The sequence below is a fragment of the Clostridioides sp. LIBA-2809 genome (assembly GCF_056688965.1).
Map to the genome: position 1 here is coordinate 3194088 of NZ_CP197004.1, position 115343 is coordinate 3309430.

Annotated in this window: 87 protein-coding genes and 1 riboswitch (2 of these 88 cut by a window edge); of the genes, 12 read left to right on the forward strand and 75 right to left on the reverse strand. The window is 28.7% G+C overall.

Annotated features, from left to right (window positions below; genetic code table 11):
• The 9 genes from ACTG44_RS15220 to ACTG44_RS15260 form a co-directional block, all read right to left on the reverse strand.
• Positions 1-2125, reverse strand: partial view of a RelA/SpoT family protein gene (locus ACTG44_RS15220; RefSeq protein ID WP_021385682.1) — the 5' portion only. The gene continues 83 nt to the left of window position 1, outside the view; the window shows 2125 of its 2208 coding nt (coding positions 1-2125); its start codon is at positions 2123-2125; its stop codon lies off the left edge, out of view.
• A 73-nt stretch (positions 2126-2198) separates the two neighbouring features.
• Positions 2199-2711, reverse strand: coding sequence for an adenine phosphoribosyltransferase (locus tag ACTG44_RS15225; protein ID WP_054271319.1), 513 nt, complete (start codon positions 2709-2711; stop codon positions 2199-2201).
• 12 nt (positions 2712-2723) lie between these two features.
• Positions 2724-5174 carry a single-stranded-DNA-specific exonuclease RecJ gene (gene recJ, locus ACTG44_RS15230; protein WP_479920767.1) on the reverse strand — a complete coding sequence of 817 codons (2451 nt, stop codon included), beginning with the start codon at positions 5172-5174 and terminating at the stop codon, positions 2724-2726.
• 12 nt (positions 5175-5186) lie between these two features.
• Complete coding sequence (locus tag ACTG44_RS15235; RefSeq protein ID WP_021385660.1) at positions 5187-6851, reverse strand: ABC1 kinase family protein; 1665 nt, start codon at positions 6849-6851, stop codon at positions 5187-5189.
• A 292-nt stretch (positions 6852-7143) separates the two neighbouring features.
• A complete protein-coding gene (locus ACTG44_RS15240) occupies positions 7144-7641 on the reverse strand; it encodes a gamma carbonic anhydrase family protein (RefSeq protein ID WP_479920768.1) in 498 nt (165 codons plus the stop codon).
• A 28-nt stretch (positions 7642-7669) separates the two neighbouring features.
• A complete protein-coding gene (gene scfB, locus ACTG44_RS15245) occupies positions 7670-9049 on the reverse strand; it encodes a thioether cross-link-forming SCIFF peptide maturase (RefSeq protein ID WP_479920769.1) in 1380 nt (459 codons plus the stop codon).
• Positions 9050-9343: 294 nt separating this feature from the next.
• On the reverse strand, positions 9344-9490 hold the full coding sequence (locus ACTG44_RS15250) for a cyclic lactone autoinducer peptide (protein WP_021385659.1): 147 nt from the start codon (positions 9488-9490) through the stop codon (positions 9344-9346).
• Between the two features lie 3 nt (positions 9491-9493).
• Positions 9494-10099 (reverse strand): accessory gene regulator ArgB-like protein, encoded by a 606-nt coding sequence (locus ACTG44_RS15255; RefSeq protein ID WP_479920770.1) that lies wholly within the window; start codon positions 10097-10099, stop codon positions 9494-9496.
• Positions 10100-10375: 276 nt separating this feature from the next.
• Positions 10376-11806 (reverse strand): DUF4116 domain-containing protein, encoded by a 1431-nt coding sequence (locus ACTG44_RS15260; protein WP_021385673.1) that lies wholly within the window; start codon positions 11804-11806, stop codon positions 10376-10378.
• A 343-nt stretch (positions 11807-12149) separates the two neighbouring features.
• Here ACTG44_RS15260 and ACTG44_RS15265 point away from each other — a divergent pair, with 343 nt between their 5' ends.
• The gene (locus ACTG44_RS15265) at positions 12150-12815 is read left to right on the forward strand and encodes a hypothetical protein (RefSeq protein WP_021385657.1); all 666 of its coding nucleotides are present in this window, start codon (positions 12150-12152) and stop codon (positions 12813-12815) included.
• A gap of 425 nt (positions 12816-13240) precedes the next feature.
• Here ACTG44_RS15265 and ACTG44_RS15270 read toward each other — a convergent pair whose 3' ends face one another.
• From ACTG44_RS15270 to ACTG44_RS15310, 9 genes are all read right to left on the reverse strand, one after another.
• Positions 13241-14518, reverse strand: a complete 1278-nt coding sequence (locus ACTG44_RS15270) for a DUF4830 domain-containing protein (protein ID WP_479920771.1) — start codon at positions 14516-14518, stop codon at positions 13241-13243.
• A 196-nt stretch (positions 14519-14714) separates the two neighbouring features.
• Positions 14715-16427 carry a phosphoenolpyruvate--protein phosphotransferase gene (gene ptsP / locus ACTG44_RS15275; protein WP_021385718.1) on the reverse strand — a complete coding sequence of 571 codons (1713 nt, stop codon included), beginning with the start codon at positions 16425-16427 and terminating at the stop codon, positions 14715-14717.
• Positions 16428-16685: 258 nt separating this feature from the next.
• Positions 16686-16946 carry an HPr family phosphocarrier protein gene (locus ACTG44_RS15280; RefSeq protein ID WP_021385729.1) on the reverse strand — a complete coding sequence of 87 codons (261 nt, stop codon included), beginning with the start codon at positions 16944-16946 and terminating at the stop codon, positions 16686-16688.
• A gap of 191 nt (positions 16947-17137) precedes the next feature.
• Positions 17138-18349 (reverse strand): patatin-like phospholipase family protein, encoded by a 1212-nt coding sequence (locus ACTG44_RS15285; protein ID WP_021385709.1) that lies wholly within the window; start codon positions 18347-18349, stop codon positions 17138-17140.
• A 230-nt stretch (positions 18350-18579) separates the two neighbouring features.
• A complete protein-coding gene (locus tag ACTG44_RS15290; protein WP_479920772.1) occupies positions 18580-20313 on the reverse strand; it encodes an N-6 DNA methylase family protein in 1734 nt (577 codons plus the stop codon).
• Positions 20314-20352: 39 nt separating this feature from the next.
• The gene (locus ACTG44_RS15295) at positions 20353-20751 is read right to left on the reverse strand and encodes an RrF2 family transcriptional regulator (protein ID WP_021385699.1); all 399 of its coding nucleotides are present in this window, start codon (positions 20749-20751) and stop codon (positions 20353-20355) included.
• Positions 20748-22301: a putative bifunctional diguanylate cyclase/phosphodiesterase gene (locus ACTG44_RS15300; RefSeq protein WP_021385700.1), complete on the reverse strand. Its 1554-nt coding sequence runs from the start codon at positions 22299-22301 to the stop codon at positions 20748-20750. Before ACTG44_RS15300 ends, ACTG44_RS15295 begins: the two co-directional genes overlap by 4 nt.
• A 322-nt stretch (positions 22302-22623) precedes the next feature.
• Complete coding sequence (locus tag ACTG44_RS15305) at positions 22624-23442, reverse strand: N-acetylmuramoyl-L-alanine amidase family protein (protein WP_479917324.1); 819 nt, start codon at positions 23440-23442, stop codon at positions 22624-22626.
• Positions 23443-23588: 146 nt separating this feature from the next.
• On the reverse strand, positions 23589-24233 hold the full coding sequence (locus ACTG44_RS15310; protein WP_021385732.1) for an undecaprenyl diphosphate synthase family protein: 645 nt from the start codon (positions 24231-24233) through the stop codon (positions 23589-23591).
• 138 nt (positions 24234-24371) lie between these two features.
• On the opposite strand from ACTG44_RS15310, the gene ACTG44_RS15315 reads away from it, so the two are divergent.
• The gene (locus tag ACTG44_RS15315) at positions 24372-24842 is read left to right on the forward strand and encodes a DUF4358 domain-containing protein (protein WP_021385671.1); all 471 of its coding nucleotides are present in this window, start codon (positions 24372-24374) and stop codon (positions 24840-24842) included.
• A 104-nt stretch (positions 24843-24946) separates the two neighbouring features.
• On the opposite strand, the gene ACTG44_RS15320 is transcribed toward ACTG44_RS15315, so the two are convergent.
• The 4 genes from ACTG44_RS15320 to ACTG44_RS15335 form a co-directional block, all read right to left on the reverse strand.
• Positions 24947-26209 carry an MFS transporter gene (locus ACTG44_RS15320; RefSeq protein ID WP_479917325.1) on the reverse strand — a complete coding sequence of 421 codons (1263 nt, stop codon included), beginning with the start codon at positions 26207-26209 and terminating at the stop codon, positions 24947-24949.
• A gap of 74 nt (positions 26210-26283) precedes the next feature.
• Positions 26284-27657 carry a M20 family metallopeptidase gene (locus ACTG44_RS15325; protein WP_479919299.1) on the reverse strand — a complete coding sequence of 458 codons (1374 nt, stop codon included), beginning with the start codon at positions 27655-27657 and terminating at the stop codon, positions 26284-26286.
• Positions 27658-27869: 212 nt separating this feature from the next.
• Positions 27870-29993: a sigma-54 interaction domain-containing protein gene (locus ACTG44_RS15330; protein WP_479920773.1), complete on the reverse strand. Its 2124-nt coding sequence runs from the start codon at positions 29991-29993 to the stop codon at positions 27870-27872.
• Between the two features lie 21 nt (positions 29994-30014).
• The gene (locus tag ACTG44_RS15335; RefSeq protein WP_479917328.1) at positions 30015-30803 is read right to left on the reverse strand and encodes an HAD family hydrolase; all 789 of its coding nucleotides are present in this window, start codon (positions 30801-30803) and stop codon (positions 30015-30017) included.
• 368 nt (positions 30804-31171) lie between these two features.
• Here ACTG44_RS15335 and ACTG44_RS15340 point away from each other — a divergent pair, with 368 nt between their 5' ends.
• Positions 31172-32128, forward strand: coding sequence for an LCP family protein (locus tag ACTG44_RS15340; RefSeq protein WP_479920774.1), 957 nt, complete (start codon positions 31172-31174; stop codon positions 32126-32128).
• Between the two features lie 294 nt (positions 32129-32422).
• Entirely contained in the window at positions 32423-33388 is a 966-nt protein-coding gene (locus ACTG44_RS15345) for an LCP family protein (RefSeq protein ID WP_021385667.1), read from the forward strand.
• A 195-nt stretch (positions 33389-33583) separates the two neighbouring features.
• Here the strand turns inward: ACTG44_RS15345 and ACTG44_RS15350 are convergent, their stop codons facing one another.
• From ACTG44_RS15350 to ACTG44_RS15450, 21 genes are all read right to left on the reverse strand, one after another.
• Positions 33584-35695: a cell wall-binding glycosyl-hydrolase Cwp19 gene (locus ACTG44_RS15350; protein ID WP_479920775.1), complete on the reverse strand. Its 2112-nt coding sequence runs from the start codon at positions 35693-35695 to the stop codon at positions 33584-33586.
• A gap of 304 nt (positions 35696-35999) precedes the next feature.
• Positions 36000-36707: a C40 family peptidase gene (locus tag ACTG44_RS15355; protein WP_479920776.1), complete on the reverse strand. Its 708-nt coding sequence runs from the start codon at positions 36705-36707 to the stop codon at positions 36000-36002.
• Between the two features lie 198 nt (positions 36708-36905).
• Entirely contained in the window at positions 36906-38819 is a 1914-nt protein-coding gene (locus tag ACTG44_RS15360; protein ID WP_479917331.1) for a polysaccharide biosynthesis protein, read from the reverse strand.
• An 84-nt stretch (positions 38820-38903) separates the two neighbouring features.
• Entirely contained in the window at positions 38904-39995 is a 1092-nt protein-coding gene (locus ACTG44_RS15365; protein ID WP_479920777.1) for a glycosyltransferase family 4 protein, read from the reverse strand.
• 5 nt (positions 39996-40000) lie between these two features.
• On the reverse strand, positions 40001-41296 hold the full coding sequence (locus tag ACTG44_RS15370) for a UDP-glucose dehydrogenase family protein (protein WP_479920778.1): 1296 nt from the start codon (positions 41294-41296) through the stop codon (positions 40001-40003).
• 26 nt (positions 41297-41322) lie between these two features.
• Positions 41323-42075 carry a glycosyltransferase family 2 protein gene (locus ACTG44_RS15375; RefSeq protein ID WP_021385696.1) on the reverse strand — a complete coding sequence of 251 codons (753 nt, stop codon included), beginning with the start codon at positions 42073-42075 and terminating at the stop codon, positions 41323-41325.
• 47 nt (positions 42076-42122) lie between these two features.
• Entirely contained in the window at positions 42123-43031 is a 909-nt protein-coding gene (locus ACTG44_RS15380) for a glycosyltransferase family A protein (RefSeq protein WP_021385664.1), read from the reverse strand.
• A gap of 21 nt (positions 43032-43052) precedes the next feature.
• Complete coding sequence (locus ACTG44_RS15385) at positions 43053-43802, reverse strand: glycosyltransferase family 2 protein (protein WP_021385701.1); 750 nt, start codon at positions 43800-43802, stop codon at positions 43053-43055.
• Positions 43803-43830: 28 nt separating this feature from the next.
• Positions 43831-45006 carry a CDP-glycerol glycerophosphotransferase family protein gene (locus tag ACTG44_RS15390; RefSeq protein WP_479917333.1) on the reverse strand — a complete coding sequence of 392 codons (1176 nt, stop codon included), beginning with the start codon at positions 45004-45006 and terminating at the stop codon, positions 43831-43833.
• A 14-nt stretch (positions 45007-45020) separates the two neighbouring features.
• Positions 45021-45860 carry a glycosyltransferase family 2 protein gene (locus ACTG44_RS15395; protein WP_479919304.1) on the reverse strand — a complete coding sequence of 280 codons (840 nt, stop codon included), beginning with the start codon at positions 45858-45860 and terminating at the stop codon, positions 45021-45023.
• Positions 45861-45862: 2 nt separating this feature from the next.
• The gene (locus ACTG44_RS15400) at positions 45863-47020 is read right to left on the reverse strand and encodes a polysaccharide polymerase (protein WP_479917335.1); all 1158 of its coding nucleotides are present in this window, start codon (positions 47018-47020) and stop codon (positions 45863-45865) included.
• 15 nt (positions 47021-47035) lie between these two features.
• Positions 47036-47758 (reverse strand): glycosyltransferase family 32 protein, encoded by a 723-nt coding sequence (locus ACTG44_RS15405; RefSeq protein WP_479920779.1) that lies wholly within the window; start codon positions 47756-47758, stop codon positions 47036-47038.
• Positions 47759-47769: 11 nt separating this feature from the next.
• Positions 47770-48843, reverse strand: coding sequence for a mannose-1-phosphate guanylyltransferase (locus ACTG44_RS15410; protein WP_479920780.1), 1074 nt, complete (start codon positions 48841-48843; stop codon positions 47770-47772).
• Between the two features lie 21 nt (positions 48844-48864).
• Positions 48865-50571, reverse strand: a complete 1707-nt coding sequence (locus tag ACTG44_RS15415) for a phospho-sugar mutase (protein ID WP_479920781.1) — start codon at positions 50569-50571, stop codon at positions 48865-48867.
• Positions 50572-50616: 45 nt separating this feature from the next.
• Positions 50617-52173 (reverse strand): murein biosynthesis integral membrane protein MurJ, encoded by a 1557-nt coding sequence (gene murJ, locus ACTG44_RS15420; protein WP_021385722.1) that lies wholly within the window; start codon positions 52171-52173, stop codon positions 50617-50619.
• 113 nt (positions 52174-52286) lie between these two features.
• Positions 52287-53342: a cell wall-binding repeat-containing protein gene (locus ACTG44_RS15425; RefSeq protein WP_021385686.1), complete on the reverse strand. Its 1056-nt coding sequence runs from the start codon at positions 53340-53342 to the stop codon at positions 52287-52289.
• Positions 53343-53437: 95 nt separating this feature from the next.
• Positions 53438-54124, reverse strand: coding sequence for a sugar transferase (locus ACTG44_RS15430; RefSeq protein ID WP_021385677.1), 687 nt, complete (start codon positions 54122-54124; stop codon positions 53438-53440).
• A 219-nt stretch (positions 54125-54343) separates the two neighbouring features.
• Positions 54344-56368 (reverse strand): N-acetylmuramoyl-L-alanine amidase, encoded by a 2025-nt coding sequence (locus ACTG44_RS15435; protein ID WP_479920782.1) that lies wholly within the window; start codon positions 56366-56368, stop codon positions 54344-54346.
• 248 nt (positions 56369-56616) lie between these two features.
• Entirely contained in the window at positions 56617-57768 is a 1152-nt protein-coding gene (locus tag ACTG44_RS15440; protein ID WP_234781137.1) for a DUF5009 domain-containing protein, read from the reverse strand.
• Between the two features lie 109 nt (positions 57769-57877).
• Positions 57878-59455, reverse strand: a complete 1578-nt coding sequence (locus tag ACTG44_RS15445) for a cell wall-binding repeat-containing protein (RefSeq protein ID WP_479920783.1) — start codon at positions 59453-59455, stop codon at positions 57878-57880.
• A 306-nt stretch (positions 59456-59761) separates the two neighbouring features.
• The gene (locus ACTG44_RS15450) at positions 59762-62173 is read right to left on the reverse strand and encodes a cell wall-binding cysteine protease Cwp84 (RefSeq protein WP_479920784.1); all 2412 of its coding nucleotides are present in this window, start codon (positions 62171-62173) and stop codon (positions 59762-59764) included.
• A 232-nt stretch (positions 62174-62405) separates the two neighbouring features.
• Here ACTG44_RS15450 and ACTG44_RS15455 point away from each other — a divergent pair, with 232 nt between their 5' ends.
• Positions 62406-62801 (forward strand): GtrA family protein, encoded by a 396-nt coding sequence (locus ACTG44_RS15455; protein ID WP_479920785.1) that lies wholly within the window; start codon positions 62406-62408, stop codon positions 62799-62801.
• A 46-nt stretch (positions 62802-62847) separates the two neighbouring features.
• Here the strand turns inward: ACTG44_RS15455 and ACTG44_RS15460 are convergent, their stop codons facing one another.
• From ACTG44_RS15460 to ACTG44_RS15565, 22 genes are all read right to left on the reverse strand, one after another.
• A complete protein-coding gene (locus ACTG44_RS15460) occupies positions 62848-64683 on the reverse strand; it encodes a cell wall-binding repeat-containing protein (RefSeq protein WP_479920786.1) in 1836 nt (611 codons plus the stop codon).
• Between the two features lie 32 nt (positions 64684-64715).
• A complete protein-coding gene (locus tag ACTG44_RS15465) occupies positions 64716-65423 on the reverse strand; it encodes a PIG-L family deacetylase (protein WP_479920787.1) in 708 nt (235 codons plus the stop codon).
• Positions 65424-65526: 103 nt separating this feature from the next.
• Positions 65527-67398, reverse strand: a complete 1872-nt coding sequence (locus tag ACTG44_RS15470) for a cell wall-binding repeat-containing protein (protein ID WP_479920788.1) — start codon at positions 67396-67398, stop codon at positions 65527-65529.
• Positions 67399-67823: 425 nt separating this feature from the next.
• Complete coding sequence (gene secA, locus ACTG44_RS15475) at positions 67824-70169, reverse strand: preprotein translocase subunit SecA (RefSeq protein ID WP_479920789.1); 2346 nt, start codon at positions 70167-70169, stop codon at positions 67824-67826.
• Between the two features lie 235 nt (positions 70170-70404).
• Positions 70405-72675 (reverse strand): S-layer protein SlpA, encoded by a 2271-nt coding sequence (slpA, locus tag ACTG44_RS15480; RefSeq protein ID WP_479920790.1) that lies wholly within the window; start codon positions 72673-72675, stop codon positions 70405-70407.
• A 212-nt stretch (positions 72676-72887) separates the two neighbouring features.
• Positions 72888-74477 (reverse strand): cell wall-binding repeat-containing protein, encoded by a 1590-nt coding sequence (locus tag ACTG44_RS15485; protein ID WP_479920791.1) that lies wholly within the window; start codon positions 74475-74477, stop codon positions 72888-72890.
• 217 nt (positions 74478-74694) lie between these two features.
• Entirely contained in the window at positions 74695-76296 is a 1602-nt protein-coding gene (locus ACTG44_RS15490) for a cell wall-binding repeat-containing protein (protein ID WP_479920792.1), read from the reverse strand.
• 385 nt (positions 76297-76681) lie between these two features.
• Positions 76682-78559: a cell wall-binding repeat-containing protein gene (locus ACTG44_RS15495; protein WP_479920793.1), complete on the reverse strand. Its 1878-nt coding sequence runs from the start codon at positions 78557-78559 to the stop codon at positions 76682-76684.
• 211 nt (positions 78560-78770) lie between these two features.
• Positions 78771-84698, reverse strand: a complete 5928-nt coding sequence (locus tag ACTG44_RS15500) for a M60 family metallopeptidase (protein ID WP_479920794.1) — start codon at positions 84696-84698, stop codon at positions 78771-78773.
• A 121-nt stretch (positions 84699-84819) separates the two neighbouring features.
• Positions 84820-84905, reverse strand: a riboswitch (cyclic di-GMP riboswitch).
• Positions 84906-85125: 220 nt separating this feature from the next.
• On the reverse strand, positions 85126-86529 hold the full coding sequence (locus ACTG44_RS15505) for a cell wall-binding protein Cwp9 (RefSeq protein WP_479920795.1): 1404 nt from the start codon (positions 86527-86529) through the stop codon (positions 85126-85128).
• A 483-nt stretch (positions 86530-87012) separates the two neighbouring features.
• Positions 87013-88908, reverse strand: coding sequence for a cell wall-binding repeat-containing protein (locus tag ACTG44_RS15510; protein ID WP_479920796.1), 1896 nt, complete (start codon positions 88906-88908; stop codon positions 87013-87015).
• A 355-nt stretch (positions 88909-89263) separates the two neighbouring features.
• Positions 89264-89407, reverse strand: coding sequence for a six-cysteine ranthipeptide SCIFF (gene scfA / locus ACTG44_RS15515; RefSeq protein WP_009891067.1), 144 nt, complete (start codon positions 89405-89407; stop codon positions 89264-89266).
• Positions 89408-89472: 65 nt separating this feature from the next.
• Entirely contained in the window at positions 89473-89835 is a 363-nt protein-coding gene (locus tag ACTG44_RS15520; protein WP_021385745.1) for a TIGR04086 family membrane protein, read from the reverse strand.
• A 57-nt stretch (positions 89836-89892) separates the two neighbouring features.
• A complete protein-coding gene (yajC, locus tag ACTG44_RS15525) occupies positions 89893-90186 on the reverse strand; it encodes a preprotein translocase subunit YajC (RefSeq protein ID WP_021385756.1) in 294 nt (97 codons plus the stop codon).
• Positions 90187-90319: 133 nt separating this feature from the next.
• On the reverse strand, positions 90320-91441 hold the full coding sequence (tgt, locus tag ACTG44_RS15530) for a tRNA guanosine(34) transglycosylase Tgt (protein WP_479920797.1): 1122 nt from the start codon (positions 91439-91441) through the stop codon (positions 90320-90322).
• 78 nt (positions 91442-91519) lie between these two features.
• Entirely contained in the window at positions 91520-92005 is a 486-nt protein-coding gene (locus tag ACTG44_RS15535; protein WP_021385759.1) for a phosphate-starvation-inducible PsiE family protein, read from the reverse strand.
• Between the two features lie 11 nt (positions 92006-92016).
• Positions 92017-93042 (reverse strand): tRNA preQ1(34) S-adenosylmethionine ribosyltransferase-isomerase QueA, encoded by a 1026-nt coding sequence (gene queA / locus ACTG44_RS15540; RefSeq protein ID WP_479920798.1) that lies wholly within the window; start codon positions 93040-93042, stop codon positions 92017-92019.
• Positions 93043-93142: 100 nt separating this feature from the next.
• Entirely contained in the window at positions 93143-93271 is a 129-nt protein-coding gene (locus ACTG44_RS15545) for a hypothetical protein (RefSeq protein ID WP_021385751.1), read from the reverse strand.
• A gap of 88 nt (positions 93272-93359) precedes the next feature.
• On the reverse strand, positions 93360-94379 hold the full coding sequence (gene ruvB / locus ACTG44_RS15550) for a Holliday junction branch migration DNA helicase RuvB (RefSeq protein WP_021385734.1): 1020 nt from the start codon (positions 94377-94379) through the stop codon (positions 93360-93362).
• Positions 94380-94468: 89 nt separating this feature from the next.
• Positions 94469-95071, reverse strand: a complete 603-nt coding sequence (gene ruvA / locus ACTG44_RS15555; protein WP_021385762.1) for a Holliday junction branch migration protein RuvA — start codon at positions 95069-95071, stop codon at positions 94469-94471.
• Positions 95064-95573 (reverse strand): crossover junction endodeoxyribonuclease RuvC, encoded by a 510-nt coding sequence (ruvC, locus tag ACTG44_RS15560; RefSeq protein WP_021385741.1) that lies wholly within the window; start codon positions 95571-95573, stop codon positions 95064-95066. The genes ruvA and ruvC overlap by 8 nt, the downstream gene beginning before the upstream one ends.
• Before the next feature lie 252 nt (positions 95574-95825).
• The gene (locus ACTG44_RS15565; RefSeq protein ID WP_479920799.1) at positions 95826-96455 is read right to left on the reverse strand and encodes a hypothetical protein; all 630 of its coding nucleotides are present in this window, start codon (positions 96453-96455) and stop codon (positions 95826-95828) included.
• A 202-nt stretch (positions 96456-96657) separates the two neighbouring features.
• On the opposite strand from ACTG44_RS15565, the gene ACTG44_RS15570 reads away from it, so the two are divergent.
• Positions 96658-96987: a DUF1540 domain-containing protein gene (locus ACTG44_RS15570; protein WP_021385749.1), complete on the forward strand. Its 330-nt coding sequence runs from the start codon at positions 96658-96660 to the stop codon at positions 96985-96987.
• 265 nt (positions 96988-97252) lie between these two features.
• Entirely contained in the window at positions 97253-98107 is an 855-nt protein-coding gene (locus ACTG44_RS15575) for a putative ABC transporter permease (protein ID WP_479920800.1), read from the forward strand.
• 193 nt (positions 98108-98300) lie between these two features.
• Here the strand turns inward: ACTG44_RS15575 and ACTG44_RS15580 are convergent, their stop codons facing one another.
• From ACTG44_RS15580 to garR, 3 genes are all read right to left on the reverse strand, one after another.
• Positions 98301-99737 (reverse strand): four-carbon acid sugar kinase family protein, encoded by a 1437-nt coding sequence (locus tag ACTG44_RS15580; RefSeq protein WP_479920801.1) that lies wholly within the window; start codon positions 99735-99737, stop codon positions 98301-98303.
• Between the two features lie 71 nt (positions 99738-99808).
• Positions 99809-101191, reverse strand: coding sequence for a GntP family permease (locus tag ACTG44_RS15585; protein WP_479920802.1), 1383 nt, complete (start codon positions 101189-101191; stop codon positions 99809-99811).
• 136 nt (positions 101192-101327) lie between these two features.
• Positions 101328-102233, reverse strand: a complete 906-nt coding sequence (garR, locus tag ACTG44_RS15590; RefSeq protein WP_479920803.1) for a 2-hydroxy-3-oxopropionate reductase — start codon at positions 102231-102233, stop codon at positions 101328-101330.
• Positions 102234-102607: 374 nt separating this feature from the next.
• On the opposite strand from garR, the gene ACTG44_RS15595 reads away from it, so the two are divergent.
• The 3 genes from ACTG44_RS15595 (at position 102608) to ACTG44_RS15605 (ending at position 104492) form a co-directional block, all read left to right on the forward strand.
• Positions 102608-103279, forward strand: a complete 672-nt coding sequence (locus ACTG44_RS15595) for a GntR family transcriptional regulator (RefSeq protein WP_479920804.1) — start codon at positions 102608-102610, stop codon at positions 103277-103279.
• 94 nt (positions 103280-103373) lie between these two features.
• Positions 103374-103922 carry a hypothetical protein gene (locus tag ACTG44_RS15600; RefSeq protein ID WP_479920805.1) on the forward strand — a complete coding sequence of 183 codons (549 nt, stop codon included), beginning with the start codon at positions 103374-103376 and terminating at the stop codon, positions 103920-103922.
• Positions 103923-104183: 261 nt separating this feature from the next.
• Positions 104184-104492, forward strand: a complete 309-nt coding sequence (locus ACTG44_RS15605; protein WP_021385744.1) for a hypothetical protein — start codon at positions 104184-104186, stop codon at positions 104490-104492.
• 146 nt (positions 104493-104638) lie between these two features.
• On the opposite strand, the gene ACTG44_RS15610 is transcribed toward ACTG44_RS15605, so the two are convergent.
• The 3 genes from ACTG44_RS15610 to ACTG44_RS15620 form a co-directional block, all read right to left on the reverse strand.
• Positions 104639-106429, reverse strand: coding sequence for an ABC transporter ATP-binding protein (locus tag ACTG44_RS15610; RefSeq protein ID WP_479920806.1), 1791 nt, complete (start codon positions 106427-106429; stop codon positions 104639-104641).
• Positions 106429-108156 carry an ABC transporter ATP-binding protein gene (locus ACTG44_RS15615; protein WP_021385737.1) on the reverse strand — a complete coding sequence of 576 codons (1728 nt, stop codon included), beginning with the start codon at positions 108154-108156 and terminating at the stop codon, positions 106429-106431. The genes ACTG44_RS15610 and ACTG44_RS15615 overlap by 1 nt, the downstream gene beginning before the upstream one ends.
• A 250-nt stretch (positions 108157-108406) precedes the next feature.
• Positions 108407-108946, reverse strand: coding sequence for a dihydrofolate reductase family protein (locus tag ACTG44_RS15620; protein WP_021385738.1), 540 nt, complete (start codon positions 108944-108946; stop codon positions 108407-108409).
• A 315-nt stretch (positions 108947-109261) separates the two neighbouring features.
• Here ACTG44_RS15620 and ACTG44_RS15625 point away from each other — a divergent pair, with 315 nt between their 5' ends.
• Positions 109262-110374 (forward strand): alanine racemase, encoded by a 1113-nt coding sequence (locus ACTG44_RS15625; protein ID WP_021385733.1) that lies wholly within the window; start codon positions 109262-109264, stop codon positions 110372-110374.
• A 230-nt stretch (positions 110375-110604) separates the two neighbouring features.
• On the opposite strand, the gene ACTG44_RS15630 is transcribed toward ACTG44_RS15625, so the two are convergent.
• From ACTG44_RS15630 to ACTG44_RS15640, 3 genes are read right to left on the reverse strand one after another with little or no spacing between them, the layout of a single operon-like run.
• On the reverse strand, positions 110605-111114 hold the full coding sequence (locus ACTG44_RS15630; RefSeq protein WP_479920807.1) for a nucleoside recognition domain-containing protein: 510 nt from the start codon (positions 111112-111114) through the stop codon (positions 110605-110607).
• A gap of 1 nt (position 111115) precedes the next feature.
• Complete coding sequence (locus tag ACTG44_RS15635) at positions 111116-111763, reverse strand: nucleoside recognition domain-containing protein (RefSeq protein ID WP_479920808.1); 648 nt, start codon at positions 111761-111763, stop codon at positions 111116-111118.
• 13 nt (positions 111764-111776) lie between these two features.
• Positions 111777-112949: a M20 family metallopeptidase gene (locus ACTG44_RS15640; RefSeq protein WP_479917366.1), complete on the reverse strand. Its 1173-nt coding sequence runs from the start codon at positions 112947-112949 to the stop codon at positions 111777-111779.
• 266 nt (positions 112950-113215) lie between these two features.
• Between ACTG44_RS15640 and ACTG44_RS15645 the strand changes: the two genes are divergently transcribed.
• Positions 113216-114577 (forward strand): hypothetical protein, encoded by a 1362-nt coding sequence (locus ACTG44_RS15645; protein ID WP_479920809.1) that lies wholly within the window; start codon positions 113216-113218, stop codon positions 114575-114577.
• A 247-nt stretch (positions 114578-114824) separates the two neighbouring features.
• Here the strand turns inward: ACTG44_RS15645 and ACTG44_RS15650 are convergent, their stop codons facing one another.
• Positions 114825-115343 carry the 3' portion of a MerR family transcriptional regulator gene (locus ACTG44_RS15650; RefSeq protein WP_479920810.1) on the reverse strand. Its footprint extends 339 nt past the window's final position, so 519 of the gene's 858 nt are visible here — the last part of the coding sequence; its start codon lies beyond the right edge, outside the window — the gene reads right to left on this strand; its stop codon occupies positions 114825-114827.

Below are 115343 nucleotides of genomic sequence, written 5' to 3' on the forward strand. Positions count from 1 at the left end.
TAACTTCTACAAGTAGGTTTATACTTACAATACTATCCTTACCTTTTCTTGCATTTATTCCATTTAAACTAAGTTTATCCATTGCAACAATATGAGTTATTTCATTAACAATTCCTCTTCTGTCAACAGCCTTTATTTGAATCTCTGCTTCAAACTTACCTTTTCCTGCTGAACTCCATGAAACTTCTACCAATCTATTTTGGAAGAAATCTCCATTGTTGTTTGCATTTGGGCAATCAGCTCTGTGTATAGCTACTCCCCTACCCTTAGTGATATATCCTACAATTTCATCTCCTGGAAGAGGATTACAACACTTAGCAAATCTTACTAATATATTGTCAAGTCCTTTTACTATAATCCCTTGTGATGCATTTTTCTTTCTCTTTTTACTGTATTCTGTTTCACTTATATTGTGTTTATTTAAATCTTCTTCTTGTATTTGTTGTTCTTTTTTGACTTTTTTAACTTCTTTTAAATATAAATCTTTTACTTTAGATACAACTTGAGATGACATTATACCACCATAACCTACAGTAGCAACTAAATCCTCAACACTTGGCTGATTAAATTTCTTAGCAACTAGTGCCATATATTTTTCAACAAGAGGGTCTTTTTGTGGTATATCATGCTTCTTAAATTCTCTTTCTAATATTGTATTTCCACGATCAACATTTTCTTCTCTTCTTTCCTTCTTGAAAAATTGTCTAATTCTACTCTTAGCATTTGGTGTCTTTACTATATTAAGCCAATCTCTACTTGGACCATTAGAATTAGATGATGTAAGCACCTCTACAATATTACCATTTTGAAGCTTATAATCAATAGGAACTATTCTCCCATCAATTTTAGCTCCTACACATTTATTTCCTACATTTGTATGAACCCTATACGCAAAATCTATAGGTGTTGATTCTGCTGGTAATTCAATTACGTCTCCTTTTGGTGTAAATACGTAAACCTGACTATTAAATACATCTTCTTTAAGTGCATCCATAAACTCTTGTGGGTCTTTTAAGTCTTTCTCCCACTCCATCATTTGTCTCAACCACTGAAGTTTCTCTTCAACCTTTGATTCTTTACTAGAAATACCTTCTTTATATTTCCAATGGGCTGCGATACCATTTTCAGCTATATTATGCATTTCATGAGTCCTTATTTGTATCTCTAAAGGCTCTCCATCAGGGCCTACAACAGTAGTATGCAATGATTGATACAGATTTGGCTTTGGCATTGCTATATAATCTTTAAATCTGCCTGGAATAGGTCTCCATAATGTATGAACTATACCAAGAACTGCATAACAATCCTTTACATTATCTACTAGTATTCTTACTGCTGTTAAATCAAAAATTTCTTCAAAAGTCTTATGTTTTTTTTGCATCTTTCTATAAATACTGTAAAAATGCTTTGGTCTACCATATACATCACATGGTATACTTAAATCTTTAAACTTATCTTTAAGAAGTTCAACAATTCCGTGTATATAATCTTCTCTTTGACTTCTCTTCATTGACACTCTATCAACTAAATCGTAATACCCTTCTGGGTCCATAAATCTTAATGCTCTATCTTCTAATTCCCACTTTATCTTAGAAATTCCTAATCTATGAGCTATACCTCCATAAATTTCAAGTGTCTCTTTTGCCTTATATTTCGCTTTTTCTGGAGGCATATATTTTAATGTTCTCATATTGTGCAATCTATCGGCAAGTTTTATAAGTATAACTCTTATATCCTTTGCCATTGCCAAAAACATTTTTCTTAGGTTTTCAGATTGAGTTTCTTCTTTTGAACGATATTTTATTTGACCAAGTTTCGTTACTCCATCAACTAAATCCGCTACTTCTTTGCCAAATTCTTTTGTTATGTCTTCATAGGTATATTCCGTATCTTCTACAACATCATGAAGTAAACCAGCTGTTATAGTTTCAATATCTAATTCCATCTCTATCAAAATATTTGCCACTGCTAATGGATGAATAAAGTATGGTTCCCCAGATTTTCTATATTGTCCTTCATGCGCTTTTTTTGCAAGATTATAGGCTTTTTCAACCATTTCAAAATTTGCATTAGGTGCATAAACTTTTATTTTTTCAATTATTTCTTGTAATTCTTTATCATGCATATAACCACCTATTTTGTATAAAATTTTAATATATATGAAAATAGTTGGTGCTATACCAACTATTGTAAAAGTACTAGTATTTTATAAGAGAATTAACATTATAGTTAGATAACTTTTCTCTCCCATTTAAGAATTCTAGCTCAATTAAAAATTGCATAGAAACTACTTCTCCACCTAATTTTTCTACAAGCTTAGCAGCAGCTTCCATAGTTCCACCAGTAGCCAATAAATCGTCTACTATTGCTACTTTTTGACCTTTTTTAATTGCATCTTTATGTATTTCTAAAGTATCCGTACCATACTCTAAGCCATACTCATAACTCTCAACTTCTCCTGGTAATTTTCCAGGCTTTCTAATTGGAACAAATCCTACTCCTAAAGCATACGCTACAGGTGTGCCCATCAGAAATCCTCTTGCTTCTGGCCCTATTACTAAATCTACACCTTTATTTTTTAGTTCTTCAACTATAGAGTCTACTGCATATCTAAATGCCTCGCCATCTTTAAATAGAGTAGTAACATCTTTAAAATCTATACCTGGCTTTGGGAAATCATCAATATTCCTTATAAAGTTTTTTAAATCCATGGGAAACGCCTCCTAATAACTGCTATTATATTGTTTTTCTAAATTTTTTAGATTATTGAGTATTAAACTCTCATTTAAATCTAATTTTTTCTGTGGTTTTGGCAATATTCTTATGAGTACAGAATTTTTTTCATAATTTAAATTAAAGTCAAGTAAATTTAATTCTCTAAACACATTCAATATCGTAAAAAACTTTAATGGAATTACATTAAAAGTTCCCTTTATATTTACCATATCCAAATCAATTTCTTTTTTTATGAGTGCTTGTTTATAAATTGTTATAAATTCATCTCTTGATGGAACTATATTACTAACTACATTCTTTAAATATAATAGGTCTGTTTTATTATAATATTTTATAATTTCACTTTCTTCTCTTTTATTCTCATATATATACGAATATTCGCCTTTATTGTATAAATAATCATAAAGAATAATATTATTATATCTTTTTAAGTCTATTTTATCAATATTAGGAGAAAATATAAGCTCTAATTTATCAGTATTTTTGCTAATATCTTCAATAATATTGTAATTTATCTTAAAATCTAAATCTACAAGTGATATATCTGACACTGCTCTATAAAATCCATTTATAGAATTAGATATTATTAATGTACCTTTTTCAAAATAATCAAATATATTTATATCAGTATTTCCATCAAATAATTCAAAATCAGATACAGATATATTATACAAGCTTTGTGTATCTTTTGGTATTATTTTTGACATTAATTTCAGTGAAAGTTTGTCATTACTTGCACTTTTAGGTCGAGTTAATCGGATATCTTTAAGTAAAAACTGTACTTTCCTATTTCCCATATAGTTATTTTCATCTAATTGGAACAATACATCTACTTTGTCTCCTACTTTATACAATGATTTTAAGTGACTCATGTTAAATCCTATACATTCATAGCTTTTTTCTTTTTCTATACTTAATTTTAGATGTTGTTGATTTTTACCTATAATTTTTAAATCCTTTAAGATATAATTTCTAACTATAAATCTAGGATTTGGATTATTTAATCCAAAAGGCTCTAACTTATGTAATTCTTCTACAAGATTTAAATTTATTACATTTTCTTGTAGTTCAAATTCAACATTCACATTCTCTATCATATCATCTTCAGTTAAATTATAATTTGCAAATTTATTTATTTCATTTGCTAAAGCTTCCACATTATCTGAATTTAAAGATAATCCTGCTGCTTGTTCATGACCTCCAAACTTAGTCATTAAGTCTTTACACTTTACAAGAGCTTCAAACACATTAAATCCTTTTATAGACCTTGCTGAACCAGTAGCCTCTCCATCTTCTATGCCTAAAAGAATCGTAGGTTTATAGTATTTTTCAGTTAGCTTTGATGCTACAATTCCTATTATTCCATGTTGCCAACCTTCTTTAGCTAAAACCAACACTTTATCATCATTGTATCTGCTATTAGACTTTAGCATTTCTTCAGCTTCATGATACATCTTAGCCTCAATCATCTGTCTTTCATTATTTTTTTCTTCTAATATATTAGCTATTTCTATAGCTTCCTCTTGTGATTGAGTTGTAAACAACTCCACCCCTAAGTAAGAATAGCCCAATCTACCAGAAGCATTTATCCTAGGACCTATTGCAAAACCTATATGAGAAGAACCTATTTTACCACTTTCTACACCACAAACTTTTATAAGCTCTCTTAATCCAATATTTTTGCCTTCTTTCATTAATTTTAAACCATTTTTTACAATTATTCTATTTTCATCTATAAGTGGAACAATATCACAAATAGTTGCTAGAGTTACTATTTCTAGATAATCATACATACTAGTTTTAAATTCTTCTTTTGGAGTTAATGCTTGAATCATTTTAAATGCTACTCCACATCCACATAGTGAATCAAATGGATAATTACAATCTTCTTGTTTTGGATTTATTACTGCAAATGCTGATGGAATCTCATTTTGACATTCATGATGGTCTGTTATTATAACATCTATACCCAAATCATTCGCTATATTGACCTCAGATACTGATGTAATCCCACAGTCAACACTTATTATCAAGTCACATCCTCTAGAGCTTATAAGCTTAATAGCCTCTTCATTTATACCATAGCCTTCTTCCAATCTATTTGGGATATAGTAATCCACATGATACCCTATACTTTTAAAATATATACATAAAATAGAAGTAGATGACACACCATCAACATCATAATCTCCATAAATCCAAATTTTTTCGTTATTTTCAATAGCTGATTTTATCCTATCAACAGCCTTCTGCATATCTTTTATCAAAAAAGGGTCTCTTAAATAATCTAAAGATGGATTCATAAATATTTCTGAATCTTTTTCAGTACATATCCCTCTATTTTTTAAAATTTGGCAGATTTCCGGGGAAATATTAATTTTTTTGCTAAATTCACTTTCCTCTATCTTACCTTTATATTTCAATATCCATTTTTTCAAATTTAATTCCCCCTAATCCTTTTTATATTTTGACCTAACACTCCTTATAACTAAACAAAGTCCTATTATAAAAGATATAAAGAAACCTCCTATAGCAGTAAACTTTATCCATATATTGTTTTCTATATTTGGAGATGCAATTATAAGGGAAGAACCCACTATAATTGATGCTAACACTAAACTTAGTGATATTTGAGACGTTAACTCTAATATACAATTTTCTAATTTTGTCATTTTTACGTCTTCAATTTGCATTTTTATATTATTTCTTTCTACATTCTTTAAGATTGCTTTTAGCTGTTTTGGAATAGTTTTTATATCAAGTAATATTTCCTCTACATTTTGTCTTGAACTTAAAACGACATTTTTAGGATTAAACTTACTCTTATAATGATGCTTCATAAACTCTTTTCCCATAGAACCAAAAGAAAAATCTGAATTTAAAGTTCTACTTGTTCCTTCTAATGTTATAATAGTCTTAGCAAGAGTCACAAATTGTGCTGGCATGATTATCTTGTACTGTCTAAAAAATCTAAACAGTTCATTTAATACATCTGTTACATTTATTTTTTCTATAGAAACATCATAGTAGTAATGTATTAGATAAAGTAAATCCTGTCTAAGACCTTTAATATCTGCTTCTCCATTTAGTGCATCCATTTCTATCAACAAGTATATTATCTTGTCAACATTCTTTTCTACACCTGCTAATGCAATTTCATTTAATTGGTTTAGTGTTTTATTGTCAATAATTCCAATCATTCCGAAATCTATATATGCTATCTTGTTTTTAGCAACTACAAATATATTACCTGGATGTGGGTCTGCATGAAAAAATCCATGGGATAATACTTGTGTAAAAAAAGACCTCACTCCTATTTCAACAATAGTTTTTGTATTATAACCCAGTCTCTTTATTCTTTCTACATCACTTAATTTTGTGCCATTAACCTTCTCCATTACTAAAATTTTCTTAGTATTATATTCTGGGTATATTTTAGGTATATATACTTCATCGCTATTTTTAAATATCCTAGAGAATTTAGTTGCATTTATAGCTTCAAAAGTATAATCTAGTTCTCTCATTAATTGAGTTTGAAATTCTTCAATCATTTGTACTAAGTCTAAATTAAAATCTTTTTTTAAATCCTTTAAAGTATTTGCAACCGTTCTAAGAATTTCTAAATCAGACTTTATTATTTTCTCTATATTTGGTCTTTGAATTTTTACAATTACTTCTTCTCCAGTTCTAAGTACGCCCTCATAAACTTGTCCAATTGAAGCAGCTGCAATTGGCTCTTCTTTAAACTCTAAGAATATCTCTTCTATACTTAATCCTACTTCTTCTTTAAATATCTCAATGGCTATATTTGAGTCAAATTTCTCCACATCATCTCTAAGTTTTGATATTTCATCAATTATATCTTGGTCTAACAAGTCTTTTCTTGTACTCAGTATCTGCCCTATTTTTATATATGTAGGCCCTAATTCTTCTAAAACTCTTTTTATTCTCTCACCAGTTGTCATATTTTTTATTTCTTCTGGTGGGTCAAATAGTGGAATTTTATAAGCTATTCCTTCTATATTTAATCTTTCTACAATAAAACTAAAACCATACTTTATTAAAACATATCCAATTTCTCTATATCTTTTTAAATTTCTATAACTTATTCTCAAATATTTTCACTCCTAAAATAGGTATACCCAAAAACTTACACCTTAATTTATCACATATATGACATTATCCTACCAATTGATATTCTAATATCCTCTTTAATATTTAATTTTATCACATATACTGGTAATTTTATTAAAATTATTTAACTCAGTTAATTTTTATTTTTTACATTTTATACCTATTTTAATCAGACACTTTTTTAAAACTAAAATATCAACTAAATTTAATAAAATAAATTAGTGGTTGCCTCAAAACAGATTTAAGTATGTTTTGAAACAACCACCTTTTAATTTAATATTTTTGATTTTGTGCTGCTTCTAGATACCATTCATATGATTCATCAATATATCTTTTATCTTCTTCTGTAAGTTCTCTAACAACCTTACCAGGAGACCCCATTATCAAAACACCTGGTGGAAACTTCTTATTAGATGTAATTAATGTACCTGCTCCTATCAAAGTATATTCTCCTATTTCAGCATTATCCAATATTATTGAACCCATACCAATCAAAACATTGTCGCTAATTTTACAACCATGAACTATTGACCTATGCCCGACTGTTACATTGTTACCAATTATAGTGTCTGCATCTCCATGAACTATAGAACAATCTTGTATATTAGTATTTTCTCCAATAGTTATCGGTCCTTCATCTCCTCTAACTACCGCATTATACCATATACTTGAATTCTTACCTATTTTGACGTTTCCAATTATATCTGCTGATTTTGCCACAAATACACTTTCATCAATTAAAGGCTTATCTTCCAAATAATCTCTAATCATATATAAACAACTCCTTTAAGATATAAATTTAGTTAGTTGCTCCTTCTAACATTAACTTAGCTTGTATCATTATAGAGCACTCTGTACGTTTTCTTTGCATTTCACATCCTAATTCATATGGTTTTGATATGTCATTATTAAAGTTTATTGCATTTGCATGACATCCACCTGAACAGTAAAACTTATTCCAACATTGTTTACACTCTTCTTTAGTATATACATGAGCTTCTCTAAACATATTTTTTAAACTTTCTGGAAGTACAATTTCTTCATCAAATATATTTGCCATTTTAAATTCTTCATTTCCAACAAATTGATGGCATGGATAGATATCTCCATTTGGTGTTACAGAAAGATATTCATTTCCAGCACCACATCCAGTTATTCTCTTTATTACACATGGTCCTTGATTTAAATCTATCATAAAATGGAAAAACTTAAATCCATCTCCTTGTAATTGTCTATCTGCATACTCCACAGCAAACTTTTCATACTCTTCAAATATCTTAGGTAAATCTTCTTCTCTAAGTGCATATGGATTACTTTCATCTCCAACAACTGGCTCTACAGATGTTAATTTAAATCCTAAATCTGCAAAATGCATAACATCTTTAGCAAAATCCAAATTATCTCTTGTAAATGTTCCTCTTATATAGTAATACTTATCTTTTGCTCTTTTTTCCACAAGCTTTTTAAATCGTGGTAATGTAATATCATAACTCCCTTTATCATTTAAAGTTGGTCTCATATTATCATTAATTTCTTTTCTTCCATCTAAACTTAAAACCACATTATGCATATTTTCATTTATATAATCTATAATTTCATCATTTAATAGTACACCATTTGTAGTTATTGTAAATCTTATATTTTTATTATAATCTTTTTCAATACTTCTACCATAATCAACTAACTGTTTTACAACTTCAAAATTCATCAAAGGCTCTCCACCAAAGAAATCTATCTCTAAGTTCTTTCTACTGCCTGAATTAGCAATCAAATAGTCTATTGCTGACTTACCTACTTCAAAGCTCATAAGTTCTTTTTCTCCACCAAAGTCACCTTGAGCTGCAAAACAGTATTTACATTTTAAATTACAATCATGTGCTACATTCAAACATAAAGCTTTTACCACAGGTTCTCTATGTACAAAACTTGGATGATATTGATATGTATCTTCTGTATATAAAAGACCTTCTTTTTCTAAATTTGATATTTCTTCATATGCTTCATTTATTTTTTCTTCTTGATATTTAGATTTCAATACATCTAATACTTCTTCTTTACTTTTTTCTTTATAAAAGTCTAATAAGTCGTATGCAACATCATCTAATACATGAACAGCTCCACCATTCACATCTAAAACGATATTATATCCATTCATAGAAAATTTATGTATCATACTCATAACCTACCTCCTAAATTACTATCTATACTAAAGTTTTTTATTATTTTAATTAAACTTTACCCTTCATTATATCATAAGTTTATCTAAAATACATACAATACAAAAATGACTTACTAATCGTAAGTCATTTCATTGGATACACTATATCCCCCTAAATTGGCACACTAATGCACTATTAAATATATATTATACACCTGTAAAATAAATTTTGTATCTAGTTTTATATGGTTTTAACCTTATTAAAATATAATAATTCCTTTTTTATAATAATTTTATGTAAATAATTGCTTGTGTTTAATTTTTCTTCTTTAAAGTCTTAATTTCTTCAGGAACTTTAGGCTGATGTATAATCCATGGACAAGTACTATTAGCTGACAATATAGCAGTGCTAAGTGCTAATGAACTAGCAAATTTCATAAATTTTACAATAAACTTCTTCATAACTTAATTCTCCCTCATACATATTTTACTTATATTCTTAGCTTTTAATTTTCCTAATACCAACATTATAAATATCCAAAACATAGCAAATACACTATATATGAAATAATCTACAAATATATTTAATAAAAAACTTAAAACTGTCATTGATAACACTACTGTAGATATAAATACAGCAACTTTTTTGTAAGTTGATTTTTCTCTATCACTAATAGGATTACTTCTATGCTCTATTGGACAGAGAAGACAAATTCCAATCCAACTAATACTAGCAATAATCATAATGATATTTTTAAATAAGTATATATTTAGATTTTCTATAATTAATATTGTAGACAAAATTATAAAAACAAAAGTCAATAGGCATCTAAAATAATTGTCTGCATGATACCCTCCTGAAAATTGTCTTATTGGACAGTAGCACATCAAGAAAAACAATACATATGTAAATTTACCAAATAAAAAACCTATGAGCAGCATGGTCGTTATATTAACTATAAAAGCCATTAATATTTCAAATCCATAAGAGTAAACTCTGGATTCATTATTATCTATCATATTATTACAGATTAAAACAGATGTCATTTTATCAGCATATTTCTTAAACATTTTTACCTCCAAAAAAATTTTACATACATAGAATACCTTCTTTTTTGAGAAAATTCAATATACTTTACAAAACTAGTTGTTAAAATTGTAAAACTGGTCAAAAAAAGACCTATATAAATTTTTAGATATTCTTTATATAACAAAATAATTATAATAAAATAGTTTTACTATGTTTTATATACATAAAAACACCTAACTTATTACTATAAGCTAGGCGTCTTTATACAGTACAAAATATCAGTTTTTAATTTATTTACAGATATTCTTCTATATATTTCAACTTTGTTTTTGTTTTACATATTGTAGTGCTTTTCTATTCTGTTTTACTGCCTCTAAGCAAATTTTTTCTGTTTGATTATCAACAAATTCCAAAGCTCTATAATTTTGTTTTACTGCTTCTAGACACACTTTTTCTGTTTGTTTTTTCACATATTTCAACATTCTATAATCTTGCTTTACTGCTTTTAAACAAATTTCTTCTGTTTGCTCTTTTACATATTTAAGGGCCTCATAACTTTGATTTACTGCCTCTAAACAAACTTCTTCTGTTTGTTTCTTTACATATTGTAAAGCATTATAATTTTCTCTTACTGCCTCTATGCACATTAATTCAGTCTGATTTTCTATATATTTAAGAGTCTTTCCATTTTGTTTTACTGCTTCTACAAAAACTCTTTCTGTTGGAACTTTTACATAACTTAATATTTCTTTTATTTGAAGTTCTTCAAATGAACCTTTTATTGCCTCTATACATATATCTTCTGTCTGTTTTTTTACATATTGCAAGACTTTCCCATTTTGTCTAACTGCTTCTATACATATATCTTCTGTCTGTTCTTTTACATATTGTAACGCTCTTCCATCATTTCTAACTGCTTCCATACATATATCTTCTGTCTGTTTTTTTACATATTGTAGTGCCATATAACTTCTTCTAACTGCTTCTATACATATTTCTTCTGTCTGCTCATTTACATAATACAATGCAAAATCATTTTGTTTTACTGCTTCTATACATATTTCTTCTGTTTGCTCTTTTACACAAGGTAGTGCACTATAATTTTCTTTTACTGCTTCTAAACATATACTATTATTTTGTTCTTTAACATAAGCTAGAGATTTTCCATCTTTTTTTACTGCTTCTAAACATATAGTTGGAGTTTGCTCTTTTATATCTTTAAGTATCTCTGCAACATCATTTTTTGATGCCCTTTCTATAAATGCTAGACACACATCTTCAGTTTGCTCTTCTACAAATTTAAAAACTTCCATGACATCATGAGTAGATGCATTTTTTATAGCCTCAATTAATACATTATCTGTCTTGTCATTTATGTAGTACAAGGCTCTGTAGTTCTGCTTGACTGCTTCTATACAAATATCCTCTGTTTGATTTGTTATATACTTAAGAGCCTTGTATGTCTGTTTGACTGCTTCCATACATACTCCATAAGTCTTATCTTTTACAAACTCAATTATAGTACCATCCTGTTTTACTGCTAATAAACACATTTCCTCTGTTTGATTTTCTATGTCTTTCAATTCTCTGTAATCATATTTTACTCTGCTTAAGTCATTTAAATGTACTTTACTTTCTTCCTTTGAATTTTCCTCATTATTCTCTATATCATCCTCAAATTCTTCATCATCTAAATAGTCATCTTTTTCTGGTAAAAATATAGATTTAATTTTATTTTTTATATCCATAAAATTAACCTCCTTTAATACGATTTTATCATTAAAGTAAATCGTTTTTAAGTATTTATTTAATTAATTTTATATTAAGTTCCTTTAAAAGTCCATTCATTGTCGATAGATTATATTTTATATTAATAAATTTATTTTACATATGTGGGGTAATAAATTTAATAGTGGACAGTTTCCATCCCATTAGTATATACTATTTATATTTATTACTCATTTATAGTGATTTTTTTCAATTTTTTTCTTATTTACTATATCATAATTATCCAATTTATGATATTATTTAAATATAATATAAGTTTTATAAAGTATATTAAATATATTATAAGATGGAGGTCGAGTAATTTTGAAAGGAAACATAGTACAATTTAATTTTGCAGATATAGAGGAAGAAGTATATTCGTTAGATTATGCAATAGCATGGAATACAGATGAGGAAAACGTAAACATCATACCATTTACAAATAAATTTTGTAAAGAATCTATAGAATCTTTTTGTCTAGGTAAGATTGACAACTTTGTTGAAATATTAAATGAAGGATTTGTTGAAAATCATCATTATGTGCATTTAGATAAAATAATTAGTGTACCTAAGAAAAAGGTTAATTTAGTATATCAACAAGACACACATGGTTATCTTTTAAGAGATGATAATAATAATCTTATTCCTGCAAAAATAACTTCAGAACAATCTAAGTCTATATCAAATAAGATGGAGTTATTCTGTGCTGGTGAAGAAAAATGTTTAATTAATATATTACTAAAGGCTGACCCATCATATATTTTAGATGTAGATAGTATAAAGGATAAGGACATTCTAAATTTAGGTTATGAGTCTATTGATAGATACAAAGAATACAATTTTGACGATGATAAGATTTTAATATTTTTTATAAATAAAAAACGTTACTCATTAATTATGAAAAAAACAAATAATTCTAGTAATGATTTAAATACTAGAAATAATGATATAAAAAAATTATTTACTAATAATGCAGAAAATCTTAGCTAGTATTATAATTTTAGCTTATATTGTTAATTAAATTAATAATAGTATACAAAATGGGAGTAGATAAATCTACTCCCATTCATTTATAATAAACAAATAAATCCATAAACCCATTGAGTGATTATAATTTTTAGATTGTGTTATCTTGCATTTTTAAATTTAAGGTAACTTTCTATTCTAAACTTTAATCTCTACATCAATATCTTCAACTGTAACAACTTACAATTAAATCTTTAATAATCAAACTTTAGACTATCTATATTAAAACTCAAATTAGATTTAGGATTTATTTGGATATCACATTTATTTTATTAAATATTAATTAATTATTTTCTACTTACAAACTTAGTCTTCCCCTAATTCTATTATTAAATACTTTTAATTATTTTTCAATACAATATTAATTTTTAACAATATTTATTCTAAGTTTATTTTGTAAATCCAGACACTTTCCACACTCCTTTTTCATTTACAATATCAATATTGATATCAGAAAAACTTCCTCTTCCAGTGTCACTCATTATATCATTACCCCCAAATACCACATTATAACATCTTTTTCCATTTTCTTTTAAATCCAGATTTTCCATATATACAATTTTGCTATTATCAATATAATCTGGTAAATTCATCTCGAACTTAGAGTCATTAAAAAGCTTATGATTATCCAAATTGATAAATAGAGTGCTTATCTTACTTTCTACATCCATAGTAGTTAATAAAACCTTTGCATTATTTTCTTTTATAGCCTTTATATACATTTTTATCAAATCTTCATTGCTTAACTTTGATACATCTATATATAAAGAATTGGACTTATCTATACAATTATCTTCTATCCATGAACTTAAGTCTTCTTTTATTACTTCTTTAAAACTATGTCTTTTTAAGCTAATAGCGTTCCCTTCATGCCTTCCAGAATCAATATACGCCCCTACAATTTTTCCTTCATACCTTATTATTATACCTCTAGTACTTAATAGAGTATCTTCAAGTTCATCTGATAATGGTTCAGTTAAATTGTATATCTCAGCAGTAATCTCTTTTGATTTTAAGTTTGAAAAGTCTAAACCTATATCTTTAGATAGCTCTATATTATATGCCCAGTATAACTTCTCTACTGTATCTTCTGATGAATACTTAAAATTATTTGGAATTGTTTTTTGTTGAGATGATATTAAAAAACTTGGTGTCCAGTTATACTTTTTAAAAAGTTCATTTACATCATTAGGTACTTTCGAATATTGAGGTCTAAATTCTTCAAGTGATGATATCAACCTAAAGAAATCATGTTCTACATTAAATTTTTCATTATTATATTCAATATTTCCGACATTATGTGTACTATCATATGAGTAACTTATGATTTTTTGTTCTCCATCACCATTATAGAAATTTATACTTTGACTTTTTAATATAACTCCATTCGTATTCTTATCTTTATTTTTATCTTTATAATACGTTACACCATTTAAATCATTTAGTATCTCATCTATTAAATGTTTATCTAAAATTAAAATTGGCTTAGAATCATTTTCTTGACTAGTATTAATGTAAATTTCTATTTTTTTTGTATCTTTTAAATCTAAATATATTTTTTTATCATGTTTATCATTTATTAAATTGGGTTTTGTATTTAAATATAATATTACAAAACTCAAAATAAGCATAGCTATGATAAATACTTTTGTTTTTATGCATTTCAAATTGTATACCTCCATTAAATATTTATTAGATGCAGACTATATCCTTAATACCAAACCATAAATATTATAATACCTTAAATTATACAATAAAAAAGCCATAGTATATAGACAAACTATGGCTTTTACTCATTCATTAAATAATTTTCATTATCTATAATCTACCTAAATAAGTATTTATGTAGATATAATTTAATAATTACATATTAAAACTAGTTTCAATATATTTCTTTATTTCTTCAGCAGTACCCATATTAAGTACTTCATCAGCTAATTTTTTCATATCAGATTCTTTAACTGAAGTTATTAACTTTCTAGCAGGAAGTATTGATATTGGAGACATAGAGAACTCATCTAATCCCATACCTAAAAGTATTGGTATCATTTTTTGGTCTCCAGCAGATTCTCCACACATACCTGCCCATTTACCTTCTTTATGTGCATTATCTATAACTGTTTTTATAAGTCTTAAAACAGCTGGATTAAATTGATTATAAAGATAGCTTATTTTTTGATTCATTCTATCAACTGCACAAGTATATTGAATTAAGTCATTAGTTCCTATAGAGAAGAAATCTACATGTTTAGCTAATACATCAGATATTACAGCAGCAGATGGTACTTCTATCATCATACCAATTTCTACATCTTTAGCATAAGCTACACCCTCAGAATCAAGTTCTGCTAAAACTTCTTTTACAACTTCTTTAGCTTGTAATAATTCTTCTAAAGATGAAATCATAGGGAACATGATTCTTAGTTTTCCATGAACACTTGCTCTATATAAAGCTCTTAATTGAGTCTTAAATATATCTTTTCTATCTAAGCAAAGTCTTATTGCTCTATAACCTAAGAATGGATTCATTTCAGGTTCCATACTTAAATAACTTAATTCTTTATCTCCACCTATATCCAGTGTTCTTATAACTATAGGTTTCCCATCCATTCCTTCTAGTACAGCTTTGTAAGCTTCATATTGTATTTCTTCAGTTGGGAAAGAATCTCTATCCATGTATAAGAATTCTGTTCTATAAAGACCAACACCTTCTGCATCATTCTTTATTAGACCTTCTATATCATTAGGAGTTCCTATATTACCAGCTAGTTCTACATGCTTACCATCTAAAGTTACAGATGCTTTTCCCTTTAATAATTGTAATGCTTTTCTCTCTTCTTCATACTTAGCTTTTAACTCAGTATATTTATTTATAGTCTCTTCATCTGGATTAACGATTACTTCTCCAGTATCTCCATTGAAGACTACAAAATCTCCATCCTTAACATTTGAAGTTATATCACTTAATCCAACGATTGCAGCTATCTCTAAAGTTCTAGACATGATAGCCGTATGAGAAGTTCTTCCACCTATATCAGTTAAAAATCCTAAAACCATTTTTTTATTCATAGTTGCTGTGTCTGATGGAGTTAAGTCATGTGCTATTAATACTACTTCTTCACTTAAAGCAGATAAATCAACAACTTTAATTCCTAATATATGTCTAAGTATTCTATTTGTAACATCTTTTATGTCCGCTGCTCTTTCTTTCATATACTCATTATCCATAGACTCGAACATGCTAACAAACATCTCTTTTATTTCATTTAAAGCATACTCTGCATTTACATTTTCAGTTTTAATTTTATCTATTGCAGAACCAATTAACTCTGGGTCTTCTAAAACTAATAAATGTGCTTCAAATATTTCTGCCTCTTCTGCTCCTAATTCTTCAGAAGCCTTTTCCTTAACTTTTACTAATTCTTCTTTAGAAACTGCAACTGCATTTTCTAATTTAGCAATTTCCGCTTCAACATTATCTATAGATTTTTTTTCAATTACTAATTCACTATGCTCAACTACTAACGCTTTCCCTAAAGCAACACCAGGAGAAGCACCTATTCCTTTGTAAGCCATAACCCTACCTCCTAAAAAATATCTTCTGTATTTTCATACTAAATTTATGATTAAAAATATCTTATTTCATATTCTAAAATATTTGTATTTTCATACCCAATTAACAATAGTCTTAATCTTCTGATTAAATAAACATGAAAGTAACAAAGAAATTAAATATCTACAAACGTTAATCTGTATATGTTTAATGCTTCTCTGTTACTTTTATTCTAAGTAATGATTAGATTACAAATATTAAACTTAAAAAAATTATTATATCTACTCTCCAAATCCACTTTCAACTAATTCAACCATTGCAGCTAAAGCTACTTCTTCATCGTCTCCATTTACAACTAACTTTAATTCTTCTCCTTGAGCTAAACCTAAACTCATTATTCCCATTATTGATTTTGCATTTACAGTTTTGTCTTTTGCTACAACCTCTACTGTTGATTTGAATTCAGCTGCCTTCTTAACAAACATTCCTGCTGGTCTAGCATGTAATCCACTTGCATTTTTGATACTAACTATTTTTTCCATTTTTTTAATCCTCCTATAGACTTTACATTTTATATTTTTTAAAATTGTTTTCCTATTTTTTACTTTAATGGTACTTAGTGGTACTTTTTTGTCCTATGGTCATTTTTTGTTCCCACTAGTGCTACAAAAATATTATACTACTAATATACACTTTTTTCGAGTATAATTACAAATTTTTTTTTGTTTTTTATTTAACTTTGATTTTTTAAGTCTTTTATAATACAATTTGTCAATAATTTTGTATTTTTGTTCTTTTTAATACTAATTTTAGGTCTAATTTCAAAATTAGAAGCTAAATTTTTATTAGAATCAATATTTGTATTTACAACATCTAAAACTTTGTTAAAATCATATAATTTTATTCTATTTATGCTATTTTCTTCAAGTTTTTTTTCATATATACAGTAAAATAAATCTTTATATGAAAAATTCTTTGGTAATCCAAGCACTTCACCAAGCTTTGGTATTACACTTTCCATAATAGTTCTAAGTGAAGCATCTCTTTTTATGTTTAATAAATTACAAATACACTGTACAGTTTCATTACTCATACTTCTAAACTTGTCAAAACAATATTCTTCATTATATTTATATTCTACATCAAAATAATACTTAATCCCATTGCATCTTTCATATGCTTTCATAGTATCCAAGTAACCCAATCTAATATTTTTTTCTACATTGTCTCTATCTTTATTAAGAGAACCTCCCAGATACTCTGATGGTATTATAGTTTTTATATTTATATTCTGATGTTTATTTAGATTCATCTTTCCAAGAAAATCATCAATCAATCTAATCACAACAACATCTTCATACCCTTTGTCTTCTAAAAGTCCTATTGGCATATTGTCACAAAACATTCCATCAAGATATAACTTATCATCCATCATATTTGATTGAAAAATAGGCAAACTAGAACTAGCAATTAAATAATCAATCAATCTCCCTTGTGGCATATCTTCAATATACAATGGGTGTGGATTAATCTTTTTATCCCACCATACTGTAACAAGTCCAAAGTCTTTTTTTGATTTTCTTATTATATCTTCATTTAATGTAGTTTCCATTAGTTGTCTCATAGGGCTTATATCTATACCTTCATTTTTTCTAGCCTTATTTATAAGTTCAATAAGTGCATTGATATTTTTAGTAGTGAAATCTACATTTTTAAATTTCTCATAGGTATCTTTATCAATATTCATAAAGTGAGTATAATCGTAGTTTAACCAAATATCTTCCATTACTTCAATATCATTTTGAATTATATATGCTCCATTTAAAGCACCAATTGATGTGCCAGTTACTCCTTGAAACTCTATCCCAAGCTCTCTTAAAGCCTTATATGCACCTATTTGATAGGCTCCTTTTGTTCCTCCACCTTCTAAAACTAATCCTTTCATATTATCACCTACTATATTAAAAACATTTCTGATTTCTATTTCTCAGCAAATATTAATTCAAAAAACTATTTTTAGTTATTGGAGAAAAATAAAATTGCACAAATTTATTTTTATTTTATCAAAAAAACATTGAAAAGTATATATCTTTAATATTTTTTTATATGGTTAACTTTTTATTCAAAATTTAGATAAATAATTAACATTTCAATTTTTTTCATATTTATGGATACTTATATACCTAAAGAATCAATTATTAAGTTATCCATTTTTATCTGCAATCTTTCTACCTTTTCTTTATCTATAGATTTATTTAATAAAATTGATATTATTTGCCTTGATAAACTCTCTATCTCTTCATAATTATTATCTCTAAAAATTCTTATCTTCATAACCTTATTAGGATAGTAATCATATATATTTTTACTCATTTTTTTAGCAGTTATTTTAAAGTATTTATCATAAATACTGGAATTTAAAATTCCAACTAGATATTCATATGAGAATTTATCTAAATACTCTTCTTTTATGAAAAAAGAATATACGTCTGCACTTGAAAAATTATTATCATAGTCTATGGCAAATCTATTTTCTTTGGATTTATAAGGATACATTATCTTTTTTCTTTCAAAGAAAAGCTTTTCTCTGCCCCATTGAAGTTCATACCATTTCCTTATTCCACTTTTACATTCTCTTCTGTTTTCTAGTTTTGATTTATATATTCCTATAATCTCATCAAGTATCTTCTTATTTTTTTCTTCATCATCTATATCATTTGAGTATATTAACCTATAATCACTTTTATCTACTATATATTTATTTATATTTTTACTTTTTATCCAATATTTTAAAAATTTATTATCCACAAGGTTCAATTTTACATCATCTTTACTCAAAATAAATGCTTTATCACAGCCTGTGATTATTCCTTGAAAACTTATTGCTACATCTTCCAGACTATAGTTGCATTTTTCTTGTATCTTATTATAAAAAGCTTCATCATCCTTATTTACAAGTATCCATTCATCAGATAATAAACTTTGATTTATATTAAAATAATTAAAGTTATTACTATTTAAAAGTTCTTCTAGCGTTTCAAATTTATTTATGCATATATCTTCATTTTTTATTTTAAATACATCTATAGCTTTGTCTTTTGATTTTTTCTTATCGAAAGTAAGTATACAACTAGATACCCCTATATTTTTAAATATATTTGCACCTAAAAAATCTACTATTTCTTTAACACTGACATTTGATTTAATATATTCTCTTAAATCTTTACCAGATAAACTTTCTAAAAAATATCTTGGAGTTATAACGCTACCAGTTCCTCCTTGTTTCAAGATATCTATAATCTTTTTATAAAAACAAAAATACAAGTCAGCTTTATCTTTATAAACTTCACTGTATTTTTCTAGAAGAAATTTTTTATATTTCTTTTCAAGTTTTTTATGACCAATATATGGTGGATTACCAATTATGTAATCAAACTTATATCGCCAGTTCTTTTTTAGGCTATCACAACAAAATAGATTAATCTTTATATCAGATTCCTCTAAGTCATTTACTGCCTTTTTGTTTATTAAGCTGTCTCTTAATATATTTATAGCTTTCTCATCAATATCAGCACCATATATACAGTAATTTAATATATGACTATGTATATTATTAACAGTCCAATAATTTTCATCATATTTCTCTTTTAATTCATAGATATTTTCCTCAAATAAGTCATATAAAATATCGTATACTTCCAAAAGAAAATTTCCGCACCCACAAGAAATATCGAGTATCCGTGGATATGGATTTTTAATTATATCGTGATTTTTTAAAGTTTTTTTTACAATATAATCGACAATGATTTTAGGCGTATAGTATATTCCACTTGCTTTTTTAGTATCTACATCTAAACTATTCTCATACTCTTTAGATAGTAGAAAATTATCTTGAGATATATCATCCATAGCTGAAAACCTCCAATTATTATCATAGCTGAAAATTTATTATTCTAGTATTTGTCTTATAGATTTTCTTGATAAAAGTTTATAGATTTCTTTTTCTATTTCTAGTAACTCACGATTTACTTTGCAACCTTTTAAGCAATTACTGCAATTAGATACATATCTCGTACATTTATTTATATATATTTTTCCATCAATTACTTCTACAATAGTCCTTAGACTTATTGTATCCAATGATACATTTAACATGTATTTCTTGCCATCTTCTTTATTAAAAGTAAGCACATTATTTGCACAAAGTTTTCTAAGAAGCTTATACAGTGTTAGTATTGGTATCTCTTCGCTTTTTAATATCGTTTTAACATCTATTGGATTATCTTCCCCATTATTAAATATAGCTCTTATAATTCTTATTGAATAATCTACATCTTCTGAAATCATTCTTCCGCCTCCTCAACTGCCATGTATTTATCTAAGAGAGTATTTCCTAAATTTACATAATTTATGTCAGTAAGAATTCTTTTGTAGCTACTCTCATCTAAAGGCTTAAAAAATATGTAACCCTGTATTAAATTACATCCCATTTCGTTTAAAACTTTAACCTGCTCCATATCTTCCACACCCTCACATATAACAGTTAAGTTTAAATCTTGTGAAAGATTAACAATTGCTTTTACCATAAACTTTGTCTTTGTATTTGTAACTATATCCATTATAAGTGACCTATCAATTTTTATAACATCTAGTGGTATCCCCTTAAGATTGATAAAATTTGAGTTGCCTACTCCAAAATCATCTAATGATATGTCTATACCTAAAGATTTAATCTCATAAAGCCTCTCACTTATAAATTTTACATCTCTTAGTGCTGTTGTTTCTGTAACTTCTATTTCTATGAGTTCTTTAGGCACATTATATGTATTAAACATTGATTTAAAAAAATCTACTAAATCATTTTTATATAGTTCTACTCTGGAAAGATTTATTGAAACTGGTAAGACATTTATACCTTCTGAAATCCAATTATCAATAGTAACAAATACTTCTTGAATTAGCCATCTACCAATATTATTTATCAAACCACTTCTTTCAGCTATAGGGATAAACTTATTTGGTCCAACCATACCTAAAGATGGATGTATCCATCTTATTAATGCCTCTGAACCTATAATTTTACCTGTACTCGAATCAACTTTAGGTTGATAATGGATTACAAATTCCTTATTCTTTATAGCTAAGAATAAATCTTGCTCTATTTTCATAAGTGATTGTATTTCTTCTTCCATTGCAGAATCAAATTCTACATATTCTATATGCTTTAGTCCTTTTGACTTAACCCTCGCCATATCTGCATTATCCATAGCTTTTTTTATATCAATTTTATCATCATTAAATCTATAAATTCCAATTGATGCTTCAACATTTATATTCATTTTAAAACTATCAATCTGACTTAATGTCACAATTTTATTCCTAATGAGATTTACCAAATAAGGAATCTTTTGTTCTCTATCTTCAAGCTTTATTATTAATATAAAAACGTCGCTTTTTAACTTTCCATAAATAGCCTCTTCACCAAAATAACTTTTTAGATTACTTGAAATATTATCTAATACTTCATCCCCTAGCTCATAACCATATATATCATTTATAAGTTTAAGTCTACATAAATCAAAACAAGCCATAACACAGTTCTCTTTCTTATTGCTGATAATATAATTTTGAATATGTTTTAAAAAGTTCTCATCCTTAGTAATATTCATAATCTTATCTGAATTATTTACCATCTCTAAATTAATTTTATCCTCATATAGCTTGATTTTAAGATACGAAATAAATACATTTATAGTAAATAATATTAATAAAAGTAAAATTAAAGCCTTTATATCTATCCCGACATGTCTTGTAAGTAAAACTATTCCCAAAATTCCGATTATGATAAAAATTATTTTATTTAAACTGTAAATTTTTGTCATACTATTTTTATTCATATAAATTCCCCTATATTATTTTTAAATTATCTTACAGTCAAACTTTTTCTATATTAATTATAAAGCACAATTGATAGTAAATCAATGTATGTTGAAATCACATATAAATAACTATGTCATACTTAAATTAACTTTTCCAAATTTCATAAATATTAACTTTATTGGCAAAAAAAACTATGAGATTAGGTATATGTAAAATAATTTCTAATTTCATAGTTTTTAAATTCAAATAGTGTTTTTTAATACAACATAACAGAATAAATTTAATACTATCTATATAGTTTCATACTTAAGTAAATACTTACACAAAAATGAATTTACCTTATTTTTTACCTTTAGAATCTAAGTATGAAAGTATACCTTGAACAATTCCTTCTGTAAGTTGGTCTTGATATTTTGCATTTATTATTTTTTGTTCTTCTGATGGTGTTGTTAAAAATCCACACTCTACTAATATGGCAGGCATCTTTGATTCTCTAAGTACTTCAAAATTATTTTCAACTATACCCCTATCCCTTACTTTAACATAGGATACTATCGTACTTTGCACTGACTGTGCAAGATCTTTTGAACCATCTGTAGCTTTATTCCTATACCAGGTTTCTATACCTGTTGCTGTATGTCCATTTTTCTCTGCATTTAAATGGATAGAAACAAGTACATCAGCAGAACTATTATTCGCTAAATTAACTCTATCCATCAATGTTAGATATGTATCATCAGTTCTAGATACTACGACTTGAATATCCTTCTGTTTGGCTAATTTATTTGCTAATTTTTTTGAAATCTGTAAAGTTAGGTCTTTTTCTTTGCTAGTCTTACTTTCAGTTCCGTTATCATGTCCTCCATGACCTGGGTCTATGAATACAGTGTATTTTTTATTTTTATTTTCTTCCTCAGTGCCAAGGTCAAATTGCTCTGACTCAACGTTTTGTTGTTGGTTGTTTTTATTGCTTTTATCCATCCCTTTTACTAAAGCTACTACACCTTGAGTAACTTTAAATGCAATAAATAAAAATAACATCGTAAAGCAAACCAACGCTACTAATTTTTTCTTATTTAATTTTCTTTTTTTTCTATTCAGATGGCTGGTATTTTTAGATTTGTTTCTTGAATTATTGTTATTATTGCTTTTTGACATTTTTTCACCCTTCTTGGTATAGATTTTTACATTTTTTTATAATATTAGTGTTATTTTTTCATAATATTAGTGTTATTTTACCACCAAGAAGGTTTTTTTTCAATAATTTAAAACATTCTACAATCTAAAACTTCAAAATTTTCTAATTATCCACCTAAAGTAACATCTTGTGTGTCATACCAGCTAAAGGCATCTTTTATATCATCACCTCTAAAATCTGGCCAATAGTTATCTATAACATAAAAGTCTGCATAAATCGATTGCACAGGTAAAAAACCGCTTAATCTCCTTCTTCCACCCCATCTGATTATCAAATCTAATCTTGATACATCAAATGACTGTATGTAATCTTGTATGTTATTTTTATTTACATTTTCTACTCCTGATATATTATTTAAGTCCCAATACCATCCATAATTTACCAATAGATTTGCTTTTATTTGGCCTTCCTTTGCTTGAATTCTATTAGTATATGGTAATAATTCTTCTGGAAACATTGGAGATTTCGTATTTCCAACAACTAATAAAGCCGCACCTTCATCTATTAGTATATTTGCAGCATCAATACATGCTTTTGTAAAAGCTTTTGTCTGAACTGATGGACGTCTTGTATTATCAGTTGTAAATCCATAAAAAGTTACTTCTTCACAACCTAAATCTCTACATAATCTATAAGATTCTAGTCCAGGATTTATTCCACTTTCATATCCTCTATCTTTTGTCATACCATTTTGGCTCGCCCATCTTCTATTTCCATCTGGGATAATTCCTACATGTTTTGGTATTCTCATTTATAATCACCTCTTAATAGGTATTATTATCAAAATATTACATTATTAATCAAAACTGTAACATTAAATACATTTATTTTTATATAATTATGTAGTAAACTAATTTAAGATAGAGTTTAAAAAACTTGGAGGTTTATCATGAAAAAAATTTTAATATTGTTTTTTTCGATAATCTTATCATTTGGAATGGTTAGTTGTTCTTCAAGTGGTGATTACAAAAACGTTTCTACATCGAAAATTGAAAGGTCATTAAAATCTTCTGATTTACTTACAAAGGAATCAAAGGTCTTTGATGCAAAGGAATTTAACTATTTCAATGATGTGGAAGAAGACATCATTCAAGGTTTTGTAATTAATTCTTCTGAAAAATTATCTCTAGAAGATATTATCGTCATAAAAACTGACGATGTAGATAAAATTTATAAAACTCTAGAAAATTATAAAAAAGACATGATACAAGCACCTTTTGGAGAAGGACATGGAGAAAAAAGCAATTCTGAAATAGCAAATAATACTATAGTTGAGAAAGCAGGCAGATATGTTTATCTAATTTCTGCTGAAAATGCCTCTCAAATAGAAAACAAAATACTGAGTATAATAAAAAAATAAATATCATTATTGATGTTTATTAAATATCAATGTAATTTTTATATAAATAAATTTATTTTATTAAAAATTACATTGATATTTTTTATTTACTTAATTAGTATAATTTAAATCTCTTTTAGCTTTTTCTTTTTTCCTAAAACTAGACTTATTAATATCAATCCGACCATAATTACAGTCAATACCAAGTATGTCATCCATGCTAATGTATATCCTCCAGACATATCATATAATTTTCCTGTAACAGCTGACCCTAAAGCCGCCCCCAATAAAACCACTGCATTTACTACACCAACTATTGTTGAATAATCTCTTTTACCAAATATCTCTGATGTGATAAGAGCAGGTACAATAGTTCCCATACAGTTTCCAATTCCCCAACATATAATAAATACTATTATAGCTGGATACTTACTAGCAAATAATAGAGCCAATACCCCTAAAAATACCTGCAATCCAACAAATATAACACCTTTTTCACATCCAACTTTATCAAATACGTAACCTAGAAGTATTTTACCTAATATAACTACTCCCATGTTTATAGATATAACACTTGCTGCAAAAGTTGGAGAATACCCTATATCAGTCAAATAAGATGCAATATGCATTTGTACTCCCATAGCTATTATTGTAATCAAAATTAACCCTACAACCATAATCCAAAATATTTTAGTTTTTACAGCATCTCCAAGCATGATTCCTTTTGCAGAATTATCTAAAACGTTTTCAGAAGAATTACTATATCCATATGGAAGTAAACCTTTATCACTTGGTTTTTCAGACATAAATATCAAAACTACTGGTATAGTTGTAACTAAGATTATTATTCCCAATACTAAATATGATTGTCTCCAACTGTAGTTTAATATTATATAGTTAGCTATAGGATTAAATATCATACCACCTACTCCACTTCCCATAAAAGTTAGACCTAACGCCAGACCTCTTTTTTCTACAAACCAATTACTTATTATTATTGATAGAGGAGTTAGAGTTGTCATACCTAACCCCAAACCTGAAAATATACTCATTAAATAAAAAACATATATACTATTTGCATATGAATATCCTATATAACCTATTCCTGCTAATACACATCCCACAAGCATTATATTTTTTAGTTTAAATTTTTTTGCTAATTTCCCCATAAAAAGTGCTATTACCATAGTAGATAAAGCAATCACTGTATAATAAAGAGAAAACTCAGACCTAGAAAAACCTAAGTCTTCTGTTACAGGTTTTATAAATAAACTTGCACAATTATTTACTATTCCATAAACAGATATCATTAGTATTAAGCCAGCAAATACAACTAACCATCCTCTAAAAAATCCTTTTTGTGAATTAGATATATTATTTGATTCCATTTTTTACCCCCCAATTTTAGTAAATTTAAGATTATTTTATTATTTAATGTATAGTTCTATTTTTAAAATAAAGATTATACCAATGGTTTATATTCAAATCCATCCAAAGATTTTGTAAACTCTTCTTTTGATTTTTCAAGCTTTTCTCTGTCCATCAAGATATCATATGCAGAACAGGCAAGTACTTTTGCCGCACTTAACATTGCCTCAAAACCTACATTAGAACCAGATGATGAACAAGCTTGCCAAGTATGAGCTGCTGTACCAATAGGCCATGCCGCCATAGCAAATTGTGCAGTTGGTACTATATAACTTATATCTCCTACATCAGTTGAACCAGATACATTTTTGTATTTATAATCTTCAAAGTCAGCAATATCATCATGTAGATATTTTTCTGCTATATTAGGATTACCTTGAAATGAAGTTGCTACATTTCTTCTTTCTTCTTTTGTAATTGTATTTGCTAATTTGTGAGCAAACTCTAAATCTTCAGCTTTAAAGTTAGGTGCTCCTACTAATCTCATATTCTCAGATACAACATCTGTTAGACTTTGATTAGGCAAATAATCATACATTGCATCTATAACTTCATATTCCATCTCTGTTTCTGTCATCATTGCTGCACCTTTAGCAACTTTTACCAATCTATCAAGAGTACTCTTTACATCTGATGCTTTTTTACCTCTTAAGAAATACCATGATTCTGCAGAACCAGGAACTATATTTGGTCTTTCTCCTCCATTAGTTATTACATAATGCATTCGTATAGAATCCAATATGTGTTCTCTTAGATAATTAGCACCTACATTCATAAGTTCAACAGCATCAAGTGCACTTCTACCAGTATGTGGAGATTGTGCCGCATGAGAAGTAATTCCTTTAAATCTAAATTTCATAGAGAAATTTGACAAACTAGTTGGTCTCCAAGGACTATTTACATCAAAAGGATGCCAGCTAAATGCACAATCTATATCTCTAAAACATCCTTTTTTATACATATTACATTTTCCAACGCCACCTTCTTCAGCTGGACATCCAAAATATTTTATAGTCCCTTTGATATTTTCTCTCTCCATAACTTCTTTTAATGCTACTACTGCTCCTACTCCCCCTACTCCCAACAGATTGTGACCACACCCATGACCTGGGGCAGATTCAGTTATAGCTTCTTTAGTTAAAGATACTTTCTGTGATAATCCTGGTAAGGCATCGTATTCTCCTAATATCCCTATGACAGGTCTACCTTCTCCAAACTCTGCTACAAAGGCAGTTTCTATTCCTTGTACAGTATTTACATTAAATCCATTTTCTTCTAAGTATTTCTTTTGTACACCACTTGCAAAATATTCTTCATATGAAGTCTCTGGATTTTCCCATATTCCTTTTGCCATTTCTACTAAATCTTCTTTATTTTTATTAACACAATTAATTAAATCGTTTTTCATATTTAAAACCCTCCTCATAGTAATTAATTTTTACTTGTGACTTACTATATAAGCAATGATTATGCCAAGTAAGTAGGTTTTAATCTCAATAAGTCTTATAAGACTTATGAATACTCTATTTTAAAATTTTAATTATTCTGATTAAATAAATAATATTGTAAACAAAAAAATAAATGGGATATTATTAAATCAATATCCCATTTATTTTATATTTATAAGTTTTTAGTAACCCATTTCTCCCCTTTTTCTTCAAGGTGACTCCCATTTCTCCCAATACTCTTTCCAATATATCCCTCTGACTCTAAAAAGTTCATAATTACTCTAACACTATGCTCACTCGAATCTACATTGTTTGATTGTAATTTCTTTACTAACATTCTTCTTCCACAATTTTCTTTATATAAGATTCTCATAATCTCACACGCTATAATATTATCTCGATGGCTTAAGTTTTCAAAATATACATTATAAGATTTTTCTATATTATCATTAATTTCAAAACCTGTATCATTAATTATATTATTTTCATATGCTCTGTTTTGATTATTGCTATATGTATTTGAAGTACTTTCTTTATCTTCAATATATTTATTTTGGCAAGAGTCTTTATATATAATAGGTAAATCATCTATTGTAAGTAGTTCACCACCAAAATTTCCAACATATTCAATACAATTTTTTAATTCTCTTACATTTCCATCCCATTTGTATGTATACAGAAATTTTCCTAATTTGTCATCGATTTTTTTATAATGACATCCCATATTTCCTAAAAAATAATTGCATAGCACTGGTATATCTTCTTTCCTCTCTTCAAGTGGAGGTATACTGAGTATGCAAGTACTAAGTCTATAAAACAAGTCTTTTCTAAAATTACAAGAATTTCTAAGTTCATCTATAGTCTTATTAGTAGCAGCAATTACTCTTATATCCAGTCTAATTTTTTCATATCCACCAATTTTAACTATTTCCTTCTCTTGTAATACTCTCAAAAGTTTTACTTGAAATAATTGACTTGTATCTCCTATTTCATCTAAAAATATAGTTCCACCATTAGCTATTTCAAATAAACCCTTTTTACCCTGAGACCTAGCACCTGTAAAACTTCCACTTTCATAACCAAACAATTCACTTTCAAGTAATTCATCTGGTATTGCTGCACAATTTATAGATATAAATGGTCTATTACTTTTATTTGAACAATTATGAATAGAATGAGCATATAACTCTTTTCCTGTTCCAGTTTGACCTAATATCAGTACAGTTGAGTCTATTTTAGCGTATTTCTTAGCGTATTCTATAACTTCTTTATTCTTATTAGAGTTTCCTACTATATCATCAAACGTATATTTAGCCAAATAAGATTTATTTATCTTTCCAGTATTTCCTTCATATGCTTCAAACACTTCATCTATAAATATAGACTCTTGATAGTTTTTACCCATAAAGTTTATATTGTTTTTACTGACTATAAATTCTTTATTTAGCGTTTTATCTGAGTAATATATATTTTTTTTAAGATTTGTACGTTTAAATAAGTTGTATATATTTAGTAGTGGCTTAATTGTACTTAAATCTTTTCCTATATTACTTTCTTTTATATTGAGTAATTTTCTTGCATATTCATTATATAGCTCTATAGTTTTATCTTGATTTAAAATAATCATCCCTATTGGTATGGAATCAATTAAATGTCTTACTCGATTTTTATATTTCAAATCTTCCATTATAGATTTAATATCAATCTCATCTTCACTATACACATTTTCTTTCACTACTTTTAACTTAGATGCTACTATACTAGGGTCTATTTCTAATTTTTCCAATATTTCTAAATATCCATTATATACGATTTCTCTCCAACCAATATCAATAAAATTTGTAACAAAATCTGGTGTGTAAAAAAGTTCTCCCAAATAAACTGCTGTATCTACATTTTCTATATACACCCCAAATAGCTCTTTGTTATATGGTATAAATTCAATATGATTTATTCCTAATTTCTTTAATATTGCTATACATTCTAGTGTATATATCCATTCAGGAGTTATAAGGAGAACTCTCTTTCCTCTTTGAATTTTTCTCAATTTTTCTACTACATCTTTAGTATACATAGTTTTTACTAAAACTAATTTTTCTTTATTTCTTTTTATCCATTGGTCTACTATTTGTTCATCTAAATAATTCATCGCTACTATAACATCACAATTTGACAAGTTCAAATCTTCTATATCATAAGTTTCTATTTTTGCAACATCTCCCAATACCTCTTCAAGTTGCAATTTATATGCTACTTTCAACTTATCATTTATACCAGCTAAAATAATCTTTTTCATTTAGACCCCCACTATAAATGGCTATCCTATTTTCATGACCTCTTTTATCTTATCTACAACGCCATTCTCAGTATTTCTTTTTGCTCTGAATCTAGCAATTTCTTTTAAATACTCATTTGCATTTTCCATGGCGTAACTATGATAAGCACTCTTCATCATTTCTACATCATTCAATTGGTCACCAAATACCATAGTTTCTTCATATTTTATATCTAGCATTCTTTGTACTTTTTTTATTGCACTTCCTTTATTAGCACCTTTTGCAGTTAAATCAAGCCACTCTACTCCAGAAATACATACTTGAGCTCTATCAGAAAACTTTTCAAAGTAGATACTATTATTATGTTCTGCACCTTTGAAGTCAAATACGGCTATCTTTAATATATCGCCTTCTACTTTAGTCAAGTCATCTACAACTTTAAACTTTGCATAGTAAGTACTAACTTCTTCTATAAATGCTTCATCTTTACTTTCTATATAAGCGTATTTTTTACCACTCATCACAATTTTTTTTCCTTTTATACTTCTTGTTGTCTCTATAATTTCATTTACTAATTCTTTATCCAAAGGATTTGATAATATTTCTTTTCCTTTATATACTACCAATGTTCCATTTTCTGAGATAAACATCATATCATCTTTTATATCTTCAAATTTTTTTATAAGATTTTGATACTGCCTACCACTTGCCGCAGAAAACATTATCCCTCTTTCTCTTAATTTTTTAAATACTTTATAAAACTCTGGATTTATTTCGCTCTTCTCATCTAACAAAGTTCCATCTAAGTCTGTTGCTATTAATTTTATCATACATTTCCTCCCCCAAATTATATAATTTATGATTATTTTTTATTATTTTTTATCAGTTTAAATTTTCAATTCCTATTATACACTAAAATTTCTAAATTACAATTTACTCCTTTTGTAAGATGGTCTAAGCATATCTAGGAAAATATTTTTTTCAATACATACATCAATTTATAAAAATTTAAATCTTCATATAATTATATTCCAAGTGAATTCATAATAACTACACACTTTCTTATATAAAATACCATAAAAATAATTATATTATGACAAACTTATGCTAATTTATTGTGTTTTTTATTGCTTATATAACAAATTTTTAATATAATTAACTATGTGTAATTAAAAAATTTAGAAAGTAGGGGATATTATTGTCAGGACTCAAAAAGTTCGTTATATTTCTAGCCCTTTTAGTTATAGCATTTCCTGTTAGTGTCTATGGATATGTTTTTACTAAATTAAAAACTATCCAAGATGATAGTATAAATACAGAGGCGCTGAGTAGTAATGACTATAAAAATGAAGAAAGTATCACAAATATATTATTGCTAGGTACAGATGCTAGACCTGGAGAAGAAGTTTCTCGTTCAGATGCCATGATGATACTGACGATTGATAATAAAAATAAAAGCCTTAAATTAACTTCATTGAATAGAGATACTTATGTTAATATACCAGGACATGGAGATGAAAAACTAACACATGCTTATGTATATGGACAAGCTAACTTATTGATAGAAACTATAGAGGAAAACTTCCAAATTGACATACAAAACTATGCTGTAGTTGACTTCTTCTCTTTTATGGATATAGTTGATGCTCTAGGTGGAGTTACGGTTACTGTTGACAAGAGTGAAATAAGAGAATTAAACAAATTTATACCTGAAACTTATAAGTGGAATAAAAGCGATGACAAAGGTTCTCTTAAATATATAAGAAACTCAGGTGAACAAAAATTAAATGGATATCAGACACTTGCATTTTCTCGTATAAGAAAAAATGATAGCACAGACCAAAGAGATAGAAGACAAAGAAGCGTTATACAAAGCTTAATAAATGGTGTTAAGGATTTACCAGTTACTAAATATCCTAATCTAGTTAATACAATACTTCCATATGTAAAAACTAATATGAACCCTAATGAAATAATATCTTTAGGAAAAGACCTTTTAAGCATAGGAAATTTAGACCTTAAGTCTATGGAATTCCCTCTTTCTACTGAAAATGGTAGAAAAATAGGTGATGCAGGATATGTAATTCCTTTTGAAGAATATGAATTAGATGCGATGCATGATTTTATATTTGAAGATATTATGGTTGAAGAGTAAATATTTATCTAAAACAAAACAAATTAATAATTTTATAGTAAGTACATACCTCTCAAAGGCAAATTACTTTGCAATTGTGGGGTGTGTTTTTATTTTAAAATATAAATTTATTTTTCAAAAAATATATTACATGTACTTTTAATTATATATATAAATTGACAATTTTTCTTATAAATTATATCATTGTCTTTTTTTTGTAACTGAAACAAGTATTGAATATATCTCAATACTTTAATATAATTAAGTGTATGCTATTAAAAAATATACAGGAAAAAGAAGAAAGAAGGGGTACTTTTGTCAAAATTAAAGAAATTTGTTATACTACTGGCTTTCTTGGTAGTAATATTCCCTATAAGCGTCTATGGATATTTTTATTATAAATTATCTTCTATTCATGACTCGAGCATAAATAGTGATTTGTTAAATAATAATGACCATAAAAATGAAAATGGGATAACTAACATACTACTTATGGGAACAGATGCTAGACCAAATGAAGATTCTTCAAGGTCAGATGCTATGATGATACTTACTATTGATAACAAGCATAATGATATCAAACTTACATCATTAGCTCGTGATAGCTATGTAGACATCCCTGGTCATGGTAAACAAAAACTTACTCATGCTTATGCTTATGGACAAGCTGATTTATTAATACAAACAATTGAAGAGAACTTTAATATTGATATTCAGAATTATGCTTGTGTTAATTTCGAATCATTTATGTATATAATTGATGCTATTGGTGGCGTTGAAGTTACCATTGAAAAAGGAGAAATACGAGAATTAAATAAATTTATTCCTGAAACTTATGGTTGGAATAAAAGTGATGATAAAGGTAGCATACAATACATTAAAAAATCAGGAGAACAAACTTTAAATGGATATCAAGCACTATCTTTTGCACGTATCAGACACAACGATACAGCTTTTGCTAGAGATGGCAGACAGAGACAGATTATACAAGCTATAATCAAGAAAACAGAAACTTTACCTGTCACTAAATATCCAGGTTTATTAGATGCTGTTCTTCCATATGTTAAAACTAACATGAAACCTAATGCAATACTTTCTTTAGGAGCTCAAGTTTTAAAAATGGGTGACTTAAATGTTAAGCAATTTGAATTCCCTATTGATGATGAAATTCACAGTACAGGTGGTATATATGGAAAAGCTGGATGGGTTCTTAGATTTGACCCAGATACTTTAGACATATTACATGATTTTATATTTAATGACATAGAATATAAACAATAAGAAATTTAACATAAAATTTACTGGAAATATAAGATTAAATATTAAAAAAGAACTATATCGCATAATTATTTTCAAGTTATTATTTACACTTGATTACAAAATGCATATAGTTCTTTTTTATTTTCTAATTTATATTTATGATTTTATTTGACTCTATTTTTATAAACCAACCTATATCTTAAACAAACTTTTCTATTACTTAACTAAGTTTAGGAAAGTATTTAATGAATTTTGATTTATTCCATCACCAGCTTCATATACTAGAGTTGTTTTCTTAGGCTCTAAAGCTGTTTTCTGAGCAGATGTCACACTATTTCCAAGCATAACTACTGGTGATTTTAATTTAGCAGCTAAAGGACCTGATGTTAATGCATCTACTAGCTGATTACTTTTACTTACAAACATTGATGGATATTCAGCATTAGGATAGAATTTTTGTATTACTTTTCCATTTGTTTCTTCTCTATTTTCTCCAGCTATTCTATTTTTAGACACATCGTTTGTAATAACCTTATCTAATTTAGTTATTACTGAATCAGATATACTTAGATTACCACCTATGAAATAAGCATCTTTTACTTTTAAGTCTGATATCCAATTATAAACATCATCACTTACATTATCTTTTGATACTAATACTATTGGTTGCTTTTCCTCACCTGCTTTTGAAGCTATAGAAAGAGAATCCGCCTCACCTGTTCCACTTGTTATATATAATTTTTCTACTGGATTAGTTTTTACTAATTCCTTTGCTATTAATAAAGATGTACTATATCTATCTGAACCACCAACTCTATTTATTGATACATTTGATACTGTATCTTTTATCTCATTCTCAACTTTATCTCCAATAGAGCTATTTCCTCCTATTAGGACAACTTTACTTGGATTAAGTCTTTTTATCTCATTCTTAGTAGATGTAGGTATATTATCCTTATTTACTAATAATATAGGAGCATCATTTGCTGTAGCAAGTGGTGTTGATGTTATACCATCAACTATAGAATATCCATTTACTAATACTACTGTATCTGAATTTGTAGCCCATCCTTTTTTACTTATTGCTACTGCTGTATCATATCTTTCATTACCTCTTAATTTCTCCACTTTAACATTTGATGGTGGTGTAACTGGCTCTTCAGTACTAGAATATAAACTCTTTAAATCGTTTTGTATAGAAGTACTATTTGCTATATCTTTAGCTGAAAAATACATACTACCTTTTATTTCACTGTATTTTCTATTTAATGTTACTTGTTTTACTATTTCTTTTGCTATATTTTGTCCATTATAACTTGATTGACCTTGCTTGTATATACCTTGTCCTATGTATAAGTCTACATTTGTTCCTTTTACTTCATTAGCCCACCATGCTACTAATTTAGAGTAATCTGCAGCTTTAAGACCAATTGGCCAATAAAGTTGTGGAACTACATAATCAACTAACCCTTGTTTTATCCATGCTCTTGTATCTGCATATGTACCTACATAACTTTCATTACCTGATGTATCTGAACCTGTTGGGTCACTACTCTTATTTCTCCATATTCCAGCTGGACTTACACCAAATACAACATTAGATTTTATACTCTTTATAGATGCTTTTACATCTCTAAGTAAAGTATTTACATTCTCTCTTCTCCAATTGTCTTTATTTTGTCCATTTCCATATTTTTGATATGTTGCATTATCACTGAAGCTTACTCCTGGGTAGAAATAATCATCAAAATGAACACCATCTATGTCATAATTTTGAACAACTTCTGCTATACTATCAACTATGTATTTTCTAACTTCTGGCAAACCTGGGTCATAGTAATACTTATTTCCATGCTTAATTACCCAACTTGGATTTTTCTTTGCTGGATGGTTAGCTGGTAATTTATCAATGCTCTCATCTGCCATAGTTATTCTGTATGGATTAAACCATGCATGGAATTCCATCCCTCTTTTATGTGCTTCTTCTATTAAAAATGGTAATGGGTCATATCCAGGGTCTTTACCTTGTGTACCTGTAAGATATTCAGACCATGGATTTATATTTGATTTATATAAAGCATCTGATTTTGGTCTTACTTGAACCACTGCTGTATTTATTCCTGAACTTTTTAACTTGTCCAACAAATCTGTGTATTCCTTTTTTTGCTTGGCTTCATTATTTTTAGTCTTAGGCCAGTCCAAATTATAAACTGTAGATATCCAAGCAGCTCTCATTTCCTTATCATTTGATGAATCTGCAAATGAACTTACACTACACATTGTAAGTGTCATTATAAGTGATAATACTAATATACTTATTTTTTTCATTTCATCCCCCTTAATTTCTAAAATTTATTTTTTTTTACAATATACTCCTTACTAAGTATATCTAAAATTCATATTATCTGTCAAATATTGAATAATATAGTTAAAATTTATATTTAATATTTGATTATAATATGAAATAATTTATTATAAAAAAAACAGCAAAGAAATTTATCTTCTTTGCTGTTTTTATAACGTCCATCACTATTTTAATATTACTAACCATTTCAATATATATGTAAAACATTAAATGTAACTCTACATACTTAATGTCAATATTCAATCCTATGTAAATCAATTTCTATTATTATTGTAAAACACGTGTAGCAGTTATAAGTCTTTTTGCATAATTAGTTCCTGGTGCCATACTAGTAACTTTTACTACATCTCCTGTTTGTGGTGAATGTATGAATTTAGAATCTCCAACATACAATCCAACATGATTTATTGAACCACCTGAACCAAAGAAAACTAAATCTCCTGGTTTTAATTCTGCTCTTGATACTTTCTTTCCTACTGTTGCTTGTGATCTTGATACTCTTGGTAAATTAACTCCTGCTCCATTTTTATAGACATAAGAAGTGAACCCAGAACAATCAAAAGAATTTGGTCCAGTTGCTCCCCATCTATATGGCTTACCTTGTTGCTTAAATGCTAGGTTTAAAACATTTTGTACCTTTGCATCTACATTTCCACCTTCAATAGTTAAATAGTCTCCATTTACCCATCCTGTAACATTGTCAACTGATTTTATTTTAATCCATCCATTTGAATGTAATTCTAAAACCTCAACTTTGTCTCCTGTGTTTATCTTTCCTACTACTGAGTCATTTGCACTAGCTCCACTTCTCATGTTTAAGAAATCACATTGGTCTACTGTTGCAGTCATAGGTGAATTAGTTAACTCTGCTGCACTAGCTGTTATTGCTCCTGCTTCTACTGTGACAACTCCTGCTATTAACACCATAGCTATAAATTTTTTTAATATATGTTTTTTATTTTTAATATTCATCATAATCTCAAATACCTAATCCTTTCGAAAATTTAACATTTTTTTCATTTGTTTCCAATTCCTAATTAACATTCTAACTTACATCAAAATAAATTGCAACCTTTTTTGTAATCTTTTTGTAATCTTTTTGTAATCTTTTGTTTCTTTTTCGTATATATTTGTTTCTTTTTGCTCCCCCTGGTTACAAATTAGAAATATATTCTACTTCTCCCGAGTTGTTGCAATTTCCTTGATATTAGCATCTTCTGGTTTAATGTAAGTTGGCACTAATTTTCTCATAACACTATCTATTTTTTCAATTTCTTCATTGTTAGTAATTTCTCTTAAAAGTTTTAAGTATTTTGTTATTTTTTCTCTATCAACATCTATTGGTCTACCAATAAAAATCTTTTTATGCTCTGTATCTAACAGACCTTCTTCTGACATAAGTAGTTCTTCATATAACTTTTCTCCTGGTCTAAGACCAGAAAACTCAATTTTTATATCAACATCTGGTTCAAACCCACTAAATTTAATCAAGTTTTTTGCTAAATCCAATATTCTTACAGGCTCTCCCATATCAAGCACAAATATTTCTCCACCTTTAGCCATAGCTCCAGCTTGTATAACCAAACCTACTGCTTCTGGTATTGTCATAAAATATCTAATGATATCTGGATGTGTAACTGTAACTGGTCCACCATCTTCTATTTGTTTTTTAAAAAGTGGAATTACACTTCCATTACTACCAAGTACATTTCCAAATCTAACAGCAACAAATTCAGTCTCACTTTCAGCATTAATAGTCTGTATAATCATTTCAGCAGCTCTTTTAGTAGCTCCCATTATATTAGTAGGATTTACAGCCTTATCTGTGGATATAAGGACAAATTTCTTAGCTCTATATTTTGAAGACAATCCAGCTATGTTTAAAGTACCAAATATATTATTCTTTATAGCTTCACCAGGACTTGATTCCATAAGAGGAACATGTTTATGTGCTGCTGCATGAAATACTACTTCTGGCTTATATTTATTAAATATCTCATCCATTCTTTTTTCTTCTCTTATTGATGCTATTACTGTCTTTAAATCCAATTTATTTCTGTATTTTCTAAGCAATTCTTGTTGTATTGCATAAGCATTGTTTTCATAATTATCAACTATGATAAGTTCTTTAGGATTAAATCCTGCAATCTGTCTGCAAAGCTCTGAACCAATTGAGCCTCCGCCTCCAGTTATTAGAATTACTTTTCCTTCAATATAGTTACTTATCTCTCTTAAATTTGTTTTTATTGGCTCTCTACCCAACAAATCTTCTATGTCTACTTCTCTAATCTGTTTTATATCCACTTTTCCGTCTATAATTTCGTAAATTCCTGGTATTGTCTTTATTTTACAGTTAGTATTCTTACATATATCAATAATTTCTTTTTTTCTATATTTTTCTATATTTGCAATTGAAAAGATTATTTCATCTATATTGTATTTTTCGACTACATCTTTTATATTTGAAGTTGTCCCTACAATCTTTACATTATGAATTATTCTTCCAACTTTATTTTCATCATCATCAATTATAGCTACTGCTACCTTTTTAAGTTCTGAATTTCTTTTTAACTCCTGTATAACCATTTCTCCAGCATCTCCTGCTCCAATTATAAGGATATTTGAAACCTTACCTCTAGAATATGTCTTATTCATGACTATTCTTATAGCTCTATATGCTATTCTAGCACCACTTGTAAACATTATAATAAATATTGTATTTAATACATAAAACATTATGGGATAATCAAAACCTAATAATTTATTGATTATATAAGCTGGTATTAAATAAGCTAAGGTTGCAATAAAAATAGAGATAATTTCTTCTTCTCCTGCATATCTCCATAATGTGTTGTAACACTTAAATAATCTAAATGATACTATATGAAGTACAATATATATACAAGCTGAAATTATTACATCATTGATAGTAAATACATTTAAATTACCTGTCAAACTCAAAGACATTCGAAATGCTACTAGCACGCTACAAATATCTAGAATTAATAATGTTAATTGTCTAAATTTATATTTTTTAAAAAGCTTATTTAAAAAGCTTTCTTTCTCTAAATCTATACTTTCTCGCATAACTAGAAGCCCTCCATTAAACAGCAAAAGCTACGCACCTAAGCATAGCCAACAACATCTATCTTTTGCTGTATATTTTTAATTTTATTTTTTATGTTTATCCAATATAGAGTCATAAATTTTTTCTATATCATTAAAGTTTAAATTAACTTCATAATTATCTTTAACGAATTGACGACCTTTTTTACCCATTCTAAGTCTAAGTTCGTCATTTTCCATTAGTTTTATTATGGCATTTTTTATTTCTTCTGGTTGTTTTGGTTCTACAATTAAGCCAGTTTCATTTTCCCATACAGATTCTGGATGTCCACCTACATTTGTAACTATGACAGGTACTTCACATGATTCTGATTCTATAGCTGCCACGCCAAATCCCTCTCTTAAAGAAGGGAATACAGTTACATCAAAAGAATTAAAAGTCTTACTGACATTCTCTGGAGATATTCTTCCTAAAAACTGAACATCTTCTTCTATTCCTAATTCCTTAGTTAAATTTATTAGGTTGTCCATCTGGCTCCCAGAACCACCTATTTTAAGAATTATTTTCTTTTCTTTATATTCATCTTTCAGCATCTTAAATGCTTGTATTAAATATTCTATTCCATATTTTTTTTCTAGACTCTTTATAATTCCTATTACAAAAGCATCTTCTTTTTCTACTTCCATAGGTTTAAATCTATCCATATCTACTCCGAAAAAGGTTACATCCACATGTTTTGCTGTATATTTATTAGCTTCTTTAGCCATATCTCTACTATTTGAAAAAATATAGTCAGCTTTTCCAAAGTTATGTTTTATAATTTGTTTTTGTATAAAACCATTGTTAGGGAAATCATAAATATCAGTACCCCAAACAGAAATAATATATGGATGATACCCAAGTAGGCTTCCTATAAATCCATAACTACTTGCATACTGTGCATGCAATATGTCTGGCTTTATTTCATTTACTAGCTTCTTTATTTTTTTTATTGAGCCTAAGTACCCTGTTTTTTTAGAAATATTTTCATTTTTTAGTTCTTCTACATTAGAACCAAAGTCATAAATTTTTATCCCTTCCATGTGGCCTCCATTTAGAGAGATTACATGAATGTCGTATCCTTTATTTTTAAAAAAACTACACCATTTTAAAGTATGAGGATTTGACCCATCAGCTAAATAACAAACAGTCTTCATAATATTTACCTTCCTATCGAATAATACTCAATCCCAAGCTCTTCCATATCTTTAACCTTATAGCAGTTTCTTCCATCAAGAACAAGAGGATTTTTCATCTTTTCCTTATACTTATGTATATCATAATTTAAGACATCTTTCCATTCTGTCATTATAAAACATATCTCTGCATCTTCTATTGTATCATCTATAGAATTTGCATAAAGTATAGAGTCACCAAATATTTTTTTAGTATTATTTACACCAATTGGGTCATATACTGTTACTCTTGCTCCTCTTTCAAGCAAATATTTTATATTTGGTATAGATGGTGCTTCTCTTATATCATCAGTCTCTGGTTTAAAAGTCAAACCTAAGACAGCAACCTTCATATCTTGGAAACTCTCAACTAATTTTGATGCTTTTCTAACTAATTTAAGCTTTTGGCTTTCATTTACTTCGATTGCAGCCTTTACTGTTTTTAATTCGTAGCCATTATGTTCAGATAACCAATGAAGTGCTTTTGTATCTTTTGGAAAACAAGAACCTCCATACCCTATTCCTGCTTTTAAAAACTTACTTCCGATTCTATCATCATAACTCATTCCTAAAGCTACATCTTCTACATTAGCTCCAGCTATTTCACAGAGATTTGCAATATCATTCATAAATGATATCTTAAGTGCCAAGAAATTATTTGATGCATATTTTATCATTTCAGCACTATTTCTATTTGTAACTATTATAGGTTGATTAAATGGTTCATAAATTTGCTGTAATATATCTCTAGCCCATTCACTTTCTACACCTATAACGATTCTTGAAGCATGTAAAGTATCTTTTACTGCTGTCCCTTGTGACAAAAACTCTGGATTAGATGCAAGTTCTATTTTGACATCATTTTTTAAGTTTCTACTTATATAATCTTCTATTTCTTCATTTGTACCAATTGGTACTGTAGATTTTATTACCACTAGAGTATCCTTTGTTACAGTTTCAGCTATTTGCTTAGCAACTGCCTTTATATAATCTAAATTAGCTGAACCATCACTTCTCTCTGGAGTACCTACAGCTATTAATATTATATCTACATCTTCATAAGCTTTTTTATAGTCAGTAGTGTAATCTATTCTTCCTCTATTGTAATTTTTAACCATAAGTTCTTCTAGGCCTTCTTCATATATAGGAGCTATTCCCAGCTTCATTGATTTAACTTTTTGTTCATCTACATCAACACAGATTACATTCTCATTACCTACTTCTGCTAGACAAACGCCTGTAACCAATCCTACATATCCAGTCCCAGCTATAGCTATTTTCATTATCTTTACCTCCAAGTATATAAAACTTATACTCTCTTCTTGATAGCATTAAAAACATAAAAACAAAATACATATAGACTTTTTGGCAAACTTAAATTTTCAACATTCCTATAAGTATTCCAAGTTCGTTTTAATGCTTTTATCTTATTGCTTGATATAGAATTTCCAACTAGCCTATAATTAACTAAATCTTCCTGAATTCCATATGCATATTTTTCCTTTTTAAGTAACTGTAACCAAGTTGCAGTATCTTGTCCTCTTCTTACTAAAGGCATGCTAAACTCTCCTACAATCTCCTTATCAATGACCACTGTAGAACACCCTATTATAGTATTTCTAAGTAATCCTTCATAGTCAATCTTTTTAGGTGCTCTTGCAACTTTGCTCGTTTTTGTTCCATCTTGTCTCATATATCTATAAGATGTAAAAGAAAACCCGATTTTTTCTTTTAACATATATCCTATCTGAATTTCTAACTTTTTACTATCCCACAAATCATCACTATCTACAAATGCAATAAATCGACCTTCCGCATTTTCAATACCAACATTCCTAGATACTGCAGCTCCAGAATTTTTTTCAAGTTCTATATATTTTATTCTAGCATCTTCTTTTTGAAAACTTTTTATAATTTCACTTGAATTGTCCTTAGAACAATCATCCACTAATAAAAGCTGCCAATTTTTATAAGTTTGATTTTGGATTGACTTTATTGTCTCTGATAAAAACTCTTCTGAATTATATACAGGAGTGATTATCGATACTAAAGGCTCATTCATATTTTTACTCTCCTTATATAGCAACTAGCAGTACTATACCAACAAGTTTACTTAGATACTAATTTTCTTTGTCCAATATATTTGTAATATCCTAACGGGAATAATACTAAATACAACAATTTATCAGATATTTTATTGATTTCTCCAAAATAATGGCTGTCAGACAATAACGAATATCTAGCTAAATTTATGTAATTTTTTATCCACATATATGGATATCTACCTAATGGATATGTATTCTGATTTATTAAATATAAAAACTCTAATGCTCTACCTTTTAATGCATTTTTATTTAATATATTTTTAGTCAAACCATCATCCAAATAATCTCTTATTATCATCGGTTTGTTTACACATTTAACTTTATAGTATTTAGACATTTCATTCCATACTACACTTTCTGGTAAAAATCTCACTTCTTTTCTTTCTGGAAAAGGAAATTTTATAAGCTCATCAGTTACAAATACTATACTTTTATCTCCCTTAACGCCATACTTAAAATATAGGTCTGCAAAGTGACATATTTTCTTATCTTCAGGCATTTCTGTACCTATTAAATCTCCGCTTGGATATACACAAAGGCCAACAACTCCACTAAACCCTACTTTATTCTCTACAGAATTCCATTCATCATTAGCAATTTCAAGAGAATCTTTAATTAAACCATCATCACTATCTACAATGAAAAATAGTTCTCCATCTGCATTTTTTACACCTAGATTTATTGCAGTATGCTTTCCTCCATTTTCTTTGTATATATATCTTATATTTAATTTATTTTCTGATATAAATTTTTCAACTAATTCTTTAGTACCATCTCTACTTCCATCATCAACAATCAACCATTCAAAATCATTGAAGTCATAAGTTTGAGCTTTTAAATCATTGTACAAATTTTCAAGTAAATGAGCTCTATTATATGTTGGAGTAAATACAGTAAATTTATATTTATACATTAATTAAATCTTCCTCTCTATCTAACTTTTTTTAATTCCATTTATTCCATAATTAATAAAGTAGTATATAGCTTTGTATAGAGGTATTTTTTCTATATTTCTATATATATTCCAAGTCCACATGGCAGCTTTTATTTTATTACCACTTAGTGAATTGCTAGACTTTCTATATAATGCTAGAACTTCATTTATTCCGTGAGCAATATGCCCTTTTTTCAATATAGATAGCCATAAAACATAATCTTCATGTCTTACACCACTCATTTTGATTTCAAAATCTAGTTTAGACTTATCAATTACAACAGTAAGACATCCTAATATATTTCCTTTTAATAATCTTTTATAATCTACATTAGGTGGTACTTTTATAACTTTGTTTAATTTTTTATCATTTTCATCCATCAGTTCATATGAAGTAAATGAGATTACATAATCATTTTCTAACATAAAGTTTACTTGTTTTTCTAACTTACTACTATTCCATTGGTCATCGCTATCTAAAAAAGCTATAAATTGTCCTGTTGCCTTACTTAGTGCTAAATTTCTAGCATTAGAGACACCCTTATTAGTCTCAGTCTTTATACATCTTATTCTACTATCTTGTTGCATATAAGATTTGACTATATTAGGACTATTATCTGTTGAGCAATCATCAATAATTAACATTTCCCATTCTTGATAAGTTTGGTTTAATACTGATTTTATGGTTGCTTCAATAAATTTTTCAGAATTATACATGGGAGTAATTATAGATACTAAATTCTTCTTCATATTACCTTCCTCATCATTTATAAAATATTTATTTAATTTTACTTATTACACAATCATATATCCTCTTGCAGTTCTTATTGTCATTATATCTGAAAAACTTATTTCTCTCATTTTTTTGGTTATCCATAACCTCAAAATTATTTTCAATAATATCAATAAGTTTATTCACAGCTTCATCATTATTATAAGCTAAAGACCCAAACATTTCACCTTTCAAATCTATATATGAATCAACTTTTTCCATATATTCCTCCAAATCAAATTGGTAAAACAGTATAGGTCTATTCATATATAAAAAGTCTATAGCTACACTTGAATAATCAGTTATATTTGCAGCTGATTTTCTAATTTCATTTGCTAGAGTTACCCCTTTGTCTAAAAACACAATTCGTTTTCCCGTTATATTTTCTTTTATGTCATCTATAAACTCATGCATAAGATGATGCATATAAATTTTTACATTTATATCTTTCTCATCTAGTATTTTATTTAACTTGTCATCATTCAAAAAATTCATTATACTTTTAAAATAATCTGTATCTGTAAATTTTCCTGAACTAAATTTTATCCAATCTCTCCATGTAGGAGTATATAGTATATCTCGTGTTTGTGCAACTTCATTTGTTGGTAAATTGTCGTATCTTGCATTTCCAATTATATAAACTGAGTCATCCAACATTCCCCAGTCATTTACCATAACATTTCTTTCAAACTCAGAACTTGCTGTAACTATATTATAGCTTTTATATAGATTATCTATAATATTTTTGAATTTTTTATTCATTGGTTTTCTCTTTTTAAAACTTATAGTCCCATGATTTAAGAACACTTTTACCGTCTTTTTATGAAAATAATTAAGAACAGGTACAGCAAAATTATATGGTGCTATATCTGCTGATGGCGCATGTGAAAATACTATAGCTTTTGAATTGTAATAATATAGATAGTTTTCTACACTTCCTCTTATTAATTTTTTGCCTGGAATTTTATCGAATACTTTACTGTCTTTATTTACTACCCAATAAGTTTCTACATCATTATGCTCCTTCAACATATACTCATAAAAGAACTTCGCATTATCATTGTATATATCTCCTGAATGTCCACCTATAAGCCAGATATTTCTACCATTAAACTTATGCTTATTAAATGGATACATAAAAAAAGCCAAAAGCATATTTATTAAAAATTTAACCTTGTCCATAAACACCATCCTCATTATAACTTATACTGTCTAAATCCATTAATTCTTCCTTTTATAGTGGCACTATGATAATCTCTGTTGGAACTCAATATAAGACCGCCTATATTTCTTACAAGTTTTGATGCCATAACCTTTACAAACTTATAATTCTTTCTATAGATTATTTCTTTTTTGCAGAGTGCTCCAAAACCTCTTCCATAGTTATAATCTTTTTGATACTTTTCTTTAGATTTAGAATGTTTTTTTGCAGGATGGTAAATTATATCATCTCCAAAGTATTTTCCTTTAAATCCTAAGCTCAATAAATTTAAAACATAATCTATCTCTTCACCAGCACCAAATTCTCCACCAACACCTAATTTTTCATCAAATCTTGTATATTCTTTCTCTTCAAAATCAACAAAAAAAGTTATAGATGTTATAGTATTTAAAACGTTGGAACTTGTAATATCACAAGTTCCATCCGCCATTTTTTTAAATGCATCAATTTTATTTGCATCCATAGTTTTGCAACTGTATATTTTATAATCTTTATTTTGATTAAAGAAATTTATAACTTTTTCTAATGTATCACTTTCGTAAACACAGTCATCATCAGGGAAGCCTATAATTTGCCCTTTAGCATTGTCTATGCCTACATTTCTGTTATAACTTAATCCTGGCTTATCACTTTTTATATACTTTATGTCTAACTTATCAACATATTTATCAACTATATCTTTAACTTTGTTATTATTATTTTGGTCTACTACTATAAGTTCAAAGTTTTTGTAAGTTTGACTTTTTAAGCTATCCATAAGTAAGTATATATCATCATATCTATTTAATGTTGGCATTATTAATGATATTAACATTACTACCTCCTACTTTTCGTTTTCCACAAGTCTACCTCTCTTTTATCATTTAATATAACTTCTTTTATTAGTAACACTATTACAAAACTAAATGAAGCCTCTAATAGTAAGTTTTCTGCAAAAGAGTATAGTAAAAATATGAATAAAGCTACTAAATACTCCTTTTTATCTTTTTCTATAAAACTTCCTATGCCTTTATACATCAAATACATAAATAATATACAAGCAACTACTCCCAGCACACTAATTATATATATATAAGAACTATCTAATGGATTAGTTGCTTTTATAGCTGCACTATATGAATTTCCAAAAGGTTTCATAAAATTTCCTGCTTCAGCTAAGTATACGTGCCAATACTTAGGTCTACTTGCTAATAATCTATTTAATATACTGCTTTTAGAAAACATTATACCAATAGCCACACTAGATAAAGTAAGTAGTATTGGCAATATCTTTACAAGTGTTGGTAGACCTTTTATTTTTTTTATGTTTATTAATCTTATTATTTCTACAAATATTAATCCTGCTAATATAGTAAAAAAACCAGTTCTACTATATGTAGTTTGATAAACAAAAAATGCAGAACCAAATAAAATTATTCTATCCCATTTATTATAGTTTTTATATCTTAAGAATATATATGCTGCATATATAGTAACCATATGATAAAATACACTATTTGGATTGCCAAGCCCAAAATCCATTCTTGTAACAAGCATATCTATATTTTCTATATATCTATAGTGGACTTCTTGATTAAATACTAATGAAGGAAATAAATTAAATAATAATATAGCTGCTATTAAAAAACATGCAGATATTATTAAGTAACTTTTAACTATATATTTATCATCTATTTGTTTAGCTGATACAGCTAGTAAGACAATTAATAATATAGCTCCTTCTCTATTTAATACATAAAGTAAGACACAAGCTCCAACTAGAAACATTTCTGTTATACTTTTTCTCTTATCAAATAAAAAAAGTAGCATTAGTATTCCTATTGAAGAATAAAATAACGCTGATTTAATCATCCCTAGATTTATATTTGGGTCAATAAATGATATCATATACTTTCTAAGTACTATGATAAACAAAACAAATATATAAAGATATTTTTTCATCATAATATTTCTATCATCGTTTAAAGTCTTCATTTTACTTTCTCCCTTTTAGTTTCGTAAAGTATTACTTGCAAATATTTTACAACACTTCCATATCTTATTTGCACCTGTTAAGTGTTTGCTTTCTAAGAAATAATTTCTCTTTTTAGCCCAACTTTTTCCCCACCAATGTATCCCAAAAGTGTTTTCTGTTATACATTCTGGTGTAAAGTCTTCTTTAAATCCAAAAGGATAAAAATATTCTTTATCATAGGCACATATGCCCTCTTCATAATTATTTGGGTCAATCTTATTATAATTTTTTTCCATAAGATGAGTCATAATCTTTGGTATTGTAAACAATGAAGAAGTAAGCACTTCTTTTTCATAATACTCCAATAAGTCTTTTAAAAAAGGATGTCCTTTTTCTGCACCTATTATAGCTCCATTTATATATTCTCTATCATCTTCATACCCACAGATTAGTCTATTGTTTTCCAAAAGAGGAGTTATATCCTTTAAGATTTGCATATCTGTATCCATATAAACTCCACCTTGTTCATAGAGTACTCTTATTCTTGTGTAATCTGATATGAATGCCCAAAGCTTTCTTTTATAACATTCTTCCAAAAATTTATTTCCTTTTATCTCTTTTTCTATATCAAAGTTTTTTTCATTCCACTCTACTATCTCATATTCTGGAAGTTTTTCTTTCCAAGAATTTATACATATATTTTCTATATTTCCTTTTGGACCACCAAACCATACATAATGTATTTTTTTAGGAATCAAATGACCACCTCCTACATATATTCTTGTCTATCTTCTTCTTTTAATTGCTCTACTATCTTTTTGACATCTTGAGCTTTATCTTTTCTACAAACCATAACTGCATCATTCGTAGATACTACTATCAAATCACTAATACCTATTGTAGATATTAATTTATCATCTGAATATATAATTGAGTTTTTAGTATCTATAGTAATATTTTCACCTCTTTTGATGTTACCTTCATTATCAGTTGGGTATATTGCACCCAGAGAATCCCAAGAACCAACATCATTCCATCCAAAATCACCAGGAACTACTATAACATCATTACTTCTTTCCATAATACCATAATCTATAGAGATTGATTGTATTGTTGGATATATTTCTTTTATTTTTTCTATTTCATCTTTTGTTCCTAAGTAATTACTGATTTCCTCTAACTTTTCATATACTTTAGGTAAGTATCTCTTAAAATCTTCTAATATTTTAGATACCTTCCATACAAACATTCCACTATTCCAGACATATTTTTTAGAGTTTACATATTCTTTAGCAATTTCATAGCTTGGCTTTTCTACAAACTCCACTACTTCATATGCAACATTCTCTATTGTGCTTTCTCTATTAAAATTTATGTATCCATACCCTGTTGATGGAAATGTAGGAGTTATCCCAATAGTTACTAGTTTATCATTATTTTCTGCTATATAGATAGCTTTTTCTAAAATAGATTTAAATTCTTTTTCATCTTTTATATAATGGTCAGCTGGATATACACACATAACACCATCACCATATTTTTTCATTATATTAAAAGCTGCAAAACCTATAGCTGCAGCAGTATTTCTGGCACATGGTTCTGGTAAAATATTGTCATCTAAACATTTATCTTTTACTGTATCTTTTAAAGCATACATTTGCTTCTCGTTAGTTACTATAAATAAATCTTCTTTTTTTGCTAGAGAATCTATTCTGTTTATAGTTTCATTTATTAAAGCATCTTCTCCACTTAAATTTATAAGCTGTTTAGGTACTTCTTGTCTACTAAGTGGCCAGAAACGAGTTCCGCCTCCTCCAGCCATTATGACATTGTATACTTTCATTGTTTATCTCCCCTTAGCTTTTTATATAGAATCCACTACATTTAATATATAAGATATTAAATTTTTCAATTTAAATTCTACATCTTCTTGTTTGTCTGAATTTGCTCCAAAGTAGAATTTGATTTTAGGTTCTGTACCTGAAGGTCTTATAGCTATCCAAGAACCATCTTCAAGTAAAAATTTAAGTACATCTGATTTGGGTAAATCATCGACTCCATCTTTATAATCTAAAATTTTATCTACTTTTACATCAGCCACATTATCTATTTTAACACTTCTAAAGTAAAGCATCATCTCTTTTATTTTTTTTATTCCATCTATACCTTTTAAAGTCACTGACTTTAATTCTTCTTTATAATATCCAAATTTATTATATGTATCTATCAAAGCTTCATACAAGTTCATACCTTTTGAAGAATAGTATGCTGCCATTTCACATATCATAAGTGAAGATACAACACCATCTTTATCTCTAGCATGAGTTCCAATTAAGTAACCATAGCTTTCCTCATATCCCATTATAAAGCTTCTATCATTACTTTCTTCAAATGCTTTTATTTTTTCTCCTATAAATTTGAATCCTGTTAAAGTATTTAAACAATCTACATTATAAGCCTTTGCTATTTTTGCACCTAGTTCTGATGTAACTATAGTTTTTATTATTGTAGGATTGTTTTTAGGAAGTTTATTTTCTTCAACTAAACTCTCTAATATATATCTAACTAAAAGTGAACCCACTTGGTTTCCATTTAAAACTACATATTCACCACTTGAATCTTTTACAACAACACCTACTCTGTCACAATCAGGGTCTGTTCCTATTATCAAATCAGTATCATTACGCTTTGCCATTTCAATAGCTATATTAAATACTGACTTTTCTTCAGGATTAGGATACTTAACTGTTGAAAAATTAGAATCTGGTAATTCTTGCTCTGTAACTACCATTACATTTTCAAAACCACATTCATTTAAGACTCTTCTTACTGGCTTATTTCCAGTTCCATGAATAGGTGTATATATTATTTTTAATTTTTTTCCGTATTCATTTATTATATCTTGTCTTAAAACTTGTTTCTTAACAGCCTTTATAAACTCATCATCTACTTCATTATCTAATATAGTTATTAAATTTTTAGATAAGGCTTCTTCAAAATCGAAACTTTTAATAATACTATAATCATCAATCTTATTAACTTCTGCTATTATATCATTTGCCATATCTATACAGATTTGGCCTCCATCTGAGTCATATACCTTATATCCATTATACTCTTTAGGATTATGACTTGCTGTTATTACTATTCCCATAGCACACTTTAAGTATCTAACAGCAAAAGAAAGTTCTGGAGTAGGCTTTAATTCTTCAAAAATATAAGCCTTTACACCATAAGCACTTAAAGTCTTTGCTACTTCTATGCAAAACTCTCTCGACATGTATCTACTATCATGTGCTATAACTATTCCTTTTTGTTTTCCTTCTTCTCCTTGAGTCTTTATAATATAATTTAAAACTCCAAGTGTCGCACGTCTAACAGTATAAATATTAATTCTATTAGTTCCCGCTCCTATTATACCTCTTAAACCACCTGTTCCAAACTCTAAATTCTTATAAAATCTATCTTGTATTTCTTTTTCATCATCTTTTATGTTTAATAGCTCATCTTTTGTTTGTTCATCAAAATAAGGAGAATTTAACCACATTTCATAATTATTCTTATAATCCATATTTTCATCCTTTCTGACTTTATTTTAATTTTTTAATGTAAATATCTATCTCTTAAGTAGTTTTTGTTTTCCTTTTCTTAAAAATTCAAAAGCTAAATCCATCTCTTCTACCTTAAATAAAACTATCAATATCGTATATACAGAAGCTCCACCTAATACTCCAACTCCAACTGATATAATTTCTTTGATTGTTCCTGCACCCATAAATGCATATAGATTATTATATATCAATAAAGTAACTACTGCCATTACGCCCGATGCTACCAAACTCTTTATACCAGTCTTTATAATTTTATCTCCTCCAAAATATCCATTTTTCTTTTTAAGAGATATAAATAGTAATATAACTGTAATTATATTAGATGTACTAGTTGATATAGCAATACCTGCATGACCCAGTGGTCTTATCAGTATTAAATTAAGAACTATGTTTATTATCAAAGCTATACTTCCATTTATCATTGGTGTCTTTGTATCTGCAAGAGAGTAAAATGCTCTATATAAAACATCTCTTACTCCACAAGCTAATAAGCCTAGCGAATACAATCTAAGTGCTATAGATGTAAGGTCTGTTGATAATGCGTCGAATTTACCCCTTTGGAATAAGATTCTAACTAAAGGTTCTGCTAATATAATAGCTCCTATAGATATAGGAAGCACCACCAATATAATACAGTTTGATGATTTTACAATAGTACTTATAAATCCTTCTTTATTATCTTTACCTGACATTTTTGCTAGCTTAGGATATATAACAGTTATTATAGATGTAACAAATAACGCCATAACAAACTCATTTAGTCTATTTGCATAGTTAAGAGCAGACAACTTTCCATCCCCCAAAGTCGTTGCCAATAATCTGTCAACAAATATATTTAACTGTCCAACAGCTACTCCTATTAACATAGGCAATACTAGGTTAACTAATTCTTTTATAGACTCATCCTTTAAATTTATATAAGGCTTATACTTATAGGACTTTTTAAATGCAAATGGCAACTGAAATAATAGTTGACTCGCCATAGCAAGTAGTGCTCCTGCTGGTAGTATCCATACATTTTTTCCTGCACTTAATGCTATTGCTGCTATTATTATAATGTTATATGGAATTCCTATAAGTCCAGGAATTACAAAACTATCATTCACCTGTAAAAATGAACTAAATATTTTACTTCCACTCAGGAACAAAACTCCTGAAATCATTATTTTAGTAAATAATATTGCTGCTTGGAACTTAGCAGGGTCATTTCTAAATCCAGCTGCAAATACTGTAACAAATTGCTCTGTAAATAAAAGCCCAAGAATAGCTATTATTATAGCCATTATATAGCATATATTCAAAACATTATTAGTAAATTTTAAGGCACCTTCATCTCCGAGTCTTTTCTTTGTCTCAAAGTACATAGGTATATAAGTTGTAGCAATTGCAGAGCCTATGACTGCTATGATTAAACCAGGTATATTTAATGTTAATACAAATACGTCTGCATACATACCTGTCCCATAGAAATTTGCAAGTACAAGTTCTCTAAGGAAACCTAATACTTTTGAAAACATAGTGGCTGCCATAATCCACAATGCTGCTTTAGCTGTTTTTGACATTTTCTTTCTCCTTATCTATTTAAACTCTAAAAGTAGAACTTTTAAAACTGCTTATAAACATTATTCTGATTAAATAAATCTAACCTATGAAAAGCTTCCTTATAAATTAAAGACTATATTGAATCATATCTAAGTGCCCTAAATGTAATCAATAACAATAATAGTATTAATATTATACAAGATAAGGATGTTAGATTAAATATACTCTTTAATAGATTATAATCCCCTACTGCATATCCAACTTCAACTACCTCATTTATATTGTTACTTTTTAAGAATTTATCTTGTGTACTACTTAAATTATCACTACAAATCAGTATTGGCATATTTTCTTTAGCTGATACTACTCCCAAAGAAATATATTCATTTACATCAGACCTACTACCAAAGTCTAAACTAGCAGTATATATTTTCTTTATATCCTTTTCATTATAAAACTTCTTTATTAAATCGATATTCGTACTTGATTTATTTATTTGCTTTATACCTTCTATATTTTTTAAGCTAGAATCAACTTCTGCAATAAACTCTTTTGAATCACCTAACGCATATATTGTTTCAAGGTCTTTACCTTTTAGAAAATCAATTTGTTCTTCAAAACCTTCATCTTTAGCCCATATTATTGGCATTCCATTTTTAGCGGCATAAGAATATACAGATATGGCATTCTCTAATCCTACAGTTGAGCTAAGTAAAAATGCTTTATCAAATCCTACTGTTCTATACATTTCTCTAGCTATCTTTAAGGATGTATCATATCTGTCTTTTCCTCTTATTCTTTCAACTTTCATTCCCATTCTTTCTATAGTACGCTCAGCATCTTTAGATACTGCTTTTAAACCACCTATTATTGTAACTTTCTCTGTACCCAGTTCTTTTAGATAATTCCTTGTTACTCTCCCAAGATTTTTATTCTTAGTTACAACTATTGGGGCATTTTTTACATAGGCTAAAGGTGTTGCACTTATACTATCTACAATTGAATCTTCATTTACAAGAATTACTTCCTTAGAACTCTTAAATACTCTTTTATTTAACTCTGTAGAAATCTCTGGTATACTGCCTTCTATCAACTCTTCTTTAGGATTTGCATCTGCAAATACTCCTATCGTACTAGAAATAGAGATTAATAAAACTAACGATAATATAGTAGAAATTTTTTTAATCATAAGTTCTCATTCCTTTTCTTTTTTTGTATTTTTTGACAATAAAAAAGCTCTTTTTAAAGAGCTTTTTCATTGATTAGTAATCTAATATTTTAAAATTATCTAGCTCCATCTCCTGTCAATACTACTTTAACAGTTTTAAAGAGTATCTTAAAGTCAAGTAATATACTCCTATTTTTTATATAGTAAATATCTTCTTTAAGTTTTTCTTCAGGAGTGATTTCGTATCCACCATTTACTTGTGCCCAACCTGTAAGTCCAGGTTTTATAGCAAGCCTGTTGATAAATCCAGGTATTTCCTCATTAAATTGAACAGTAAAGTTTGGTCTCTCTGGTCTAGGGCCTATTAAACCCATGTCCCCCTTTAATATATTAAACAGCTGTGGAATCTCATCAATTCTAGTTTTCCTAATAAACTTTCCAACCTTAGTTATTCTAGGATCATCTTTTTCAGCCCATTGTGCGCCAAATTTTTCTGCGTCTGTTCTCATAGATCTTAATTTATATATATAGAATCTTCTCCCGCATTTTCCTAGTCTTTCTTGCTTATAAGTTATTGGTCCTTTGTCCTCTATTTTAATAAGAATTCCAAATATTGCTATTAAAGGTAAACCTATCACAAGTCCTATTATAGATAAAACTAAATCCATAATTCTTTGGTACAAGTCGAATAAAACTGTTCCTTTTACTATGCTATAGTCAATCTCGCTTGCAATTTCTTTATCTGCCCCTGGATAGCTTTTAACTTTAGGTATTTCACATTCATCATTAGTATATCCAGACATAGTTACCTCCATATTGGAATAAAAATTTTTTTAATTCTTAATTTCAACTTATTTCTATCTTATTTTTGACTTATTTCTATATTATACTCAATAATGAGCAGATTATCAATACAATAAACGTCATTGTAAACAATTTGATTCTTTACAAAAATATATCATCCCTTGCTATATTTTACATTATAACAGGAGATGATATATTTTGCTTTAATATTTTTTGTTTTATTTTACAGATTCTTCTATTCCTATACCAATTTGAGTTCCCATTGTTTTTACTTTTTCAGCTGTATTTAACTTATCCATATCGCTCTTATTGTCTATAAATGCACATTCAACAAGTATTGCTGGATAATTATTAGTTCTTAAAACATATAGGTAATCATTTCCATTTGCAAGTGTTTTTGTCTTGATTCCTCTATTTTTCATGTCAAATTTTTCTAATATTCTTTTTAATATATTTGATGCAGCAGTCTTAGTTTTTCCGCCATTTTTATCTTTTACTTTATAATAGATTTCTACACCATTACCAGCTCCATTAGATGCATTGTAATGTATACTTGTAAATAAATCTGGTTTTATAGTATTTGATAATGCTGTTCTTTCTCCTAAAGCCATTGTTTTATCTGTATCTCTAGTCATAACAACATTTACACCTTTTGAACGTAAATATTCAGTAGTTGCTAATGCTGTATTAAGAGTATATTTCTTTTCTTGTGAGCCACCATTTAATCCACTTGTTGCTCCTGAATCAGAACCCCCATGACCTGGGTCTATCACTACAGTTTTTCCTGCAGCATCTCCTGGATTTTCTGGTTCTGTAGGTGCATTATGCTTTGATAAGCTAGATGCTATAGAGCTTATAACACTATCCTTCATTCCATCACCAATTTGATATACTGTTCCTGCTGTTTTTTCTGATAAGTTTGTAGTATGATATGCAGAAACATAAGTTTTTGGAGTTATAAGTATTGGAGCTTTTAATTTAGCTGCCAAAGGTCCTGCTGTTATTGAGTCAACTATTATGTCAGATTTTGCAACTAACATTGCACTCAACTCTTGGTCTGGATAGAATGTCTTAATTACATTTGCATTTGTTTCATGTCTATCTGCACCAGAAACTCTATTTTTTGAAGCTCCATTTTTTGCTATTTTAGATATTTGGTCTATAAGTTTTGATGATAAACTTTGGCTACCACCTATGTAATAAGCTTCTTCTAAACCTTGTGAAGATAACCAATCATATGTACCTTGTGGTACAGAATCTTTATTAGATAATATTATAGGTTGTTGGTCTTCACCTGCTTTTGGTGAAATGTTAAGAGCATCGTATTCACCAGCATAGCCATTTGCTATGTATATTTTATTAACATCATGGTACTTGTCTATTTCTTTTGCTATAAGTAAAGATGTTTCGTGTCTATCAACACCACCAATACGAGTTACATTCACGTCTACAGCAGATTTAATTTGAGATACTGCCTTTTGTGAAACTGAACCATCATCACCGATGATTATTACATCACTTGGATTTAGACGTTTTAATTCTGCCTTTGTGCTTTCTGGTATATCATCTTTATTTGCAAGTAATATTGGTGCATCATAAGTAGAAGCAAGTGGAGTAGCTGTTATTCCGTCTGCTGCCAGTTCTCCATTAACTATTACAACCTTCTTAGCTCCATCTTTCCAACCTTGTTTACTTATCTCAACAGCAGTTTCAAATCTAGTAGCTCCTGCAAGTTTTTTTACTGGTGCAGAAGTTTTTCTCATATATTCATTTACTGCTTTTGTTGAATTTGCATCACTTATTATAAATTCTTGTGTAACATCATAATCTTTAAGATTTAATCCCATAGATTCTAAGTCTTCTTTGTTTAAGACTTTTTGTTCATCTTTACCATTTACTTTTATGCTTTGAAGTTCCCATACATTTAAGTATTCTGGGTCTTTATTATAGTTTATTACACCTTCATATGTATCTGTCTTTTCATTGTAATTTAAAGTAGCTTCAAGTGGCATATCATAACACATAAAGTTTAATGTTATTGAATCAGCATTTAATTTTTCTTTAAATTTCACACTTGCATTCGATTTACTTCCTAACACTACACTTTTTCTTTGTAAATTTATATTAATATCTGAATTAGATTCTGTATTTGCAGTAGTATTTTCCGCCGCTAAAGCCACGTTTGGTGCCACCATCGCTACAGACAACATTCCTGTTGCCAATAATTTTGTACTCTTTTTCATTATATCCCCCCTAGATTTTTTAGACCTTTAAATCTTTTTTAATTCGTCTTGAACTTGTTTTATATTACATAAATTCAATATTATGTAAATCTTTTTTCATTATAGCACAAAAAATTACAAATTGTAATCTTTTTGTAATCTTTTATGGCATGATTTTTAAATTTTATCTAGAGGAAATTTGGGTTATATCCGATACTTTCTGTATATTTAAACAAAACAAAGGAATACTTATCTAAAAAAATATCACACTAAATTTTAATAAATATTTTTTTCTTATACATAATAGACATTACTATAACCCAGAATAAGACATACAATAAAGAAAATACAAGTGAATCCCAAGTTGTACCTGCCCAAGGTGTTATAAGTTCATATGTAACCCACTCTACCAAAGTAGTTGGATAATCGACTTTATCTGTAAGTTTTGGAAGATTCCAAAAAACATGGCTTAATATCTCAAGGCACATATATGTAAAAATAGGGCTACTCCCAAGTGCTATTATTGGTGTGAATATTTTACTTTTATTTTTGATGTCACATATGAAGTAAAATATTGCCAGTAATATACCATAACTTCCAGCCATTAAAAGTACAAATGAGCTAGACCATAATCTTTTATTAAATGGAAAATATTGATTAAATATAAAAGCACATATTAGTAAAAGAATACTCATAACTAATATTTTAAAGAATTTTTTGTATTCTCCTATGTTTTCTTTTAAAAGTACACATCCCATAGTACAACCCAACATTCCTGAAGAAATTGCTACTATACTAGTTAGGAATCCATCTGGCTCAAACTCTGGTTTATATAAATGACCTTTAAAAAAACGGAAATCCACTAATTGTGCAAGAGAACCTTCTAACTCAAATCCATATGGTTTTGCCACTACATAATAACCTATTATTATAAATGCAGATATACATATAAATATAATTATAGTCATAGTGCTTCCTGCATTTAATTTTTTTAGTAGTAAGTATACTAAACTAGTTACAAAATAAACTAGTCCCATACGTTGAAGTACTCCAAGTATTCTTACAGTATTTAAGTCATGATTTCCTAGGTAATTTAAGAAAAATCCAAATAATATAAGTAAAATACTTCTCTTAAATATACTGAGTACTATGCTTAATGTAGACTTATTGTTTTTTAGTTTACTATTTATTGATATTGGAATTGTAACACCTAAAGATATAACAAAGAAAGGAAATGCAAAATCTGCAAGTGTTACACCATGCCATATAGCATGTCTTAGTTGAGGATACATTCTCATCCAAGTTCCAGGATTATTACAAACTATCATGAGGGCTATCGATAGCCCTCTTATTATATCTATTGATTTAACTCTGTTTTTCATAATTTTTGTATCTAATTTACCTTCAAATCCACTTTCCATATTACCTCCCCCAAGATTTAACTGTATATTTAGATTTAGCTATGAATCTATCTAACTATATATCTTCAGATATAAGTCTAAAATATAGCTTTCTTAAATACACATCTTTTTAATTAAGAAACTTCTTTAGAAATCCAAGTTTATCTAATATATCTTGTATCTTATTAATTTTCTGGCTTATAGAATCTATAGTTTTTTCTATTGAATCAACCTTAGCCTCTAAATCCTCAACCTGATTTACTTTTTTATCTATAGTTCCATGATTAGTGATGTCACTATTAGATGAGTTATCTATAAGCTTTCCTATATAGCCATCATTAATTAATTTTGTATCATTAGCAGATGCCAATATCATCATTGTTTCTATATCTGAATTTCTAGTATTTTCTATAACTCTACCATTTTTGTCACGAACTGACAATATAGTTATTGTATCATGATTATTAAATCCACCTTCTCCAATATTTCTAACTATAACATTTACTAAAGTAGCATAGTTATTTACTTCACCATTAGGCATATCTACTGTAACAGTTTTTGAGCAATCGCCTTTTATGTTAATAGTTATTGGCTTATTTGTCACCATTCTAAAAGCTTCATTTACAGTATCCTCTTTTGGATTAAAGTTTATAATATCGTTAGGACTTGCAATATTTATCATATCAGTTAATTCTTCAACAGTTTTTGCCTCAAAAACAGTCTTATCTTGTATACTCTTAATCTCATCAAAAGCTTCTTCATTTCCATTTCCACCAACTTGTGTTACAGTACTTAATTTTTTCGTACTAAGTACATCTCTCTGCTTTGTATTTAGTTTATCACCAACTAAAACGACTGGTGACTCATTTCTAGCTGCTAATACTCCAACTGCTAATGAATCTATAAGCTGGTTTTCATTTTTACTTCCATCCTTGGTAACATATAGATTATTTAAACTTGTATCAGTATAAAATTTTTCTACAACTTTAGCATTAGTTTCATTTCTATCTTTTCCACTCAATCTTTCTGCATTAGGAAGACTCTTTTCTACTGCTCTTGATACAGAATTTGTACCTCCTATTACATATGCCCTTATAACTTTCTCCTCTTTTATAAATTTTTCAAATGGTTCTACTCCATCTTTGGGACTAGATAATATTATAGGCATGTTGTTTTGAGCAGATGGTGCTCCAACACTAACAGCATCACTTAGACCTTTTTCTCCATTTACAACAGCTACTTCCTTAACATCTTTTATGTCTTTCAATTTATTAGCTAAAATCAATGAAGTTTCATATCTATCATTACCACTAATTCTTTCTACATTAAATCCTTCACTTTTCAATTGATTTTCTATATCTTTACTTAAAACAATAGTACCACCTATCAAATAAATATCTTTAGCTCCTAGACGTTTTATCTCTGCTTTAGTTCTATCATCCAATTTATTATTTTCTGTTAAAAGTATTGGTGCTCCTTTAACTTTTGCAAATGGTGTAGCTGAAAGAGCATCTGCTAACGACTTATCATTAACTAGTACTACATTAGTACTAGAGCTATAAGCCTTTTGACTTATCTTTACAGCAGTTTCATATCTTCCATTACCTATTATTTTTTCCTGTGTAAGTGCATATGATGAAGTTATAGAAATGCTACTTAAAGTAAGCGCCATTGTTAATGTTGTTAAAATAGTTTTTGGTGCTTTCATTATCATTACCCCCTTATTTTGTTTAAAATCTTACTATATTTATATTATAAAATATCTTTACACTATTTTACAGTTTAAATTTATTACATTTTTCCTCACTCAATAAAAAAAAAGCTATCTCAAAACAGAGATAAACCTCTTTTTCATTGTTGAAATGCTAAAAATATATTTTATTTCATACAAAAAGAGTGCCTCATGAACTAAAAAGTTCATTTTGAGACACTCCATTTTGTTACTTTATATCTATAAACTTATATTAAATATTTTCTAATAATAAAATGTATAGCTTTACTATCTTTATATTTGTTATTTTCCTAAAAGACTATTTAATTCATTAAAAGCACTTTCATTTCCATTTCCACCAACTCTAATAGGAGTTTCTATTTTCTTAGATTTAAGAACATTTTTTTGACTTTCATCTAATTTATTCCCAACTAGAACTACTGGTGAATCAGTTTTAGCACCTAATGCTCCTACTGCTAGTCCATCTATTAAGTCACCTTGACTTTTTGAACCATCTTTAACAACAAAAGCATATTTTAAGTCTGAATTAGTATAGAATTTATCTATTATCTTAGCATTAGTTTCATTTCTATTACTTCCTGCAAGTCTTGTTGGATTTGAAAGCTTGCTTTCTAAGTTTGATGATAAAGTAGCTGTACCACCAATTATATAAGACTTAGTTATTTTTGATGAATTTAAAAACTCATCAGCACCTTGTAACTCACTCTTTTCATTAGTAAGTATTATTGGCATATTGTTATCAGCTGCTGCTGCACCAACACTTATTGCATCTGCAAGTCCATTGACACCATTTGCCACTGCAACTTGTGAAACAGATTTTATACTGTTTAGTTTTTGAGCTAGAGATATACTAGTCTTGTATCTATCACTACCTGAAATTCTTTCTACTGATATACCCATATTGCTAAGTTGGGTTTGTACATTCTTACTTAAAGAATTCTCTCCACCTATTAAGTAAACTTTTTTAGTTCCTAATCTTTGTAATTCTGATTTAGTTTTTGAGTCTAAGTTATCTTTTCCTGTTAAAAGGATTGGAGAATCAATTGCTGCTGTAAATGGTGTAGCTGTTAAAGCATCCACTATTGCATTTCCATTTACTAATACTGCATTTTGTGAAGAAGTCCATCCTTTTTGACTAACTTTAACTGCTGTTTCATATCTGTCTGCTCCAGTTAAAGATTCTCCTGAAGTAGCTTGTCCAGAAGATGTTTTTGTTATAGCTTTTATAACAAAGTTACAAGGAGAAAATTCACTATATGTATTTATATCTTCAAATTTATTATTTTGAAGTATGTAACTTTCACCTAAGTTTGCTTTAGCTTCATATAGATAGTATGCATCTATGTTAGTTTCATATGCTAAAGTTGATTTTTCTCTATTAGGATTTGCTGTGTTGTCTATAACTACTACTATTGCTCCTTTCCCTTTTGGAAGGTTATAAGAGTTAGTAGGCACATTTATGTATCCAGAGTATGATACTGTTCCATTTGCAAGTTTTGTCATTGAGTTGTTTTGAGGAACTCCATTTACTACTGGTGCATAATATACTTCATATTTTGCTCCTACAGAGTCTGTTTCAAACATAACTGAGTCAAGTTTTTCAGAATCTCTGCTGAAATCAAATACATTTGCTGCAGTTATTTTATTTGACATTATCTTACTAAGACCAGCATATTCAAGTTGGTACATTTTTTTGTCGCTGTCTGGTTTTGATACTGATTTCATTGCATAGTTATCTGTATCTGTTAAAAGAGTTTTGTCTTCATAAGAAATCCAGAAGAATCCTTTCATAGAGTTGAATTCTCCCCAACTACTTTTTACTAACCATGCTCCATTTGATTCTGGCTTAACATCAGAAGCAAAGTTGTCCTTTGAATAATTGTCGTCCCATCCTACTATAGCTACAGCATGATTTAAAGGTGCTCTCTTATTTGTACAATTATATGCTGTTTCATCATCATTAAAGTAATTTGTATAATGTGCATATCCTGATGTAACAGAACCGTATTGCATTATAGCATTTTTTACAGTTTCTTTATCTTTACCAAGACGAATAACATCTGTTACATTAAATTGTGTTGGTGCAGTATCCATATTTGAAGGTCTAGTTGCACCTTGTTCTTCAGATTTAAGATTATATGGTATGTCCTTTTCTAATTTAGGCCCTGCCCATGCAGTCAAATATCCTATAGCTGTTACATTTGAGCTACCTGACATATCGTCTAAATTCCATCCATATGTTCCACCAGTTGACCACCATCTAAAGTGCTCTTCTGAAAGGTCATAATTTCCATAACCTTTTAACTTTAAGTATGATTCTAAAGTTGACATACTAGAAAATGCCCAGCATGTATTAAGATTTCCTTGATTTTTTGCTGGTGTAGTCAATCCTAAGTTTATTGGATTGTATGATGCACTCGCTTTGTATGATGATGGGAGAGTACTTCTTCCCTTATTTTGAAGTATTGTACCTTCCATTTCATGTGGAACTGGTATTACTCCATTATATTTTGCTGTGTCTCCATTTTTGACATCTTCTAGATATTGAAGATAGCTTTCAGAGTATTCTGCAGTTTCTACTCCATCTAATATTTTATTGTTTTCTGCTGATACAGGTACTGTTGACACTATTAAAAAACAAACTGTCAACAATGCCAGTAGCTTTGACAATTTTTTTGATTTGTACTTTCTCATATTTACCCCCTTGTATGTATTTAATTTTTATTATATCAGATTTCTAAATCGAGGTCATATTTTATTTTGATAAAATATGGATTATAAGTGCATATTAATTGTATAGTTCTATAATTTTGTTTTTTATGATATTTTATAATGTATTGATTTTATTAATTAATGGATATGTTATACTAAAGTATGTTAGAATCTTCAAGAATAGTTATATTTGATTAGTTTGGGAGGGTTATATTTGATTTTAAAAAAACATAAAGAGACAATATTATATTTATTTTTTGGAGCATTTACTACCCTTGTGAATATAGTTTCTTATTTATTTTTTACTAGAGTTATTTTATTTAATTTTATGGTTGCAAATGTTTTGGCATGGATATTTGCTGTTTTATTTGCTTATGTTACTAATAAGTTTTTTGTGTTTGAAAGCAGAAGAGTTGAGTTAAAATTTTTATTTAAGGAATTTTTGTCTTTTGTTAGTTTTAGGTTGATTTCTGGTATTATAGAAATGATTATTATGTATATAATGATTGATTTACTTTTTGTAAATGATGTTATAGTGAAGATTTTTACTAATATAGTTGTTATAGTTTTAAATTATTTATTTAGTAAGGCTATAATTTTTAGAAAATAAAAGCAGATTACTTGATAGTAATCTGCTTAATGAATAAATTCAGTTTTTAAATTCCATCATCTGTAATGCTAGATTTTCCCCATCGTGAAACTTCATTTTTTGACGTATCTATTTCTATTGCTTCTATATAGGATCCATCTTTAGCCTTTTCAGTAAATGGTTGATTTGATGTTGGTACTATATTCCAACCTTTAATACTAATTTTTTCTCCAACATATTTGGCAGATGGCTTTTCATCAACTACTCTATAATAAATTTCATACTTTGAACTTTCAGGTTTTGTTGATATAGTTATTCTTACATAATCTTTTAAAGCTGGTATACAAGACTCTACTTTAGGATATAAGCCACGAGCCTTTTTATCTTCATCTTTATCAGTATCATTAGTTGTAGGTTTTTTACCACTTATTGATGGTTCTTCACTTCCACTTATAGTATCAATATTACCTGAATTTTTTATTGTTACACTAGAAGAATTATTAGATATTTTAGTTATTTCTCCACGATTCATAATATATACATCTTTTGAATTTTTAAGTATTGTTATAAGCCATATTTCTCCAGAATTTTCATTTTCTATTTTACATCCATTCTCATCATAAATATCTATACCTTGTATACTTCCTTCATTAACTAAAGTATCACTTTTTATATTATTTATTACTAAATCATTATCTATATCCCCTAAATTTTTTATATCTCCATTTGGCATATCTATAGTTATTGATTGTTTGTATATACCCTCAAATTCAATAGTTATAGCTTTATTTGTTTCTACTTTAAATGAGTTAGTTATATTTTTATCTTTTTCTGGCTTAAATCTTATAATATCATTTGCATCTGATTTCTTTATAGCAACATTAAGTTCATCAATAGTTTCAACAGTATACTTAGTCTCTTCTTGGATATCTAGTATGTCTTCTACAACATTTTCATTCCCTAAACCTCCAATTTGAGTAACTTTATCTATAATCTTAGTATTTAATATATCTTTTTGATTAGTATCTAATTTATTACCTGCTAGAAGTATTGGAGAATCATTTTTTGAAGCTAATACTCCTACTGCCAAAGAATCTATTAAATCATTCTTATTCTTTGTACCATCTTTTGTAACATAAATATTTTTTATATCAGTATTTTTATAGAATTCTTCTATAATCTTTGCATTTGTCTCACTTCTGCTCTCTCCTGCTATTCTTGTAGCATTTGGTAAACTTTTTTCTACAGAATTAGAAATAGAATATGTCCCACCTATTACATATGATTTTTCTATATCTTTACTATCTATAAAATTATCAGCTACTTCAGTCCCATTATTTGAATCAGAAAGTATTATTGGCATATTTTCTTGAGCTGCTATAGCTCCAACACTTACAGCATCAGCAAGTCCCTTTTCTCCATTTACCACAACTATTTTAGATATAGAATTTTCCTTATCCAATTTTTCAGCTAATTTTAAGGAAGTTTCATATCTACTACTTCCAGATATTCTTTCAAAGTTTATACGCTCTGCATCTAATTGCTTTTCAACATTTGAACCTATCGCAATTGAACCACCTATCAAATATACATTTTTTACACCAAGTCTTTTTAATTCTGCTTTTGTTCTACCATCCAGTTTATTACTTTGAGTTAATAGTATTGGTGCATTTTTTGCTTTTGCAAATGGAGTAGCTGATAAAGCATCTGCTATTGAATTATCATTTACTAATACAGCATTATCAGACTTTGTCCATCCAGATTGACTTATTTTTATAGCAGTTTCCCATCTACCAGAACCTGTTAGTGTATCTTTGGTTGACGCATTAGACGTATTTCCATATAATGTAATAGATAAAAATGTTATAGTTAATAATGACACTATCTTTTTTGATATTTTCATTAATTCTTACCTCCTAATTCTTTAATAATATTTTATGGAGCATGTACATACTGTATTTTACTTGTAGCTAGTTCATCAAAGTGAGATTTTACTGAATGGTACCCGATAGCATAATGCCCACTTTCCGGATTCCATTTCTTATATGAATTCATTGCACTTAATAACTTCTCTTCTTGGCTAGGTAATACCTCCCATACTTCTACATTTGGATTAACTTTTTTAAAATCGTTGTAGTCATATGGCTCTACATAAAATCTTAAGTCTTTTATTTTACCTTCTTCATATAATTCTAAAGCTGCTTCACCTAATGCTCTATGGTCTTCATGTATTCCACTAGCTTTAAATGGAGTCACTGTTTTTACTTTCGCATCTGGATATTCTTTTAGATACTTAAGAATTATTTCTCTTGCTTTTTCTTTATTTAGCTCTCCATCATGTGCTCTATTATCTTCTATATGTATATTGCTTTCTTTTACACCCATTGTTTCACAACTATCCTTAAACTCTTCATCTCTATTTTTTGAAAATTCACTTTCTGATAGAGAATACTTATGCACATCTTTAATATGATAAGAACATGTTCCTCCATCATCTAAAACTTTTCTTATTATTGATTTACTACCATCTGTACACAATATTACATGTGTATCACTTTTCTCAACATGCTCAATTATGGCACTACCCATACTTAAAGTTTCATCATCTTGATGTGGTGTAAAAAACAAAGTTGCATCTACCACTATTATATCCTCCTATTTCATAAAATGTTATAATCTACAATAAACAGTAAACTGTAGAAAAAGATTCCTATATATTAAGGAATCTTCTCCACAGTATAGATTATTACCAACCTAGTATTTTAGCTATCTTTTGTATTACTGTCAATTCAACCCCGTTACCTATTTGAGTTACTTCTGCACCAAGATTTAGTTTTTTATCAAGAGCACTTTTTTGTGAATCTGTTATGTCATTTTTAGCTAGAAGTATTGGTCCTTTTCCTGCTGCTAAAGGACCTGCTGCTAATGCATCTACTAGCATACCATTATTTCCATATCCATCTTTTGCTATATATAGTTTATCTAATTTATCATAATATGTTTCTATGACTTTGGCATTAGTATCGTGTCTTGTTTCTCCTTCAACTCTTTGAACCTTTCTATCTTTATCAATATCAATAAGTTGATTTTCAATTTGGCTAGATACATTGTTAGAACCACCAACTATACCAATCTCTTTTCCATCCATCAATTTGATAGCTTCTGCTGAGAGATCATTCCAGCCATTTACTATTATAGGAGCCTTAAGTTCAGCAGCTTTAGCAGCTATACTCATAGCATCAGCTTCACCTTTCGCACCTACTACAAATGCATCTTTAAAAGAACCCATAGCTTTTGCTACTGCTAAAGAAGTTGTATGTCTATCATCTCCAGCTAGTCTTTCAACATTTTTAGTTACTGATTCTAATTGCTTTTTAGCTGTATTTGATACTGCTGATTCTCCTCCAACTATATATATTTTAGCTGATGGACTTTTCTTAATTATATCTTTTATATAGTCTAAAGTTACTTTTGGTATTTCATTATCAGATGCTAATAATATAGGTGCTTTTTTAGATTGAGCTAGTGGTGTAGCTGCTAATCCATCAACTAGTTTATTTGAATTAACTATAACTACATTGTCAGTATATTTTGTTTGTTTTGCTATAGCTACAGCAGTTGCATATCTATCATCTCCAGCTATCAATTTAACTTTTGAATTTCCTTCTAATGCAGATTTAGCATCTTTTAAATCCTTCTCATTAGCACTTTCTACAGTAAGCTCTATAGCTTTTCCAGATGCATCAGTATACTTAATAGTAAATTTATATTTTCCTGTTTCTGAATCTTTTGCTGAAATATCACTAATTGATTTTGATGTGCCATTTACTACCATATTACCTTTAACAGTTAATCTATATCCATCATATAAATCTTGTGGTGAAACTGTATTTAGGTCACTATTTTTTATAGTTATTTCAGCTAATTTAACATCGTCTATGTCTTTAGTTCCTGCTAAACCTAACTTATTTATTTTATTTACTTTAAATCCTTCTACAGATGGGTCTAAATTTGTTCCTGTTGAATCAACTGGATTTTCTACTAAATCAATTTTTTCATCACCAATACTTATCTCTATAGTTTTAGAAGTTATTGTTTCTTTTTTATCCCTTAAAGTTATAACTAGCTTGTCTTTAGCACTGTCATATGAAGCCTTTACATCTGCAACTCCATAAATTCCATTAGTTTCGCTTTTAGCTTTTTCTGTTATAGCATTAGCTTCAGCTGAAAGGTCTGCTGAGTTTTCATATTTTTCAATTGCTTCAGCAACTACTTCATTAGCACTGTTTGTTGTATGCCCTTTATCTGTTATAGTTACTAGAAGTTCTTTATTTTCTCCCAAAGCATTTACTAATTTTTCTAATTCATCTATATTAGTTATTATTTTTAAATTTGATGAAGTTTCACCAACTTTTATTTCGTATATTAGTTGTCCAACTTGAGAACCACCAGTATACTTTTGAGACATTAAGTCTCTAACTTTTGAAACTAATTCTGTAGCTTCTTTTTTAGTTATTGTTTCTTTTTTTACCTGTGTAGTTTCTGCAGCAAAAACTGGAGCTACTGATGTACTTATCATTGTAGCTGCCATAGCTATAGAAATATTTTTTCTATTCATAGTATTTTCCCCCTAAAAAATTCAATTTTTCATCATTTTTTCCTTATTTACCAATTATAATATATATTTGATATTATTTCAATAAATAGGCTATATTGTAATAATTAACCATTTAGTATGAAATTCTTTTTTATACTTTATTTTTTAAACATTTATGTATACAAAAAAGTAACAAAATTGTAATTTTTTTTAATAATCCAGTTTATAACTAATAGACTTTTCATCTTCTTTATAGTATAATATTAAATGGAAGAAAGAAATTTCAAGCATCTCTTTTTTCCGTATTTCTCACACAGAAAAAGAAGCTGATTTTCAGCTTCTTTTTCATTTATATGAATTTATTAATTTAATTATAATCTTATCATATATAAATCAAAATACTTATTATTACCTATTTTTAATGAAGGTAATCTAAGTTATCATTTTTAATTAAATTTATATAGGTATTGTACTGTTGTTTCCCTTATATTTTTATTTAAAGCTTCAAACATATCATATCCTTCTAACGCATATTCTTTGAATGGGTCTTTCTGAGCATAAGATTTAAAACCTATATATTGTCTTAATTGTTCCATAGCATCTATATGATCTATCCAGTATTGGTCAACAACTTTTAAAAGTACTGTCTTTTCCAACTCTATAACCTCATCAATACCAACCATCATCTTTTTCAAGTCATAAACTCTTTTCGAAATTTCATAAGTACTATCAACTATTTCTTGAACACTTTTTTTATCTACTCCAGGGATTAATAATGTATCTGCTGGCATAAATGTACTATATAAATGTTTAAAATATCCATAATAATCTCTTTTTCTTCCAACTAAATAAGTTTCTCCTGCTTCTTGTATAATATCCTTAACCATTTTTTGAATATCTTCTTGAATATCCTCATCATTTAAAACTTTATTTCTTTCATTGTATATAACTTTTCTCTGTTCGTTTATGGTATCATCATATTTAAGAACATTTTTTCTTATTTCAAAGTTTTTGCCTTCTACACCTTTTTGTGCTCTTTCTATAGCTTTTGTAAGTGCCTTACTTTCAATAGCTGTATTTTCTTTTGAACTTGTTCTCTTCATTAGTTTCTCTATAGTCTTTCCACCATAAAGTTTTATTACATCATCTTCAAGACTTACAAAAAATCTTGATGTACCTGGATCTCCTTGACGACCAGAACGTCCTCTAAGCTGGTTATCAATTCTTCTTGATTCATGTCTTTCTGTTCCTATAACATAAAGGCCTCCTAATTTTTTAACTTCTTGTTCTTCTTCTTTATCTCCTGCTCCTAAAGAAATATCAGTTCCTCTACCTGCCATATTTGTGGCAATTGTTATAGCATCCAATTTACCAGCTTTAGAGATTATTTCTGCCTCTTTATCATGTTGTTTTGCATTTAAGACTTGATGCTTTATACCTTGTTTTTTAAGCATTTTAGATAACTTTTCAGACTTTTCAACAGAAACTGTACCAACAAGGATTGGCTGTCTAGTCTTATGTATCCTTATTATTTCTTCTACAACAGCATTATATTTTTCTTCTTCTGTTTTAAATACTTTATCATGTAAGTCAGCTCTAATAACTGGTTTGTTAGTTGGAATTTGAACAACATTTAGCTTATAAATTGACTCAAATTCACCCTCTTCTGTCTTTGCAGTACCAGTCATTCCAGAAAGCTTTTCATATAATCTAAAGAAATTTTGATAAGTAACTGTAGCCATGGTTTTAGATTCATTTTTTATTTCAACACCTTCTTTAGCCTCTATAGCTTGGTGAAGTCCATCTGTATATCTTCTTCCATCCATCACTCTTCCAGTAAATTCATCAACTATCATTACTTCTCCATTTGAAACAACATAGTCAACATCTTTTTCCATAAGCTTATGGCCTCTTAAAGCTTGATTTGTATGATGATATAATTCTATATTCTTTATATCAGTAAGGTTTGTTATACCAAAAAATGACTCTGCCTTATTTATACCACTTGCTGTCAATGCTATGGTTTTATCTTTCCTATCCATCTCAAAATCTTCTTCTTTAATAGTTTTTATAAAGCTATTTGCTAGTTCATAAAGATTTAAATCTTCATCTCCATCTCCTGCAATGATAAGTGGAGTTCTAGCCTCATCTATTAATATTGAGTCTACTTCATCCACTATAGCAAAATTCAACTCTCTTTGTACCTTATGCGATAAATCTGGAACCATATTATCTCTTAAGTAATCAAACCCAAATTCGCTATTTGTACCATAGGTTATATCACATTTGTATTGATCTTTTCTTATACTTGGGTCTTGATTAGATACAATTACGCCTACAGTCAAGCCTAAAAATTCATATACTGGACGCATAAGTTCTTTATCTCGTTCTGCCAAGTAGTCATTTACTGTAATCACATGAACGCCTTTTCCTGTTATGGCATTTAAATATACTGGTGCTACCTCAACTAAAGTTTTTCCCTCTCCAGTCTTCATCTCAGCTATCTTACCTTGATGAATTACTATACCACCAATTAATTGAACTCTATATTGACGCATCCCTAAAACTCTTTTTGAAACTTCTCTAGCTACAGCAAATGCTTCTGGAAGTATATCATCTAAACTTTCACCTTTTTCCAATCTAACTCTAAAATCATTTGTCATTTCTTTTAATTGCTCATTATCTTTAATCTCCATGTATTTTTCTAAAGATTCTATTTTATCTACTATTAAATTTAATTTTTTAATTTCTTGTTCATCTGCCTTATCCAAAATTGCATCTAAAACTGACATATTTTCTTTACCTCCTCTTTTATCATACAATTATTATTATACCTTAAAATTATAGAATAGTAGACAATTATTTTATTGTATAGTATAATAATCATACTTAAATAAATTACATCTTTAGATATTTAAGTATTTCTCACATAAAAAAGAGACTAAATTTAGTCTCTTTTTTTATACTTAAAAATATAATAAAAAAGGCTTCTCATATAAGAAGCCTTTTTTTATTATTAAATTTATATTACATACTTAATAAATCTTTTAATTTGTTTATAACTGAAGTAGCTATACCTTTACCAACTTGAACTAAGTTTTCTCCATTATCTTTATCAAGAACTTTACTTATAGATACGCTTTGATCTGAAGATAAAGAATCAGTAGCTAACACTATAGGTGCTGGAGATACCAATTTGTTTTTATCATTGTCAGCACCAGTTAATTCAGTACCATTTTTGTCTACTGGTTTACCATCAGAATTAAGAGTTACACCAAAGTTTGCTGCAACTGGAGCTGCTGCTAAAGCATCAACCAATTGATCTTCTTTAGTAGAACCATCTTTAGCTACAAAGAAATTAACTACTTTGTTGTCATTATTTAAGTTATCTTGATAATAAGAAGATTCTTTTATAACTTTTGCATTAGTTGCTTGTCTATCATCTCCACTATATCTATCTGGAGATTTACCTGTAGCATCATCTATTGCATTTTCAACATCTTTAGATACACTATTTTCTCCACCTATTATATCAACTTGTGAATCATCTAAGAAATCTTTCACATCATCATTTATAGTCTTAGCTTTTCCATCTACAACTACTATTGGTGTAGCCTCACCATCAGCTAAATCTATCTTACCATTAGCATTTCTTAATTGAGATGCAACTGGAGCGATACTCATAGCATCTGCTAATCCTGTTCCCCCAACTACGAATGCTTTATCATTGTCAAGACCTACTTCATCAGCTATTTTTAGAGAAGTTTCATATCTATCATCTCCTGCTAATCTTGTAACTTTAAGTCCCATATCTTTTAATTCATTTTCAACTTCTTTAGATATAGAATTAACTCCACCAGCTAAATAAACTTTCTTTGAAGTATTTATACCTGTTGTGCTCTTTATATTCATAACTCTCTTTATTTCAGCTTTTACACTTGAATCTAACTTATCTTTTGAAGTTAATAATAAAGGAGCTTGCTTTTCAGAAGCTAATGGAGAAGCTACAAGTCCATCAACTATTGCATTTCCTCCAACTAATACTACATTATTAACTGAATCTCTGAATATAGCATTTTCATCATCAGAATTATAGTATTTTTGACTTAATGCAATAGCAGTTTCTATTCTGTCTTCTCCTGCTACTTCTATAGCATTTGAATATCCATTATTATATGTTCTTAAATCATCTATATAATCTTTCAAATCTTTCTTCTTATCTGACTTAAGAGTTAATTTTACTGGTGTGTTTTCATCAGCTATTGAAGCCTTTGCAGCACTCTTAGTTGTAACTCTTTTTCCTTCTGGATAAAGAACTACTTGATATTTTCCACTAACTTCTTCTACTAATCCATTAGTATCTGCTTCGTCTCCATTTAACACCTTATAAAGAGTACTTAAATCAGTTTTATTAAATACATATTTTTTAGCCAAATCTTGTGCTGTTTTACTAGAACTAGCATCAATATCTATAGACTCTTCTTTAGCATTTACTACTCTAAGTTTAGTTACTACTGGTTGAACACTACTACTTGGTGCTTTTTTAGCAAATTCAATAGTTGCTTTATCTCCAGGAACAACAGTAAGTTTAAGAGCGGCAGTTATGTCTATAATATCATTATCTCCTAATTTAACAATTTTTTCTGAAGCCCCATCTTCAAATGTAAGTCCAGTTGAATAAGTTGTCTCATCTTTTTTACCAAATTTAGTAGTATCCATAGCTGCTTTTATAGTAAGCTTAACTGCAGTTTCAGATGAATCTGTGTATGCTGCATCAATAATACCTGACATTGCAAGTTTTGTTCCTGCACTATTTGTTTCACTACCACCACTAGCAGCTCCTGTATTTTCAACAACACCATCAGCTGAATCTGTTGCAGAAATTATAGCATCTGCTGAAGCACCTGTTAAATTTTTCAATGCAACAAGTTTACTTGTAGTTACTTTATCACCTTGACCTGGAGAAGTTATTAAGAAATCAACATAATCTCCATCACCTAAATTATCTAATTTATTATCTACTTGTGTAAACAATAATTTACTTGCATCTGCTGCAGTAAGCTCAGAACTTACTTTTATAGTAGATGCTAAAGTTCCCTCAAAGAAAACTTTAATTTCTGTTATACTTCCATCTAATAATCCTTTTTGTAGTTGTTCAACAGCTTTCTTATACTTACTTTGTACCACTGTATATCCTTGATCACCAGTTTCAACTTTTGTATTATCTGCAAATACAGGAGCTGCAGAAGCTAATACTGTTAATCCTGACATAGCTATTGCTATATTTTTCTTATTCATTTCTTAAATTCCTCCCAACATTATATTAAAATTACATCTCTTTATTATGTACATAGAATAATCATCCATATATTCCTAATATTTCTCACATCTCTATAATAATCCATTTTAATTCTTTTTGCAAGGCATTTTTTTGAAATTATTATTTTCTCCAAAGATATGAGTTTTTATACCCCTAAATTGCAATATTTAATAACTTTAAAAATTTAATTTTACTTATTTAGAAATTCTTGAGTAGCATACACTTCTCCATTAGACAATATATATAATCCAAACCCAGTATATACAAAATCATTATTTAGCATATTTTCATTATATTTATCTGACTTCTTCCAAACTGTAAATATTACATTTGCTACCTCTCTAGCATCCTTTGTTGTATAAGTACTCTTAGTAACAAGAGGTACAAAAGCTATATTTTCCTCACTCCTTCTTCCATATCCAGTAAATACTTCAATAGATTTTTTACCATCTATTACATGTGAAAACTGACCTTTATCTGCCATATACTTAGACCAAGAATTAGAAAGTCCTTCTAAATTTTTAGAAACTTGTAGTACTTCTTTTCCTTTTTCTTTTCTATAAGAATTTACCAAACTATACATTTCACTAGAAACCATTCTTTTAAATTCAGTACTATTCATATCATTAGTCTTGTATTCAAGTACATTTACTTCTACATTTACTGATGTAGTCTTTCCTCCAATATCAGTGGCTTTTATAGTCACTTTATATTTACCAACTTTATCAGTATTAATATTCCCTATAATCTCTGGCGTTAAATCGTTATCGTTACTATCTTTTGCAACTATATTCAATTTACTTATATCAAACTTATCTCCTTGATATACATTTAAATTACCAACTGTTATTGTTGGTGCACTTGCATCCAATGCTGATGCACTTAAACATTGTTCTAGTGTCTTTTCATCTATTCCTCCTAGTGCTGTAATTTTATCAGCACTTCTAAGTACAGACTTATCACTACTTCCATCAACCAATACTATTGGGGCATTTTTAGCTATAGAAGAACCAGCAACTGCATCCACTAATTGGAATCCTTTAGAAAGATAAAATTCTTTTGCTGAACTATAAAAATGTTTTATAACTTTTTTATTAGTTTCAAATCTGTCCTCTCCTGCTAACCTAATAGCATTAGTTTTTTTAACCAAATCATTACTTATTATCTCTTCAGAGCCAAGAACATAACATCTTACACCTTCTTTTGTATCAAATGGTACATCTTTTCCATTTGTTAAGATAATAGGAACTCCATCTCTTGATGCTACAGACGATGCACTCATAGCATCTGCCTCACCTGTATAAGCATTAGTTATAAAAACCTTATCTATAGACTTTATTGAAGCTATCTCTTTTGCTATAAGATAACTAGTTTCAATTCTATCATTTCCACCAATTCTTTTTACCTCTATTCCCTTTTGCTTTAATTTATTTTCAACTGATTTTCCAATTGAATCTTCAGTACCTATTATATAAGCCTTTTTTACACCTTTTAACATATTTTCTGTATCTGATGGCATACTATTTTTTTGTGATAATAATATAGGTGCTTTAACTGCCCCTCCTAACCCACTTGCACTAAGTCCATCTGCTAGAGTATTGTCTGTGTTTACTAATACTACATTTTCATATGTTTGCTTCTGCGCAATTTTTGCAGCTGTTTCATATCTATCTTTCCCTTGTATCTTTTCTATACTTGAAAGTGCATTAATGTTTAGTGTTCCTGCCATTATTAATGATACTGCCAATCCTATTGATAATATTTTCCTATTTGCTTTCATCGAACCCCTCCTACTAATTTTTTATATAATTCAGCTAATCATAAATTACATCCTCAGTAGTGATTCCCTCAAAATTTATAAATTACTAAAATAAAAAACATCTAAGATACCATAATCTGTAAGATAATAACAAAGCAGATTATAAAAAGTACATTAGATGTGATTTTCATTTTATGATATCAGTAAATTAATAAAAAAACAAGATTTATGGAAATTTTTACAAGCTACCTTCATTGCCATTTAAAAATTCTTGAGTAGCATGTACTTGACCATCAGACAATATATAAATTCCAAACCCAGTACTGTAAAACTCATTACTAAGCATATTTGCATTGTACTCAGGAGACTTTTTCCACACTTCAAAGATAGTCTTTGCTACATTCTTAGCATCTTGAGTTGTCTGAACATCCTTAGAGTTGATATAAATATATGCTATATTCTCTTCACTTCTCATTCCAAATTCAGAAAATACTTGTGGAGCATTTTTACCATCTATATAATGTGCAAAAACTTTTTTATCCATCATATACTTAGACCATGCATTTGCCATACCTTCTAGCTTACCAGACACTACCAAAGGTTCTTTACCTTTTTCTTTTCTATAAGAATTGATTAAGTTATACATCTCAGTAGATACCATTTTTTTGAATTCTGGGCTATTGTAATCATGAGATTTATCATCCAAGACTTCTATTTGAACTCTTTTTTCTGTACTTTTACCCCATTCATCTGTAGCTTTTAATGTTAATATATATATACCTACTCTATTTGTATCTATAAACCCATCAATTTTTATTGGCAATACCTTTCCAGTATTATCTTTAGCAACTATATTCAACTTACTACTGTCAAACTTTTCACCTTTATATATTTCTGTTGTTCCAATTGTAATTGTTGGAGATTGTCCATTTGACTTTGAAGCGCTTATACATTGTTCTATTACCTTGTCACTCAACTCTCCTACAGAAGTTATATGATTTGCTCCTTCTAACACAGATTTATTACTACCATCATTTACTAATACTACTGGATATTCCTTAGTCAATGGTGCAGCTGCTATAGCATCTACTAACTGATAGCCATCTGATATATAGAATCCATTTGCATTTTTATAAAAGTAGTCTATTACCTCTTTATTAGTTTCAAATCTGTCAGTTCCTTCTATTCTAACTGAATTTGTATTTTTTGCTAAAGAACTACTCATTATCTCCTCTGACCCTATACAATATGATTGAACATTTCTGACATCAAAAGGCACACTCTTTCCATCTGTAAGTATAATTGGATCTCCATCTCTAGTAGCTATTGATGATACACTCATTGCATCTGCTTCTCCACTATATGCATTAGTTAATAGCACTTTATCCACTTTTTTTATAGTTGCTATTTCTTTAGCTATTAGATAACTTGTTTTTAGCCTATCTTCTCCACCAATTCTCTTTACTTCTATATGTTTAGAATCTAGTTCTTTTTCTACTGATTTACTTATAGTATCTTCTGTACCTATTATGTATGCTTTTTTGATATTTTTTAGACATCTATTTGTCTCTGCTGGTATCTTATTTTTTTGTGTAAATAATATTGGTGCTTTTGTGGCACCTGACAACCCACTTGCACTTAATCCATCTGCAAGCGATTTTTCTGTATTTACTAAAATAACTGTTTCATAAGTTTGTTTATCAGCTATCTTTGCTGCTGTTTCATATCTATCTTTGCCATATATTTTTTCTACTACTGATGATGCATTTACACTTTTGAAGTTTACCAAGATTAATGATACTGCTAGACCTAATGATAATATTTTTTTATTCATTTTCATATCCCCCTGATGATTTTTATGTTTTATATTTATATTGTTTTTACTTTTTTTTATTATTTTGTTATTTTTTGTATATTATAAAGTATATCTTATGTAAATATATTCCGTCTATATATTAATATTTTATTTAATTAAAAATTCAAAAACCATCTATAGTTACATTTTAAATATTTATAAGATATGTTTCGTAAATAAAAATAATACGCATCATTTTATAAGTTAAATTTAATTTTACTTAAATTATCACACATATTCCAACATAACATTAACATAACATTATTAAGATAATATAAATAAAAATAAGAATGTACTTAGACATATGATTTCTATCTAAATACATTCTTATTTTAAGTTTACTTACTTATATTTACTTTGATATTTATTTTTATTCAATTAAGCTCTTAATCTTATCTACTACAGATGAAGCTATTCCTCCACCTATCTCAAATAACTTAGATGAATTTTTATTTTTCAATGAAATTTCTTGTGATTTATCTAACGTATTTGTAGCAAGTACAACTGGCGAATTATTTTTAGCTGCCAATGGACCAACTGCTAAAGCATCTATAAGCTTATCTTGATTAGCAACTACAACTCCATCAAGTTTTGATTGAGAATAGAATTTATCTATTACCTTAGCATTTGTCTCTTGTCTATTTTGACCTGCAACTCTATTTTTTGATACATCTTTATTCGTTATTTTTCCAACTTGCTCAATAGCCTTGTTAGATATCTTTTCTACTCCACCAACAAAGTATACATTAGATACTTTGTTCGATTTGATAAATTGTTCAGCTTCATTGTCTACACCATCTTTTTGTGTAAGTACTATTGGAGTTTTTTCCTTTCCAGCTAATGATGCTATTGATAATGAATCAGCTTCTCCATTTCCTGCCCCTATATACAACTTGCTTACATTATTTGTCTTATCAATTTCTTTTGCTATATTAATAGAAGTCTGATATCTTGTATCTCCACCTATTCTTTGTACTGATATCTTTGAATTTACAGACTTAATTACTTCAACTACTGCATTTGGCATAGAATTATTTCCACCTACTACAATTACTTTTGATGGATTTAATCTTTTTAGTTCTTCTATAGTTTTTTGAGGAAGTTTATCATTTGAAGATAAAAGAATTGGTGAATTTTTTACACTAGCTAGTGGTGTAGCAGTAAGTCCATCCACCATACTTCTGTCTTCTCCATTTACTATCACAACTGTATCTGATTTTGTCCAGCCACTTTGAGATATTTTAACAGCAGTTTCAAATCTATCTGCACCTTTTAATTTTTTTACTGTAACATTAGAAGTTGAATCACTTGAACTTCCTCCACTTGAACTTCCACCTCCAGATGAACCACCTGAATTATTATTTCCACCATTGTTATTGTCATCAGAATTGTCTGGTGGTAATTCATCTGGTTTAGCTAACTCATTATCAACTACATACTCTAAACTTTTTGGAAGTGTGACTTCAACATACTTACTTATTGTAGCTTTTCTTCCTTTACTTGATTTTTGCGATAGTCCAAGCTTCAATACTATATTTGAACCACTTTCCTCTGTTTCTTTACTAACAACAGAATAGTTTATTCTAATATTATTTAATAGGTATTCTAGTGCTTCACTCTTTTCAACCTTATATTTTTCAGGGTCGGTTTTGCTAGTACCACTTCCACCAATTGGTTTTACTTCATTTTCATTAACAAGAGTAAATACTAATCCTTCATTAGAACTTATACTTTCAAAATCAACAGACTTATTATTATATGTAACAATTTTTAAAGCTGGTTTAGCATCTGTACCATTTCCTAAGACTTTATATTCAGCATTTGAATTACTACCAGATTTCTTTACAGAAAGCCTTCCTACGCTTAATGTATCTCCATCTAGTAAATCTTCACTTGATGTAACATATATATCTAATGTAGTTGTATTATTTCCTTTATTATAATCTGCTCTACAAGTTGCATTAGCATTTCCACTTTTTATTTGCTTTGATATATTGTCAGACCACTTAATCTTTTGACCTGGTTCATTATCTATTACTTCAACCTCACCTTGCACCTTTATACTAGCTTGAAACGAATACACTATATTCTCTACTGATTCCACAGAAATATCTATCGTATTCACCTTTTCATATGTCTTTGTTCCTTGCAACACCGGAGCAGAATATGCACATGTCGCACTTCCAGTTATAGCTACTGCCATACTCGAAACTGCAATAGTTCTTATAAAAGATTTTCCTTTACTCATTAACACCCGTCCTTATCTATCATCAGCTAGATGAATAAAATCCTTTATCCATCTAGCTTCTTATATTTAATTTATAAATTACCCTAAATTTATAGTTACATTATACATACTTTATTTTTGACAAATTGCTTTTTTAAAACTTTTTTAGCTACTACTCACACAAAATGCCCAATATCACACTGATATCTTAGTCTTTTCAGACTTTCACATACTATTTATCTCTGACAATATTGCTCTTTACTTTATTATTTACAGTAATTACCTTCTTATTACTTACATCGACAGTACTTCTTGTAGCCTTTCTGACTTTACTATTATTATCAGTAAGACTTATAGTCTTTAACTCATCATAAGTTTTAGCTTCCACAGGTACATACATTGTATCACTTACAAATCTTTGACCTACTGGAGTATCTCCTTGAAGGTCATTGTATCTATACAATTCTGCCTTAACCTTATCACTTAAAGTGTTGAAGTCTTCTTTTGGCATATAATAAACCCATGTGCCTTTACTTATCTCACCTAATTGTCCATTTTTTGGGACCTCTGCAAATAAAAGAGCTTCTCCAGAGATAGTTTTATTATTTTTATCTATAAGTAATGGTAAGTTAAATGCTGGATTTCCACTATATTCCCCTGTAATTACTATTGAACCTGCTGGAATCTTAGCTGTTTCATCTTCACTTGTATTAGTATCATCGCTTTGATAAATATAATCCTCTGCTAACTTTCCAATTCCATTAGTACGAGTTTGGTCTGCACTATTCACTGTTCTAATCTCTATATTATCACCTGGAGGCCCTATTACATCAAGCTCTGCAACTTCTATATTAGACTTATTGTTAGATATTAATTTTACATATCTAGCTTGATATGTCCAAAGATTACCATCTTTGTTAAATGTAACTCTAGCTTCATTATCTTGGTCTTTTCCTCCACCAACTAAGTCTTGTCCGTATTCAAAAGTTCCTTGGCTTACATCTTCCCAAGTTTTTTTATCATTACTTACTTGTATCTTGTAATTAGTCAATGGACTGTATGTTGTGCTAGTATCCTTTCTAAGGTTAAATAGTCCTTTTAGTGAGAACTTTCTAGCTTCTGTCTTTGGTTTTGTATACTTCAATCCAACTATAGGTAATGTCTCTTTCATATCTACTATTATATATGGATTTTCTTCTACATTTATATCTGGGTCTTTTTGTGGGTCTTTGTTCCATTCAGCTTTACTAATTCTCTTTCCTTTATAAGTAGTGCTTGCATCATTATCCTTTATATTATCAATTTCAGGATTTTGTAGTGGTCCATGTGAGTCATTTTCAGTTCTAACATCACCATCAGAAACAGTGTTTGTTATAAATGACCATGCTGACTTATTAATTTTTCCTTCATCTGATAACTTTACAGTACCAACTTCAAACTCTGCTGTTGGATTTAAGTGATAGTCATATGCAACTACTTTATATGTAAATGCTCTGTTATTAAGAGGAGATATATTGTCAGTAAATTGAGCTTTACTATTTCCTTTTGCATCTACAAAACCTACTGTTCTATATTTTACTTGAGTTCCATTTTCTCCATCTAAATAGTTTCCATCACTTCTTATTATTTCATATCCTAATATTTTATCTTTATCTTTATCAACATCTAAATCTATAGATATCTTATTAGATTTAACTAAAGAGCCACTTTGCAATCCATCAGCAAAACTAGCACTTACCTTAGTATCTTCTGCCATGTTAGATATGTTTTCATTTAAAATCTTTCTTCTAGCCTCATCATTTACATACTGTATCTTTCTAGTCTCTTTTTCTAACTTCTTCCCATCCATTATACTGTTTAGTTCTGGTGTAATCTCTACTCCCCATGCCTTAAAGTAGTCTCTTAAATCTTTTTCAACAACACTTGATGCCATAGCAACTAGCATTTGGTCTTTTGGCAAGTTATTTATTGGGTCATCACTTGAAAGTGCTCTGTATTTTCTAGAAATTTTAGCATAGAATGAATCATTACCTAAATCAGCATCTGAATTATTCTTTAACATTGAACCAGTAAAATCATCATCATATGCTAAATGTAATTGCCATAACATTCCAAGTCTTTCAAATACGTTACTTGGTATCCCCAGACTATTTGAAGTAACATGTTCATATATCTTATCCATTATAGAACCTTCAAGTCTTGAATGTGTGTTATCATCAAATGTCTGAGCAAGTAATGCAAGTACATTGTTACTAGTCTCACTATACGTCATCTTACCTATATCTGTAACATGCCCTATCTCATGACCTATTCCCCATCCAAATAAACTTCCTCCACTAGCTTTTCCATTAGCATCTATTTGGAAAGGTACTCCATTCATAAGCCCTGGAACAGAACCGTATTCCACTCCTACATGTAGACCAGAAGCATACATAAATGCTCCAATAAACATTCTTTGATATTTTATGTTCATACGAGATTTTGGAGCCATATCATTTTTAGTTATATTAAACTCATTATCATCTATAGTTCCATTACCATCTAAATCTTGTGTCTTAAATACTCCTCTTTCAGAGTATATTAAATCCATAATTTGTTCCCATGCAAGCATACTATTATATAGTCTATCTACTTGTGTATTTAAATCAGAATTTCCTTTTGATATTCCTTGATATACAGCAGTTGCTGGAACATTTAATGTCACTTTGTCACTTTCAATGTCAGTAGTATTTAATACACCTGTTGTTTCTGAATATCCATATGAATTACCAATATTGGTTCCTGGATAGTATGGTTCTCCTTTTATCTCATCCTTATATTTAGCTAATTCTTCTATATAAGTTTTTATTTTTTCTTTAGATTTAGAAACACCCTCAGGGCTATTGTCGTTTATCATTCCATTTAAGTTAAGGTGTGGTATCTTAGTAGCTCCTGCTACACGTACCTTTACATCTCCACCACTTGGAGTATCATAAGGGTATCTTATATATAAGCTTCCTCCACGTTCTGCATCTAAGCTATGAATCTTACTCAGCTGAATTACATTTTTACCAGTGCTAAGATTTATTTCTCCACTCTTATATGCTCCAGACTCTCCATAATATTGAGTATATATTAACTTAGGAGTCTTACCACTTTTACTTCCAACATATATCGTAATTTCATCTCCAGCTCTAGCAGCTACACCTAATGCCTGCCAGTCATTTCCCATACCTAAGTTATTCGACTTAACAGTATAGTTTCCACTCTTATCTTTATATTTTCCTGATACATTTATATCTTGATTAACAGTAGTCACATCAGTAAGTGTTGCTCTATCATTATATAAGTCTTGAGCTAATTTTAATTCTCTTTCTATAACTGTTTTATATGGATGATATTCTCCACTTGCTGTATCTGGAGTATTAAGTCTATCTTTTAGTTCTGTTATTTTTTCTTGAGTTATACCTTCTTTTAATTCAACTTGTAAATCGTCTGTAAATAAGTCTCTTACCTCTTTTTCTATACTGTCATACTCATAGAATTTAAGCTCTGATATATTAGATTTATATGAATAAGATGAACAGACACTAACTTGTATCTTAGTCGCATTTATTGGTTCTTTTAATCTAACCATTACGTATTTATTATTATTTACAGGGTCTGTCTTTGTTTCAAAAGGTACATCGCCTAAATTATGTAATTGACCATTTTCATCCCAATAGCGTATCTCAAAGTCATTTATTGTCTTATCAGAAATATCAAATCTAGGTGTAGCCATAAAAGTATCCATAGTATAAGCTTTATCAAAAGTTATGATTGGACCTCTATTTGTTCCCTCAGCAGCATTATATTCTGGGAAAGTCCAATGTGTTGTAAAATCTCCATCTACTATATTAAATTTATCAAATGGATTTTTATCACTATATTCACTTTTATCATATCCAGCTGGATAAGTTACATCTACTATATGATTAGTTGGTATTCCATATCCAGCATCAGACTTAGTAGTGTTAATCAGTCTATAGTTAGGTGTTGTTGGTGCATCTACACTTTCAGTTGTACCTAGATATATCTTAGACATTCCACTAGTACCTAAGTGGTTAGTAGCTGTCATTCTAACTTCATATGTTGTATTATCCTTAAGCCCTTCTATTTTTGAACTTGTTCCACGAATAAGCTTATCATTGTATTTTATCCAAGAGCCATTAGAACCTTTTTCTCTGTAATATAAATCAAAATCTTTAGCTTGTTTATGATTTTTCCAACTTACATCAAGAGCTTTAAATCTTCCTTTAATACTTATGCCTTCTGGTGGCTCTGGTCTTGTATCTGGAACAACTTGAAACTCTAATATACTATCTGGGCTAAATTGTATTGGCTTATAGTTTGAGTCTACATTTTCTGGTACTCCATCTAAATTCTCTGATGTTGCATCTTTGTATCCACTAGACCAATCTCCATTTAAAGATTGTATGCTAACTCTATATAATCCATATGCTTCTATATCTCTAACTTCTATAGTATTTTTACTAGTTTGTAGTTTTTTAGTTGATAATACTTTACCTTTACTATCAATTGTATCTAATATAAGTTCATATGCAGATACATTTACTTCATTGTTCCAATAAAAAGATACCTTTTCATTTCCAACAGCAGTACTAGTTGCTATTTTATTAATTTTTGGTATATTCATTTCTGGCTTTGGTATTTCTTCATAAACATTATTTAAAAACTCAACTTTAGATATTTCTGCAAGATTTCTATCATTAGCTGTTGTAGCTGTTATTTTTATAGTTATCTTTTTCACTGCTACTTGTTTACCAAGATTTATAACTATATCGCTATTTTGAACTTCTGCATATGTTTCTAAAGCTGACCTACTATATGTAGATGTCGTAGAGTTATCATCTTTACTAATATTATTATCTTCTTTTGGTGTATCTTTGTCTAAATCAGATTTATCAGTTGATGAGCTTTCTTTATCATTACTCTCTTTATCATTGTTTTCTTGTTCATTTGTATTAGAATCTGATTCTTCTTTATCATTGTTTTCTTCTTGAGTATTATCTGAGTTATTATCAGATTGCTCTGTATTTTCTTCTTTATTATTTACTTCTTCTTGTTGTTCTTCTTTTAAAGTTTTCACATACTCTTTGTTTTCATAAGGAATCTGTTGAACATTACCATCTTTATCCGTAACCTCAACTATTCCTTTTGCTGGAGCACTCCCTTCAGGAGCTTTAATATTTATGACTTCCATATCAAGTGCTTCTGATAAAGCTATATCCATCACTGCCGGTTTTTCTTCTGATATTTTATCATCTTTATTTGCTGGAGATATTGTAACTCCATTGTTTTCTCCACTAAACAAATCTTCTATAGTACCTTGAATATTTGTATCACTATTTTCTTCTAATGTTACCTTACTTGTATCTACTATAGGATTGGTAGGTACTATACTTTCTAGACTATTTGCATTTTCATTTTGTCCTAGATTTTTATGTACATAGTCTAGGTCAGCAATATCTACCTTTCCATCTCTATTTAAATCATATTCTTTTTTATTTGAATCTATATTTTCTAAAACTTCATTATAATCATTTTTATCTACTTTTCCGTCTCCATTTACATCACCCATTAAGAATAGTTCATAGTTTAAAGGTTTATTTTTACTATCTACACTTGCTCTATTACTTAATAAAACCCTTTGAGAATAACTTGATATATCAATATCTTTAACTTCTTTATTCTTAAATCCACTTCCAGATACTTCTACCTTGTATTTTCCAACAGGTAAATTGCTGAACATAATATTATAATATGATATATTTTCATCTTTTTCTTTTATTTCACTTCTATTTGCAGATAATTTTTTGATAGTATATTCTATAGTATCTGTTCCTATATTTATACTTCCTGAATTTTTACCTCCAAGTTTTATTATCCCACTATTATTACTACCATCTTTTAATTGTAGTTGTATATCAGTTATACTTTCTGATTCATTATTTTTGATTGGAAGTGAAAAATTTAAATCCACTTCTAGATTCCCCTTTAGCTTTTCTGTAACTGATTTTTCAACTGCCCTTAGTTTTCCCTCTAATATAGGCTCTGCAAAAACATTCAATGGTGCACTACACATGGACACTGCTAGTACACAAGATATTGCCTTTTTCATGAAATAACAATCCTCCCTCAATAAATCTTTAATTTTCCATGAATTTAAATGCTATAGTTTCAGACAATAAAAAAAGACACTCAAAGAGAATCTTTATTATAAATAAAAAGAACTTGCTCTTTTTAGCAACTGGCTGATATGGCTTTATAAGCTTTAATCCCTATAGTTTTGCGTCATTAGATTTCCCTAATTTTGCCATTTAATTTTCAATGCTTTTATACCCATTTTATACTATATTTAAACTTTTTAATACAATTTTTTTATGTTAAAATACAAAAAAAGAATATTTATATTATTATGTTAATATAAATATTCTTTATCATTATAAATACATTACTTATATGTTATTTTCTAATTATTATCTTATTACATATTTCCAGCGCTTATCTATATATTATTATCAAAGTATTTAAATCTCTATAAACACCTATTCTTTATATCTTCCATAAAACTCATGTGTTGCATATATAGTCTTATCTCCTGTCATAGTTAATCCAAATCCCATTATTTCATATCCCTTATGTAACATATTTGTACCTTCCTCAGGATTTGTCTTCCACTCATTAAAAATAAAGTTTCCTATATCATCTGCATCTCTATTCGTATATACAGGCTTATCTGGGATTTTATACTTAATTATATTTTCCCCTTGAACAGAAATGTATCCAGGTTTAATCTCACTCCAATCTAGATACTTCAAAAAAGTAGAATACGAATTTTTACCATTTATAGTGTGAGATAAAGTCTTTTTATTTGCCATTAAATTAGACCAGTCATTTGCTAGACCTTCTAATCTACTTGCTACAGATAACTCTCTTACTCCATTTTCTTTTCTGTATTGTTTTGTAAGAGCATATATTTTTCCCTTTATCCTATCCTTAAATACTTTATCATTTGGATTATAGTACAATCCTTGTTGGTTTGGCGAAGCTTGATTTATACATTGCTTGATGACATTTTGATTTATTCCTCCTAGTACAGTCAATTTATCTGCACCACTTAAAATACTCTTATTGCTACCATTTTCAACTAAAACCACAGGCGCATTTTTTGCTATTGTAGAAGCTGCCAATGCATCAGTTAGTTGCATACCCTTACTTAAATAAAATTCTTTACTGTCTTTATAGAACTCTTGTATAACTCTCTTATTGGTATCAAATCTATCTGTTCCACCTAATCTAACAGAATTTGTACTCTTAACCAGTTCATCACTTATTATCTCACTAGAACCAAGTGCATAACTCTTTAATCCTGTTGTATCAAATCCTACACTGCCTCCATCTGTAAGTATTATAGGTACTCCATCTCTTGCTGCTACTGGTGATGCACTTATTGCATCTGCTTCTCCTGTAATTCCATTAGCTATAATTACTTTATCTATTGGTTTGATTTCTTTGATTTTTTCAGCTATTTTTATGCTTGTATCAAATCTATTCTCACCAAATATTCTTTGTACAACCTTCTTTTTAGATAGTAACTGATTTTCAACATTTTTACTTATTGTCGATTCTGAACCTATTATATATATAGTATTTGCTTTGTTTAATCTTTCCATAGTAGTATTTGGGATTTGATTTTGTTTTGTCATTAAAATAGGCGCGTTTAATGCTCCTGCTAAACCACTTGCACTCAAGCCATCTGACAAGCTATTATCCGAATTGATTAGTATTGCTGTATTGTAGTTTTGTTTGTCTGCTATTTTTGCTGCTGTCTCATATCTGTCAGTTCCTTTTATTTGTTCAACTGATGTGAGCGCATTTACTCTAGGAGTATTTACCATTACTAAAAATAGTGTAAGTCCTATAGCAAATATCTTTCTACTATTCTTCATATTTTTTTACCCCCAATATTAGTTTTTATAATTTTGTTATATTGATTTTACTTAAACTTAATAAAAAGTTACAATTTTGTTACCATATTTTATATATGATACCATAGTTATCCATCTAACTCAAACAATATAATTAAAGTTTTTATTATTCATAAATTCAAAACATTATAACTTATTTTCTTTAATTAAGTGATAGTCTCAAAAGTTTTATTAAGTTATACACTCAAAACAATATAATTTAATAAGTATTTATTTTCTATAAACTTTCTTATGTTCAAAGTTTTTTAAATGGATATCTTAGAATACAGTGACTACAAGATATAATAATCAAAAACAATAAAAAGATGGTATCCTAACTTATTTTAAGATACCATCTTTTCATTATTTCTATTTTAATTGTTTATACTTATTTATTATCTATATTATATCTTACTTAGCTAAACATTATCTAAATAAACTTACAAATTTAAATTTTATATACTATTAGTTTCTAGTAAATAAGTTTATTTTTTCTGCTATTTTCTCAATAGCATTTTTAGCTATTCCTTCACCTATTTGTACTAACTTAGTAGTATTCTTAAGTCTTAATTCAACTACTTCTTCTTGTGACTTAGAAAGTTCTTCTGTCGTTAATATTATTGGTGCCTTTGCACTAGCTGCAAGTGGTGCTGCTGTAAGTGCATCAACTAATTGTCCGTTTCCACCTACATAACCATCTTTTGCAACATATGCTTTAGTTGCTCCTGCATAGTACTTGTTGATTACTTTAGCATTAGTGTCTTTTCTGTTTTCTCCTGCTAATCTTTCAACTTTATTATTTAAATCTATTTCAACTAATTTATCTTCAACGTCTTTTGATACAGAGTTCTCTCCACCAACTATTTCTAATTCTTTTCCATTTAATAACTTCTCAGCTTTAGTATCCAATTCGTTACCTGTAACTATTATTGGAGCACCAAATTGAGCAGCTCTAGCAGATATACTCATAGCATCTGCTTCTCCATTTCCACCTACTACGAAAGCAGTCTTAAATGTATCTTTTAATTGTTTTGCTATTTCTAAAGAAGTTTCAAATCTATCTTCTCCAGAAACTCTTTCAACTTTATTTACACCTAACTTAGCAAGTTTTTCTTCAGTTTCTTTTGATATTTTAGATTCTCCACCTACTATATATATTTTCTTAGAAGATAAGTTGCTTCCAAGTACTCTTAATATCTCAGCTTCTATTTCTGATGGTAATGAATCTTTCTTTGATAATAGTATTGGTGCATTTTTTTGAGATGCAAGTGGTGCTGATGCCAATCCATCAACTATAGCATCCTCTCCAACTAAGATTATTGCTTCTGCTGCTCCATCATTAAATCTCTCTTTGCTAACCTCTACTGCTGTTGTAAATCTTGAATCTCCAGATAAAACTTCTACCTTTAATTCTTTTCCATCTTTAACATCAGTTAATACTTTGTGTAAATCTCTTACTAACTTATGGTTTTTGCTTGATATACTCATTGTTTCTGGCTTTTCATTTGTCTTGCTTAAAATCATATCAAAGCTTGATTTTTCTGGCTTATCTTTATCATCACTATCTTCTTGCTCTTGAGTAAGTATTGCTACATTTTCAAATGTTAAAGAATATCCATTTTTAACCTTATTAACTATTTGTCTTCCTGATGTAGTTAATCTAACTCCATCGAATAAATCTTCTGCTGATATATCTTGTAAATCTGCATTTTTAACTGTTATTGTATGTAATTCTTTTGATTCTATATCACTATATTTCTTTTCATAACCTTCAAAAGTACTTTCTTCTGATATTATTTGTTTTGAGAAATCTAAGTGTTGGTCTCCCACATTTATAGTAATAACATTTTTTGAATCTTTCGCTCTTTTTACTTCAACTGAACTTGTAGATTTTATTGTTGCTGTTAATTTGCTATCAGAATCTTCTGCTAAAGTTGCATTGAAAGCATTAACTGCATCTACTATTTCTTGAGCTGTTTTGTAATTTTCAATTTTATAGTCGACTACTTTTCCGCCTAGAGTTTGATGACCTTTGTCTTGTATAGTAACTTTTAAACTTTGTCCTTCTACTAATGCATTTATTTTGTTTTGTAATTGAGTTGCATTAGTTAAATTTACATTGTCAACTTTTATATCGTAAACTCTATCATTTACATTTGCTCCTGCTTTTGTCTCTTCAAATTTAATCTCTAATGCTTTTCTAACTTCTTCAATTAATTTAGTAGAATCTTTCGCACTTACTGTGTAACTTTTATCAACATTTTCTGACACAGTGTTGTCTGCAAATATTGGTGCTGCTGCACTCATAACTGTGGCTCCTGCCATTACTATTGCCATACTTCTCTTTTTGTTGCTTAACATATTTATGTCCTCCGAATATTATTTTTTGATTTTTTTATATTCGTATTTCCCACATATAAATAATATTATATATAATATTATTTTTCAATATATTTTATGTGTTTACATAATTTACTAACTCAATTTTTAAAAATCGACGTATAAAAATTTATATTTTGAGCATACTATTATACTAATTTTTGCTAATTAATCCTTTATACTTAAATTAAATATATACCACTAATTTAATACTATTTTACAAAGTTTAAGACTACTATTTATCACAATAATCATTGTAAAACAAAAAAGGATACCTCATAATGATAATAGAATCATTTTAAAGTATCCTCTTGAAAATAACTAAGTCAATAATTTTCTATCTTTCACACTCTTGATTTGCAACTGTACAAGAAGTTTTACAAGCTGATTGACAAGAAGTTTGACACTCTCCACATCCACCTTTTGCAGCACTTTGCTTTAAAGTAGCTTGAGATAAAGTTTTTACATGTTTATTTTCCATTTTCAACGCCTCCATTTCTAATTGTTTCCTATTGATTATATCACAAAACTACTCTAATATAAACTCTATTTAAAGTTGACACCCAATACGCCTCCAATACCTCCCGCTGCTGATATTAACAATAACTTATAAATCATTCCTACTTCAAACACAAACTTTTCTTGTGCTAAAAACACAGTTAAAAAAATACATACTATGTACAAAAGTCCAACTAAAAGTCCATACACAAGACCTTTTTCTTTCATGTGTTTTGAAGTATAAAAACCACCTATAGCTGCAGAAATGGTAGTTATAAATGATGCAACCATAGTTATATTATCTCCACCAATATCTGTAAATGTCAAAAATAAGTTATACACTAATAAAACAGCCAAAGTTATTATATACGCATACCCTAGACCTTTAAAAATATAATTAGATTTTCCCATAAAAAAACCTCCTCTCAAATTAATATATATTCGAGAAAAGGCTTTTAAATTACTATTTTACTGTTCTTCTATTTCTTCTTTTCTAGATTGAACTGTCCCTATAGCCCATTTTTCAAATGGAACTTTAGTTCTGTTTGGTCCTAATTCTAGTATTACAACATCATCTTCAACTTTAGCTACACTAGCTACTATTCCACCTATTGTAACGACCTTGTCTCCTACACCTAGGCTACTTCTCATTTCTTTTAATTGTTTGTCTTTTTTCTTTTGAGGTCTAATCATTAGGAAATAAAAGATTGCTATTACTACTACCCATAGACCTATACTCATCATTATTTGTTGCTGTGGCATTAATTTTTCACTCCTTTGTAAATTATACTCTTTTGTAAATTATAATAAATATTTATATAACAATCTACTTTCTTTAGCTTTGAGTACTATTGAATATTATATATTAAAATGATTATAATTAATAGTGCAAAACCTATATTTCATACCCATATTTTGCAAAAAATTCATTTCTAAAATCAAGTAATCTATCTTCCATTATTGCCTGTCTTATTTGCTTCATTAAATTTAATAAAAAGTGAAGATTATGAGTAGTTATTAATCTTGCACCCAATATTTCATTTGCTTTTATAAGATGTCTTATATAAGCTCTTGAATAGTTTTTACAAGCGTAACAATCACATTCAGGGTCAAGTGGAGTAAAGTCTTCAGCATAAGTTGCATTTCTAACTACAACTTTCCCTTGACTAGTCATTGCAGTCCCATTTCTAGCTATACGAGTAGGTAAAACACAATCAAACATGTCAATACCTCTTATAACACCTTCCACTAAATCATCTGGGCTACCAACTCCCATTAGATATCTTGGTTTATCTTTTGGCATAAATGGAGTTGTATGTTCTAATACATCATACATAAGTGGCTTTGGCTCTCCAACACTAAGTCCACCAACAGCATATCCTGGTAAATCAATACTAGTTATTTCTTTTGCTGATTGCTCTCTTAAATCTTTATACATCCCACCTTGTATTATACCAAATAAAGCTTGCTTTTCTGTATTATTATGGGCATCTTTACATCTTTTTAACCATCTTGTTGTTCTTTCTAATGAATTCTTTACATACTCTCTATCTGCTGGGTATGGTGCACACTCATCAAAGGCCATCATTATATCTGACCCCAATGCATTTTGTATTTCCATAGCTTTTTCTGGAGTTAGAAAATGTTTTGAACCATCTAAATGTGACCTAAATTCTACACCTTCTTCTTTTATCTTTCTTAAAGGTCCTAAGCTAAATACTTGGAATCCTCCACTATCTGTAAGTATTGGCTTATCCCAGTTCATAAACTTATGAAGACCACCTGCTCTTTTTATAAGTTCATGACCTGGTCTCATATATAAATGGTATGTGTTGCTAAGTATTATTTGTGAACCAATCTCTTTTAGTTCTTCTGGTGTCATAGATTTGACAGTTGCTTGAGTTCCAACTGGCATAAATATTGGCGTTTCTATTATCCCATGTGGAGTGTGTAATCTTCCTAACCTTGCACCACTCTGTTTGCAAGTTTTTATCAATTCGTATCTTACTGCGTACATAAATTTCTCCTTAATAATATTTATTTCTCATTATTTCTTAAGATATCTGTTTAATAATCTATTCGTCTAATAGATTTTCTAAATAGATTTATCTTTATCGTCTTTATCCTGTTGTTCTTTAATTGCTTCTTCATCATGTATACTCATTATATTAAGTGCACTCTTGTCTTTTGTTACTAAAAACTTTTTTATAGCAAAAAGTCCTGCAATAGCTATAACACCTATTAAAACATCTATCATTCCTTCATTTTTAGGAAGTAACAACATTTTTCTAGCTATAGCATAAAGTAGTGCCTCAATAAATGCTCCTGGTATATGAAGTGATAGCATTACTACAAGTTCAACACCTATCACTAGAAGTAATATTTGTGCTAAGAAGTCATTAAGCTGACTGTATTGTACTGGATTTTGAAAGTCAACTATATATGCTCCCCACATAAGTCTTAACACATCTATTGTTCCTAGAAATACAGCTATTAGAACCACCACTGCTAACACACGTTCAAATATAAAAGCAATCTTTAATATAGGGTTATTCTTTTTTTGTTTTTGTAAACTATGCATCAATTACCTCCCTACTTTATAATCATAGCATCTCCAAAACTGAAGAATCTATATCTTTCTTTTACTGCCTCATTATATGCATTTAAAACATTATCTTTTCCACAAATAGCACTTACTAGCATTATTAATGTAGACTCTGGTAAATGAAAATTAGTAATAAGCTTATCTAGAACTTTAAACTTATAACCTGGATATATAAATATCTCTGTCCATCCACTAGTTTCTTCCATCTTTCCATCTTCATTACAGGCTGACTCTATAGTTCTGCAACTAGTAGTGCCAACACATATTACATTATTTCCACTTTCTTTTGCTCTATTTATTTTGTTAGCCGCTTCTTGACTAACCATATAATATTCTGAATGCATCTTATGATTTAAAACATCATCTACTTTTACTGGTCTAAAAGTACCTAAACCAACATGTAAAGTTACAAAGGCTATATCCACGCCTTTTTCTTTTATTTTATTTAACAGTTCTTCTGTAAAGTGTAATCCTGCTGTAGGTGCTGCTGCTGAACCATTGTGCTTTGAATAAACAGTTTGGTATCTCTCTTTTTCATCCAATCTAGCAGTTATATATGGAGGTAGTGGCATATTTCCAAGTTCATCCAAGATTTCTTCAAAAATCCCATCGTAATGGAACTTTATAATTCTTGAACCTTCGTCTGATAAATCTACAACTTCTCCAATCAACTTTCCATTTCCAAAAGAAAATTTAGTACCTACTTTTGCTCTTTTTCCTGGTTTTACTAGAGCTTGCCAAGTATCTTCCTCTGTTCTTTTTAATAATAAAAATTCAATTTTTCCTCCAGTTTCAAGCTTCTCTCCTATTAATCTAGCTGGTATAACTCTAGTATTATTTAAGACTAAACAATCCCCTGGATTTAAATATTCTATTACATCTCTAAAGACTTTATGCTCAACATTTCCTGTCTCTTTATCCAGTACCATCAATCTTGAACTAGCTCTATCTTCTATAGGAACTTGAGCTATAAGTTCCTGTGGTAAGTCAAATTTAAAATCACTTGTTTTCAATGTTAAACTTCCTCTCTTAAAATTTCTCTAGCTACAATAATATCAAAAAAACAACTTATTTTCCACAATATTACCATAATCTATCAAGAAATTACTCTTTTTAGCATACATCATATCCACAATATATAGATATTTTTCCACGATATATACGTCTTATCCACAATATATAGATACAGTACACACAATTTTTATCGTATTTATCCACAGTATCTACAGTTATAATTACCATTTTGTGGATATGTTTGAATTTTTAGCCATTTTAGAAATATTTCAATTTAATGACTATTCTATTTTATAAATATTTATATAATCTATTTTTATTTTTCATTAGGATATGGAATTTTTAAGTGTTCATATGCTAATGGCATGGCTACTCTTCCTCTAGGACCTCTATTTATAAAGCCTAGCTGAAGTAAATATGGCTCATATACATCTTCTATTGTGTTTCTATCTTCGCCAATAGAAGCTGCTAATGTATCAAGACCTACTGGTCCCCCTCTAAATTTTTCTATTATAGTCATAAGAAGCTTCTCATCTACAAAATCAAGCCCCAAATTGTCAACACCTAAAAGTTCTAGTGCATCTTTTGCTACCTCATCAGTTATTTTTCCATCAGCTCTAACTTGTGCAAAATCTCTAACTCTTTTTAGTAATCTATTTGCTATTCTTGGAGTCCCTCTTGAACGTTTTGCAAGCTCTAAAGCACCATTAGATTGTATTTCTGCATCTAAGATATTTGATGACCTAAGTACTATTTTTGAAAGCTCATCAACTGTATAGTAATCCAATTTACAAATAACACCAAATCTATCTCTAAGTGGATTTGTAAGCATACCAGCTCTTGTTGTAGCTCCAATAAGTGTAAATTTAGGAAGGTCAAGTCTTATACTTCTTGCAGATGGTCCTTTTCCTATTATTATGTCTAAACAAAAGTCTTCCATTGCTGGATACAAAACTTCTTCAACACTTCTATTGATTCTGTGTATCTCATCTATAAATAAAACATCATTTTCATTTAAGTTTGTAAGTATAGCTGCCAAATCCCCAGCTCTTTCTATTGCAGGACCCGACGTAATCCTCAAATTTACACCCATCTCATTAGCTATTATACTAGCTAGTGTAGTTTTTCCAAGACCTGGTGGTCCATATAAAAGCACATGGTCTAACTGCTCATTTCTTGATTTAGCTGCCTCTATAAATATGCTAAGTTGCTCTTTGGATTTTTCTTGCCCCAAATAATCTTCTAGAGTCTTTGGTCTTAGACTATTTTCTATATCTATATCTTCTGTCTTCATTGTAGAAGTTATTATTCTATTTTCATCTTCAAAACCTTGCATTTATACCCCTCCTCTCGTACTTTTGGAAATCTACTTTGATATTTTGAAATCTACATTCATACTCTAAATATTATTTTAAAGTGTAAATGTTATTTCAAAGATTTACTCATTATATATGTAAGTGCTTTCTTTATAATGGCTTCTGTATCCATACCATCCTTTTTACACTTTTGAACTGCATCTTTTGATTCGGCTAAGGTATACCCCAAAGCTACAAGTGCATCCACAGATTCATCTTGAGATATGAAAGTAGGTTTTTGTGATAATAATGTTGGTTCAAAGTCTATATTATTTTTATCTACTTTATCTTTAAGTTCTAAGACAATTCTCTCTGCTGTCTTTTTCCCAACACCAGGAGCTTTGGATAATTTTCCAATATCTTCACTTAAAATATAAGCTCCTAACTGTGCTGGTGATGCAAATGATAGTATTGAAAGTGCCACTTTAGGTCCTATCTTAGATACAGATGTAAGTAACTCAAACATCTTAAGTTCCTCCCTACTTACAAAACCACAAAGACTCATATCATCTTCTCTCACAATTAACTTAGTATATATTTTTGTAGCCTCTCCCACTTTTAAATTCATGATTGTATTGGATGACACATTTATCTTATATCCTATACCATTATTTTCAATAACTATATTGTCTATATAAATCTCTTCTATTGTACCTTTTATATAACTATACATACTTACCACCTATATTCTTTAGAGTTTTTTCAAGTTTATTTGAATGAGCATGACAAATAGCCACAGCTAAAGCATCTGCAACATCATCTGGTTTTGGAACCTTTTTTAAACTCAAAAATGAAGTTACCATCTGTTGAACTTGTGCCTTATCTGCTCTTCCATATCCAACTACACCTTGTTTTACTTGAAGTGGAGTGTATTCATACACTGGTTTCCCATTATGAGCACATGCAAGCATAGTAACACCTCTAGCTTGTGCAACTGTTATAGCTGTTTTTACATTCTTGTTAAAGAATAATTCTTCCATTCCAACTTCATCTATATTGTAATTCTTTACGATTGTATCAATTCCTTTATATACAAGTTCTAATCTTCTCGATATATTCATGTGTGCAGGTGTTGTCACTGCTCCATAATCTATTACCTTAAACTTGCTATTTTTGTATTCAACTATACCATATCCAACTATAGCTATACCTGGGTCAATCCCCAATATTATCATTTTTTAAAATTCCCCCTAAAAATAAAAGAAATACCAAAATGTATTTCTCATAAAAACTTATGTTCTAAATCATTATACCATAAATAATATTAACAAATCATAAAATGGTATATGTAAAATATAAAATAAAGTAAAAAAGTTATACCAAAGCAAGATTTTACTTCAGTATAACTTTTATATTTAGTACAAATAAATTATTGTATTTTATAGGAATTAAATGTGACTACAATTTTAATATTAACTTACTTAGTATTAACTTGCAAAGTCTTCCAATCTTGAATAAGCATCTTCTTCAGTATCCATAACTACACCTTTTTTGATTTCATCTTGAACTGTCTTAGGAAGTGAATCTACTCTTATTTTTGTTTTTTCTACTAATGTTTTATTTCCACTACTATCATATTTATATAACGCTATATTTCCATTATCATTTTCAATCGTATACTTCCCTTTTATAGTGGCATTCATTGCTTGTACATCTTTAGTATCACTATATTTAGATTCTACCAATATGATTTCGTTTTTATCCATACTCTTTATTTTTTTACTTGGGTACTCTTTTTTAAAATATGATACTATTTCTGATTTTGTCTTATCTAATAATGATTCTGGAACTATACCAGCCATTGTAAGTGTTCTCTTATAGTTAGTTTCATTTTCGCCTTCACTTTGAAGCCAAACTTCACAATTTTTATTTAATCCAAAAGCTTCTTTTGACTTTTCATTCATGTTCGCACTAGTACTTACAACTTCACCAGTTTGAACTCCATTATGTTTTAATCTTGTCCCTATATAAACTCCACTACTTAATACAAATACTCCAACTAGTATTAAGGCAGATATTTTCCAAGGAAATAATTCTTTTTTCTTCTTTTCAAACATTGATTACGCCTCCTTTTACTATTATTTTCTCCAAGCTGTAAGTTTTTATACAATTTAGGTAAATTTTAGAAGAAAATATATTTACATATCAAATTACTCTAAGAATAGATATTTTATAAAAGAGAGTTTTCTCTTAAAGGTTATATTCTTGTAATTATATGGACATAATTTATAGTAAATAATCGTTTAGGAGGTAATAACTTTGGAAAGAATAAACTGTAATGTAACTAACTGCTCACATAATAACAGCCATATATGTTATGCAGATAAAATTTTTATAAATGGTGAGCAAGCTCACAATGATAGACATACTTGTTGTAGTTCATTTTTAGACGAATCTATTTATAGTAATCTATCAAGTAATGTTAATAATAGAAATTGTGAAGAATTAGTGTGTAGCGTAAAAACTTGTAAATACAATAAAGATGGTAGCTTATGTACACTTGATAATATATTGGTTGCTCCTGAAACTGATAGAGTAAATCTTTATGTTGAAACATGTTGTTCTAGCTTCAAATGTAAACAATCATAATATAAATAAATATAAGGGTGTCAAATATGATTAAACTAACATAGTGTAGAGTATCTACAACTATTAGTTTGATTATACTTGACACCCTTATTTATTTTAAATAAAATCTCATGATTATAATCATATATAATATTATAACTGTAATTAAATTTGATAAATTCCTATAAATTGGTATAATCAATATGTAAATTGAATTTGAAGTAAATTAATCATAAAAATAAAATATCAAGTATATAGTGTTATATTAACTAGAAATGAGGTGCTTATGAGTATATTTTATATTCAATTTCTTTATTTTGTAATTTATAGTTTTATAGGATGGTGTTGTGAGACTACATATTGTTCAATTTTACAAAAGCAATTTGTAAATAGAGGATTTTTAAATGGACCATTTTGCCCTATATATGGATTTGGAGCGTTAGCGATAGTTGCTACCTTGACTCCTTTTGTGCACAATATTCCCTTGTTATTTTTATTTAGTATAATTATAACTAGTGTAATGGAATATCTTACAAGCTTTGTATTAGAAAAAATATTTAATATGACTTGGTGGGATTATTCTAAGCATAAATTTAATATTAATGGCAGAGTTTGTCTAGAAAACTCACTTATGTTTGGTGTATTATCATTAATTGTAATGCTTATAGTACATCCTATTGTAGTTGATTTCATAAACTCTATACCTAAAAATATACTATTTATACTGGCTATATCTATAGAAGTTTATTTTGTTTTAGATTTAGTAATTACAGTACATACAATCTTACAATTAAATGGCAAACTAAAACAAATCAATCTTGTAATTAAAGAATTAAAAGATAAAAAGGAATACTACAAACTTATTACACAGGAAACTATTGAAAGCAAACTCGAATCTTTGGTTGAAAATAGACTTGAGACTTTAGAGGATAGATTTGAAATACTTAAGGAAAAAGAAAACTATCGTTATGCTAGAAATCGCATTGAGGAGCTTAAAAATAAACTTAATAATTTATTGTCTAACCACAAATTACTTCATAGACGTATTATCAAAGCATTCCCTAATATAAGCTCTAATAAACATAAGGATATTTTAAATAAAATCAAAGAAGACATTAAATCAATAAAAAAAGATAAGTAGTGTAATAAACATCATATAAACTTAATAATAGAAACACTAACACATAAGAGTAAGGTTTAGAATATTTTTGATAAATACTCTAAACCTTACTGCTTAATGTACTATTATTTTTTAGATATTAATTTTAGCTTATTCATTTTTTAATCAATAAATTTAAATATTTATACTCTAAATACTCTAATCCATTAATATTCTAACCCATCAGTATCTCAACAGATTCTTTAAGTGTACTGACTTCTCCAACATTGCCAGGGAAAATTATATATGGCATATTAGGGAATTTGCTTTCTTTCCCTGTCATCCACACTGGTATACCAGGTTTTATTTGTCCCATTACTGTAGCTTTTTTTACTTTAAGTGCTTTAGTACCAACATCACTAGATGTAATGCCACCTTTAGCTATGATGAAATTAGGTCTTACATTAAGCATACCAATTATACTGGTAACAGCATCTGATATCTCTACAGAAATCATAAGTTGTTTATCTTTATCATTTGTATCTAAGTCAAAACGCTCTCGTCTAGTATAAACAGCAACGGTTTTTCCACTACTTATTTTTTCTTCTACAACTTGTATAACTCTTTTTACTTCATTTTTTAAGCCATTTTCCTGTAGAACTAAATGTTGATTAAACTCTATAAATTCTATTGGGTATTTACAATTTCTAAGTTCTTCTAGTTGTTGAGTAGTCTTATTTACATGTGAACCAACAAGTATAATTCCTCCATTGGTATTATCTTTTGACACTAATTCATTTTTAGTAAGCAATGCTTTATCACTCACTCCTCCAAGCACTTTTGTTATGGCAGCAGCACTTCTAAACATAAACTCCTTGCCACTATTTACTGCACGTATAAATGCAATTGCAAATACCTTTACGTCTACATAGTCAGTTGCATTTACAATGACTTTATTGAACCCTTTAACCATTTTAAGTTTTTCTGTTATAGCTTCAATCTTTAGCTCTCTAAGCTCTTCAGAAGAAATGTATATCATATCATTAGACTTGTACTTTCCATTTGTCTTTTCTTCACACCATTCACCTATATCAGAAGATTTGTAGCCAAAAGACTTGTCTTTTGCAAATTCAGTCATTCCTGCTGGTATAAGCATTTCTTCTTCTTTAACATAATGTATATTATCTATAGTGAATCTGCCACCTTCTTTGAAAAATGGCATTATTATTTCGCCATCAAATAACTTCTCGGATAATTTTTCTACTTCACTTTTTAATAAATCAGTTTCTAGAGGATAATGCCCTCTCATTGTAGAATCACTACGACTTATAATTATAAAGTCCTTATTTGTTTTCTTGGATACAGCCACAATATTTTTTGATATTTCTCTATGTACTTCTGTAGTTTGATTAACAGTAAATCCTCTTGAATTAGTAAGTATGAAAAACATACTATTTTGTTCATTAAAACCTTGCTCTATACTATCCTTATCCCAATCAGTATAAACAGAGATATCATGAACAGTTTGTACACCTGTTGGGTCATCATCTAATACGATTATTTTTCTATCTAAATTTTTAAGCTCATTTGCAAGAAGTTCATTTAATTTATCCTCGTCTACTTCTTTAAAAGTATTAAGTATGTCTATGCTAATCGGTTTTACTTCTCTCATCTAAAACGCCCCTTTATGTAATTTATATAATCTCAATGTAATTTATATAATATAACTCAATAGTTTATTATTTATAATCCTGGAAGTGGTATAATTCCATTTATAACACTAAGTAATAAAACCATTATAAATGCTACAATACCAGCAATAGTTCCTCCAATTGTCCAAGAATTCAAAGTATCTTTAACTGATAATCCACTAAATCTTGAAAGTACCCAGAACCCAGAATCATTTGGAAGAGAAAAACCAACGCCACCAGCACATATAGCAAGCCCTACTAAAACTGGTGACATACCAGTTGCCAAAATTGTAGGCCCTAAAATTGATGATGTAGTTACTAAGGCTACAGTGGCAGAACCCTGAGAAATCCTAAGTAGTGCACTTAATAAGAATCCAAGTACTACAACAGATATACTAAGACCAGACATAGTGTCAACTAAGAAATTACCTATACCACTTGCATTTATAACACTACCAAACGCTCCCCCTGAGCCTGTTATTAATAGTATTAAACCTGCTGAATCGGCAGCTTCGATAACAACATCTCCCATAGGTTTACTTATGTATTTCTTTAAAAATACTATTGCTACTAATATTCCAAGAAGTATTGCTATATTTTTATCTCCTATAAATGCAAGTACTCCACTAATTTTAGAACCTTTTTCCACAAACATACTAAATACATTTGATACAAGTATAAGAAGTATTGGAAATAATAAAGAGAACATAGAAACTCCAAAACCTGGTACTTCAGAAGATTTATCATTTTCAAGCTTGATACTATCTTCTCCCTGTTCTAAATTTTTTTCTCTATCATTCTCATCAATTGCATAAGACGGATATTTTTCAAAACGTTTTCCATAAAGCCATCCACCCACAATAGCAGCTGGAAAAGCGACAATTATAGAATACAGTATAAAACTACCTACATTCGCATTTACATTTGCTGCAACTGCCAAAGGTCCTGGTGTAGGTATTACAAGTGCATGTCCTACTATAGTCCCAACACCTAATGCACATACAAATACCATTAGAGATTTCTTAGTAACTCTTGAAACATACTTAATTATAGGCATCATTATAACGAAAGCTGCATCCATAAAAACTGGAATTGAAATTAAAAATCCTGCTGTAGTTACAGCTAATGCACTATTTTTTTCTCCTGTTTTAGCTAACAAACCCTTTGCAATAGATTCTGTAGCTCTTGACTCTGAAAGAATATTTCCAAATATTATGCCAAGTCCAATTACAATACCTATACTTCCTAATGTATTTCCAAAACCAGTCGATATTGTAGTTGAAATTTCATTTATAGGCATTCTAACCATAAAACCTGTAATTATCGATGTTATAAGTAATGCCAAAAATGGATTTACTTTAAATTTAATAATCGATACAAGTAAAATTCCTATAGATATAACAAATGCTATCAAAAGTCCGTATCCTGTAATCATAATTTTTACCCCTTTATCATTCTACTTTATTATTTATCAATCTTATTCTTCTTTTACTATGATAACTTAACTTTGCTGTATTTATATAATCTAATCTTAATAGTATGTATTTACTATCATATCAATCTACTTAAAATTAATTATTGTGTTTCTTTATTTCAACTCCTGCTAATTTTTCAAAATACTGTGCTATTCCACCATGGTCATCTTCTAAATGTCCATGTACTTTTAGTGTCTGCATTATTTCTAATAGTTGACTTGTCATAGGTAGTGGCACATCTAAATTGTGTGCTGTCTGCATTACATTCTTAATATCTTTTAGATTAATAGATATTTTACCACCTGGTTTAAAATCACGATTCATAATCATTGGTATCTTTGCATCCAATATTGTACTACCAGCTAGACCTCCTCTTATCGCCTTATAGACTTTTTCTGGGTCTGCTCCTGCTTTTGCTGCAAGTACAAATGCCTCAGATACTGCCGCTATTGTTAAATTAACTATTACTTGATTTGTAAGTTTTGTAACACTTCCACTTCCATTATCTCCAATTAAAATAGATGAACTTCCCATTATATTAAAAAATGGCTCTACTTTTTTATAGGTTTCTTCCTTACCACCAGCCATAAAAGCAAGTGTACCATCAATTGCTTTTGGCTCTCCTCCACTTACTGGAGAATCTATAAATTCCAAGTTCATTTCTTTTAACTTATTTGCACACAAAACAGATTCTGTAGGAGTAACTGAACTCATATCCACTACTATACTTCCTTCTTTTAGAGTCTTTGTCAAACCATCTGCTCCAAATAATACATCTTGTACAATAGTTCCATTTGGAAGAATTGTAAATACTATCTCACACTCGTTACCTATCTCTAAAATACTTGCATATTTTGCTCCACATGATATAAGTTCATCCACAGCAGATTTATTAATATCATACACAAAAAGATTACATCCATCTTTCAATAAGTTTTTTGCCATTGGTTTTCCCATTATTCCTAATCCAATAAATCCTAACTTCATTTTATTTCCCTCCATATCTTCACATTTTTGAAAACGGTTTTTTATGATTTAGAGTATACTACACACCAGTATACCGGTCAACATAAAATGTAAAAGTATTTATTTTAACAATAAATTGTATTTTTTATATATTTTTATTATATTTAGTTATTCTATATAATATTTAATGCATACTATTAATCTAAAATACTATACTTTATTTTCCATATCATTTGTATATTTTAATTAATCTAGCTCTAATGTTAATCATATATCACTATCCAACAATTTTCATATTTTACATCTTATATATAATTTGAATTTCAAAAGATTGACCTTATTTTTACTATGTTGTATGCTTAAAATTATATAAGTTTTTGTATTTTTACATTGTTTAGGGGGTATTAGATATGGCTACATTTAAAAGATTACAAGAACAAGCATATGACTACTTAAAAGAATTGATACTGTCTGGAGAAATAATAGAAAATGAAATATATTCTGAGACAAAACTTGCTAGTGAAATAGGCATCTCTAGAACGCCAATAAGAGATGCTCTTCAAAGACTTAGTCAAGATGGATTTATAGATATAATCCCAAGTAAAGGCTTTAGAATTCATCAAATAACAGCAAATGAAATTGTAGAGATATTCCAAATACGCTCTGCAATAGAAGGGTTTTGCACTTTTTTAATTACAAGTCAATACAAAGAACCTAGAGCAGTTGAAACTATAAGTAAACTAAAAGCTCTTTTAGATAAACAAAAAGAGATTTTATTAGGTGATAAAAACTTAAACTCATTTGCTGAATACGATACATTATTTCACACAACGATAGTCTCATATGCTCAAAATACTGAATTTGATAAGATGTTTAACAGTTATATGTACAGAATAAAAAAACTAGCTCTTGACTCATTGTCACATGAAGGAAGACTTGAAACAACATTAAAAGAACATACAGATATTTTTAATAATATAGAAAATGGATGTATTGAGGATGTTTACAGAACGACACTTGTTCATATGGAAACTCCTAAATACATTAATTTAGAAGATTTTTGCAACAATAAAATATTTTAATATTATCTTTGGTAAAATTATATTTATCTTAAATTAATTTCCCAGTTATAAAAAATAATCTATAATTATAGTGTAACTAATATTATTTTAAGGAGTGATTTTTTTGAACAAAGATGTTGTAACTAATGAAACAATCGACAAAGATTATGCTATCGAAGAAGTTCGTATGGCATGTAAGCATTTTGGTGACTTATATTTTTATTTTTCCAAAGTGTTATTTGAAGAATTTGGAGAAGATAAAACTATGGAAATATTAAAGAAAGTTTTATTTGAAAGGTCTGAAGAAAGAGCTATTGGTATGAGAGAAAGAGCTCACGAAAATGGAGATGAATTAATTGCAGACAATATTATTAGCACAACTGATGTCCCATTCTTAGGTTGGGTTCCTGAATTTGAAGAGTTACATTGTCCTTATGGAGCTTCCTGGCTTGCAAGATTTGAGGAAAATTCTTGGTTTAAAAAATTCGCATCTCTTTATTGTGATGTTACAGATACTACTGTAGCTGAAGTATTTACAGGAGATACATCCCATAAGATAACAAAAAATATTCTATGGGGAGACAAAAGCTGTGAAAGAATATACTTCCATGATGATAAGGTATCTGAAGGTAAGTACACATATGGAAATAAAAATTGTAAATAAATAAATTAAATTTTCTATATTCTTATACTATATTTTGTACTTTTTCATATAAATATTATAACTAGTCTTTTATTTTACTTTGGTTTAACTTAAAGATAATTTAATTTTAATCTATATGTATTACCATATAAGTAATAAGAAAATTATCTTTATAAATTATAGTTTTAAGTTTTTAATTTATAAAATATTTATGTTCTTTGTAAAATTTTTTAGGTGCTTCTAATGTTATGCTATAAAACTATCTTGAGAAGGGCTGATTGAATGTTTAATAAAATATATGAAAAGAAAGAATTTATAGTTTTTCAAGTTAAAAAAGGTTATGTAGTTTATAATACTAGAAAGAGTTTTGAAGAAGGTCATACACATTTAAAGCATTTTGAAGCAGCAAAGACAGCTATTGATTTAGCAATAAATAAAAAGATTCCTAGAAGTAAAGATGGTTATTATCTGACTAGTTTAATTCGCATAAGTGATGATTGTTATTACATTGATAAGTTAAGCGAATTATTATATGTCAGAGAACAAAAAGGTAAAAAAGAAAAGTACTGTAATTCTGGTTATCAGATGTAGCAAGACTAGTTGTGAATTATAAGTACCTTTAGTCTTAAAACCAAAGAGTATCAGTAAATTTACAAAAATAACTTACTGATACTCTTTTTAATTATATGATTAATATCTAAATTTATTACAAAATTCTATAAAAATTTTTATCCTATCTATTCAGATTCTGTATCTGCAAATTGACTATTATAAAGCTTCTCATAAAATCCGCCTTTTTCCATAAGTTCTTCATGATTACCCTGCTCTATAATGCTTCCATTATTCATAACTAAAATCAAGTCAGCATTACGAATTGTAGAAAGTCTATGTGCTATAACAAAACTAGTTCTACCATTCATAAGATTTCTCATTGCTTTTTGAAGCATAAGTTCCAATCTAGTATCAACAGAACTAGTAGCCTCATCAAGTATCAATATTGATGGGTCTGATATAAAAGCTCTAGCTATAGTTAAAAGCTGTTTTTCTCCCAAAGATATATTAGAAGCTTCTTCATTTAAGAACATATTGTATCCATCTGGAAGAGTGGTTATAAAGTGATGCACATTTGCTACTTTTGCTGCCTGTATAACTTCTTCCTTAGTAGCTCCAAATCTACCATATTCTATATTTTCAAAAATGGTTCCATTAAATAGCCATGTATCTTGAAGCACCATACCAAACATTGAACGTAAGTCTTTACGTTTCATATCCCTTATGTCTACTTCATCAACTTTAATAGCACCTTTCTTAACATCATAAAACCTCATCAATAAGTTTATTAATGTCGTTTTACCTGCTCCAGTAGGTCCAACAATAGCTACCATCTGACCACTTTTTATTTCTGCATTTAAATCTTCTATTAAAGTTGCTTCTTCTCCATAACCAAAATTAACATGCTCAAATGTAACATTGCCTTTTACATTTTCTATTTTAATTGAATTTTCAACATCAGGTATTTCCTCTTCTTCATCTAGAATTTCAAATACACGCTCTATCGCTGCAAAAGAAGATTGTATTACAGTGGATAACTGTGTCATTTGTGAAAGAGGCTGATTTATCTGCCATATGTAACGTACAAATGCCTGTAAATTTCCGACTGTTATTCCTCCACTTACTGCATATACAGAACCAACAACTGCTACTGCTGCAATTCCAAAATAAGTTACTAATGATACCATTGGATTCATCATACTTGATATAAATTGTGCTTTAAACCCATTTTCACAAAGTTCTTGATTTACCTTTTTAAACTCTTTTATGGAATCTTCTTCTTTACCATATAATTTTATCTCATTAAATCCAGTATACATTTCTTGCACTTTTCCGTTTAGTTTTCCAAGGGCATTTTGTTGTAATGAAAACCTATTTTGTGATTTCTTTACTATGAACTTAGATACAAAGTAACTAATTGGAATTATAAAAAGTGCTATAAGAGCCATATATGTGTTAATTGTAAACATCATTGAAAGTGCTAAGATTATTACTAAAATTGAATTTACAATTTGCATAAAACTCTGTTGTAGTGCATTTGATATTGTATCTACGTCATTTGATATACGGCTTAATACATCTCCAAAGCTATTACTATCAAAATAACTAATTGGCAACTTTCTTATTTTATTTTCTACTTCATTTCTTAAATCTCTCATCGTATTTTGGATGGCATTTGTAAGTAGAAAACTTGACACATAAGTAAAAATTGCATTAGCAACATATATACCTGCTAAAAGCACCAATATTTTTATTACATAATTAAAATTTACAGATGCCCCTGGTATTCCTCTTGCTATACGAATTACATCTTTAGTCAATTGTGTTATTATTAATCCTTCTGTTTTAGGAGCAATTGCATTCATAGTAGCTGCTGAAATTATACATATAATAGCTATAATAAAGGAAAATTTATATCGTTTTACAAATGGAAGAAGTCTACCAATTGTTTTCTTAAAACCTTTAGACTTTTTCATTATTCCAATTCCTCCTTTTTCAACTGAGATGTTGCAATTTCATAGTATATTTCACAATTTTTCAATAATTCTTTATGAGTTCCCATTCCGACAACTTGCCCTTCATTGAGTACTATAATCTTATCAGCATCAATAATAGAACTAATTCTCTGTGCGACAATCAATACAATTGCGTCTTTTGTTTCTTTTTTCAACTTAGAACGAAGTATTGCATCAGTTTTAAAATCAAGTGCAGAAAAACTATCATCAAAAATATATATTTCAGGTCTTCTTATAATAGCTCTTGCAATAGAAAGTCTTTGTTTTTGACCTCCTGATACATTTGCTCCACCTTCACTAATTAATTCATCAAATTTTCTAGGTTTTTTTGATATAAATTCATATGCTTGTGCAACTTTGGCTGAATGTTCTAGTTCTGATTCTCCTGCCTTATGTTTACCAAATCTAATATTGTTTGCTATACTACCAGTAAAAAGCAGTGATTTTTGAGGTATAAATCCTATCTTTTTTCTTAAAGCTTTCAAATCATACTCTCTTATATCTACTCCGTTTATCCTAATACTACCTTCTGTTACATCATAAAATCTAGGTATCAAGTTAATCAGAGTACTTTTTCCACTACCAGTACTTCCTATAAAGGCTACTGTTTCACCAGTCTTTGCAGTAAATGAAACATCTTTAAGTACAGAAGCCTCTCCATCTGGATAAGTAAAAGTTACATCATCAAATTCTATAATACCTTTATTTTCAGTCTCCTTAATTCCATTTTCAGGATTTTTTATCAATGGCTCCTCATTTAAAAGCTCCTTTATTCTATTTGCAGACACCTCTGCTCTTGGATACATAATAAATACCATTGAAAAGAGCATAATTGAAAACATAGCATGGAAAAGATACTCCAAAAATGCAACTAACTGTCCAACTTGAATTTCTCCAATATTTATCTTCTCACTTGAAATCCAAAATACAGCCAAAACAGCTATATTTAATAGTAAAAAGAATGCTGGTTGAGTAATTGACATAAGCTTGAATAATTTTTTAGAAACATTAGCATAATATGTATTTGTTTTTTCAAACCTTTCTGTTTCATAATCATCATTTCCAAAAGCTCTAATTACTCTTATTCCTGTTAAATTTTCTCTCGATATAAGGTTTAATTTATCTAACCCTTTTTGTTGTTTCAAGGATATTGCCTGAGATACTTTTGCTATTATTGCAACTCCAATAATTATAAAAGGTACTGATATAGCTAATACCATTGAAAGCTCTACACTTGTTCTAATCGTCATTATTATACTTATAATAAACATGACTGGTGTTAATAAAGCAGTTCTTAGTAGTATATTCACAAATTGTTGGATTTGAAACGCATCATTTGTAGTTCTTGTAATCATTGAAGAAATTCCAAACTTATTATATTCAGTATGTGAAAATTCTTGAGATTTTTGAAATATGTCATTTCTTATATCCCTAGTTACACTTGTTGACACCTTTGCAGAACAATAACCCAGCAATATACTACCTACAACTCCTATAATAGAAATAATAACAATTACTATTCCCATTTGCTTTATGTAAGCTATATTTTGATTTGCAATACCATTATCAATTATTTTCGCTATTATTGTTGGGATACCCAATTCAACTAATGCAAAACTAAATATAGCCAGTATATTTAATACTATTAACAACTTATAATTCTTTAAATAACTTAAAATTAATTTCATACTTTTCTCCTTTCTTAATTTTTGAGATAGTGTAATTATGTAATCATACCAAATTTATAAATACTTGATTTTATAAAAAAAGGAGAAAAGAGTTAACGCACTCTCTTCTCCAGCATATTCTTTTTAATACACCCTCCGACAAGTCGCTTATATGTTAACACATTTGACAAGTAATGTCAATTCATATAGCCAAAAGTCTTTTAAATGCTTTATTTCATAATGTTATAACAAATTGGCATGTACTTTATTTTTACTTTTTACTGTATTCTAATTTTACAAGTTCTCCAATATTACTAGTTTTCTTAAACTTTAAATTAGTCTTATTTATACCAGATTTAAACAATGGAATCCCTTTACCCAATATTATTGGCAATATATAGATATAATAATCATCAATTAGATTATCTTTCATAAATAATTTTACTATGTCACTTCCTCCAACTATCCAAATATCTTTTTTATCATTCTCTTTCCTAAGTTGTTCAATTAATTTTTGAGGTTCTAAATTTGTATACTTTACATTTTCAGTTGCTTCACTAACTGTATTTGAGTATACATAACACTCCTTACCCTTATAATACCATTCGTTTGGACTAAGTTCATTTGCAACTTGTATATATGTTGAATTTCCCATAATAATAGTATCAATTGTATCGTAAAAAGTATTATAATCTTCTTCCTGTTCATGTTTAAAATCTAAAGATATTTCATCTAAAAAACTTACACTACCATTTTCCTCGGCTATATATCCATCTAAGCTTATTGCAATGTAAAGTACTACTTTTCTCATATTTACTACCTCCAATATCTATAGTGTGATTATTCTACGTAAATATCACTTTTTTACTCATTCAATAATACCCTATTAATATCTCCTAAAACAAAATTAAATGAAATTCGTATTAATTTCAAAAATTATTATATAAATAATTTAAAAACAGGATAGTTTATTGAAAATTCTAATTAATCTAAATAAACATTGCTCTCACTTCACGCTGGATTTATAATATAATTATAAGCTATTAATATTGTAAAACTTGTATTTTAATATAATAACTTTAATACTTATAATTAATTTTACTTTTGTTGAAAGGTGGTAAATGACATGAAAATTTCTGAAATTGCTACTCCAAGTTTTTTGCTAGATTTAGACCAGTTAGAAAAGAATATTGATACAGTTCAACAAATTTGTTCAAAGAATAATAAACAACTTTGGCCTATGCTTAAGACACATAAAAGTACCTATATTGCAAAACTTCAAAAAGATGCAGGTGCTACTGGATTTCTCGTTGGGACACTTGATGAAGCTGAAGCTTTAATGAAATCTGGCTTTGAAGATATTATGTTGGCTTATCCTTACATGGGAGATGCAAATATAAGTAGAATTGTAACTATGGCATCAAAAATAAATTTAATCTGTGCTACAGACAATATAGAATGTGCTAAGGCTTACAGTGAAGCGTTCTCTAAAGCTAAGGTTGAATGTAAATTACTTATTATTGTGGATTGTGGCTTACATCGTTTTGGAGTTGAACCAGAAAAAGTAGTTGAACTTGCTACTGAAATTTCAAAATTAGAAAACATAAAAATCGTTGGTATAAGCTCACATCCAGGTCAAGTCTATGGTTGTAGTTCCCCAGAAGGAGTTCCAGATGTATGTATTCAAGAGGATTCTTCTATGAATAAGGCATACAAAGCTCTAACTGATAGTGGATTTAATATAGAAATTGTCGCTTCTGGTAGCACTCCAACAGTTGAAACTGAAGCTGCTTCCAAAACTATAACTGCTGTAAGACCTGGAAACTATGTATACTATGATGCTATACAAATAGGTCTAGGTTGCGCTACTGAAGATATGTGTGCTCTCACTGTTGTGTGCACTGTAATCTCAAAAAATAGCAGTGGATACTATTTAGTAGATTGTGGAAGTAAGTGCCTTGGACTTGATAAAGGTGCACATGGAAACAGCAGTATTATTGGCTATGGTAGAGTTTGTGGACATCCAGAGCTTACTATTGATTCACTTTCTGAAGAGGTCGGAAAAATTAAAGTAAATGGTGAAACTAATATAAAAATTGGTGATAGAATAAGAATCATACCTAATCATTCTTGTTCCACTGGAAATTTGACAAGTAACTTGTTAGGTTTTAGAGGAGATACAATAGAAAAAGTTATTGAAGTAGATATACGTGAAAATTCAAAACAGATTCTACTTTAAAATATATTTGTATTAATTTAAAAATATTTTTAATATAATACTCATATTAAAAATATAAAAAAAATACAAACTCTAAAAATTATAAATTAAAAGAAGTTTACCAAAATACGTTTTTAGTAAACTTCTTTTTTAATTAATATAAATATTAATTACTTTATATTAATTATTATATATCAATGCTTGTACATATTGATTCTTGTACAAACTTTATAATTAAGTTATAATATTATCTACATTAATCCCATAACAGTAAGTAAGACTCTTACTATCAACATTCCTACTACTGCATCAAATATAGGAACTGCCAACAATAACATTCTATACTTAGTACTAGCATTTGCTACAAGTACTATTCTCGCATAATGACCAACTAGAGTACCCATTAACATACATGGCATAATTAATATAGTTGCTTGTGGTGCAGTAATTAGACCTTGTGCAAATAAGTTTGCAGCTGTAGCTGCTCCTGCTGCCTTAGCAAAGAATGCCGCTATCAAAACTACAACTGATTCTCCAGGTAGTCCAAAAATACCCATTACTGGACCGAAAACACTTCCTAAAATATCAACTAGCCCAGTTAATTGTAAAAACTGTACTATTACATACCCCATTATCATAGCTGGTAATATTTGTTCAACACCTATGTAGAAACCTTTTTTTGCGCCTCCCATAAATGTTTCAACAGCAGTTTTCTTAGGTTTACTATTTACAATTGCATTTCCAGTATTTTGTTGACTCATACTACACAGCCTCCTTAGTCTTAGTCTTCTTATTTTTTACACTTATAATTAATCTAACTAAATTGGCACCAAGTATCTTACAGAATATCTCTATAAGGATTATTGGACCTAGTGCTAATAATGCTATTGGTAGAAGTGGAGCTTGAGTATTTATTGTATTTAATATAACCGCTGAACCAGCATATTGATATGCTACAAATATAGTTCTTTCATCATCCGTTATTTCTCCACTTTCATATAATTCTTTTGTCATTATTGAAGCTACATCTGAACTAGTAAATGAAGATACAAACGCTATACCCGCTATACCAGGTATACCAAGTATAGGTCTAAGCAATGGATTGAATATCTTTGATGCTGCTTTCATTCCGCCCATAGATTCAACTACATCTATAAGCCCTACAGCAAAACAGACAGTTGGTATCAAAGTTAGTGAAAATAAGAATCCATCTTTTGCTCCAGTTCCTCCTTTCCCCATAAAATCTACACCATCTGATATGGTACCAAATGAGCCTGTAAGATTAGCAAAATCTAGTGCTTTAAGAAATCCTTGACTATCCTTAAAAATTCCTGAAAATAATACTATCAATATAAATAAAGACAAATATCCTTTCCATGTTACCTTATTATCTCCAGTTGTTTTGTCCATATAAAATCCCCCTTTATACCTCAAATTTATCTAAATTTAAAACAATTGTAGAAATTAATTTCACCCTCTCAAACATCGAATTTACTAATGCATATTCTCTTGATGTATGATTCCATTCTCCTCTTACACCAAAAGAACAAATTGTAGGAACGTTTGCAATGGTCAAATAACTGGCATCTGAACTTCCTCCAAGTCTCTTAGCCTTTAACTCTCCAAACCCATTTTCTTTAGATACTGTATTTACAAACTTGTGAAATCTCATAACGTCTTCTGTAGTTTCAAATGCCATCATTTCACTTATAAAGTCAACTTGTGTGGAAGTCCCTTCTATATAAGCTTCTTTACATATTTCTCTAACTTTTTCTTTAACATTCTCCATTTCTTCTACTTTCTCAAATCTAAGGTCTACTTCTATATTACAATCTTCTGGAATAGAGTTTGATACTCTTCCTCCCTTAATAACACTTACACTTGCTGTAGTTCCAACCTCAAGATTGGTCAATTTTTGTATGCGTAGTATCTTATTAGCCATTTCTTCTATAGCATTTCTTCCACCTTCAAAGTCATTACCTGCATGTGTCTCTACACCTTTTACGTGTACATTACATCCTATTCTTCCTTTTCTACCTACGCACAAACTATTATCTACTAATCCAGTTTCCATATTAAAAGCACAAAGACCACCTTTTGCTTCTTTTAATATAACTTCCCCACCAGTTGAATCCTTATGCCCTATCTCTTCATCCCCAGAAAATACTATTTTTATTGGTCTTTCTTTATATCCTATTTTATTTAAAGCTTTAATAACATATAAAGCAATTACTATTCCACCTTTCATATCTAAGACACCTGGTCCATATGCTTTTCCATCTATTATTTTAAATGGATTTTCCCCAAATGTACCTATTTCAAACACAGTATCCATATGCCCTGAAAAAATTATTGGCTTTTTATCTATACTAGAACCAAGTGTACCTATCAATGTACTACCATTGTCTCCAACGTCTACCAGCTCACAATCTAAGCCTTCCTTTTCAAACTCAAGCTTTAATCTATCAGCCAACTTATTTACGCTTTCTTTACAATGTGTATAGCTTTCTATATTAACAATCTCTTTCCATAATGAAACTATTTCTTCTCTCTTCTCATCAACAAACTCAGAAATCTCATTTAAATATGTATTCATAATAATCTCCTTCATTCTTTAATAAAATATACTTCTTACCTAAAATCTAAGCTATTTTAGGAAATTTTAAAAGACTAGTCCTTAAATACAAAATATCACAATTATTTTTATCAGTCAATATCTTTTTCAGTATTTTTTATATTTTCTGATTTTTCTTTCAATTATCATTTTGTAAAATAAATTGACGCGTTTTATCTACTATTATAAAATGAGGATATAAATTGATTGATTAGTTTTAATACTCTAAAGATTTTAAAGGAGGCTTTATGAAATATAAAATTGGATTTTTGACAACATCTTATTTTATGTCAGATAAGTATAAACAAGCTCTTAAAGAACTAAAAAATATTTGTGAAATTACATTTATTGAGCTTAAAGGAGAAAATCCTTTTAGCAATTTACCAAATATATACAGCGAGCAAGTAGATAATTTTGATGGATTTGTATGTAGTGGTATAATTCCATACAGTGAACTTATAATAAACGTAAAGGACATAAAAGTACCATTAAACTTTTTAAAACTTGATGAAAGAGATTTTTATAAATACTTATTTAAACTGTTAAATAATCAAAAAGATATTGATTTCACAAAATCATTTATGGATTTTTTAAGAGAAGACAATAATTATTATGATATCTATTCATTAATAGATTATAATAAATGCCCATATACAATTAAAGATTTTAACATCCCTCAACCTGTGTATGACTTTAAGAAACTAAATGACAAATTGCTGGAAATACACTTGGATTTATTAAAAAATGATAAGATTAATCTTTCTTTTACTAGAAATTATATTATTAGTTGCGAACTTAATAAACTTGGATATGATTGTATTTATATGGTTCCATCTACAGAATCTATCTTAAATACATTTAAATCTCTAGTAAATGAAATAACATTACAAAACTTAGATAAAAATAAATCTGCAACATGTATAGTTACAGTAAATAGCTCAGAGTATATAAATGAAGATTTAATATTTAAAAATGATGAGATACAAAACCAAATATATAACACTATCTTAAATTCGTTATCAAGATATGGTTTTTACGGAGTTCAAGTCAAAAAAAATGATATGAAAATAGAGATACATACCACTAAAGAAATGTTAAATAATATGACCAATAATTATACAGACTTTTTTATTTCAGAAGATTTAAAAGAGATTAAGTATAGCTTAAATATTGGTTGGGGTATTGGAAATACAAATATTCATGCAGAACAGAATGCTCGTCAAGCTAATAGTAAATCTGCTTCTTTAGGTGGAAACTGTACTTTTATAGTAAATGATACTAATAATACAATAGGACCTTTATATTCAAATAAAAATTCTCATGATACTGAAGAGAGTTCATTAGCCAATAAAGTTGCTTCTTTTATACCTCTATCTAATACAAATGTATCTAAAATTATGTGTATGATTAATGACAGAAATTCAAATAATGTCTCTGCAGAAATACTATCAGACTATATGAATATAACTCTTAGAAGCGCAAATAGAATATTGAGCATATTGTATAAAGCTGGAATTGCAACCATTGTAAATACAAAACTTGATAATCAAAGAGGAAGACCAAAAAAAATATATAAAGTTGACTTCTTGTCTTTTTTAAATAAGATGTAGATATTTAGTTCTTAATTGTTAACCTCTTTAATAAAAAATAATATATTTCTTTGACTTTAAAGAACTAAAGCCTTCAAATCTCATTGGTACATACAACTTATTACTTTAAAGTTACATAAATGTTTCATCAATTATATCAAATTATATGATATATCAACTTATGAAATAACAAAATAATTTCATATATAAATAATAAAATATAATAGCCACTACAATCCATAGTTTGTAGTGGCTATTTTTTACATCGTTACTTATTACTTATTTTTAAAATTTGATTATTTTTTTCAAACAGTTTATACCATCCTATTATCAGTAAAACAGCAAATACAAGTGTATCTATAAAAAGGATTACTGTAACATGTTTAGCAATATTGTAAATAAAAAATATAGAGAATACTTCTACAGACAAAGCTACAAAACACAAGAAGTTCGTTAAGTAATCTGCAATAATATCAATATAGAAAGCATGTATCTGTAGCCACCTCCATATAAATGGACGTAAAAGAAATCTTATCATAACACAAATAACAGGATATGCATAAATAAATTTTTTATCTACATAATTAGCTACACCATTATTCCATTGCACAGGAATCTGGGATGGCAACTTTGGAAATATTATTATTGCAATCAACAAGCAAGCAATAGTAATGATTCCCCAAGTAAACGTTCCTCCCCATATATATAAGAAACTTACAGAGTCTAGCTTGAAAATACTTTTATTTTTATTCCAGTATTCTGGCAACTTAGTTACATATTCTTCTAC

Bases quoted from the DNA above. Each gene is read 5' to 3' on its own strand.
- ACTG44_RS15225 (WP_054271319.1), bottom strand. From the start codon at position 2,711: ATGGATTTAAAAAACTTTATAAGGAATATTGATGATTTCCCAAAGCCA.
- ACTG44_RS15240 (WP_479920768.1), bottom strand. From the start codon at position 7,641: ATGATTAGAGATTATTTGGAAGATAAGCCTTTAATTGATGAAAGTGTA.
- scfB (WP_479920769.1), bottom strand. From the start codon at position 9,049: ATGAGTATGATACATAAATTTTCTATGAATGGATATAATATCGTTTTA.
- ACTG44_RS15250 (WP_021385659.1), bottom strand. From the start codon at position 9,490: ATGAAGAAGTTTATTGTAAAATTTATGAAATTTGCTAGTTCATTAGCA.
- ACTG44_RS15255 (WP_479920770.1), bottom strand. From the start codon at position 10,099: ATGTTTAAGAAATATGCTGATAAAATGACATCTGTTTTAATCTGTAAT.
- ACTG44_RS15260 (WP_021385673.1), bottom strand. From the start codon at position 11,806: ATGGATATAAAAAATAAAATTAAATCTATATTTTTACCAGAAAAAGAT.
- ptsP (WP_021385718.1), bottom strand. From the start codon at position 16,427: ATGGCTTACAAAGGAATAGGTGCTTCTCCTGGTGTTGCTTTAGGGAAA.
- ACTG44_RS15280 (WP_021385729.1), bottom strand. From the start codon at position 16,946: ATGGAAAAAATAGTTAGTATCAAAAATGCAAGTGGATTACATGCTAGA.
- ACTG44_RS15285 (WP_021385709.1), bottom strand. From the start codon at position 18,349: ATGAAAGGATTAGTTTTAGAAGGTGGAGGAACAAAAGGAGCCTATCAA.
- ACTG44_RS15290 (WP_479920772.1), bottom strand. From the start codon at position 20,313: ATGGATGATATATCTCAAGATAATTTTCTACTATCTAAAGAGTATGAG.
- ACTG44_RS15295 (WP_021385699.1), bottom strand. From the start codon at position 20,751: ATGATTTCAGAAGATGTAGATTATTCAATAAGAATTATAAGAGCTATA.
- ACTG44_RS15300 (WP_021385700.1), bottom strand. From the start codon at position 22,301: ATGAATAAAAATAGTATGACAAAAATTTACAGTTTAAATAAAATAATT.
- ACTG44_RS15305 (WP_479917324.1), bottom strand. From the start codon at position 23,442: ATGTCAAAAAGCAATAATAACAATAATTCAAGAAACAAATCTAAAAAT.
- ACTG44_RS15310 (WP_021385732.1), bottom strand. From the start codon at position 24,233: ATGAGAATACCAAAACATGTAGGAATTATCCCAGATGGAAATAGAAGA.
- ACTG44_RS15315 (WP_021385671.1), top strand. From the start codon at position 24,372: ATGAAAAAAATTTTAATATTGTTTTTTTCGATAATCTTATCATTTGGA.
- ACTG44_RS15320 (WP_479917325.1), bottom strand. From the start codon at position 26,209: ATGGAATCAAATAATATATCTAATTCACAAAAAGGATTTTTTAGAGGA.
- ACTG44_RS15325 (WP_479919299.1), bottom strand. From the start codon at position 27,657: ATGAAAAACGATTTAATTAATTGTGTTAATAAAAATAAAGAAGATTTA.
- ACTG44_RS15330 (WP_479920773.1), bottom strand. From the start codon at position 29,993: ATGAAAAAGATTATTTTAGCTGGTATAAATGATAAGTTGAAAGTAGCA.
- ACTG44_RS15335 (WP_479917328.1), bottom strand. From the start codon at position 30,803: ATGATAAAATTAATAGCAACAGACTTAGATGGAACTTTGTTAGATGAG.
- ACTG44_RS15350 (WP_479920775.1), bottom strand. From the start codon at position 35,695: ATGAAAAAAATAAGTATATTAGTATTATCACTTATAATGACACTTACA.
- ACTG44_RS15355 (WP_479920776.1), bottom strand. From the start codon at position 36,707: ATGATGAATATTAAAAATAAAAAACATATATTAAAAAAATTTATAGCT.
- ACTG44_RS15360 (WP_479917331.1), bottom strand. From the start codon at position 38,819: ATGCGAGAAAGTATAGATTTAGAGAAAGAAAGCTTTTTAAATAAGCTT.
- ACTG44_RS15365 (WP_479920777.1), bottom strand. From the start codon at position 39,995: ATGAAGACTGTTTGTTATTTAGCTGATGGGTCAAATCCTCATACTTTA.
- ACTG44_RS15370 (WP_479920778.1), bottom strand. From the start codon at position 41,296: ATGAAAATAGCTATAGCTGGGACTGGATATGTAGGATTGGTTACAGGC.
- ACTG44_RS15375 (WP_021385696.1), bottom strand. From the start codon at position 42,075: ATGAATGAGCCTTTAGTATCGATAATCACTCCTGTATATAATTCAGAA.
- ACTG44_RS15380 (WP_021385664.1), bottom strand. From the start codon at position 43,031: ATGTATAAATATAAATTTACTGTATTTACTCCAACATATAATAGAGCT.
- ACTG44_RS15385 (WP_021385701.1), bottom strand. From the start codon at position 43,802: ATGAAGAAGAATTTAGTATCTATAATTACTCCCATGTATAATTCTGAA.
- ACTG44_RS15390 (WP_479917333.1), bottom strand. From the start codon at position 45,006: ATGGACAAGGTTAAATTTTTAATAAATATGCTTTTGGCTTTTTTTATG.
- ACTG44_RS15395 (WP_479919304.1), bottom strand. From the start codon at position 45,860: ATGTTAATATCATTAATAATGCCAACATTAAATAGATATGATGATATA.
- ACTG44_RS15400 (WP_479917335.1), bottom strand. From the start codon at position 47,020: ATGAAGACTTTAAACGATGATAGAAATATTATGATGAAAAAATATCTT.
- ACTG44_RS15410 (WP_479920780.1), bottom strand. From the start codon at position 48,843: ATGAAAGTATACAATGTCATAATGGCTGGAGGAGGCGGAACTCGTTTC.
- ACTG44_RS15415 (WP_479920781.1), bottom strand. From the start codon at position 50,571: ATGGATTATAAGAATAATTATGAAATGTGGTTAAATTCTCCTTATTTT.
- murJ (WP_021385722.1), bottom strand. From the start codon at position 52,173: ATGTCAAAAACAGCTAAAGCAGCATTGTGGATTATGGCAGCCACTATG.
- ACTG44_RS15425 (WP_021385686.1), bottom strand. From the start codon at position 53,342: ATGATTAAAAAAATTTCTACTATATTATCGTTAGTTTTATTAATCTCT.
- ACTG44_RS15430 (WP_021385677.1), bottom strand. From the start codon at position 54,124: ATGTCTGGATATACTAATGATGAATGTGAAATACCTAAAGTTAAAAGC.
- ACTG44_RS15435 (WP_479920782.1), bottom strand. From the start codon at position 56,368: ATGAAAAAGAGTACAAAATTATTGGCAACAGGAATGTTGTCTGTAGCG.
- ACTG44_RS15440 (WP_234781137.1), bottom strand. From the start codon at position 57,768: ATGGAAAGTGGATTTGAAGGTAAATTAGATACAAAAATTATGAAAAAC.
- ACTG44_RS15445 (WP_479920783.1), bottom strand. From the start codon at position 59,455: ATGAAAGCACCAAAAACTATTTTAACAACATTAACAATGGCGCTTACT.
- ACTG44_RS15450 (WP_479920784.1), bottom strand. From the start codon at position 62,173: ATGAGAAAGTACAAATCAAAAAAATTGTCAAAGCTACTGGCATTGTTG.
- ACTG44_RS15460 (WP_479920786.1), bottom strand. From the start codon at position 64,683: ATGAAAATATCAAAAAAGATAGTGTCATTATTAACTATAACATTTTTA.
- ACTG44_RS15470 (WP_479920788.1), bottom strand. From the start codon at position 67,398: ATGAATAGAAAAAATATTTCTATAGCTATGGCAGCTACAATGATAAGT.
- secA (WP_479920789.1), bottom strand. From the start codon at position 70,169: ATGTCAGTTTTAGATGCAATTTTGGATAAGGCAGATGAACAAGAAATT.
- slpA (WP_479920790.1), bottom strand. From the start codon at position 72,675: ATGAATAAGAAAAATATAGCAATAGCTATGTCAGGATTAACAGTATTA.
- ACTG44_RS15485 (WP_479920791.1), bottom strand. From the start codon at position 74,477: ATGAAAGCAAATAGGAAAATATTATCAATAGGATTGGCAGTATCATTA.
- ACTG44_RS15490 (WP_479920792.1), bottom strand. From the start codon at position 76,296: ATGAAAATGAATAAAAAAATATTATCATTAGGTCTAGCAGTATCATTA.
- ACTG44_RS15495 (WP_479920793.1), bottom strand. From the start codon at position 78,559: ATGAGTAAAGGAAAATCTTTTATAAGAACTATTGCAGTTTCGAGTATG.
- ACTG44_RS15500 (WP_479920794.1), bottom strand. From the start codon at position 84,698: ATGAAAAAGGCAATATCTTGTGTACTAGCAGTGTCCATGTGTAGTGCA.
- ACTG44_RS15505 (WP_479920795.1), bottom strand. From the start codon at position 86,529: ATGAAGAATAGTAGAAAGATATTTGCTATAGGACTTACACTATTTTTA.
- ACTG44_RS15510 (WP_479920796.1), bottom strand. From the start codon at position 88,908: ATGTTAAGCAACAAAAAGAGAAGTATGGCAATAGTAATGGCAGGAGCC.
- scfA (WP_009891067.1), bottom strand. From the start codon at position 89,407: ATGGAAAATAAACATGTAAAAACTTTATCTCAAGCTACTTTAAAGCAA.
- ACTG44_RS15520 (WP_021385745.1), bottom strand. From the start codon at position 89,835: ATGGGAAAATCTAATTATATTTTTAAAGGTCTAGGGTATGCGTATATA.
- yajC (WP_021385756.1), bottom strand. From the start codon at position 90,186: ATGCCACAGCAACAAATAATGATGAGTATAGGTCTATGGGTAGTAGTA.
- tgt (WP_479920797.1), bottom strand. From the start codon at position 91,441: ATGTACGCAGTAAGATACGAATTGATAAAAACTTGCAAACAGAGTGGT.
- ACTG44_RS15535 (WP_021385759.1), bottom strand. From the start codon at position 92,005: ATGCATAGTTTACAAAAACAAAAAAAGAATAACCCTATATTAAAGATT.
- ACTG44_RS15545 (WP_021385751.1), bottom strand. From the start codon at position 93,271: ATGGTAATTATAACTGTAGATACTGTGGATAAATACGATAAAAATTGT.
- ruvB (WP_021385734.1), bottom strand. From the start codon at position 94,379: ATGCAAGGTTTTGAAGATGAAAATAGAATAATAACTTCTACAATGAAG.
- ruvA (WP_021385762.1), bottom strand. From the start codon at position 95,071: ATGTATAGTTATATAAAAGGTACAATAGAAGAGATTTATATAGACAAT.
- ruvC (WP_021385741.1), bottom strand. From the start codon at position 95,573: ATGATAATATTGGGGATTGACCCAGGTATAGCTATAGTTGGATATGGT.
- ACTG44_RS15565 (WP_479920799.1), bottom strand. From the start codon at position 96,455: ATGTTTGAAAAGAAGAAAAAAGAATTATTTCCTTGGAAAATATCTGCC.
- ACTG44_RS15575 (WP_479920800.1), top strand. From the start codon at position 97,253: ATGAGTATATTTTATATTCAATTTCTTTATTTTGTAATTTATAGTTTT.
- ACTG44_RS15580 (WP_479920801.1), bottom strand. From the start codon at position 99,737: ATGAGAGAAGTAAAACCGATTAGCATAGACATACTTAATACTTTTAAA.
- ACTG44_RS15585 (WP_479920802.1), bottom strand. From the start codon at position 101,191: ATGATTACAGGATACGGACTTTTGATAGCATTTGTTATATCTATAGGA.
- garR (WP_479920803.1), bottom strand. From the start codon at position 102,233: ATGGAGGGAAATAAAATGAAGTTAGGATTTATTGGATTAGGAATAATG.
- ACTG44_RS15595 (WP_479920804.1), top strand. From the start codon at position 102,608: ATGGCTACATTTAAAAGATTACAAGAACAAGCATATGACTACTTAAAA.
- ACTG44_RS15605 (WP_021385744.1), top strand. From the start codon at position 104,184: ATGTTTAATAAAATATATGAAAAGAAAGAATTTATAGTTTTTCAAGTT.
- ACTG44_RS15610 (WP_479920806.1), bottom strand. From the start codon at position 106,429: ATGAAAAAGTCTAAAGGTTTTAAGAAAACAATTGGTAGACTTCTTCCA.
- ACTG44_RS15615 (WP_021385737.1), bottom strand. From the start codon at position 108,156: ATGAAATTAATTTTAAGTTATTTAAAGAATTATAAGTTGTTAATAGTA.
- ACTG44_RS15620 (WP_021385738.1), bottom strand. From the start codon at position 108,946: ATGAGAAAAGTAGTACTTTACATTGCAATAAGCTTAGATGGATATATA.
- ACTG44_RS15625 (WP_021385733.1), top strand. From the start codon at position 109,262: ATGAAAATTTCTGAAATTGCTACTCCAAGTTTTTTGCTAGATTTAGAC.
- ACTG44_RS15630 (WP_479920807.1), bottom strand. From the start codon at position 111,114: ATGAGTCAACAAAATACTGGAAATGCAATTGTAAATAGTAAACCTAAG.
- ACTG44_RS15635 (WP_479920808.1), bottom strand. From the start codon at position 111,763: ATGGACAAAACAACTGGAGATAATAAGGTAACATGGAAAGGATATTTG.
- ACTG44_RS15640 (WP_479917366.1), bottom strand. From the start codon at position 112,949: ATGAATACATATTTAAATGAGATTTCTGAGTTTGTTGATGAGAAGAGA.
- ACTG44_RS15645 (WP_479920809.1), top strand. From the start codon at position 113,216: ATGAAATATAAAATTGGATTTTTGACAACATCTTATTTTATGTCAGAT.